The sequence below is a fragment of the Ottowia sp. genome, assembly GCF_047975795.1.
Taxonomy (GTDB): domain Bacteria; phylum Pseudomonadota; class Gammaproteobacteria; order Burkholderiales; family Burkholderiaceae_C; genus Ottowia.
In genome coordinates this window covers 1-113958 of sequence record NZ_JBKEEE010000080.1, presented here as the reverse complement: position 1 = coordinate 113958, position 113958 = coordinate 1, and the positions used below count along the sequence as shown (strand labels likewise).

At 61.4% G+C, this 113958-nt stretch carries 103 protein-coding genes, 4 pseudogenes and 1 CRISPR repeat array (1 of these 108 only partly in view); of the genes and pseudogenes, 47 read left to right on the top strand and 60 right to left on the bottom strand.

What is annotated here, in order from left to right:
• The 7 genes from ACK5NW_RS12075 to ACK5NW_RS12045 all read right to left on the bottom strand — a co-directional run.
• Positions 1 to 15, bottom strand: partial view of an SDR family oxidoreductase gene (locus ACK5NW_RS12075; RefSeq protein ID WP_416928349.1) — the 5' portion only. Its footprint begins 819 nt before the window's first position; the window shows 15 of its 834 coding nt (coding positions 1-15); its start codon is at positions 13 to 15; its stop codon lies beyond the left edge, outside the window.
• Positions 16 to 117: 102 nt separating this feature from the next.
• Positions 118 to 573, bottom strand: a complete 456-nt coding sequence (locus ACK5NW_RS12070; RefSeq protein ID WP_416928347.1) for a nuclear transport factor 2 family protein — start codon at positions 571 to 573, stop codon at positions 118 to 120.
• A 40-nt stretch (positions 574 to 613) separates the two neighbouring features.
• Entirely contained in the window at positions 614 to 1201 is a 588-nt protein-coding gene (locus ACK5NW_RS12065; protein WP_416928345.1) for an NAD(P)H-binding protein, read from the bottom strand.
• 24 nt (positions 1202 to 1225) lie between these two features.
• Entirely contained in the window at positions 1226 to 2209 is a 984-nt protein-coding gene (locus ACK5NW_RS12060; RefSeq protein ID WP_416928343.1) for an aldo/keto reductase, read from the bottom strand.
• Between the two features lie 24 nt (positions 2210 to 2233).
• A complete protein-coding gene (locus ACK5NW_RS12055; protein ID WP_416928412.1) occupies positions 2234 to 3277 on the bottom strand; it encodes an aldo/keto reductase in 1044 nt (347 codons plus the stop codon).
• Positions 3278 to 3538: 261 nt separating this feature from the next.
• Entirely contained in the window at positions 3539 to 4318 is a 780-nt protein-coding gene (locus ACK5NW_RS12050; RefSeq protein ID WP_416928341.1) for an NADPH-dependent F420 reductase, read from the bottom strand.
• Positions 4319 to 4349: 31 nt separating this feature from the next.
• Positions 4350 to 5648, bottom strand: a complete 1299-nt coding sequence (locus tag ACK5NW_RS12045; protein ID WP_416928339.1) for an NTP/NDP exchange transporter — start codon at positions 5646 to 5648, stop codon at positions 4350 to 4352.
• Positions 5649 to 5807: 159 nt separating this feature from the next.
• On the opposite strand from ACK5NW_RS12045, the pseudogene ACK5NW_RS12040 reads away from it, so the two are divergent.
• Positions 5808 to 6700 (top strand): annotated as a pseudogene (locus ACK5NW_RS12040) (LysR family transcriptional regulator).
• A gap of 46 nt (positions 6701 to 6746) precedes the next feature.
• Here the strand turns inward: ACK5NW_RS12040 and ACK5NW_RS12035 are convergent.
• Both ACK5NW_RS12035 and nirJ read right to left on the bottom strand, forming a co-directional pair.
• On the bottom strand, positions 6747 to 8348 hold the full coding sequence (locus ACK5NW_RS12035) for a cytochrome D1 domain-containing protein (RefSeq protein WP_416928337.1): 1602 nt from the start codon (positions 8346 to 8348) through the stop codon (positions 6747 to 6749).
• Positions 8349 to 8403: 55 nt separating this feature from the next.
• Positions 8404 to 9648 (bottom strand): heme d1 biosynthesis radical SAM protein NirJ, encoded by a 1245-nt coding sequence (gene nirJ, locus ACK5NW_RS12030; protein WP_416928335.1) that lies wholly within the window; start codon positions 9646 to 9648, stop codon positions 8404 to 8406.
• A gap of 128 nt (positions 9649 to 9776) precedes the next feature.
• Here nirJ and ACK5NW_RS12025 point away from each other — a divergent pair, with 128 nt between their 5' ends.
• From ACK5NW_RS12025 to ACK5NW_RS11995, 7 genes are all read left to right on the top strand, one after another.
• Entirely contained in the window at positions 9777 to 10268 is a 492-nt protein-coding gene (locus tag ACK5NW_RS12025) for a flavodoxin family protein (protein ID WP_416928410.1), read from the top strand.
• Positions 10269 to 10428: 160 nt separating this feature from the next.
• Positions 10429 to 11010 (top strand): hypothetical protein, encoded by a 582-nt coding sequence (locus ACK5NW_RS12020; protein WP_416928333.1) that lies wholly within the window; start codon positions 10429 to 10431, stop codon positions 11008 to 11010.
• Positions 11011 to 11039: 29 nt separating this feature from the next.
• Positions 11040 to 11567 carry a hypothetical protein gene (locus ACK5NW_RS12015; RefSeq protein ID WP_416928331.1) on the top strand — a complete coding sequence of 176 codons (528 nt, stop codon included), beginning with the start codon at positions 11040 to 11042 and terminating at the stop codon, positions 11565 to 11567.
• Positions 11568 to 11572: 5 nt separating this feature from the next.
• Positions 11573 to 12193 carry a TetR/AcrR family transcriptional regulator gene (locus ACK5NW_RS12010; protein WP_416928329.1) on the top strand — a complete coding sequence of 207 codons (621 nt, stop codon included), beginning with the start codon at positions 11573 to 11575 and terminating at the stop codon, positions 12191 to 12193.
• A 251-nt stretch (positions 12194 to 12444) separates the two neighbouring features.
• Complete coding sequence (phaZ, locus tag ACK5NW_RS12005) at positions 12445 to 13383, top strand: poly(3-hydroxyalkanoate) depolymerase (RefSeq protein WP_416928327.1); 939 nt, start codon at positions 12445 to 12447, stop codon at positions 13381 to 13383.
• Positions 13384 to 13451: 68 nt separating this feature from the next.
• Positions 13452 to 13892, top strand: a complete 441-nt coding sequence (locus ACK5NW_RS12000) for a MaoC family dehydratase (protein WP_416928408.1) — start codon at positions 13452 to 13454, stop codon at positions 13890 to 13892.
• A 39-nt stretch (positions 13893 to 13931) separates the two neighbouring features.
• The gene (locus ACK5NW_RS11995; protein WP_416928325.1) at positions 13932 to 15992 is read left to right on the top strand and encodes an alpha/beta fold hydrolase; all 2061 of its coding nucleotides are present in this window, start codon (positions 13932 to 13934) and stop codon (positions 15990 to 15992) included.
• 136 nt (positions 15993 to 16128) lie between these two features.
• On the opposite strand, the gene ACK5NW_RS11990 is transcribed toward ACK5NW_RS11995, so the two are convergent.
• The 5 genes from ACK5NW_RS11990 to ACK5NW_RS11970 all read right to left on the bottom strand — a co-directional run bounded on the left by ACK5NW_RS11990 (position 16129) and on the right by ACK5NW_RS11970 (position 18886).
• Positions 16129 to 16524, bottom strand: coding sequence for a diacylglycerol kinase (locus tag ACK5NW_RS11990; protein ID WP_416928323.1), 396 nt, complete (start codon positions 16522 to 16524; stop codon positions 16129 to 16131).
• A 61-nt stretch (positions 16525 to 16585) separates the two neighbouring features.
• Positions 16586 to 17137 carry an RDD family protein gene (locus tag ACK5NW_RS11985; RefSeq protein ID WP_416928320.1) on the bottom strand — a complete coding sequence of 184 codons (552 nt, stop codon included), beginning with the start codon at positions 17135 to 17137 and terminating at the stop codon, positions 16586 to 16588.
• Between the two features lie 68 nt (positions 17138 to 17205).
• Complete coding sequence (locus ACK5NW_RS11980; protein WP_416928318.1) at positions 17206 to 17829, bottom strand: DUF3106 domain-containing protein; 624 nt, start codon at positions 17827 to 17829, stop codon at positions 17206 to 17208.
• Positions 17830 to 17861: 32 nt separating this feature from the next.
• Positions 17862 to 18323 carry a DUF3619 family protein gene (locus ACK5NW_RS11975; RefSeq protein WP_416928316.1) on the bottom strand — a complete coding sequence of 154 codons (462 nt, stop codon included), beginning with the start codon at positions 18321 to 18323 and terminating at the stop codon, positions 17862 to 17864.
• Entirely contained in the window at positions 18320 to 18886 is a 567-nt protein-coding gene (locus tag ACK5NW_RS11970) for an RNA polymerase sigma factor (RefSeq protein ID WP_416928314.1), read from the bottom strand. The genes ACK5NW_RS11975 and ACK5NW_RS11970 overlap by 4 nt, the downstream gene beginning before the upstream one ends.
• Positions 18887 to 19193: 307 nt before the next feature.
• Here ACK5NW_RS11970 and ACK5NW_RS11965 point away from each other — a divergent pair, with 307 nt between their 5' ends.
• The 7 genes from ACK5NW_RS11965 (at position 19194) to ACK5NW_RS11935 (ending at position 27313) form a co-directional block, all read left to right on the top strand.
• On the top strand, positions 19194 to 20993 hold the full coding sequence (locus ACK5NW_RS11965; protein ID WP_416928312.1) for an acetolactate synthase 3 catalytic subunit: 1800 nt from the start codon (positions 19194 to 19196) through the stop codon (positions 20991 to 20993).
• Between the two features lie 199 nt (positions 20994 to 21192).
• Positions 21193 to 21684, top strand: a complete 492-nt coding sequence (ilvN, locus tag ACK5NW_RS11960; protein ID WP_416928310.1) for an acetolactate synthase small subunit — start codon at positions 21193 to 21195, stop codon at positions 21682 to 21684.
• 18 nt (positions 21685 to 21702) lie between these two features.
• Positions 21703 to 22008, top strand: coding sequence for a hypothetical protein (locus ACK5NW_RS11955; RefSeq protein ID WP_416928308.1), 306 nt, complete (start codon positions 21703 to 21705; stop codon positions 22006 to 22008).
• A 49-nt stretch (positions 22009 to 22057) separates the two neighbouring features.
• Positions 22058 to 23074, top strand: a complete 1017-nt coding sequence (gene ilvC, locus ACK5NW_RS11950) for a ketol-acid reductoisomerase (protein WP_416928306.1) — start codon at positions 22058 to 22060, stop codon at positions 23072 to 23074.
• A gap of 204 nt (positions 23075 to 23278) precedes the next feature.
• Positions 23279 to 24169 carry a CDP-diacylglycerol--serine O-phosphatidyltransferase gene (gene pssA / locus ACK5NW_RS11945; protein WP_416928304.1) on the top strand — a complete coding sequence of 297 codons (891 nt, stop codon included), beginning with the start codon at positions 23279 to 23281 and terminating at the stop codon, positions 24167 to 24169.
• 238 nt (positions 24170 to 24407) lie between these two features.
• Positions 24408 to 25949: a 2-isopropylmalate synthase gene (locus ACK5NW_RS11940; protein WP_416928302.1), complete on the top strand. Its 1542-nt coding sequence runs from the start codon at positions 24408 to 24410 to the stop codon at positions 25947 to 25949.
• Between the two features lie 128 nt (positions 25950 to 26077).
• On the top strand, positions 26078 to 27313 hold the full coding sequence (locus ACK5NW_RS11935) for a serine hydrolase (RefSeq protein ID WP_416928300.1): 1236 nt from the start codon (positions 26078 to 26080) through the stop codon (positions 27311 to 27313).
• A 251-nt stretch (positions 27314 to 27564) separates the two neighbouring features.
• Here ACK5NW_RS11935 and ACK5NW_RS11930 read toward each other — a convergent pair whose 3' ends face one another.
• Genes ACK5NW_RS11930 through ACK5NW_RS11915 form a run of 4 tightly spaced genes read right to left on the bottom strand, consistent with a single transcriptional unit; the run spans position 27565 to position 30477 of the window.
• Complete coding sequence (locus ACK5NW_RS11930) at positions 27565 to 28350, bottom strand: IclR family transcriptional regulator (RefSeq protein WP_416928298.1); 786 nt, start codon at positions 28348 to 28350, stop codon at positions 27565 to 27567.
• A gap of 25 nt (positions 28351 to 28375) precedes the next feature.
• Positions 28376 to 29119 carry an arginyltransferase gene (locus tag ACK5NW_RS11925; RefSeq protein ID WP_416928296.1) on the bottom strand — a complete coding sequence of 248 codons (744 nt, stop codon included), beginning with the start codon at positions 29117 to 29119 and terminating at the stop codon, positions 28376 to 28378.
• Positions 29116 to 29880, bottom strand: a complete 765-nt coding sequence (gene aat, locus ACK5NW_RS11920) for a leucyl/phenylalanyl-tRNA--protein transferase (protein ID WP_416928294.1) — start codon at positions 29878 to 29880, stop codon at positions 29116 to 29118. The genes ACK5NW_RS11925 and aat overlap by 4 nt, the downstream gene beginning before the upstream one ends.
• Positions 29881 to 29904: 24 nt before the next feature.
• Complete coding sequence (locus tag ACK5NW_RS11915; protein WP_416928292.1) at positions 29905 to 30477, bottom strand: NUDIX hydrolase; 573 nt, start codon at positions 30475 to 30477, stop codon at positions 29905 to 29907.
• A gap of 213 nt (positions 30478 to 30690) precedes the next feature.
• Between ACK5NW_RS11915 and ACK5NW_RS11910 the strand changes: the two genes are divergently transcribed.
• From ACK5NW_RS11910 to groL, 5 genes are all read left to right on the top strand, one after another.
• Positions 30691 to 31392 carry an OmpA family protein gene (locus ACK5NW_RS11910; RefSeq protein WP_416928290.1) on the top strand — a complete coding sequence of 234 codons (702 nt, stop codon included), beginning with the start codon at positions 30691 to 30693 and terminating at the stop codon, positions 31390 to 31392.
• A 104-nt stretch (positions 31393 to 31496) separates the two neighbouring features.
• Positions 31497 to 32141 carry a maleylacetoacetate isomerase gene (gene maiA, locus ACK5NW_RS11905; protein WP_416928288.1) on the top strand — a complete coding sequence of 215 codons (645 nt, stop codon included), beginning with the start codon at positions 31497 to 31499 and terminating at the stop codon, positions 32139 to 32141.
• A complete protein-coding gene (pgeF, locus tag ACK5NW_RS11900; protein WP_416928286.1) occupies positions 32141 to 32980 on the top strand; it encodes a peptidoglycan editing factor PgeF in 840 nt (279 codons plus the stop codon). Before maiA ends, pgeF begins: the two co-directional genes overlap by 1 nt.
• Positions 32981 to 33629: 649 nt before the next feature.
• Complete coding sequence (locus ACK5NW_RS11895) at positions 33630 to 33920, top strand: co-chaperone GroES (RefSeq protein WP_416928284.1); 291 nt, start codon at positions 33630 to 33632, stop codon at positions 33918 to 33920.
• Positions 33921 to 34021: 101 nt separating this feature from the next.
• Positions 34022 to 35668 (top strand): chaperonin GroEL, encoded by a 1647-nt coding sequence (gene groL / locus ACK5NW_RS11890; RefSeq protein ID WP_416928282.1) that lies wholly within the window; start codon positions 34022 to 34024, stop codon positions 35666 to 35668.
• 157 nt (positions 35669 to 35825) lie between these two features.
• On the opposite strand, the gene phbB is transcribed toward groL, so the two are convergent.
• The 6 genes from phbB to cas9 form a co-directional block, all read right to left on the bottom strand.
• Complete coding sequence (gene phbB, locus ACK5NW_RS11885; RefSeq protein WP_416928280.1) at positions 35826 to 36563, bottom strand: acetoacetyl-CoA reductase; 738 nt, start codon at positions 36561 to 36563, stop codon at positions 35826 to 35828.
• Positions 36564 to 36651: 88 nt separating this feature from the next.
• Positions 36652 to 37830, bottom strand: coding sequence for an acetyl-CoA C-acetyltransferase (locus ACK5NW_RS11880; RefSeq protein WP_416928278.1), 1179 nt, complete (start codon positions 37828 to 37830; stop codon positions 36652 to 36654).
• A gap of 72 nt (positions 37831 to 37902) precedes the next feature.
• Complete coding sequence (gene phaC, locus ACK5NW_RS11875; RefSeq protein WP_416928406.1) at positions 37903 to 39618, bottom strand: class I poly(R)-hydroxyalkanoic acid synthase; 1716 nt, start codon at positions 39616 to 39618, stop codon at positions 37903 to 37905.
• 294 nt (positions 39619 to 39912) lie between these two features.
• Positions 39913 to 40485: direct repeats of the CRISPR family, unit length 37 nt; unit sequence GTTGTAGCTCCCTCTCTCACCCCGGATAGCTACACTC.
• Between the two features lie 63 nt (positions 40486 to 40548).
• Positions 40549 to 40881 carry a CRISPR-associated endonuclease Cas2 gene (gene cas2 / locus ACK5NW_RS11870; protein WP_416928276.1) on the bottom strand — a complete coding sequence of 111 codons (333 nt, stop codon included), beginning with the start codon at positions 40879 to 40881 and terminating at the stop codon, positions 40549 to 40551.
• 13 nt (positions 40882 to 40894) lie between these two features.
• Positions 40895 to 41803, bottom strand: coding sequence for a type II CRISPR-associated endonuclease Cas1 (cas1, locus tag ACK5NW_RS11865; RefSeq protein ID WP_416928274.1), 909 nt, complete (start codon positions 41801 to 41803; stop codon positions 40895 to 40897).
• Complete coding sequence (gene cas9 / locus ACK5NW_RS11860; protein WP_416928272.1) at positions 41790 to 45191, bottom strand: type II CRISPR RNA-guided endonuclease Cas9; 3402 nt, start codon at positions 45189 to 45191, stop codon at positions 41790 to 41792. The genes cas1 and cas9 overlap by 14 nt, the downstream gene beginning before the upstream one ends.
• 403 nt (positions 45192 to 45594) lie before the next feature.
• Here cas9 and ACK5NW_RS11855 point away from each other — a divergent pair, with 403 nt between their 5' ends.
• A complete protein-coding gene (locus ACK5NW_RS11855; protein WP_416928270.1) occupies positions 45595 to 46173 on the top strand; it encodes a YggT family protein in 579 nt (192 codons plus the stop codon).
• A gap of 31 nt (positions 46174 to 46204) precedes the next feature.
• On the opposite strand, the gene accD is transcribed toward ACK5NW_RS11855, so the two are convergent.
• From accD to ACK5NW_RS11815, 8 genes are all read right to left on the bottom strand, one after another.
• Complete coding sequence (gene accD, locus ACK5NW_RS11850) at positions 46205 to 47074, bottom strand: acetyl-CoA carboxylase, carboxyltransferase subunit beta (protein ID WP_416928268.1); 870 nt, start codon at positions 47072 to 47074, stop codon at positions 46205 to 46207.
• Positions 47071 to 47916, bottom strand: a complete 846-nt coding sequence (trpA, locus tag ACK5NW_RS11845; RefSeq protein ID WP_416928266.1) for a tryptophan synthase subunit alpha — start codon at positions 47914 to 47916, stop codon at positions 47071 to 47073. Before trpA ends, accD begins: the two co-directional genes overlap by 4 nt.
• Positions 47913 to 49193 carry a tryptophan synthase subunit beta gene (trpB, locus tag ACK5NW_RS11840; RefSeq protein WP_416928264.1) on the bottom strand — a complete coding sequence of 427 codons (1281 nt, stop codon included), beginning with the start codon at positions 49191 to 49193 and terminating at the stop codon, positions 47913 to 47915. Before trpB ends, trpA begins: the two co-directional genes overlap by 4 nt.
• A complete protein-coding gene (locus tag ACK5NW_RS11835) occupies positions 49190 to 49900 on the bottom strand; it encodes a phosphoribosylanthranilate isomerase (protein WP_416928262.1) in 711 nt (236 codons plus the stop codon). The genes trpB and ACK5NW_RS11835 overlap by 4 nt, the downstream gene beginning before the upstream one ends.
• Positions 49897 to 50679 carry a tRNA pseudouridine(38-40) synthase TruA gene (truA, locus tag ACK5NW_RS11830; protein WP_416928260.1) on the bottom strand — a complete coding sequence of 261 codons (783 nt, stop codon included), beginning with the start codon at positions 50677 to 50679 and terminating at the stop codon, positions 49897 to 49899. The genes ACK5NW_RS11835 and truA overlap by 4 nt, the downstream gene beginning before the upstream one ends.
• 90 nt (positions 50680 to 50769) lie before the next feature.
• Positions 50770 to 53370 carry a FimV/HubP family polar landmark protein gene (locus tag ACK5NW_RS11825; RefSeq protein ID WP_416928258.1) on the bottom strand — a complete coding sequence of 867 codons (2601 nt, stop codon included), beginning with the start codon at positions 53368 to 53370 and terminating at the stop codon, positions 50770 to 50772.
• 202 nt (positions 53371 to 53572) lie between these two features.
• Complete coding sequence (asd, locus tag ACK5NW_RS11820) at positions 53573 to 54703, bottom strand: aspartate-semialdehyde dehydrogenase (protein WP_416928404.1); 1131 nt, start codon at positions 54701 to 54703, stop codon at positions 53573 to 53575.
• 262 nt (positions 54704 to 54965) lie between these two features.
• On the bottom strand, positions 54966 to 56114 hold the full coding sequence (locus tag ACK5NW_RS11815; protein WP_416928256.1) for an AI-2E family transporter: 1149 nt from the start codon (positions 56112 to 56114) through the stop codon (positions 54966 to 54968).
• A gap of 140 nt (positions 56115 to 56254) precedes the next feature.
• On the opposite strand from ACK5NW_RS11815, the gene purN reads away from it, so the two are divergent.
• Complete coding sequence (gene purN, locus ACK5NW_RS11810; protein WP_416928254.1) at positions 56255 to 56854, top strand: phosphoribosylglycinamide formyltransferase; 600 nt, start codon at positions 56255 to 56257, stop codon at positions 56852 to 56854.
• 410 nt (positions 56855 to 57264) lie between these two features.
• On the opposite strand, the gene mutS is transcribed toward purN, so the two are convergent.
• A complete protein-coding gene (gene mutS / locus ACK5NW_RS11805; protein ID WP_416928252.1) occupies positions 57265 to 59895 on the bottom strand; it encodes a DNA mismatch repair protein MutS in 2631 nt (876 codons plus the stop codon).
• A 114-nt stretch (positions 59896 to 60009) separates the two neighbouring features.
• Entirely contained in the window at positions 60010 to 60294 is a 285-nt protein-coding gene (locus tag ACK5NW_RS11800) for a hypothetical protein (RefSeq protein ID WP_416928250.1), read from the bottom strand.
• A 109-nt stretch (positions 60295 to 60403) separates the two neighbouring features.
• Between ACK5NW_RS11800 and ACK5NW_RS11795 the strand changes: the two genes are divergently transcribed.
• Positions 60404 to 61519 carry a LysR family transcriptional regulator gene (locus ACK5NW_RS11795; protein ID WP_416928248.1) on the top strand — a complete coding sequence of 372 codons (1116 nt, stop codon included), beginning with the start codon at positions 60404 to 60406 and terminating at the stop codon, positions 61517 to 61519.
• Positions 61520 to 61526: 7 nt separating this feature from the next.
• The gene (greB, locus tag ACK5NW_RS11790) at positions 61527 to 62123 is read left to right on the top strand and encodes a transcription elongation factor GreB (protein ID WP_416928246.1); all 597 of its coding nucleotides are present in this window, start codon (positions 61527 to 61529) and stop codon (positions 62121 to 62123) included.
• A 10-nt stretch (positions 62124 to 62133) separates the two neighbouring features.
• Here the strand turns inward: greB and ACK5NW_RS11785 are convergent, their stop codons facing one another.
• Complete coding sequence (locus ACK5NW_RS11785) at positions 62134 to 64467, bottom strand: hypothetical protein (protein ID WP_416928244.1); 2334 nt, start codon at positions 64465 to 64467, stop codon at positions 62134 to 62136.
• Positions 64468 to 64660: 193 nt separating this feature from the next.
• Here ACK5NW_RS11785 and ACK5NW_RS11780 point away from each other — a divergent pair, with 193 nt between their 5' ends.
• A complete protein-coding gene (locus ACK5NW_RS11780) occupies positions 64661 to 64819 on the top strand; it encodes a hypothetical protein (protein WP_416928242.1) in 159 nt (52 codons plus the stop codon).
• 15 nt (positions 64820 to 64834) lie between these two features.
• Positions 64835 to 65188 carry a universal stress protein gene (locus ACK5NW_RS11775; protein WP_416928240.1) on the top strand — a complete coding sequence of 118 codons (354 nt, stop codon included), beginning with the start codon at positions 64835 to 64837 and terminating at the stop codon, positions 65186 to 65188.
• A 13-nt stretch (positions 65189 to 65201) separates the two neighbouring features.
• Here ACK5NW_RS11775 and ybaL read toward each other — a convergent pair whose 3' ends face one another.
• Positions 65202 to 66929: a YbaL family putative K(+) efflux transporter gene (ybaL, locus tag ACK5NW_RS11770; protein ID WP_416928238.1), complete on the bottom strand. Its 1728-nt coding sequence runs from the start codon at positions 66927 to 66929 to the stop codon at positions 65202 to 65204.
• Between the two features lie 293 nt (positions 66930 to 67222).
• Here ybaL and ACK5NW_RS11765 point away from each other — a divergent pair.
• The 3 genes and pseudogenes from ACK5NW_RS11765 to ACK5NW_RS11755 all read left to right on the top strand — a co-directional run.
• Positions 67223 to 67403, top strand: a pseudogene (locus ACK5NW_RS11765) (Tn3 family transposase); the annotation flags it as partial.
• Between the two features lie 86 nt (positions 67404 to 67489).
• Positions 67490 to 68287, top strand: coding sequence for an SDR family oxidoreductase (locus ACK5NW_RS11760; RefSeq protein ID WP_416928236.1), 798 nt, complete (start codon positions 67490 to 67492; stop codon positions 68285 to 68287).
• Between the two features lie 82 nt (positions 68288 to 68369).
• Entirely contained in the window at positions 68370 to 68912 is a 543-nt protein-coding gene (locus ACK5NW_RS11755) for a MaoC/PaaZ C-terminal domain-containing protein (RefSeq protein WP_416928234.1), read from the top strand.
• Between the two features lie 30 nt (positions 68913 to 68942).
• Here ACK5NW_RS11755 and ACK5NW_RS11750 read toward each other — a convergent pair whose 3' ends face one another.
• On the bottom strand, positions 68943 to 69845 hold the full coding sequence (locus ACK5NW_RS11750) for a DMT family transporter (protein WP_416928402.1): 903 nt from the start codon (positions 69843 to 69845) through the stop codon (positions 68943 to 68945).
• A complete protein-coding gene (locus tag ACK5NW_RS11745; RefSeq protein WP_416928232.1) occupies positions 69845 to 71251 on the bottom strand; it encodes a reverse transcriptase family protein in 1407 nt (468 codons plus the stop codon). Before ACK5NW_RS11745 ends, ACK5NW_RS11750 begins: the two co-directional genes overlap by 1 nt.
• A gap of 273 nt (positions 71252 to 71524) precedes the next feature.
• On the opposite strand from ACK5NW_RS11745, the gene ACK5NW_RS11740 reads away from it, so the two are divergent.
• Positions 71525 to 72505: a quinone oxidoreductase family protein gene (locus ACK5NW_RS11740; RefSeq protein WP_416928230.1), complete on the top strand. Its 981-nt coding sequence runs from the start codon at positions 71525 to 71527 to the stop codon at positions 72503 to 72505.
• Here the strand turns inward: ACK5NW_RS11740 and ACK5NW_RS11735 are convergent.
• The 4 genes from ACK5NW_RS11735 to ACK5NW_RS11720 form a co-directional block, all read right to left on the bottom strand.
• On the bottom strand, positions 72502 to 73386 hold the full coding sequence (locus ACK5NW_RS11735; RefSeq protein WP_416928228.1) for a transporter substrate-binding domain-containing protein: 885 nt from the start codon (positions 73384 to 73386) through the stop codon (positions 72502 to 72504). The two genes, ACK5NW_RS11740 and ACK5NW_RS11735, sit on opposite strands and share 4 nt — an antisense overlap.
• Positions 73387 to 73551: 165 nt before the next feature.
• Entirely contained in the window at positions 73552 to 74112 is a 561-nt protein-coding gene (gene lspA / locus ACK5NW_RS11730; protein ID WP_416928226.1) for a signal peptidase II, read from the bottom strand.
• Complete coding sequence (gene ileS, locus ACK5NW_RS11725) at positions 74112 to 76946, bottom strand: isoleucine--tRNA ligase (RefSeq protein ID WP_416928224.1); 2835 nt, start codon at positions 76944 to 76946, stop codon at positions 74112 to 74114. The genes lspA and ileS overlap by 1 nt, the downstream gene beginning before the upstream one ends.
• Before the next feature lie 148 nt (positions 76947 to 77094).
• Entirely contained in the window at positions 77095 to 78117 is a 1023-nt protein-coding gene (locus tag ACK5NW_RS11720; protein ID WP_416928222.1) for a bifunctional riboflavin kinase/FAD synthetase, read from the bottom strand.
• Positions 78118 to 78358: 241 nt separating this feature from the next.
• Between ACK5NW_RS11720 and ACK5NW_RS11715 the strand changes: the two genes are divergently transcribed.
• The 8 genes from ACK5NW_RS11715 (at position 78359) to ACK5NW_RS11680 (ending at position 89925) form a co-directional block, all read left to right on the top strand.
• A complete protein-coding gene (locus ACK5NW_RS11715) occupies positions 78359 to 78916 on the top strand; it encodes an HNH endonuclease (protein WP_416928220.1) in 558 nt (185 codons plus the stop codon).
• 180 nt (positions 78917 to 79096) lie between these two features.
• Positions 79097 to 79516, top strand: coding sequence for a YjfI family protein (locus ACK5NW_RS11710; protein ID WP_416928218.1), 420 nt, complete (start codon positions 79097 to 79099; stop codon positions 79514 to 79516).
• Positions 79517 to 79558: 42 nt separating this feature from the next.
• A complete protein-coding gene (locus tag ACK5NW_RS11705) occupies positions 79559 to 80299 on the top strand; it encodes a PspA/IM30 family protein (protein WP_416928216.1) in 741 nt (246 codons plus the stop codon).
• A gap of 28 nt (positions 80300 to 80327) precedes the next feature.
• Positions 80328 to 80687 (top strand): hypothetical protein, encoded by a 360-nt coding sequence (locus ACK5NW_RS11700; RefSeq protein ID WP_416928214.1) that lies wholly within the window; start codon positions 80328 to 80330, stop codon positions 80685 to 80687.
• Between the two features lie 30 nt (positions 80688 to 80717).
• Complete coding sequence (locus ACK5NW_RS11695; RefSeq protein WP_416928212.1) at positions 80718 to 81413, top strand: ubiquinone biosynthesis protein; 696 nt, start codon at positions 80718 to 80720, stop codon at positions 81411 to 81413.
• Positions 81414 to 81473: 60 nt separating this feature from the next.
• Positions 81474 to 83600 (top strand): hypothetical protein, encoded by a 2127-nt coding sequence (locus ACK5NW_RS11690; protein WP_416928210.1) that lies wholly within the window; start codon positions 81474 to 81476, stop codon positions 83598 to 83600.
• Positions 83601 to 83665: 65 nt separating this feature from the next.
• Complete coding sequence (locus ACK5NW_RS11685) at positions 83666 to 84190, top strand: zf-TFIIB domain-containing protein (RefSeq protein WP_416928208.1); 525 nt, start codon at positions 83666 to 83668, stop codon at positions 84188 to 84190.
• An 89-nt stretch (positions 84191 to 84279) separates the two neighbouring features.
• Positions 84280 to 89925 (top strand): DNA repair ATPase, encoded by a 5646-nt coding sequence (locus ACK5NW_RS11680; RefSeq protein WP_416928206.1) that lies wholly within the window; start codon positions 84280 to 84282, stop codon positions 89923 to 89925.
• A gap of 114 nt (positions 89926 to 90039) precedes the next feature.
• Here ACK5NW_RS11680 and ACK5NW_RS11675 read toward each other — a convergent pair whose 3' ends face one another.
• The 7 genes and pseudogenes from ACK5NW_RS11675 to ACK5NW_RS11645 all read right to left on the bottom strand — a co-directional run bounded on the left by ACK5NW_RS11675 (position 90040) and on the right by ACK5NW_RS11645 (position 95788).
• The gene (locus ACK5NW_RS11675) at positions 90040 to 90588 is read right to left on the bottom strand and encodes an Lrp/AsnC family transcriptional regulator (protein ID WP_416928400.1); all 549 of its coding nucleotides are present in this window, start codon (positions 90586 to 90588) and stop codon (positions 90040 to 90042) included.
• 144 nt (positions 90589 to 90732) lie between these two features.
• Positions 90733 to 91131: pseudogene (locus ACK5NW_RS11670) on the bottom strand (Lrp/AsnC family transcriptional regulator); the annotation flags it as partial.
• Complete coding sequence (locus ACK5NW_RS11665) at positions 91121 to 92053, bottom strand: Lrp/AsnC family transcriptional regulator (protein ID WP_416928204.1); 933 nt, start codon at positions 92051 to 92053, stop codon at positions 91121 to 91123. The gene ACK5NW_RS11665 and the pseudogene ACK5NW_RS11670, both read right to left, overlap by 11 nt.
• Positions 92054 to 92265: 212 nt before the next feature.
• Positions 92266 to 93471, bottom strand: coding sequence for a cytochrome D1 domain-containing protein (locus tag ACK5NW_RS11660; protein ID WP_416928398.1), 1206 nt, complete (start codon positions 93469 to 93471; stop codon positions 92266 to 92268).
• The gene (locus tag ACK5NW_RS11655; protein WP_416928396.1) at positions 93398 to 93562 is read right to left on the bottom strand and encodes a hypothetical protein; all 165 of its coding nucleotides are present in this window, start codon (positions 93560 to 93562) and stop codon (positions 93398 to 93400) included. Before ACK5NW_RS11655 ends, ACK5NW_RS11660 begins: the two co-directional genes overlap by 74 nt.
• A complete protein-coding gene (locus tag ACK5NW_RS11650) occupies positions 93504 to 93734 on the bottom strand; it encodes a c-type cytochrome (protein ID WP_416928394.1) in 231 nt (76 codons plus the stop codon). Before ACK5NW_RS11650 ends, ACK5NW_RS11655 begins: the two co-directional genes overlap by 59 nt.
• 305 nt (positions 93735 to 94039) lie before the next feature.
• A complete protein-coding gene (locus ACK5NW_RS11645; RefSeq protein ID WP_416928202.1) occupies positions 94040 to 95788 on the bottom strand; it encodes a cytochrome D1 domain-containing protein in 1749 nt (582 codons plus the stop codon).
• A 253-nt stretch (positions 95789 to 96041) separates the two neighbouring features.
• On the opposite strand from ACK5NW_RS11645, the gene ACK5NW_RS11640 reads away from it, so the two are divergent.
• Together ACK5NW_RS11640 and ACK5NW_RS11635 are read left to right on the top strand one after the other, a co-directional pair.
• Positions 96042 to 96509, top strand: a complete 468-nt coding sequence (locus tag ACK5NW_RS11640; RefSeq protein ID WP_416928200.1) for a VOC family protein — start codon at positions 96042 to 96044, stop codon at positions 96507 to 96509.
• Positions 96510 to 96554: 45 nt separating this feature from the next.
• Positions 96555 to 97004 (top strand): hypothetical protein, encoded by a 450-nt coding sequence (locus tag ACK5NW_RS11635; RefSeq protein WP_416928198.1) that lies wholly within the window; start codon positions 96555 to 96557, stop codon positions 97002 to 97004.
• Positions 97005 to 97029: 25 nt separating this feature from the next.
• Here the strand turns inward: ACK5NW_RS11635 and rsxB are convergent, their stop codons facing one another.
• The gene (rsxB, locus tag ACK5NW_RS11630; RefSeq protein ID WP_416928196.1) at positions 97030 to 97719 is read right to left on the bottom strand and encodes an electron transport complex subunit RsxB; all 690 of its coding nucleotides are present in this window, start codon (positions 97717 to 97719) and stop codon (positions 97030 to 97032) included.
• Entirely contained in the window at positions 97716 to 99206 is a 1491-nt protein-coding gene (locus ACK5NW_RS11625) for a polyhydroxyalkanoate depolymerase (protein ID WP_416928194.1), read from the bottom strand. The genes rsxB and ACK5NW_RS11625 overlap by 4 nt, the downstream gene beginning before the upstream one ends.
• 283 nt (positions 99207 to 99489) lie before the next feature.
• On the opposite strand from ACK5NW_RS11625, the gene ACK5NW_RS11620 reads away from it, so the two are divergent.
• The 3 genes from ACK5NW_RS11620 to ACK5NW_RS11610 all read left to right on the top strand — a co-directional run bounded on the left by ACK5NW_RS11620 (position 99490) and on the right by ACK5NW_RS11610 (position 102050).
• Entirely contained in the window at positions 99490 to 100293 is an 804-nt protein-coding gene (locus ACK5NW_RS11620; protein ID WP_416928192.1) for an ABC transporter permease, read from the top strand.
• 6 nt (positions 100294 to 100299) lie between these two features.
• On the top strand, positions 100300 to 101310 hold the full coding sequence (locus tag ACK5NW_RS11615) for an MlaD family protein (RefSeq protein WP_416928191.1): 1011 nt from the start codon (positions 100300 to 100302) through the stop codon (positions 101308 to 101310).
• 107 nt (positions 101311 to 101417) lie between these two features.
• Positions 101418 to 102050, top strand: a complete 633-nt coding sequence (locus tag ACK5NW_RS11610; RefSeq protein WP_416928189.1) for a hypothetical protein — start codon at positions 101418 to 101420, stop codon at positions 102048 to 102050.
• A 219-nt stretch (positions 102051 to 102269) separates the two neighbouring features.
• Here ACK5NW_RS11610 and ACK5NW_RS11605 read toward each other — a convergent pair whose 3' ends face one another.
• Positions 102270 to 103628 (bottom strand): GNAT family N-acetyltransferase, encoded by a 1359-nt coding sequence (locus tag ACK5NW_RS11605; protein WP_416928392.1) that lies wholly within the window; start codon positions 103626 to 103628, stop codon positions 102270 to 102272.
• 41 nt (positions 103629 to 103669) lie between these two features.
• Here ACK5NW_RS11605 and ACK5NW_RS11600 point away from each other — a divergent pair, with 41 nt between their 5' ends.
• Positions 103670 to 105334 (top strand): NAD+ synthase, encoded by a 1665-nt coding sequence (locus ACK5NW_RS11600; RefSeq protein WP_416928187.1) that lies wholly within the window; start codon positions 103670 to 103672, stop codon positions 105332 to 105334.
• A gap of 104 nt (positions 105335 to 105438) precedes the next feature.
• Positions 105439 to 105777 carry a P-II family nitrogen regulator gene (locus ACK5NW_RS11595; protein WP_416928185.1) on the top strand — a complete coding sequence of 113 codons (339 nt, stop codon included), beginning with the start codon at positions 105439 to 105441 and terminating at the stop codon, positions 105775 to 105777.
• A gap of 200 nt (positions 105778 to 105977) precedes the next feature.
• Here ACK5NW_RS11595 and ACK5NW_RS11590 read toward each other — a convergent pair whose 3' ends face one another.
• The 4 genes and pseudogenes from ACK5NW_RS11590 to ACK5NW_RS11575 all read right to left on the bottom strand — a co-directional run.
• On the bottom strand, positions 105978 to 106883 hold the full coding sequence (locus ACK5NW_RS11590; RefSeq protein WP_416928183.1) for a GntR family transcriptional regulator: 906 nt from the start codon (positions 106881 to 106883) through the stop codon (positions 105978 to 105980).
• 10 nt (positions 106884 to 106893) lie between these two features.
• The gene (locus ACK5NW_RS11585; protein WP_416928181.1) at positions 106894 to 107193 is read right to left on the bottom strand and encodes an antibiotic biosynthesis monooxygenase family protein; all 300 of its coding nucleotides are present in this window, start codon (positions 107191 to 107193) and stop codon (positions 106894 to 106896) included.
• Between the two features lie 26 nt (positions 107194 to 107219).
• Positions 107220 to 108194, bottom strand: coding sequence for a Bug family tripartite tricarboxylate transporter substrate binding protein (locus ACK5NW_RS11580; protein WP_416928179.1), 975 nt, complete (start codon positions 108192 to 108194; stop codon positions 107220 to 107222).
• A 44-nt stretch (positions 108195 to 108238) separates the two neighbouring features.
• A pseudogene (locus tag ACK5NW_RS11575) lies at positions 108239 to 108837 on the bottom strand (isocitrate/isopropylmalate family dehydrogenase); the annotation flags it as partial.
• Positions 108838 to 108963: 126 nt separating this feature from the next.
• Here ACK5NW_RS11575 and ACK5NW_RS11570 point away from each other — a divergent pair.
• On the top strand, positions 108964 to 110664 hold the full coding sequence (locus ACK5NW_RS11570; protein ID WP_416928177.1) for a long-chain fatty acid--CoA ligase: 1701 nt from the start codon (positions 108964 to 108966) through the stop codon (positions 110662 to 110664).
• Positions 110665 to 110724: 60 nt separating this feature from the next.
• Here ACK5NW_RS11570 and ACK5NW_RS11565 read toward each other — a convergent pair whose 3' ends face one another.
• The 4 genes from ACK5NW_RS11565 to ACK5NW_RS11550 form a co-directional block, all read right to left on the bottom strand.
• Entirely contained in the window at positions 110725 to 110865 is a 141-nt protein-coding gene (locus ACK5NW_RS11565) for a DUF3149 domain-containing protein (protein ID WP_416928175.1), read from the bottom strand.
• A 213-nt stretch (positions 110866 to 111078) separates the two neighbouring features.
• On the bottom strand, positions 111079 to 111717 hold the full coding sequence (locus ACK5NW_RS11560; protein ID WP_416928173.1) for a hypothetical protein: 639 nt from the start codon (positions 111715 to 111717) through the stop codon (positions 111079 to 111081).
• A gap of 64 nt (positions 111718 to 111781) precedes the next feature.
• Complete coding sequence (locus ACK5NW_RS11555; protein WP_416928171.1) at positions 111782 to 112453, bottom strand: YitT family protein; 672 nt, start codon at positions 112451 to 112453, stop codon at positions 111782 to 111784.
• Positions 112450 to 112983, bottom strand: coding sequence for a hemerythrin domain-containing protein (locus ACK5NW_RS11550; RefSeq protein ID WP_416928169.1), 534 nt, complete (start codon positions 112981 to 112983; stop codon positions 112450 to 112452). The genes ACK5NW_RS11555 and ACK5NW_RS11550 overlap by 4 nt, the downstream gene beginning before the upstream one ends.
• A gap of 210 nt (positions 112984 to 113193) precedes the next feature.
• Between ACK5NW_RS11550 and ACK5NW_RS11545 the strand changes: the two genes are divergently transcribed.
• A complete protein-coding gene (locus tag ACK5NW_RS11545; protein ID WP_416928167.1) occupies positions 113194 to 113640 on the top strand; it encodes a universal stress protein in 447 nt (148 codons plus the stop codon).
• Positions 113641 to 113958: the final 318 nt, after the last annotated feature.

Here is a 113958-nt window from a genome sequence, read left to right as displayed (position 1 = left end):
AGGGGTGCTGGACATGGATAACTCCGTTAAGGATTCAAGCGAAATGTACCTTTGGCGCTGGTCAGGTCAGCGCGAGAAGCTATCAAAGTTGCAGTAAATAAATGTGTATGGCATCGCTCACGCCACCCCCAATTCGCGGCTGTCGCTGACCATGAAGTTGGCGACGCGTTTGCGGATGAACCATTGGCTGCCTTGCTTCACGTAGTCGTCCAGGTAGCGCACACCGTGTGTGTGCATCATGTTCTTGCCATTCTGATGGCCGACCAGCACCACATGGCAGTAGTTGATGGCGCTGGCCGTATCGCCGTGCAGCGTAACGGTGTGCTGGCCGTTGAGGTGGTACACGGTGTGGAAGTTGGCCAGGTAATCGCTGAACACTTTGCAGATGTGCGCGCGCCCTTGGGCATCGGCAAACAACTGGCCGTCCAGATAGGTCAACACCTGCGCGTCTTCGGTGAACAGCGCCATTTGGTCGTCCATGCGCTTTTCGTCGGCCAGGTTGGAAAAGGTATCCACCAGGTCTTTCAGGGCTTGGCGGTCGATCAGTGTTTGGATGGATGCTTCGAGGGTCATGGTGTCTTCGGTGGAGGGTTGAAAGGGACGAGGTTGCAGTTCAGGCGTTGCTTACGCCCAGGCTTTCACGCACATGCAGGCCGGGCGTGGTCGCCAGTTGGGTGATGAGAGTGGCGAGGCCGTCCATCGACACCTCGTGTCCCGTAAAAGGGTCGCCCTTGTGCGTAAGCTGAACCTGCTTGCCCGGCGTGCGCGTGAACCAGCCTGGGCGCAGCACGGTGTAGTCCAGGCCGCTGGCTTCAATGACCGCAGCCGAGTCGCGGTACGGGTCGAGCACGCTGCGGTACTTCTCGCCCGGCACCTCGCCGTAGATGCCCATCGAACTGATGAAGATCAGGCGCTTGACCCCCGCCGTCTGCATGGCGCGCGCGATGGCCCGGGCCTGCGCGGCCATGTCGCTGCCGGACAGGTTGGCGTACACCACGTCCTGGCCTTGCATGGCAGCGTGCAGCGCTGCATCGTCCAGCACGTCGCCTTCGGTAATGCGCACGCGCGCGGGGTCAGGGCTGGTCAGCCGACTGGCGCGGCGCAGGTACAGGGTGAGCTGCACGCCGGGCTGGCGCAGCAGAAAAGGGGTGGTGTGGCGGGCCAGGCCGCCCGCAGCGCCGAGGATGAGAATGCGGGTCATGGGGCAAATGCTTCCTTAACGTGCTCAACGCCCCACGCGATCGGCCATGTGGGCCGGGTAGCGTTCGCCCTCCACATCGATAGCGGCCAGCGCCTGGGTGATTTGTTGCAGATCATCGGTGGTCAGTGTGACTTGTGCGGCACCAGTGTTTTCTTGCAGCCGGTGCAGCTTGGTGGTGCCGGGAATCGGCACGATCCAGGGTTGCTGCGCCAGCAGCCAGGCCAGTGCGATCTGCGCCGGAGTCACGCCCTGGGCGGCGGCCAGCGCCTTGATGATGTCCACCAGTTTTTGGTTCGTCTGGCGCGCCTCGGGGCTGAAGCGCGGCACGATGTTGCGGAAATCGGTTTTGTCGAACGTGGTGCTGGCGTCGATCTGGCCCGTCAAAAAGCCTTTGCCCAGCGGGCTGAAGGGCACCAGGCCAATCCCCAGTTCTTGCAGCGTGGGGATGATGTCTTTTTCAGGCTCGCGCCACCACAGTGAATATTCGCTCTGCAGCGCGGCCACCGGTTGCACGGCGTGCGCTCGGCGGATGGATGCAGCGCCGGCTTCAGACAGGCCGAAATGCTTGACCTTGCCTTCGGCAATGAGTTCTTTGACGGTGCCCGCCACGTCTTCCATCGGCACGTCGGTGTCGACCCGGTGCTGGTAGAACAGGTCGATGTGGTCGGTGCGCAGGCGCTTCAGGGCCGCGTCACACACGGCGCGGATGCGCTCAGGTCGACTGTCCTGGCCGTCGGCAGGCAAGCCGTTTTTAAAGCCGAACTTGGTGGCGATGACGACCTGATCGCGCATGGGGGCCAGCGCTTCGCCCAGCAACTCTTCATTGGTGAACGGGCCATAGGCTTCGGCGGTGTCGAAGAAGGTCACACCTTGGTCGAAGGCGGCGCGGATCAGTTCGATGGCCTGGGTTTTTTCGGTGGCGGGGCCGTAGCCGTAGCTCAGGCCCATGCAGCCCAGGCCGATGGCCGAAACTTGCAGGCCCTGGGAGCCGAGTTGACGTGTTTGCATGAAAATCTCCTTGAAAAGCAGTGTTCAGCGCGCAGTGCCTGGTAAAGGCGAGTGGCCGTGGCCACCGGTGGACGAGCTGCCCAGTTTGGCTCCGTCGTCGATCAACGCCATCACGGCAGGGCTGGAGCGCACGCCGTCGATGCTGATGGCCGCAAAGCCTGCATCGATGTCTTGCAAGTCAGTGGCTGTCAGTTGCAGCCCTGCGGCGGCGACGTTTTCGCGCAGGTGCGCCACCTGCGTGGTGCCGGGAATGGGCACGATGAAAGGTTTGCGCGACAGCAGCCAGGCCAGCGCCACTTGGCCCGCTTGTGCGTTATGACGTTGGGCCACGCGCTGCAACAAGGCAACGACGGGGCGGTTGGCTTGCATGGCCGCGCGGGTAAAGCGCGGCATGGTGGAGCGCAAATCGTTGGCTGCGAAGGTGGCGGTGGATGGCAGGCGCCCAGTCAGGTAGCCCTTGCCCAGCGGCCCCCACGGCACCAGGCCAATACCCAGTTCTTCGCACAGGGGGATGACTTCGCCCTCGGGGTCGCGCGTCCAGATGGAGTATTCGTTCTGGATCGCCGCCACCTGCTGCACGGCGTGCGCGCGGCGGATGGTGGCCGCGCCCGCTTCAGACAAGCCAAAGTGGCGCACCTTGCCTTGCCCGATCAGGTCTTTGACGGTGCCGGCCACGTCTTCGATCGGCACTTTGGGATCCACGCGGTGCTGGTACAGCAGGTCGATCACGTCGGTGCGCAGGCGCTTCAAGCTGGCATCGACCACGCGGCGAATTTGCGCCGGGCGGCTGTCCATGCCGCGAATCTGCCCGTTGGGCGCAATGTCAAAACCGAACTTGCTGGTGATGATGACCTCGTTGCGCACCGGGGCCAGCGCCTCGCCCACCAGTTGTTCGCTGAGGTAAGGGCCGTACACCTCGGCTGAATCAAAAAAGTTGACACCCAGATCGTGCGCCTCGCGGATGACGCGCAACGCGCGCGCCTTGTCCACCGGCGGGCCAAAGCCCCAAGCCACGTTCATGCAACCCAGACCAATGGCCGATACCTTCAGCGGCCCCAATCGGCGCATGGGCAGGGCGTGGGGGCTGGACGTGGCGGCGTTGGCCCTGTGCAAAGGCAGCGCGGTGGCGGCCAGCGCCAAGGTGGTGGACAAGAAATGACGGCGATTGGTGGAAGAAAAAGCAGTGGTGGTCATGGCGTTGGTTCCAGAACATGAATGTGTGATGCCTGAATTTAGAGCGGCGCAATTGATTTGATAAGCCGGTTTCTGTCACAAGGCTTTATGAGCATGGCTCATCAATTGAAAGGGTGCTTGCGTGTGGCCAGCGCGTCATGCGTTGGCAGGCAGCTTCATGCGGCGGCGCAGCTCCGGGGCGGTGGTGTTGGCACGAAAACCAGGGCCGCCGCGCTGGAAGGCGCGGGCGGCGGCCAGGTTGCCGACGATGACCGGCTCGCAGCCTGCATCACGCACAAGTTGTGCGGCGGTTTGCAGCGCTTGCGTGTCGTCGCTGGCCAGGGGCACGCCGAGTCGGCGGCTGGGTTCGTTTTGGCTGTACGAAGCCTCAACGGCAGTGGCGTCCACGGCGCTGAAAGCGCGCACCAGGCGCGTGCCGGGCAGCAGCCGCGCGGACAGCGCGCCCACGCCATCGGTCTCGGACTGGCGCGTCAGCGTATTGGCACTGCCGGGCGAAGGGTTGCAGGCGTCCAGAACGATCTTGTTGGAGAGGGCTTTGGCCAGGTCTTTGCCTAATTGGGGCAGCGCGTCGTAAGGCACGGCAAACAGCAGCACGTCGCCAAAGTCGGCCGCCTGTGCGGGTGTGCCGACCAGGGCGCGCTCGCCCAGACCAGCCAGGCTGTCGCGCACGCGATCGAGGTTGCGCGAGGCGAACATCACCTGATGGCCAGAGCGCACCCACAGCCGCCCCACGGTGCCGCCTAGCCACCCGGCACCAATCACGCCGATGCGCAATGGTGCAGGCGTGGGTGTGGGTGTGGGTTTTTGTTCCGGCCAGGCGGGTAGGGCGCTGGCTGCGGCCAAGCCCGCCAGTGTTTGCAGCACGCTACGGCGGCGTGGTTGACAGCCAGCATGAGAAGAGGGCTTGAGTTGCATGATGAGGCTCCTGAAAAAAAGAAAAAGAAAACTACGAACCGTGCGGTGACGCCAGGCGAGATGGGTAACGACCCAGCCAGACGCTCAATCCAACCCACAGCACGGACAGTGGCACGGCCACCCAGGCGATGCCGGACATGCCCAGCCCCAGCGCCATCAAACCCGCATAGGTCCAACTGCCGATCTGGTCGCCGCTGCGGTAGACCACCGTATCGATGAAGTTCTTGGCCTTGTAGCGGTCTTCGCGCGGCACGTGAGTAAACAGCACTTCCCGCGCGGGCTTGGCAAAGGCAAAGTTGCTGACCCGCCGCGCCACCTGCACGGCCACGAAAAGGCCTGTCGATGACGCCATGCCCAACACGCTGAAACCGATGACACTGAGCAGCGGCAGCACGCACAGCACGGTCATCACGCCCAGCCACTGCGTCAGGCGGCCCACGGCCAGAACCTGAAGCGCCAGCGTGAGGGCATTGACCCACAGGTCAATGCGGGCGAAGAAGGCGGTTCGTTCAGCGCGGCTGGCAAAGGCTGCATCGACGATGCTGGCCTGCTGAAAATAAAGAAACGTGGAGGTGATCGAATACAGCAGAATGAAGCAGGCAATGCCCAGCAAATAGGGTGAGCGCAGGGTGTGCGTGATGCCCGCCAGTGTGCCGCCGCCGATGACCTGTTGGCGAGCAATAGCGTCTGTGGTTTTAATGTCCGCGTGTGCGTGGGGGCGTTGCCAGCGTGAGAGCTGGCGTGCGGCGCGCACCGCTACTTCCAGCAGCGCCACGGCTATCAGCAGCAGCCAATGCGTGTCGATGCGCATCGCCAGCGTGGCGGTGAGCGCTGACCCAGCCATGCCGCCCAGCGTGGCACCGGCGGCCAGAAAGCCGAACAGGCGTTGGCCCTGCTCGGTGTTGAACACGTCGACCACCAGTGACCAAAATACGGATACCACGAACAGGTTGAACACTGACACCCAGATGAAGAACGCGCGCCCCATCCACACCTGCTGCGCGGTGCTGCTCCACACCAGCAGCACTGCAAATCCCAGCAGGTGGAGCATGAAAAACCGATAAGAGATGGCGATGAAGCGCTCGCGCGGCCAGCGTTTGACAGCCATGCTGAATAAAGGGCTTAGCGCCAGCATGGCCAGCAGCGTGCCGGTGAACAGCCAGGGCAGGTTGCGCACGCCCGCGGCCACGCCAAGCTCGTCCCGAATCGGCCGCAGAACGTAGTACGCAAGAAACAGCGCGAACATGTACAGCCACGACCATGCCAGCGCTTGCCCTTCGCCAGGCCGCGCGTTAACCCAGCGGCGCAGGCTGGTGGCAGGGCGTTTCAACAGTGGGCAAGGCGTATCAATTGCGCCGACTGCGGGCGGGCCAGGCATGTATGGACTGTCTTTGGGTATCAGAAAAGGGTGAGTTACTGCATTTTGGATAGCTGATGCCCATCTGACTAGGCTATAAAATCAAATAGGCTTTATGAGAAAGATTCATTAATGGCGCGACTGGACGATTTGGCGGCTTTTGCCGCTGTGGTGCGCGAAGGCAGCTTTACCCGCGCGGCGGCGCAGCTGGGGTGTCGCAATCGGCGCTCAGCCATACGGTGCGCGGCCTGGAGCAGCGGCTTGAGTTAAAGCTGCTGCATCGCACCACGCGAAGCCTGGCAACCACTGAGGCGGGCGAGCGCTTGTACCAGACCGTGGCACCACGTCTGGCAGATATTGAAGCTGAACTGCAATCGCTGGGCGAGTTGCGTGGCAGACCTGCGGGCACAGTGCGCATTACATCCACCCAGCACGCGGCGCGCACGCTGGTCTGGTCACGGCTGGCCTCCTGGCTGGTTGATTACCCCGACATTCAGGTGGAGGTGGACGCCAATGACCGCTTTACCGACATCGTGGCCGAGCGCTTTGACATTGGTGTGCGCCTGGGTTCCGACGTGGCCAAGGACATGATTGCCGTGCGCATGTCGTCTGATTTAAGGCTGGCGGTGGTGGGCAGCCCCGACTATCTGGCCCGCCATGGCCGGCCCAGAAAGCCGCAGGATTTGACGGCACACCGCTGCATTGGCCGCCGCCTGCCCACGCACGGCGGGCTGATGAGCTGGGACTTCATGCGCCGCAGCCAGCGCCTGAGCGTGCATGTGAGCGGGCCACTGGTGTTCAACGACGGTGCGCTGGCGCTGGATGCGGCGCTGCGCGGCTACGGCCTGGCCTGGTTGCCGCTGGACATGGTGCAAGCTGATGTGGATGCCGGGCGGCTGCAACTGCTGCTGAACGATTGGGCGGCGGTGTATCCCGGCTACCACCTGTATTACGCCAGCAGGCGTTCATCGCCCGCGCTGGCGCTGGTGGTGCAGGCGCTGAAGATCAAGCGCGTCAAAGATTGAGGCGCACTCCAAGCGGCCCTAATCACGCGGCCCTAATCAGGCGACCCTAATGGGAAGTGCCTTCCGAGCGCGTGATTTTGTTGTGCACGTTGTATTTGCCTACAGGCTTTTTCATCGGCAGGCGTTTGACTTCCTTGAAGGTGGCGGCATCGTAGATGATGAGCGCGCCGTCCATCTCCCACAGGCTGGCCAGGGCGTGTTTGCCTGCTTTGTCGAACTCGATGTGGGCCAGGGTTTTGCCCGGTGTGCGTACGCTGGCCACAGGCTTGAGCGTTTGCTTGTCGATGATGGTCAGCGTGTCCTTGGCCTGCGCGCTCATCATGGAATCGACCCAGGCGTAAGGCGTGGCCTCGTGGCTGCGCATGAAAAAGCCGGGGCCGGGGGTTTTGATGGTGCCCACCAGGCCCCAGTTTTGCATGTCGATCACCGTCACGTCGCCGCTTTTCAGGTTGGGGCTGGCCATGACGCGGCGACTGCCGTGGTCAAACGTGATGCCCGATCCCAGGTGCGGCATGCCGCCGATGGGCAAGTCAGCGATTTTGCGGCGCACGTCCAGATTGACCACCTGCCCGCTGGGCGAGCCATCAGCGTGTGGGCGCGAAGCCCCCAGCGCGTAAGCGTAGTTCTGGCTGAAGAAAAAGTCGTCCAGCGGTTCATCCAGCGCGGTACGGCGCACGCCTAAAAAACCATCTTTGGGCATGCCTTCGTACATTTTGTAGTCGTGCACAAAGCCGTCGTAGATGGGCGGTGCCTTGGGGTCGTAGCTGATTTCCCACAGCTCGGGGATGTCTTTCAGGGCCACCACAAAGCTGCGGCGCGGTGCGGCGTCGTAGACGGCCGATACGCGCGAGGTGTTCTTGCCGTCGAGTGAGCGCGCATCGTAGGTTTTGAGCAGTTTCAGATCGGCGTCAAACAGCGCCAGGGTGTGCGGCAGGTAGTTGGCGGCCATGACGTAGCGGCCATCGCCGCTGACGGCGATGTTGCGCATGTTGATGCCTGCGCGCACTTCGGTCACGACTTTCAGGTTGTACAGGTCGTATTTGGTGATCCAGCCGTCGCGCGAGCCAAAGTACACGTAGCGCCCGTCGGGTGTGAACTTGGGGCCGCCATGCAACGCAAAGCGGCTGGCAAAGCGGTGGATGACCTCGAACTTGTCGCCGTCCAGCAGCGACACGTGATGATCGCCCGCTTCCACCACCACGAACAGGTTCATCGGGTCGGCGCGCCACTGCGGCTGGGCAGGCCAGTCGCGCCAGCCAGCCGCATCGACGCGGCTGGTGGTGATGTCGGTGGCCGACCAGGTGGGGGCGGGACTGACGGGGGTGTAGATCCAGTCGGTCAAAGCCGCAATTTCTTCAGGCTTGAGCTGTGCGGCAAAGCCTGCCATCTGCGTGGCGGCGCGGCCTTCGGTGGTGACTTTCAGTGCTTCAGCTTTTTTAAGCCGCGCCAGACTTTCGGGCAGCAGGGCAGGCCCCATGCCGCCCAGGCGTTGCGCGCCGTGGCAACTGGCGCAGTGCTGCTGGTAAAGCGCGGGGACATTGATGGTTGGTTGGGTGGGGGATGCAGTCTGGGCAGCGACGACGCTTGGCAAGGCCGCAAGAAGCGCGCACAAGCCAAGTGACTGCCAGACGGTTGCTTTTGATTTCATAGCTGTTTGCGCAATGTGAACAAGCGCTGGAGCGTGATTTGACTTAAATGATGGCTTAAATACTGGCGTTCAGCCGGATGACCCGATGCGCCATGGGTGTGGTTTGATCCACGTTCGCCTGAGCAGGGGTGGGCAGGCCGATTTCGTCGTCGCTCAGGTAGCACCCGGGGTCTTCGGCCCAGGCATCGCGCGTGACCTGATGGGCGCGCACGCGGGTGTTGCCGTTGCAGATGGCCAAGTGGCGACACGCACCGCAGCGGCCGTGCACGGGGCGCGGGCGGCGCTTGAGGCCCGCCATCAGCGGATCGCTCAGGTCGTGCCAAATGGCGGAGAAAGGCCGCGCCTTGACGTTGCCCAGCCGGTGGTGCCACCACATGGTGTCGGGGTGCACGTCGCCCAGGTTGTCGATATTGGCCACGTTGACGCCCGAGCTGTTGCCGCCCCAGGCGATGAGGCGTTCGCGCACCGCATCGGCCCAGCGGGGCAAGTGCTGCTGCACCCATTGCAGCAGGTAAATGCCGTCGGCGTCGTTGTTGCCGGTGACGAATTCTTGCTGCCCACCGGCCTGGGCGTTGCGCCAGGCGGTGGCAAACATCAAGTCCAAGGCCTGCCGGGTGGCCAGGTGGTGCGCGTCTTTGCCGCGGTGAATGTTGCCGCGCCCAGCGTAGTTCAGGTGGCTGAAATAGAACTTGTCCACCCCTTCGTCCTGCATCAGTTGCAGCAGCGGGGGCAAGTCGTGCGCGTTCAGCTCGGTCATGGTGAAGCGCAGGCCGACTTTGGTGCCCAGTTTTTGCAGGTGGCGCACGGCGCTCAATGAACGGTCAAACGCGCCTTCAAGACGGCGGAATTTGTCGTGCGTAGCCCCAATGCCGTCTAAGCTGATGCCTACGTAGTCAAAACCGTGGGCGTGAATGCGCTCGGCCAAGGGCTGGTCGATCAGTGTGCCGTTGGTGGACAGGCCGACGTAAAACTTCAATTGACGCGCGCGTTCGGCCACTTCAAAAATGTCGGGCCGCAGCAGCGGTTCGCCGCCTGAGAGGATCAGCGCGGGCACGCGAAACGCCTTGAGGTCGTCCATGACATCGAACACCTGGGCCGTGGTCAGCTCGCCGGGGTAGTCGTGGTCGGCGCTGAAGGCGTAGCAGTGCTTGCAGGTGAGGTTGCAGCGGCGGATCAGGTTCCAGATCACCACCGGCCCTGGTCGCACGCCACCCGGCGCACCGCGCCGTGCAGGCGCAGGGTAGCTGCCGGTGGCCTCGGCCTGGGCCAGCTCGTGCATGAAGTGGGAGATGCGGAACATGGGCAGCGCAGATGTGTGGACGATGAATGCCCCATGCTAGGTGGCCGCTGTAGGGCCAACCATGACATGCGTCAATTCTGCGGAGCCGGGCGCTGGCGGTGGGCACCTTCATGCTACGCTGGTTGGCGATGAAAACCTTGCTCATCGTTTACCACTCCATGACTGGCGGCACCCGCCAGATGGCCGAAGCGGCGGCACAGGCTGCGCGCGGACAGGAAGGCGTGACCGTGCGTCTGTTGCAGGCCGTGCAAGCAGGCCCTGACGACGTGTTGGCAGCCAGCGGCTACTTGTTTGCCGCGCCTGAAAATCTGGCCGCGATGGCGGGCTTGATGAAGGACTTTTTTGATCGCTGTTACTACCCGGCGCTGGATCGCCTGAACGGTCGGCCTTATGCCGTCATGGTGTGCGCAGGCAGCGATGGCAGCAATGCCTTGCGGCAAATGCAACGCGTTGCTACCGGCTGGCGTCTGAACGCCGTGGCACCGGGGCTGATCGTCAACACCCAGGCACAGACGCCTGAACGCATTTTGGCCCCTAAAACTATTGGCACCCAAGACTTGCAGCGCTGCGCCGAACTGGGCGAAGGGTTGGCCGCGGGGCTGGCTACGGGGGTGTTTTGATGGGTTTGGTGAACATTTAGGTCAATTAACCTAAGTTTTTGACAATCCTGGTTTGCGCTCCCTATGTGCACAGGCAGATCATGAGGGTATGGCAGATCAAGGTCTGCCCCTTATTTCCATATCCTTGATACAGAAAGGTTTCATCATGTCGGTACAAACATTGAGCAAAGCAACCCAAGACGTGGTTACGCATTACCAGCACGCAGGCCAGAGCCTGAACGATTTGTGGAGCAGCCGCAGCCAGCGCGTGCTGGCCGCCACCCAAAAACGCCTGGACAAGGCGGTGAGCAACGCGCGCCTGCCGTGGCTCAAAGACGGGGCCAAGAGCAAGGTGATTGGTGCACAAAGCCGTGTGATCGGTGGCGTGGTGCGTGGCTGTGAATTCCGTTCCAGCCAGACGCACAAATTGCTGGACTGGACGGCCAATGTCCTGCATCGCGGCATTGCAGGCACGGCCAAAGTGGCCGAGCGTGTCGACGCTGCCTTGCCAGGACACCTGATCAACAAGGCCAGCGAAGCCAGCCTGCCGGTGGCGCACCTGTCGCTGTTTGCCGCTGCTGCGGTCGACAGTGGTGTCAGGCGCCTGGGTCGGCGTGCCCATTCTTCGGGCAAGCAAGAGGCCACCGCCACCAAAGCCCATGCCGCTCCGCGCACGACTGCCAAGCGCAAGCCTGCAACCAAAGCTGCTGTCAAGCCAGCCGCCAAGGCGGCAGCACGCCAGCGCGCAGCCAAGAAAGCCTGAGCCTCAGGCGCTGCGGCTCAAAGGTGCCCATGACCGGTTCGGACAAGCCCACAACGCGGCCTGATAAAAAGCGCAACGCCCAGGCCAGTGCTTCAGACAGGGAGCGCGCGAAAACCTTGCTGAGCGTGGGCGTAAATGCGCTCAAGGGTGCCAGCAAAGGCGTGCTGGCCAGGCAGGTGCGGATTTTTGATGCCCTGTTTTTGCCGGGCACCCAGACGCATCATCAAGAGCGCGCTGAAAGCTCGTCGCAGAATTTCGAGACGGTGCTTGATGAGCGTGTAGCGCGCTCCCTGGCCAGATTGGGCTACCCCCCGCCGGAAGTGCTCAATGCTCTGGTGTCTGCCCTGTTGGGTATGGCTGATGAGCCAAGTCAGTCATCGAGCGCCAGTGCATCGAAGTCGCAAGAGCGGGCATCGCAAGCAACTCCAGCCAAGGAACGTGCCAAGTCGTCTGCCCCATCCAGACGTACGTCGGCCAAGGCCGCAACTGCATCGCCCAAGAAGCGAAAGCCTCGGGGTGACGGTGGAACGAAGGTGTCTGCGGATTCGAGCAGGTAACGGTTTTGCGTACCCGAGACCGCATTCTGGAGGCCAGCCGGCAACTGTTCAATCAGGAAGGGTTGGCTGGCGTGACGACGCACCGGATTGCGACCGAGCTGGGGTTGAGCCAAGGCAATCTGCACTATCACTTCAGGACACGGGATGCCATCGTTACCACCTTGTTCAGACGGTTTGAAAGCAGGTTGTCTGGGTGCATTGAGTCGCATGCGGATGCCGATGCCCTGGACGATTTGTGGCTGACCCTGCATTTGACTTACGAGGTGATTGATGAATACCAGTTTGTGTACCGTGACATTGCCTATCTGCTGGCCGAGCATCCTGCACTGGAGCCAGACATTCAGGCACTGACGGGGCGCCAACTGGTGGCCACGCGCAACCAGATGCAACGGCTTCGATCCGCAGGTGTATTAAGCATGAGTGAGGAAGATGCGGAGATGCTGGCGCTGCAACTGGTGTTTTCCATGACGTGCTGGACCACGTTCAAAAGGATGATGCCCAAACGACCGAAAGGACATTCTGATTCAGCGCTGGCCACGTACTACACGCTGACTTTGCTGTCGCCCTTTGTGTCAGAGCCGTCCAGGCCGTACCTGGATTACTTGCGGCATAAGTATGTGAGCTAGCCAATCAAGCGTTCAACGCCCTTGGCCTTGCATTGACGATATGAACCACTGTGTACGGGAGGAAGACATAGAAACAGATACAACATTTGAGTTTGCTGCGGCGGCCAAGAAGCCGCTCCTGCCGGGTTTTTGATGGCATGGCACTGACAACCGAACTCATATTTCTGCGCCCGATGCATGGGCTTGCGCGCATGCGAGCGACATGATGTCTGGGGCAGGCCCATCATTTCAAACGTTTTCAATATTTCATCATGACAGCATCTACAGCAACACACAGCGCTCCACGCGTGGCCAAAAAGGCCAAGACTGCCACCACTCGGGCCAAGCCTAAAAAAATGCCCGCACACCCGCCCGAGGTCATCTCGCCGAACAATGACCAGTACGACGAGCACCGCTTTGAGATCGAGATGGTCACCGTGGGTGACCAAGAGGTTCGCGTTGGCAGGCAGCGCGGCAATGGCAAAGGCGTGCCCCTGTTCATGTTCAATGGCATTGGCGGCAACATCGAATTGCTCAGTGCCGTGGCAGCATGGATGCCTGAGCGTGAAGTGATCACCTTTGACGTACCTGGCGTTGGACATTCGCCCTTACCCAAGCGACCGTACAGCCTGCGCACCATGGCCGATCTGGCGGCGGGCATCCTGGATCATTACGAGCACGATCAGGCCGATATTTTTGGTATCTCGTGGGGCGGTGGTGCGGCGCAGCAGTTTGTGCGTACCCACCCAGATCGTTGCCGCCGCCTGGTGCTGTGCGCCACGTCGATGGGCATGATCATGATGCCCAGCCACCCCAGTGTGGCGCTCAAAATGGCCACTCCGCGCCGCTACATGAACAAGGGCTACGCGCAGCAGGTCAGCGGCGATATTTATGGCGGAGATTGTCGTAACAATCCAGGGCTGGTAGCCACTTTGTTCAAGCACGTGCACTGGCAGTCGCGCAAAGGTTACTACCTGCAAGTGATGGCCTTGATTGGCTGGACCAGCTTTCACTGGCTGCACAAAATCAAGCAACCCACTTTGATCATGGCCGGCTTTGACGATCCGCTGGTGCCGGTGCTCAATGCGCGCATGATGAACCGCCTGATTCCCAACAGCGAGCTGGAAATGTTCGATTGCGGCCATCTGTTTCTGATGACACGGCCAGAGGCATCATCAAAAGCTTTGTCAGAGTTCCTGGATCGGGCTTGATAAGCTCGGGGCACGTTAATTCACTATAAAAGGAGACAACCTTGAACCAGCCAAAGCGCTTGCAACCCATGGAGCTGACTGCCCATGTGGGCGAAGAGATGGGGGTGTCCAGATGGATTACCCTTGATCAGCCTCGCATCAACGAGTTTGCCCATTGCACTGAGGACGATCAGTGGATCCATGTGGACGTGGCGCGAGCCACCAAAGAAACGCCGTTTGGTGGCACCATTGCCCATGGCTACTTGACCCTGTCGCTGCTGGCCCCTACCAACTTTGATGTGCTGCTGTCGCGCCTGGATGTCAAGCAGGCGATGAACTATGGTATCGACAAGGTGCGCTTCATTGCCCCCGTGCGTGCTGGCAAGCGCGTGCGCAATCGCATCAAGATGGCCGCAGTGGAAGACAAAGGCGATGGCCGCACGCTGGTGACGATTGAAAACACCATCGAGATTGAAGACGAAGAAAAGCCGGCATTGATTGCCACGGTACTGGCGATGCTGATAAGCTGAAGTCCAGCTTGCTATTCATAAACCGAAGGAGACATGCCAATGGCAACCAACACCACGGCCAGCGCAGAAGACGTGCTGGAATCTGCTTCTGCATCGACATCGGCGCCCGCATCAACACCTGCCGCCAAAGCCAGCGCCAAGCGCGGCACGGCTACGGCCAAAAAAACAGCACGCTCCAGTACGGCCAAGCGTGCCAGCGCCAAGACCGGCACAAAGGCCAGTGCGAAGGCCAGCGTGAAAACCAGCGCCAAAGCCAAACCAGCAGCTCGCCGCAGCGCGCCCGCTAAAGACACTGGTGCCGCTGCTACCGCCAAAAAACGTCCTCCAGTCAAAAAATCAAAGATTGACGTGGCGCAGCAGGAAGCAACGGCTTCTGCGCCTCAAGCTTCGCGTTCGGCACCGACGGGGCGCGCGGCCATGGAAGATTTGGCCGCGCAAGCCTCGCAGAACACGCTGGCGGTCAATCCCCTGATTGGCCTCAATGGACGCGACATGATGGTGGCTGCCAAAGCCTTGTACAAAGGTTTGAGCGGCGCACCCGCATCGACGCTGAAGCACTACGCAGGCTATTTGTCGGACTTGAGCGATGTGATGCAAGGCTCCTCTGAGCTGGCACCTGACCCCAAGGACAAGCGTTTTGTCGATCCGGCGTGGAAGTCAAGCTGGATGTATTCTCGTTTGGCGCAAATTTATCTGGCCACGCAAAAGGCGTTGTCCGGGGCGATTGAAGAATCCAACCTCACCAATATCGAAAAGGGTCGTGCCCAGTTTATTTCTACCCTTGTGACGGACGCTCTGGCACCGACCAACTTTGCCATGGGTAACCCGGCTGCTGTGCGCAAAACCGTCGACACCGGGGGTAAGAACCTGCTCGATGGATGGCGTAATCTGTTGAACGATATTCGCTACAACAACATGATGCCCAGCCAGGTCGATGCCACGCCGTTCAAGGTGGGCGAGAACATGGCCACTTCACCTGGGCAGGTGGTGTTTCGGCATCCCATGTTCGAGCTGCTTCAGTTTTCGCCCACCACCCCCCAGGTTCATGCCCGGCCGCTGGTGATGAGTCCGCCCCAGGTCAACAAGTACTACGCCATCGATCTGGCACCCGAAAAAAGCCTGATCAAATGGACGGTCGATTCTGGCGTGCAGATGTTCGTGGTGAGCTGGCGCAACCCGACCATCGAACACCGTGACTGGAGCCTGGAAGATTACTGCATGGCGCTGGATGCGGCTGTCGATGTGGCCAGAGAAATCACCGGCAGCCCCGACGTCAACATGTGGGGAAGCTGCTCTGGCGGCATGACGCTGGCCGCTTATCTGGGCTGGCTGGCCGCGCGGGGCGATACCAAGGTGGTCAACACGACCTGGGCGGTGTGCGTGCTCAATACCGAGGCATCGCTACAGGATTCGACGCTGGGCTTGTTCAATACCCCAACCACGATCAAGGCGGCCAAGGCGCGCTCAAAGAGCAAGGGCTTGGTGCTGGGTGAGCAAATGGCGTCGATGTTTGCGTGGCTGCGTCCGAATGACCTGATCTGGAACTACTGGGTCAACAACTATTTGCTGGGCAACAAGCCGCCAGCATTCGATATTCTGGCCTGGAATGCCGACGTCACCCGGCTGCCGGGCCAGTATCACTGCGACTTGCTGGACATGGTGGAGAAAAACCCCTTCATCAATCCGAATACGCTGGAGATTGCGGGCGAGAAGATTGATTTCCGCAAAGTGCGCCTGGGGGCCTATGTGATCGGTGGCGTCACCGACCACATCACGCCTTGGCGCGCCTGCTACGGCACGGCGCGGCTGTTTGGCCCAGACACCACTTTCGTGTTGGCCAATGCGGGCCATTTGCAAAGCATGATTAACCCGCCAGGGGCGCCCAAAGCTTTCTTTTATTCCGGCAAAGCCCTTGAGGACGATCCCATGGCCTGGGCCGAGCGCACGCAAGCCAACCGGCAAGAAGGCAGTTGGTGGCCACACTGGCGTGCGTGGATGCAGCAGTGTTCAGGCAAATTGGTGGATGCGCCATCAACACTGGGGTCGAAAAAGCACAAACCACTGGGCGCAGCGCCAGGCAGTTATGTGGCAGCGAAGTAAAAGGGTTGTAGTTGAGCGATTGATCTGCTGACACTGAACTGCAAATCCAGTTGACCCCACGCGCTGTTCTTGATGGCGTGCTGGGGTTTTCTTTTGCGCAAACCCAAAAAAGATCAAACGCGCAGGAAGAGGGCTTTCAGAAAGTCATCCATCGCGCGTACAAAGCGGCGATCCAGATGCCGCCAGCCAGCAGCAAGGCCAGGAGCACGGCGGCTGACCCCATGTCTTTGGCGCGCTTGGACAAATCGTGCCATTCCGAGCCGACGCGATCGACTACCGCTTCGACGGCGGTGTTGAGCAACTCCACGACCATGACCAAGATGACTGAGCCAGCCAAGAGGGCGGTTTCAGCCCATCCTCGACCCAGCCAGAATGCGGCAGGCACCAGCACGATAGAAGCCAAGGCTTCTTGCCGAAATGCGGTTTCATTCCAGCCCGCCTTCAGTCCGGCGAGCGAATAGGTGGTGGCGTAAGCCCACCTTTTCCACCCGGTACGGGCTTTTTGAGGATTGATGGAATCAGTGGGCTTCATGTGCTGATTGTGAGCGATCAAGTGAACGGTGAAAGACCGGGGCGAGGCTGAAAGCCCATTTCTAACTGCGGCGCTTGGTCAGGTCGGGCTGGATGTCGATCAGGCGTGTGCCTGCCCAAATGTCGTGCCAGAACTGTCGCTGCGGCTGAAAGCGGCTGAGCAAAGCCCAAATGGCCACCCAGCCCAGTAGGAGCACAGTGACCTCGCCGCCGCTCAGCGTGAAGGGGGCAATGGCTGCCAGCGGCGGCAAGAACCAGATCCAGGACAGTACATAACGCCACAGGGCCATGCGGGCGGTGGCTGGCTGGCCGTGGCGATCAACCACACGGATATGCCAGGTCTTCATGGCCAGTGTCTGGCCTTTGCGCCAGAAAAAAACGAAGTACAGGCCCAGCACGACGAATAACAGCGCTTGCAGCGCATGCCGGTTTTGCAGTGCATGTCGAGAGTTGGTGAGCACGCCAAAAATCAGACCGGGTAGCACCACGATACCGAACAGCAACACGCCTTCGTAAAGCCATGCGGCCATGCGACGGCGCAATGAAGGCGCAACCAGTGCAGGCGTGCTGTGGCTGGGCTGTGGTGTTGACACCATGGTGGCTGGATCGTTCATGCGGTCAGGAAGTGCTAATGCGCCAGGAGTGTTCTGGGTATGCCCATGCGCGACACCGTTGACATTGATTAGCGTGACGATTGGGGCAGCAAGGTATCGCGATGGACGGGCAAGGCTGATCCAGCCGAAGGGGTGTTGTCGGTTGCCACGCCCGTGCCTGGATTGTCCTGTCCACCAGTTCCAGCAGACGGACGGACGATGCGGACATTAGGCGTGGGCTGTAATGCGGGCGCTGCGCCGCTGGGGCGGGCAGGGCGGGTGTTGGCCAGGCGTTGGCGCTCTTCGGTGGGAAGTGCTTGGTATTCCTCCCATTTGGCGCGTCGTTCATCGGCAGGTGCGGCGCGGCGCGCTTCACCAAAATTCAGTCGTGCCTGGGTGCGCTGCGCAGGAGACAGTTGCGCCCATTCGGCCATGCGGCTTTGCAGTGTGGCTTGATCTTCAGCGCGCATGCGGTTGAAATTGCTGGCCAGTGCCACCCACTTGCGCTGCTGTTCGGCCTCCAGCGTGGGCCATAGCGTGGCTAAAGGACGCAAGGCTTTGCGCTGCTCCGTCGTTAACGCCCCCCAATGGACAGCGTCTGTTACCAGTTGGGTGTTGACCGTATGGGAGGGGGACGGGGCTGGCTGTGCCAGTGCTGGCCACGCCCATGCGAGAAGGCAGACCACAGTCAGGGCAGGCAACAGCGAAGACATCAAGGACAGGAGAAAAGAATGGCTGATTTCAGTCAGTGGGCGGTGCTTTGCTGGTCGCGCCCGGCTTTCAGGTATTGCAAAAAACCCGGATCGGCATAGGCTTCTGGTGGCAAATCGTCGGTCAGCAGTACGGCGTCCAGATCGGCCACCTCAATGGCGCGGTTGTCGTTTTGCTGGCTGTTAATGGCCATCAATCCCATCGTCAGCGCCAAAACCATCAGTCCTGACGCCAGCCAGCCCGCCCAGCCCATGCGGTCGTCGCTTCCATGGAGTGCGGCGGTATGGCCGTTGTGGGCTATTTCTGTTGCTCGGCGCAAACGGGTGACGGTTTGCGGTTTTTTGCGCTGCATCACCGCTTGTTGGCGTGCCACGCGCAAGCGCTCGGTCACACCATGGGGCAAGTTATCCAGGTCGGCTGACAGGCGGGCACTCAGACGCAAACTGTAACGTGCCTGTAGTACATCGGTATAAATGGTGTTGGTGTGTGTGGTCATGGCACGATTCCTTTGGCGCGCAAAGCCTTGGCCAGTGCCTGAACTGCGCGCGAGCAGTGTGTTTTAACACTGCCTTGCGAGCATCCCATCGCCACTGCCGTCTCTGCGACATCCATTTCCTCCCAGTAACGCATTAAAAATGCTTCGCGTTGACGGCCTGGGAGTGCTTGAATTTGTAACTCAATCTCGTGAAGAATTTGGGCGCGGCGGGTAGAGTCTTCGGCGCTCTCAATTTGTTCATTGGTGGCCGCGCCTGCAAAGGTTTCCAGCAGATCAAAGTCGTTGTCGGTGCCTAGCGACTCAAAGTCGCTCATGTTGGAAAACACTGCCTTGCGTGTTTTCTGGCGCCGAAACCAGTCGAGGGTGGTGTTGGACAGAATGCGCTGAAACAGCATGGGCAGCTCGGCCAGGGGCTTGTCGCCGTAATGGTGGGCCAGTTTCATCATGCTGTCCTGCACGATGTCCAGAGCTGCGTCTTCATCGCGCACATGGTAGAGCGCGCGCTTGAACGCCCGTTTCTCAACGCTTTTGAGGAAATCGGAAAGTTCTTGTTCGGAGGCCAAGGCGTCTGCTTGAGGTGGTTGCTGCGGGTTTTGTCGAAGGCTGCGGCCAAGCCAGAAAACCCTAGATTTCTTGTGTTGGACAACAATTATGGCATTGGCTGGGGGTGATTTTTTGCATCGGTTTGTCACCGCCCATGCTGCAGTGCGATAATGTGGATTGCATTCAAGAAAGCAAACGGGTCACCGCCCGACGGTTGAGCAATGGCCGTTCATGGTGTGTGGTCTCAAGTCCTGAAGCGGCCTCACAAGGGTTGGCAAGGGGCACCCAAGGTTTTTCGTCAGAGAAATTCTCGAAAGGTTGATCAAAATGGAAATCTCCAAAGCCGAAATCAAGTCGGCCGCCGCTGCATCTTCGCAGAGTGCCGCTCAAGACACTCCTCAAGAACTCCGCGGCGCTGAAATCCTCGTCAAAGCGCTGCAAGCTGAAGACGTCAAGTACGTCTGGGGCTATCCCGGCGGTGCGGTGTTGCACATCTACGACGCGTTTTACAAGCAAGACACCATCCAGCATGTGCTGGTGCGTCACGAACAGGCCGCCGTGCACGCCGCCGATGGCTATGCCCGTGCCACGGGCGACGTGGGTGTGGCATTGGTCACGTCCGGCCCCGGTTTGACCAACGCAGTGACTGGCATTGCCACGGCCTACATGGATTCGATCCCCATGGTCATCATTTCCGGCCAGGTGCCCACCGCCGCGATTGGCCTGGACGCTTTTCAGGAATGCGACACCGTGGGCATTACCCGCCCGGTGGTCAAGCACAACTTTTTGGTCAAAGACGTGCGCGACATGGCCGATGTGATGAAAAAAGCCTTTCATATCGCACGCTCGGGTCGCCCCGGCCCGGTGGTGGTGGATATTCCGAAGGACGTGTCTTTCAACAAGACCGCGTTCGCCGGTTATCCCGAGAAGCTGTCGATGCGCTCGTACAACCCGGTCAAAAAAGGGCACAGCGGTCAGATCCGCAAAGCGCTGCAACTGTTGCTGTCGGCCAAGCGGCCCTACATCTACACCGGTGGTGGGGTGCTGCTGGCCAATGCATCGCCCGAATTGCGTGCTTTGGTGGATTTGCTGAACTACCCCGTCACCAACACGCTGATGGGGTTGGGGGCTTTTCCGGCCACCGATCAACGCTTTTTGGGCATGCTGGGCATGCACGGCACCTGGGAAGCCAACAACGCCATGCAAAACTGCGACGTCTTGCTGGCCGTAGGCGCGCGCTTTGATGACCGCGTGATCGGCAACCCCAAGCACTTCGCATCGGTGGATCGCAAGATCATCCACATCGACATCGACCCGTCCAGCATTTCCAAGCGTGTGCGGGTGGACGTGCCCATCGTAGGCGACGTGAAAGACGTGCTGACCGACATGATCGGCATGATCCGCGAAGGCGCTGTGCAGCCCGCACTGCCTGATGCAGCCGCGCTGGCCGACTGGTGGCAGCAAATCGAAGGCTGGCGCGCGCGCGATTGCCTGAGTTACGACCGCGCCAACACCGAAGTCATCAAACCTCAGCACGTGATCGAAACGCTGTGGAACATGACCCAGGACGCCGATGCCTACGTCACCTCCGACGTTGGCCAGCACCAGATGTGGGCAGCGCAGTACTACAAGTTCAATGAGCCGCGCCGCTGGATCAACTCTGGCGGGTTGGGCACCATGGGCGTAGGCATTCCGTATGCCATGGGCATCAAGCTGGCCCGGCCTGACAGCGAGGTGTATTGCGTCACCGGTGAAGGCTCGGTGCAGATGTGCATTCAGGAGCTGTCCACCTGCTTGCAATACAACACGCCCATCAAGATCGTCTCGCTCAACAACCGTTACCTCGGCATGGTGCGCCAGTGGCAGGAAATTGAATATTCCGGCCGCTACAGCCACAGCTACATGGACGCGCTGCCCAACTTCGTCAAGCTGGCCGAAGCCTATGGCCACGTCGGCATGTTGATTGAGCGCCCGCAAGATGTGGAGCCTGCGCTGCGCGAGGCGCGCAAGCTCAAAGATCGCACCGTGTTCATGGACTTCCGCACCGATCCGACCGAAAACGTCTTTCCCATGGTGCAGGCGGGCAAGGGCATCACCGAAATGCTGCTGGGGTCTGAGGACTTATAAGTCAAATGCGCTTCTAACGCTTGTGTGACAAGCGAAATAAGCTACTTTTATAATAGCAATTATCTCAACTTTTTTTTCAAGATGAATCTATTGCCCACCAAGCCCGCTTCGCTTACCGGCGGCGGGGGAGGGTGGCGAAAACGGCAGTTTCTGCGACCTGTTGAAGGTTGCTTGCCGTCGCAAAAAGAGGAATCGACACATGAAACACATCATCGCCGTATTGATTGAAAACGAAGCGGGCGCGCTGTCCCGCGTGGTGGGCCTGTTCTCAGCCCGGGGCTACAACATCGAGTCGCTGATCGTCGCGCCGACCGAGGACGAAAGCCTCTCACGCATGACCATCCAAACGCGCGGCTCGGACGAAACCATCGAGCAAATCACCAAACACCTGAACCGCCTGATCGAGGTGGTGAAAGTGGTCGACTTGACCGAAGGCAGCTACATCGAGCGCGAGCACATGATGGTCAAGGTGCGTGCGGTGGGCAAAGAGCGCGAAGAAATCAAGCGCACCACCGACATCTTCCGCGGTCGCGTCATCGACGTCACCGACAAGAGCTACACCATTGAGCTGACCGGCGACCAGGGCAAGAACGACGCCTTTTTGAATGCCATCGACAAAACCGCCATTCTGGAGACTGTGCGCACTGGTGCCAGCGGGATCGGGCGGGGAGAGCGGTTGTTGAGGGTTTGACGGCAACCGTATTGCGCGATGCAGCATTTCGTTTGCGAAGTGACGCCTAATCCCGATGCTTGGCCGGAGGGATTGCCATCGAATGTGGCAGGTGCATTTGTGGAGTGCTGGATTGACTTTCGAGATTTGGAGGGCACCGAGGCATTGTGTCGACATTACCTTGGCTCCGAATGGATTATTGCGGGCGATGTGGAATCAACCCGCGTCAAGAAGGTGGATTTGACGAGAAAACGTGACCGAAAAAGCTGGCGCGAAGCCAAGCGATTTGGATACAGCATGACATTTAACCTTTGGCCTAATTCTTCACCAAATGGTGCGAATTAAACGGCTAATTTGTTCTAGTTTTAATTCTGACACTCACCCAGGAGAAACCATGAAAGTGTTCTACGACAAAGACTGCGACCTGAGCCTGATCAAGGGCAAGACCGTCGCCATCATCGGCTATGGCAGCCAAGGCCATGCGCATGCGCAAAACCTGAACGACTCGGGCGTGAAGGTCGTGGTTGGCCTGCGCAAGGGCGGTGCCAGCTGGGACAAGGTGGGCAAGGCCGGTTTGAACGTGCTGGAAGTCAACGACGCTGTCAAGGCAGCCGACGTGGTGATGATCCTGCTGCCCGATGAACAGATCGCCGAGGTGTACAAGAACAACGTGGAGCCGAACATCAAAAAGGGTGCTTCGCTGGCCTTTGCGCACGGCTTCAACGTGCACTACAACCAGGTCGTGCCGCGCGCCGATCTGGACGTGTGGATGGTGGCCCCCAAGGCACCCGGCCACACCGTGCGCAGCACCTACGCCCAGGGCGGCGGCGTGCCGCACCTGGTGGCCGTGCACCAAGACCAGAGCGGCAAGGCGCGTGATCTGGCGTTGAGCTACGCCATGGCCAACGGTGGCGGCAAGGCCGGCATTATCGAGACCAACTTCAAGGAAGAGACCGAGACCGATCTGTTCGGCGAGCAGGCGGTGCTGTGCGGTGGCGCGGTTGAGCTGATCAAGATGGGCTATGAGACCCTGACCGAAGCCGGTTATGCGCCCGAGATGGCCTATTTCGAGTGCCTGCACGAGCTGAAGCTGATCGTTGACCTGATTTATGAAGGCGGCATTGCCAACATGAACTACTCGATCTCCAACAACGCCGAGTTTGGCGAATACGTCACCGGCCCCGAGGTCATCAACGAGCAGTCGCGTGCGGCCATGCGCCACGCGCTCAAGCGCATCCAGAACGGTGACTACGCCAAGATGTTCATCACCGAGGGCCGCACCAACTACCCGGCCATGACCGCACGCCGCCGCAACATGGCCGACCACAGCATCGAGCAGGTGGGTGGCCAGTTGCGCGCCATGATGCCCTGGATCGCCAAGAACAAGCTGGTGGATCAGAGCCGGAACTAAGAGGCAAGTTAAGAGGCAACTGCTACGCTGTGCCCAGTCTGCCGGGGCCACCCATTGCGGTGGCCCCGTTTTTTTGCTGCCCGGGCAGCGCTGGGCGTACACTGGGACATGCGAGTTGGCAAATACTGCTTTTGCAATCGATAAGCTACTTAAATGATAGCTTTGGCGTTTGATGAACAGGCGCTAAAGGCTTCTTTAACACTGATGAATCTTCAAACTCCGCCCCCATCTGAAGGCCGCGTCGGCCCGCCTGAGGCGCGCGTGGCGCGTGCGCGCCGCAAGGGCATCTATGTGCTGCCCAACCTGTTCACGCTGGCGGCGCTGTTTGGCGGCTTTTACGCCGTGGTCATGGCCATCAATGGCCGCTTTGCCGAAGCCACCACCGGCATCTTCGCCGCCATGGTGCTCGACAGCCTGGATGGCCGCGTGGCCCGCATTACCGGCACCCAGAGCGCGTTTGGCGAGCAAATGGATTCGCTCTCGGACATGGTCAGCTTTGGCGCGGCCCCGGCGCTGGTGGCCTACCAGTGGGCCTTGCAGCCGCTGGGTCGGGCGGGCTGGTTTGCGGCCTTTATCTATTGTGCCTGTGCGGCGTTGCGGTTGGCGCGTTTTAACGTCAACACGGCGGTGGTGGACAAGCGCTACTTCCAGGGCCTGCCTTCGCCTGCGGCGGCGGCGTTGGTGGCGGGCTTTATCTGGTTGACCAGCGCCATGGTGGATGCTCACCGCGAGGTGCCGCTGTTTCGCGAGTTCATGACCGCACTGGGCGGCGCGCGCGTGGCACGGGGTGATTTTTCGTGGCTGATGTTTGGCGTGACCCTGTTCGCCGGGCTGACCATGGTCACCAATATTCCGTACTACAGCTTCAAGGATTTTGGTGGCCGCCGCAGTGTGCCCTTTGCCGTGCTGGTGGCGGTGGCCTTGTTGCTGGCCGTGGTCAGTATTGAACCGGCGACGCTGCTGTTTCTGATTTTTGTCATCTACGCGCTGTCTGGCTACGTGATCTATGGCGTGCGCAAGGCGCGCGGCCAGCACGTGAGCATGGTCAGCACCTCCACCGACGAGCCTGATGAACGTGGTCTACACCATGACTGAGGCAACGCCTGCGCGACAGCGCTGGCCAAGGGCTGCGCACAAGGCGGCAAAGTCTGTGCTACATTCGCACACCATGAACAAGTCGCTGGCTCTACTACTGAACACGCCGAACGGGCGGGATCGGTAGCGCACGCAACTTTTCCTCATAAAGGCCCGTTTGCACCCGCAGCGGGCCTTTTGTTTTGTTCGATCCTTTTTCCCTGCGGATGCCCCCACGACTTACCTTGGAGTACCTGACATGACCGACCAGCTCATCATCTTCGACACCACCTTGCGCGACGGCGAACAATCGCCCGGCGCTTCGATGACCAAGGACGAAAAGCTGCGCATTGCGCGTCAGTTGGAGCGCCTGAAGGTGGACGTGATTGAGGCGGGCTTTGCCGCCAGCTCCAACGGCGACTTTGAGTGCGTGCAGGCGATTGCCAATGTCATCAAGGATTCCACGGTGTGTTCGCTGGCGCGCGCCAACGATCGCGATATCGGGCGCGCGGCCGAGGCGCTCAAGGGTGCGGCGCGGGCGCGCATTCACACCTTCATCGCCACCAGCGCGCTGCACATGGAGAAAAAACTGCGCATGACACCCGATGAGGTGTTCGAGCAATCAAAGCTGGCCGTGCGCTTTGCGCGCAACCAGATGGACGACATCGAGTTCAGCGCCGAAGATGGCTACCGCAGCGATATCGACTTTCTGGCCCGCGTGTGCGAGGCCGTGATCAAAGAGGGTGCGCGCACCATCAACATCCCCGACACCGTGGGTTATGCCATTCCCGATTTGTACGGCCAGTTCATCAAGACGCTGCGCGAGAAGGTGCCCAACAGCGACCAGGCCATCTGGTCGGTGCATTGCCACAACGACTTAGGCATGGCCGTGGCCAACAGTCTGGCGGGCGTGAAGCTCGGTGGTGCGCGGCAAATCGAATGCACCATCAACGGCCTGGGCGAGCGCGCGGGCAATTGTTCGCTGGAAGAGGTGGTGATGGCGGTAAAGACGCGCCGTGATTACTTTGGGCTGAACGTGGGCGTGGACGCCTCGCAGATCGTGGCCGCCAGCAAGATGGTCAGCCACACCACGGGTTTTGTGGTGCAGCCCAACAAGGCCGTGGTGGGGGCCAACGCGTTTGCGCACGCCAGCGGTATTCACCAGGATGGCGTGCTGAAGGCGCGCGACACCTACGAGATCATGCGCGCTGAAGACGTGGGCTGGAGCGCCAACAAGATCGTGCTGGGCAAGCTCAGTGGGCGTAATGCGTTCAAGCAGCGCCTGCAGGAACTGGGGGTGGTGCTGGAGTCTGAAGGTGAGATCATGGCTGCGTTTGCCAAGTTCAAAGAGCTGGCTGACCGCAAGAGTGAAATTTTTGACGAAGACATTCTGGCGTTGGTCACCGATGAAAGCGTGACGGCTGAGAAGGAGCAGTACGGCTTTATTTCGCTGAACCAGCGCAGCGAAACGGGTGAGCGCCCGCAGGCGGAAATGGTGTTCACCATCGACGGTGCCGAGTTCAAGGGCCAGGCTGAGGGTAATGGCCCGGTGGATGCCTCGCTGAAAGCGATTGAGTTGCACGTCAAAAGCGGCGCAGAACTTTTGTTGTATTCGGTGAATGCCATTACCAGCGGCTCGACCGAAAGCCAGGGCGAGGTCACGGTGCGCCTGCAAAATGGCGGCCGGGTGGTCAATGGCGTGGGGGCCGACCCCGACATCGTGGTCGCCTCAGCCAAGGCTTATCTGAGTGCTCTCAACAAGTTACACAGCAAAGCTGAGCGCGTGGCGGCTCAAGGCTAGGCTTAACGCCGTAAGTTCTGAAAGTAAATCATGAACTAATTGCAAGTTACTGATATTGCATGTGTTTTTGTGTTTGGATACACTCTCGCTTCAATCTGTGGTTTTTTGATGTGGCGAGGTGGTCTCTGATGACAAACAGGGCAATCGGCAAACGGGTAATTTTCTGGATGCGTGGCGTCGGTGTACTGGTCGCCAGCATCCTGATGGCGTTGACGCCACTGTCGCAGGCCAGCGCTGCTTCGGCCAAGAAAAATACCGCCAAAGTGGCTAAAACCACCAAGGCGTCGTCGAAGACAGCCAAACGCCCGGTCAGTAAAAACGCATCCACACCGAAGGCTCGCGCGAAAAAGACGGTATCTACCCAAAAGGCCACCCGATCCGCAGGCCGCAAAACCAAATCGACAACCACGGCCAAAAGCAAAGGCCGCACCAAAACCACGCTGGCAGCCAAGCGCAGCAGTCCGCGCGGAGCCAGCCTGGCGTCGCGCAAAACCCGCCTGAGTTTGAGTGCCCGCAACGCCACCACCGAGGCTGAGCGTCTGCCGCGTTTGTCTTTGGGGCAAATGGCCGGTTTGCACGAAACGGCTGATCCGCTGGATTTGAAGTCGAGCGTGGCCCTGGTGATGGATCAGGACACCAATGAAGTGCTGTTCAGCAAGAACGATCATGCGGTGCTGCCCATTGCCTCCATCACCAAGCTGATGACTGGGCTGATCGTGTCCGACGCCCGCCTGCCGTTGGATGAATCCATTGCCATCACCGCAGAAGATGTGGACACCGAAAAAGGCAGCCGCTCGCGCTTGACGGTGGGCACCACGCTGACCCGGGGTGAATTGATGCATCTGGCGCTGATGTCCAGCGAAAATCGCGCTGCCCATGCGTTGGGCCGCACCTATCCAGGCGGGATGAACCGTTTTGTCAGCCTGATGAACGCGCGCGCCATCATGCTGGGCATGAAGGACACGCGCTATGTGGAACCCACGGGCCTGTCCAGCGCCAACCGCTCCAGTGCCAGCGACTTGGCCACGCTGGTGGCGGCTGCTTCCAAAGACGCGCTGCTGCGCCAATTGACAACTTCCACCGGTTATGAAGTGGCCGTAGGTGACCGTGTCGTGCAGTACAACAACACCAACCGCCTGGTGCACAACCCCGAGTGGCAAATTGGTCTGCAAAAAACCGGCTACATCTCTGAGGCAGGCCGTTGCCTGGTCATGCAAGCCAATGTAGCGGGCCGCAAACTGATCATGGTGTTTCTGGATTCGTCCGGCAAATACAGCCGCTTGGCCGACGCCGAGCGCGTGCGCCGCTGGGTGGAGCTGCAACACCCAGCCAATACGGTGGTGAGCAGCCATTATTCAGGCTGATTTGCTTCTATATTGATAGCTTATAAGGTTTACTACGCAAGCGTTACAGCCTGTTTTTATTGACGGGTGTTGCGCAAGTAACAAGGGCTGCTGGGTGCGGCCCTTGTTGTTGGTGTGTAAGAGCGTGTTCAACATCTCTGCGCGGGTGTGTGGGCGCGGCCTCGGGCGGTTTGCGCCTTGCAGCCCATCCCGATCCGCATCCCACACCCCTCACGCTGAGACGTTGAACACGCTCTAACGGGTGCCGGTGGTTAACGCCCGGTCTGCTGATGGCCCAGCGCCAGCGAAATCTGTTGCGCCGTGTGTTGCAGTTTGGGCAGCCAGTCATCGTCCAGCCGGTCAGCCGGGGCTGAGATGGACAGGCCCGCCACCAGCCGCCCCTGGTCGTCGTGAATACCTGCGGCCATGCAGCGCACGCCCAATTCCAACTCTTCATTGTCGTGCGCTACGCCCGCGTGGCGGGCGCGTACCAGCTCGCGCTCTAGTGCGGGCAACTGGGTGATGCTGTTGCGCGTGTGCCCGGCCAGGCCCGTGCGGGTGGCGTAGGCGCGCACGCGCTGTGCGTCTTCGGCGGCCAAAAACAGCTTGCCGGTGGACGTCAAATGTAGCGGCGCACGCCCGCCAATGGCGCGTACCACCTGCATGCCCGAGCGTTCGCTGTAGGCGCGCTCGATATAGACGATTTCGTCGCCCTGGCGCACGCTCAGGTTCACCGGTTGCTGGATCAGCTTGTGCAGATCGCGCATCGGCTCCAGTGCCGCATCGCGCACGTTCAGGCGTGCCTTCACCGCGTTGCCCAGCTCCAGCAGGCGCATGCCCAGGCGGTAGGTACCGGCCTCGGGGCGGTCTATGAAGCGGCCGACGGCCAGATCGTTCAAGATGCGGTGGGTGGTCGATGGGTGCAGACCGGTTTGCTGGCTGATGTCTTTCAGCGACATGGGGTCTTCGTGCGCGGCCAGCACGTCGATCAACGCGAACATGCGTTCAATGACCTGAATGGTCGGAGTGGTGTGGGCGTTGGGTGGGGATTTACGCATCGGATTCGGTGATTTTTGGGGCGTGTCAGACGGTATCGCAGGGCTGCCATTGACCGTCTGTCAACCGCTCGGCCGGGCGAAAGCGTGCCTTATACGCCATCTTGGCGCTGCCTTCGATCCAGTAGCCCAGGTACACGTAAGGCAGCCCCATTGAGGCGGCCTGCTCGATCTGCCACAGCACGCCATAGGTGCCGTAGCTGGCGCGGGGATCGGGGTCGTAAAAGGTGTAGACCGCCGAGAGGCCGTCATTCAGCACGTCGACGATGGCGACCATGCGCAACGGGCTGAGGCCGCCGCTCGGGCATGGCTCACGAAACTCGATCAGGCGCGAGTTGACGTGGCTTTGCAGCAGAAACTGCGCGTATTGATCGGCACTGTCCTGATCCATGCCGCCGCCGCTGTGGCGACCTGTTTGGTAACGCAAGTAGAGCTGGTAATGTTCAGGCAGGTAGCACAGTTTGAGCACGCGCACCTGCAAGTTGGCATGCTGCGCGCGGGCGCGTCGCTGGCTGCGTGATGGCTTGAAGGTTTGCGCGCAAATGCGCATTGGCATGCAGGCATGGCAGCCGTCGCAATACGGCCGGTAGGTGAACATGCCGCTGCGCCGAAAGCCCGCTTGCACCAAGCTGGAGTAGGTGTCACTGTTGATCAGGTGGCTGGGTGTGGCCACTTGCGAGCGCGCTTGCCGCTCCGGCAGGTAGCTGCACGGATAGGGCGCGGTGGCATAAAACTGAAGCGCCTGAAGCGGGAGATCCTTGAGGTGCGTCACGGTGGGTGGGTGCTCGTGGGCAGGATTGCATTCCAGTATACGGGGTCGAATTTCCAGACTGGTGCGGGCAGGGCGGTGAGGGCTTGCACGTGTTGGGCGAAGTCGTCGCGGGGCATCTCTTGCGCGCCCATGAAAGCCAGGTGTTCGGTGTTTTGCTGGCAATCGATCAGCGGCAGCCCGTGCATGCGGCAAAAGGCCACCAGTGCGGCCAGCGCTATTTTTGAACCGTCTGAGACCTGGGTGAACATCGATTCGCCAAACACCGCCTGCCCGATGGACACCAGGTACAGCCCCGCCACCAGTTGGCCGTCCACCCAGGTTTCGACGCTGTGCGCATGGCCTGCGGCATGCAACTGGATATAGGCCGCCTGCATTTCGGGGCCGATCCAGGTGCCATTCTGGCCGGGGCGCTGCATGGCGGCGCAGGCGGCGATGACTTGATCAAACGCTGTGTTGAAGTGTATTTGGCAGCGTGCGTCGGCACGAAAGCGCTGGATGGTCTTGCGCAGTGACCTGTGCAGGCGCAGCCGGTCAGGGTGCAGCACCATGCGTGGGTTGGTGCTCCACCACAAGATGGGTTCATCCGCGTTGAACCAAGGGAACACCGTGTGGCGGTACGCGGCCAGCAAAGTCGGCGCATCCAGCGCGCCGCCTATGGCCAGCAAGCCTGGAGCCGGGGAGTTGTCGGGCCACGTTTGGTCCAGCGGCGGAAACGGCTCACCAGGCACCAGCACCGCAAGTTCAGGCAGCCGCACGCTCATGGTTTTGGGATGCGCCGCGTCGCTTCAGCCAATGCGCAGGTCGTGCAGCCCGAAGCTGCCCCGGCGGCGGTCATCAAAGAAGCGGCGCAGCGTTTCGCGCACGGTGGGAAAGGCGATCTCGTCCCACGGAATGCCCGCTTCGTCAAACAGGCATGCCTCCAGGCTTTCAGTGCCGGGGTTGAAGCGGTCGTGCCGCAGGCGGGCCAGATAAAACACGTGCACCTGGCCCACGCGCGGCACGCTCAGGGTGCTGAACAAGGGGCCAATATCGACCTCGGCACCCGCTTCTTCAGCAGTTTCACGCGCGGCACCTTCGTCCATGGCTTCGTCCATTTCCATGAAACCGGCCGGCAAAGTCCACTTGCCGTAGCGTGGCTCAATGGCGCGTTTGCACAGCAGCACCTGATCGCCCAGATAAGGCACGGTGCCCACCACCAGCAGCGGGTTGATGTAATGAATGGTGCCGCAGGCCGGGCAAACGGCACGTTCGCGGGTGTCGCCGTCGTCAGGTATGCGCGAGTGCACGGCGGTGCCGCATTGGCGGCAGTGTTTGATGGCGCGGTGATGCATGTGACTGGCAGTGTAGTGCCAAGACATGGGCGTCAAGAGATGAAGCTTCATGCGAGAGCCGGTTTGGATAGGCAGGCGCTTGTGCATTAACGTCTTGTTGCTATCTGCTGGGCCAAGACATTGAAGACCAGCACTTACAACCTTGCGCGCTGTTGACCCACTGAATTACAGTGCGTCTTGCAGGGGGTTTGGCTTGTCAAATTCCCATCCTGAGTGTGTTCGGAAGAAAGGGAAAGTGCTATGAAATCGTTTATTGCTACCCCACACCATCTGGCGATCGCCAGTGCCACCGCAGCGGCTTTGCTGATCAGCGGCTGCGCCAATATGACCGAAACGCAACGCAACACCGCCATTGGCGCAGGTGTGGGGGCCGTGGCTGGTGGCCTGATTGGCGATGGCAAAGGTGCTGCCATTGGCGCGGGCGTAGGCGCTTTGGGCGGCTACGGTTGGTCGAAATACATGGAGAACAAACGCCAGCAGATGCAGCAGGCCACAGCGGGCACGGGCGTACAGGTGTCGCAGACCGCCGACAACAGACTGAAGTTGAACATCCCCAGCGACGTGTCGTTCGATACCGGCAGCGCCGCCATCCGATCCAATCTGCAGCCCGTGCTGGACCAGTTTGCGCAGGGGCTGGATCAACAGCCGAACATGGAAATCACCATCATTGGCCACACTGATTCCACCGGTACCGATGCCATCAACAACCCGTTGTCGGTGCAGCGCGCCAACAGCGTGCGTGACTATCTGTCGGCGCGGGGTGTGGCGGCCAGCCGCGTTCAGACCGCAGGCCGTGGCTCGTACGAACCCATTGCCGACAACGGCACCGCAGCAGGCCGCGCCGCCAACCGGCGGGTAGAAATCTTCCTGGCTGAACGCGTAGCCCAGGCGGGCGCGCCAGGCAATACCCCGGTGGGAACGCCTGTGGGCACGCCGCGCTGAACGACCGAAGCGCTGGCTTCGTCATTCAAAAGGCCGCTGCGAGCGGCCTTTTCTTTACCCATGCATTTGCATCACCAGCCTTGCACTCGGTATGCTTGGTTGGCATGAAGCTTTACAACTACTTTCGCTCATCAGCCTCTTTTCGCGTGCGCATTGCGTTGCAGCTCAAAGGGCTGACGTATGGCTACGTGCCGGTGCATCTGGTCAAGGGCGAGCAAAAGCAGGCTGAATTTGCGGCCATTACTGCCGAGCAACTGGTGCCGGTGCTGGAATTGGATGATGGGCAGCGGCTGACGCAATCGATGGCCATCATTGAATATTTGGACGAAGCCTATCCGCAGCCTGTGCTGCTGCCGGGCGACGCGCTGGGCCGGGCGCGGGTGCGTGCGCTGGCGCAAATCGTGGCGTGTGAGGTGCATCCGCTGAACAATCTGCGGGTGCTGAAATATCTGGTGCGTGATTTGAAAGTGACCGATGACGCCAAGAACGGCTGGTACCGCCACTGGGTGCGGCTGGGCTTGCAGGCGTATGAAGCGCAACTGGCCCAGCACCCGCAAGAGGGCGCATTCAGCCACGGCGATGCGCCGACGTTGGCCGATTGCTGCCTGGTGCCACAAATCTTCAACGCCCAGCGCTTTGACTGTGACCTGGGGGGCTTGCCACGCACCATGGCGGTGTTCGATGCCTGCATGGCGCTGCCCGCTTTTCAGCAGGCGCAGCCTTCGGCTTGCCCGGACGCCCAGGTGTGATGTCTTTGCACATCCCGGCGCTGCAACCCGACTGGCCTGCACCGCCCCGTGTGCGGGCCATGTTCACGCTGCGGGGGGGCGGTGTGCAAGACGGCGCTTCAACCGCACCACGCCAGTTTTTCAATCTGGGTGACCATGTGGGCGATGCGCCTGCTGCGGTGGCAGCGAACCGGCAGCGGCTGATGCGGGCAATGGCACAGAAAGGCGGCGCGCGGCCCGTGTTCATGCAGCAGGTGCACGGTGTGCAGGTGGCGCAGTTGGTTTTAGATACCGCCGACGGCGTGCAGGCCGACGCGGCGGTGTGTGCTCAGCCCGGCGTGGCCTGCACGGTGATGGTGGCCGACTGTTTGCCGGTGCTTTTCACCAACGCGACGGGCAGCGTGGTGGCGGCAGCGCATGCGGGTTGGCGCGGACTGGCAGCGGGGGTGCTGGAGCAGACCTTGGAGCGTTTTAGGGCGCTAGCGTATGCTCAGCAGGCGCAGGGCGCTATCAAAAATGAATTCAATGAAGACGAGGTTCATGAAGTGATGGCCTGGCTTGGCCCCTGCATCGGCCCCAGCGCGTTTGAGGTGGGTGCTGAAGTGCGTGATGCTTTTGTTGCGCAGGACGCGAGCGCGGTGACATGCTTTCAGCCGTTGGGCGCGGGTCAATACCTGGCCGATCTGCCCGCCCTGGCGCGCCGCCGCCTGGCTGTGCAGGGCGTCACGCGCGTGTTTGGCAACGACGGCAGCGCGCGCTGGTGCACCGTGGCGCAGCCAGCGCATTTTTTTTCGTACCGGCGCGATCAGGCTGCGTTAGGCGGCAGCGGCCGCATGGCAGCGTGCATCTGGCTGACGTGACGGTCAAGCCGCATTGGACGATGACGGGGAATCAACACGCCGAGCCAATTGCGTCAAGTGACTTCATTCACCCATCCCCAATCGTCGCCGCCTGCTTCAGCACCAGTTCCACCGGAGCGTCGGCCTAAACCGGCGAATATTTGCATTTCCACAGCAGCCGCTTCACCATCATCCTATTGATTCCTACACCATCCTGACCCACTGTTGCCATCCAGTCTGCCCTGAACCACCCCGGATTTCGTGGAAACTGGTTGGCGTAAGTCAGGCTAGGATAGTCTGCTGACTTCGGCTTTCGGCCTCGGCCGACGGAATGTAGTCAATTGGTTCTAGCGGGCCATAATGGTTGAACCACGAACGACCGAGATCAGCCTTCAACGAATGCATACAACCGAAGCTATCCTTGAGTCACTGACCCCCGGCACCAACAGAAGTCCAACTTCAGTGACGTAAAAACCCAAGTCCAGTTGCGGAATGTCATTTAACCCCTTGCTCTTGAAGTGGCTGTATTTGCCCTTATGATTAGCACTCGTTGAGGTTGAGTGCTAACAAAACGCACTGTCACCCCATCGCATTGCAGCCAGGTGGCGGGTTTGTTCAAAGCCCCTCAATCAGGCACAACCCTTTTCATATCTTGTACTTAGGAGAACTCATGAAGCTGCGTCCTCTCGCCGATCGCGTGATCGTCAAGCGCCTGGAGAGCGAAACCCAAACCGCCTCGGGCATCGTCATTCCCGACAATGCAGCCGAAAAGCCCGATCAGGGCGAAGTGCTGGCCGTCGGCCCGGGCAAGAAAAACGACAAAGGTGAATTGCAGGCCATGAACGTCAAGGTGGGTGACCGCGTGCTGTTCAGCAAATACGGCCACCAGGCCGTCAAGGTCAGCGGCGATGAGCTGCTGGTGATGAAAGAAGAAGACCTGTTTGCTGTGGTCGAGAAGTAAGCTCTTCCGCAACCTTCAAAAACTCTTAATTTAATAGCTTCTCACGCATGTTGCCCTTGCGTTAGAGCCATTTTTTATTCATATTTTCAGGAGCCACACAAATGGCAGCAAAAGACGTAGTTTTCGGCGCGGATGCCCGTGCACGTATGGTGGAAGGCGTGAACATTCTGGCCAACGCGGTCAAGACCACACTAGGCCCGAAAGGCCGCAACGTGGTGCTGGAGCGCAGCTTTGGCGCGCCCACGGTGACCAAAGACGGCGTGTCGGTCGCCAAAGAGATCGAGTTGAAAGATAAGCTCCAGAACATGGGCGCACAAATGGTCAAGGAAGTCGCTTCCAAAACCAGCGACAACGCCGGTGACGGCACCACTACCGCCACCGTGCTGGCCCAGGCCATCGTGCGCGAGGGCATGAAGTATGTGGCCGCCGGCATGAACCCGATGGATCTCAAGCGCGGCATCGACAAGGCCGTGGCAGCGCTGGTCGAGCAACTGAAAAAGGCCAGCAAAGCCACTACCACCAGCAAAGAAATTGCCCAGGTTGGCTCCATCTCTGCCAACAGCGATGAGTCCATCGGCAAGATCATTGCCGACGCCATGGACAAGGTGGGCAAAGAGGGCGTAATCACCGTCGAAGACGGCAAGAGCCTGGACAACGAACTGGACGTGGTCGAAGGCATGCAGTTCGACCGCGGCTACCTCAGCCCCTACTTCATCAACAACCCCGAGAAGCAGGCCGCGATTCTTGAGAACCCTTACGTGCTGCTGTTCGACAAGAAGATTGGCAACATCCGCGAGCTGCTGCCCACACTGGAAGCCGTGCAAAAAGGCGGCCGCCCGCTGCTGATCATTGCCGAAGAAGTCGAAGGCGAAGCGCTGGCCACGCTGGTTGTGAACACCATCCGCGGCATCCTGAAAGTGGTGGCCGTCAAGGCACCGGGCTTTGGCGACCGCCGCAAGGCCATGCTGGAAGACATCGCCATCCTGACGGGCGGCAAGGTCATCGCTGAAGAAGTGGGCCTGTCCCTGGAGAAAGTGACGCTGGCCGACCTGGGCCAGGCCAAGACCATCGAAGTGGGCAAGGAAAACACCACCATCATCGACGGTGCGGGCAAAGCCGACGACATCGAGGCGCGCGTCAAGCAAATCCGCGTGCAAATCGAAGAAGCCACCAGCGACTACGACCGCGAAAAGCTGCAAGAGCGTGTGGCCAAGCTGGCCGGCGGTGTGGCCGTCATCAAAGTGGGTGCCGCCACCGAAGTCGAGATGAAGGAAAAGAAAGCCCGCGTGGAAGATGCCCTGCACGCCACCCGCGCTGCGGTGGAAGAAGGCATTGTGGCCGGTGGTGGCGTGGCCCTGCTGCGCGCCAAGCAAGCCGCTGGTGCCATCAAGGGCAGCAACGCCGATCAGGAAGCCGGTGTCAAGCTGGTGCTCAAGGCTATCGAAGCGCCTCTGCGCGAGATTGTCTACAACGCCGGTGACGAAGCCAGCGTGGTCGTCAACAAAGTGCTGGAAGGCAAAGGCAACTTTGGCTTCAACGCCGCCAACGGCGAGTACGGCGACATGATCGAGATGGGCATTCTGGATCCGACGAAGGTGACCCGTACCGCGCTGCAAAACGCCGCTTCTGTGGCGGGCCTGATGCTGACCACCGAAGCCATGATTGCCGAGGCCCCGAAAGAAGACGCCCCGGCCGCAGGCGGCATGCCTGACATGGGTGGTATGGGTGGTATGGGCGGCATGATGTAAAGCCTCCTTGTGGGCTGCACAGCGCCTACCTGAAAAGCCGCTGCTTGATGCAGCGGCTTTTTTCATGACCGTCACGGCGGGCGCATGAAACTCGGTCAAAACTCATGAAAAAACCCCGCCGCAGCGGGGTGTGGTGGTCACACTGAATTAAGCCCAATCAGCCCATGTGCAGCCCACCGTTGCAACTGAAGTCAGCACCGGTGGTAAAGCCCGAATCTTCGCCGGACAACCAAGCAACGATAGAGCCAATTTCTTCGGGCGTGCCCAGGCGCTTAACGGGGATGGTGGCGACAATCTTCTCCAGCACGTCAGGGCGAATGGCTTTGACCATGTCGGTGCCGATGTAGCCGGGGCTGACCGTGTTGACCGTGACGCCCTTGCCTGCCAACTCTTGCGCCAGCGCCATGGTAAAGCCGTGCATACCCGCCTTGGCAGCCGAATAATTGGTCTGGCCCGCCTGGCCTTTTTCACCGTTGACCGAGCTGATCTGCACCACACGGCCCCAGCCGCGCTCCACCATGTCGGGGATGACCTGCTTGGTCACGTTGAACATGCTGGTCAGATTGGTGTCGATCACGGCGTCCCAGTCTTCGCGCGTCATTTTCAAAAACATGCGATCCCGCGTGATACCCGCGTTGTTGACCAGCACGTCGATTGGGCCGTGCTCGGCCTTGGCCTTGGCAAAAGCGTCGGCGGTGGATTGCCAGTCGCTCACGTTACCCACGCTGGCGTAGAAGGTGTAGCCAGCGGCCTTTTGCTCCCCCAGCCACTTTTGGAAGTCGCGCGTGGGGCCACAACCGGCAATGACCTTGAAGCCTTCTTTGTGCAGGCGCTGGCAGATGGCCGTACCAATACCGCCCATGCCGCCGGTGACGTACGCTACTTTTTGACTCATTTGAGTTTGCTCCTCTTGAAAATACTGCGAAATTAATAGCTGCTTGTGCAGGTCTGAACTGCGCCAAACCCGTTTTTTACTCTAAACCTCAACGCTCCAGCGCTAGGGCAACCCCCATGCCGCCGCCAATGCACAGGCCCGCCAGCCCTTTCTTGGCACCGCTGCGTTGCATCTCGTGCAGCAGCGTGACCAGGATGCGGCAGCCCGAGGCCCCGATGGGATGGCCGATGGCAATGGCACCACCGTTGACGTTGACCTTGGCCGGGTCGGCGTCCAGCAGCTTGTTGACGGCACAAGCCTGGGCGGCAAAGGCCTCGTTCAGCTCAAACAAATCGACATCGCCCATCTTCCAGCCCGCGCGTTGCAGCGCCTTTTGCGTGGCACCCACCGGCCCCAGGCCCATGGTGGCCGGGTCCAGCCCCACGGTGGCGTAGCTGGCAATGCGCGCCAGCGGCGTCAGGCCCAGGGCGGCGGCTTTTTTGGCCGACATCACCACCACGGCAGCGGCACCATCATTGATGCCGCTGGCGTTGCCTGCCGTCACCGTGCCCGCCTTGTCAAAAGCGGGGCGCAGACCAGCCAGCGCCTCGGCACTGGTCTTGGTGTTGATGTATTCATCGGTGGCAAACACCACGGGATCGCCCTTGCGTTGCGGGATACTGACGGGCACGATTTCGTCTTTGAACTTGCCTGCCGCCTGCGCTGCTGCTGCACGCTGCTGGCTGGCGAGGGCCAGCGCGTCCTGCATCTCACGCGTGATGCCTTCTTGCTTGGCCACGTTTTCAGCCGTGATGCCCATGTGGTACTGGTTGTACACGTCCCACAGGCCATCGACGATCATCGAATCGACCATCTTCCAGTCGCCCATGCGCTGACCGTCGCGGCTGCCTTGCAGCACGTGCGGACTGGCGCTCATGTTTTCCTGACCACCGGCGACCACGATGTCGCTGTCGCCCGTGGCCACCGCCTGGTGCGCCAGCATCACAGCTTTGAGGCCCGAGCCGCACACCACGTTGATGGTCATGCCCGGCACGGCCTTGGGCAAACCGGCTTTCAGCAGTGCCTGGCGCGCCGGGTTTTGCCCCGCACCAGCAGCCAGTACCTGGCCCATGACGACCTCGCCCACCTGGTCGCCAGCGACCTTGGCGCGCTCCAGTGCGGCCTTGATGGCAATGCTGCCCAGCTCTGGCGCAGCCACTTTGGCCAGCGACCCGCCAAACTTGCCCACACCCGTGCGTGCGGCTGAAACGATCACGATATCTTCCACTTGATTGCTCTCCTATTTATAGCTATTTGCGCTTTATTTACAAGCGTCAACAGCCGTTTTGAATCATAAAATTTAAGCCTTGGCTTTCACGTAACGGCCCGGTGCCGCCTCAATCGCTTTGTACTTGGGCGCTCGTCCATACGCCTTAGGGGCGGGCACCTGTTTGCCAGCGTGGCCCTTGAGCCAATCAGCCCAGTCGGGCCACCAACTTCCGGGTGTTTCTTTGGCACCGGTGATCCAGTCGTGCGCATTGGGTGGAAACTTGCCGTCGTCGCGCACCCAGTGGCTGCGCTTTTTGGCGGCGGGCGGGTTGATCACACCCGCAATGTGGCCCGACGCCCCCATCACAAAGCGCTTTTTGCCTGGCAGGTGCTGGGTGGTGGCGTAAGCGCCTTCGATCGGCACGATGTGGTCTTCGCGCGAGCCGTAGATGTAAAACGGCATATCGAGTCGGCGCAAGTCAATCTTCTGGCCACACACCTTGGCCTTGCCGGGTTTGACCAGGTTGTTTTCAAGATAGGTGTTGCGCAGATACCAGGCGTAATACGGGCCGGGCAGGTTGGTGGAATCGCTGTTCCAGTACAGCAGATCGAATGGCGGCGGGGTTTCACCCTTGAGGTAGTTGCCCACCACGTAGTTCCACACCAGATCATTGGGCCGCAAAAAGCTGAAAGTGCTGGCCAAGTCTTGCCCGCGCATCATGCCGCCTGCGCCCATTTGCATCTCGCGGTAGCGCACGAAGTTTTCGTCGATGAACACGTCCAGAATGCCGGTATCAGAAAAGTCCACCAGCGTGGTCAGCAGCGTGACGGCCGAAACGGGCTTTTGGCCGCGCGCGGCCAGCACCGCCAGGCCCGTGGTCAGCATGGTGCCGCCCACGCAAAATCCCAGGGCGTTGATGTGTTTGGCACCCGTGAGGTCTTGCACCGTCTCGATGGCCTTGATGATGGCGTGCTCGATGTAGTCGTCCCAGGTTTTTTGCTCCATGCGCTGGTCGGGGTTGCGCCAACTCACCACAAAAGTGTGATGGCCTTGGCTGACGGCGTAGCGGATGACCGAGTTTTCGGGCTGCAAATCGAGGATGTAGAACTTGTTGATGCACGGTGGCACCAGCAAAAACGGCTTTTCATACACCTTGGCGGTGAGCGGCTTGTATTCGATGAGCTGGAAGAATTCGTTTTCGAACACCACCTGCCCTTCGGTGGTGGCGACGTTGCGGCCCACCTCGAACAAGCTTTCGTCGGTCATCGACATGTGGCCTTGTTTGGCGTCGTGCAGCATGTTGGCCAGCCCCTTGGCCAGGCTTTCGCCCTGGGTGTCGATGGCTTTTTGCTGCGCATCGGCGTTGAAGGCCAAAAAGTTGCTGGGCGCAGCCGCCGCAGCCCATTGCTCAACCGCAAAGCGCAGGCGGTTTTTGGATTTGGCGTCGCCCTCGGCGGCTTCTGCCAGGCGCATCATGGTGCGGGCGTTGAGCAAATACACCGCCGCCGTGAACGAGGCCAGCGGATTGTGCAGCCAGGCCGTGCCGCTGAAGCGCCGGTCTTTGATGGCCGGGTTGGTTTGCAGGCTCTGATTCCACAACTCGGTGGCCTGCTGCACGTAGTCTTGTTGCAGCGCCAGCATTTTCTCGGGTGAAAAACTCAGTTGCGGCATGCCCAGCTTGGGCATGTTCAGCGCGGCACTTTCGGTGTTCAGGCCACCCAGATCCATGTGTTGAAACTGCCGGAAGGCGCTCATCCATGAGTCGGCCAACTGCTCGGGGCTGAGTGCGGACGCTGCACCCGGCATGGCCTTGATCAGTTCTTGCCACATGGCAGAAGCCTGTTGGGGGATCATGTTTGTCTCCTGATTCATCACATCTTGCGGGCGTTGCATGGCCTTGTCCGCCCTAGTATCCACTGTATGCCCTTCAAGGCATCACAGGCCCCAATATACGCGCAGTTTGTGACCGCACTAGGTCGTGCCCCCAATTTTTATGCGTCACCCTGGTGTGGTATTGGGCGCAGCCAACCGTGCGAGCTGACCTTGCCCCTGGAAAACGAATCCCTTGCCGAATGTTTCAATACAGGCAAGGAGAGATGGAATGTAGCTCCCTCTCTCACCCCGGATAGCTACACTCACCATTTCGGCGTATGCCTTGACCACAGTTGTTGTAGCTCCCTCTCTCACCCCGGATAGCTACACTCGCGCATTTGCGACGGTACGCTGTGCACTGCGTTGTAGCTCCCTCTCTCACCCCGGATAGCTACACTCTTACCCGTAGAGACTTGTTGACCGTCCCAGGTTGTAGCTCCCTCTCTCACCCCGGATAGCTACACTCTTCTTTTTCTACATTCAGTACAACAGACATGTTGTAGCTCCCTCTCTCACCCCGGATAGCTACACTCTCGGCAGGCCACTTATCCACCTCGTCGGCTGTTGTAGCTCCCTCTCTCACCCCGGATAGCTACACTCAAAACCACTGCCGACCTGATCGCCATGATCGTTGTAGCTCCCTCTCTCACCCCGGATAGCTACACTCGCACCGGCTGCAATGGCCGCGCCGCAATGCGTTGTAGCTCCCTCTCTCACCCCGGATAGCTACACTCCACGTGCGCCAACTGGTCAGCACTCCGTCGGTTGTAGCTCCCTCTCTCACCCCGGATAGCTACACTCAGGCCCTCTGGAAACCCGCGCTCCGCAAGGCGGAGCGCGGGTTTTCTTTTCTCAGAAGGCGCTTCAGAACAGAGCGATCTGGGTGGCGTTGACCTTTTTTTCCTGAAACAGCGGCAGTCCGACCAGCAGTTTCATGCTGGCAAACTGCTTTTCGGTCACCGTGAGCATGCGTATCGACCCTTCGGGCGGCAGGTTGGTCAGCAGTCGTTTCATGTGCTTTTGCTCGGCGTCGGTACCGTTGAGGATGCGGCCATAGACCGAAAACTGGATCATGTCGTAGCCATCGTTCAGCAAAAATCGCCGAAATACGGTGTAGGCACGCCGCTCGGCCTTGGTGACCACCGGCAGGTCGAAGAACACCAGCATCCGCATGAAGCGCCTCGTGTCCTGGCTCATGGTGCCGGTGCGGCTACATCTCGAACACGTGCTGGCGCAGGGCGATGAGGCTGGGCAACTCCAGCGCCTGTTCGTTGCTGCCGTCGTATACGCGGGCCAGCGCCTCGGTCGCCTGTTCGATGGAAGCCAGCACGCTCATCTGGCCGCGCGGCATGGCCACGTCGATGTTCAGCAGGCCGACCAGCGCGACCTTGTCAGCCGGGAGCAGCTCGCCCTGATCGTCAGACGTGCGGTGTTGGGCGACGTGCAGGTCCACGATGGGGCGGTAGGGCTCGATCAGGTCGTCGGCCAGATTGAAGGCGTTCTGCTCGCTGCTGTGAAACAGCCCCAGACTGGGCAGCAGCCCATGCGCCACCAGCGCCCGGGCGCAGGCACCGCGTAGCACGGCGTAACCGTAGTCGAGTGCGGCGTTGGTCCAGCTGGTCTGACTGCGGTGAAAGCTGCGGCCAAACACCTGCGGAAAGTAGAACGCACTGGCCTGTGCCTCCATGTTGCCGGTGTCGCCCGAGCGCACCCGGCGCGCGTAAGAGGCCAGCCGGTCGGCACCTTGCGCAGCCAGCAGCTCCATGCAGCGTGCCTGGTTCTGAATCTTGGCCTGCACGATGCGCGCCCAGGCGCGCTTGGTGGTGGGCTTGTCCAGATCCAGCTGCAGGCGCTGCATGCGTGTGGCGCGGCTGTGCTGCAGAAACGGGATGAACACGCCGTTGGGCTGGTGGTTGTCGCCGGTGCTGTACAGACCAATGCCGTATTCGGCGCAGGCCGACAGCACCGGGTGGGTGAGCGTGATCTCGCGGTGATTCAGCACGATGACGGCGATGTCCTCGAACGGCACGTGGGCGCTTTGCTCCTGCTCGACCAGCAGGGAAAAGTGATCGCGCCGGAGCCTGGCCGGTTGGTTGATCACCACGCTACGCCAGACCACGGCGTGGCTCCGGTGGTGCAGGGTAGACGTGGCCTAGGACATCGACGTTGAACTTTTCTAGGGACAAGGCGGTTTTGACACCGATGCCACGAATCAGTCCTTTCATCCCTATTGAAACTGATCGGTCATGCGACCAGATGTTGATTGCGGCAGTTGAGCGATCTGTTCCAGAGTAATAGCCATGCAGCGTTTCTTTTTTTAAGGCGACACGAACCAGGTCGTTCGGATAAACCGAGAATAGAAAAGCGAACGAATCGTCAATCAGCGTCCATTCGTTTTCGTCTTTGAAAGCCACGATGGCCCGATTCGGCAACCCAGTCACCCGATGGTGCACATACACCGGCACTAGGTGAAACTTGCCCGCCTTGGTGAACACGTCGACACGCAGCATGGTGTCGTTCTTGGCGATGCCACCGCGAATGGGGATGCCGCTCATCTTGTCGCGTTCCAGCCGGACACTGCGCACGATGGGGCCGCTGGGCTGGCCGTCCTTGCTCGGCTTGCGAAGCGGGTGGGCTGGGCCGAAGGCCTTGTCGGCCTTGCCGCCGTGGGCTTCCAGCCGTTCACGAATGGCGGCGTAGAGCTTGGCGTTGCGGTGCGGGTCGACCAGGCGATCGAGGTCCTTGAGCGTCAAACTGGTCAGTGCCGTTTTTTCGACCACGCCGCCCTGGGCTTGCAGTCGCTCAGGTTGGGCATAGATGGTGTCCTTGTGCACAGCACCGCCGTTGCGGCGCTGCGGGGCACGTGACACGAACACGGTGCGCAGCGCGTCGAGATCAGCGTCGGAATACGTACCCAGGCGACGCATGTCGTCCTTGAGCGCCTCCAGATCGTCGGTGAACAGGCGCGCCTGCAATTCATGCCTGAAGTGCGGCCACGGCTCCGGGAAGTGTCGGCGTCCGCGATCAAAGGCATCGGAGTTCAGGATTTCGCCAGTTTCGGGATCCGGGAACCCCTCATGCAGAAACTCCAACTCCTTCTTGCGCGCGTAATCGGCGAGCGCCTTGACCATGCCGTGGGTGCATGCGGCCACGACCGCAGCGTCCAACGCGTGGTGGCGGTCGCTCTCCGAGCGCACTTTGGTCAAACCCCAGCGCGCGCGCAAAAAAGCGGTGAGTTGGCCGTTCACAACCACGCAACGCCGGTTGGTGTCGCCGTCCTCGCGCGGGGTCAATTGCAGGTTCTGCTCGACGTAGTTCTTGAAGAACTTGCAGATGTAGCGCGTGTCGTTGAGGTTGCGGTCGATGAAGCCGCGCGATTCTTCCTGCCCGTAGTGCTTGCGCAGCAGCCGGTTGCGCTTGGCGGCGCGGTAGGCCTTGTTCTGGTGTACCCAGGCCGAGAAATTGCGCCAGCGCTCACCCTCTTCGCCACCGGGGAAGCTGGTGAGGTACTCGAACGGTGTACGGTTGCCCTTGTTCTGGTTCTCGCGGGTCAGCACCAGCACCTTGTTGTTCTTGCTGTCGTCGTAGCTGCGCGAGTAGGGCAGGGCGTGATCGATCTGCGCGTAGTTCGGGTCGTCCAGCACGCGCTGGATGTCCAGCCCTTGCTGGCTGTAGGCGCACTGGCCCAGTTGCTCGCGGTAGAGCATCCATTTCTCGAACACGGCGCCCTTGGGTTTGTAGCCAAAGTCTTTTTCAAAGTCCGCGCGCGCTTTGTCGTTGCGGTCTCGGTATTCGTCCTGCGCTTTCTTGACCTTGTCGCGCTCGTCGAATGGGCGAGAAAGGTCACGCGCCATCTCGATGTGGACCGCCGTGGGGCTACCGTATTCGCGGATCAGCGCATTGACGACCTTGCGCGCCTGGTTGAGCGCACGCAGCACGACAGGGTTGCGCGGAACGTCGATACCTTCGCGAAACTGCATGGAGCCGACGTGGTCGTTCTTGCACTGATATTTGCGTTCGTTTTCGTAGAACGGCGGCAGGAAAGGGCGTTTGGGTGCATCACGGCTGACCCGTTGGCTGTGGTGGCCGTATTCCGGAATGCTGGCCACTGCCTCGTCATAGCGTTGGCCTCGCTCCATCAAGGGGACGATCTTGCGCAGCGCTTTCAATGACAGGTTCGAGAATTTGTCGAAGCTGAGTTTTTCAAGAATCGGAATACAAATTTCTGGTTCAGGCAACGGCAAGCGGTGCAGTTGTTCTTCAACCTCGGCGCCATCTTTGTAGACGCTGAGAACCCAGCCGATCTGGTCCAGCAGGGCAGGATCGCCGTCCAGTGCCGGCGTGCTGATGCGCTGCCACAGCGTGGTTTGCTCGGCTTTCTTGAACGCCTGCCGCATCTCGTGCCAGGCGGGGAGCTTGACCAGGATTTGATCTTCCGGGTTCTTGGCCTTGCCCTCGTCCAGTTGGGTCTGGCTGGGATAGGCCATGCCGCCGAAGCGGATGTCATCAGCCCAAAGCCCAGCCTTGATGAGCGCGGTTTTGAGCGATTTGTATTTGAAGGTTTCGGTCTGGTAGGGCAGGGACAGTGCGATGGCGCGCTCGGCTTCGGTCAAGGCGCGCAAGCGGCCGTCTTCGACCACCCGAAGGTTGTTGAGCCGGGTCAGCCAGACGTGGCGCTCGGCGCTGAAACTGGCTTTGGGCGCGCGGAATTCGGTTTTTTCAAACTGGCATTTGCCCAGCATTTTGAGCAGATCAGCGCCTGACAAAGCGGGTTTTTGCTGCCAGAACAAGCCACTGCGGCGGTTGCCTGTTCCGAGAATCTGCGCTTCAAAGGAGGCGCTGGCGTGCGGGTTGCCAAGGCGGCGTTGCGTGTCGAACAGCAGCGTCAGTTCCTGCGCCAGCAATACGCGCGACAGCGCTTTGTCGTATTGCCTCTGCTTGTTGCGCTGCGCATTGGGGAACTCGGCCAGCACCATTTCGGCGGCGCTGCGGTAGCCTTTTGCTTCCATCAGCGCTGCGGTGCTCTTGAGCCCCTGCTTGACGCGGCCACCCTCGGCGTCGCTGTCGGCCTTGGCTTCTTCAGCTTTGCTGACCCAGTGAAAACCGCGGTGTTTGCACAGATGGTAAATCACCCGCGCCCATTCCAGAGGCGTCAGCAGACGGTCCAGGCCTTCGCGGCGCAGCGCCCACGCGCTGACCAGCTCCAGGCGCTTGCCTGAAGGATCATTGAGGTCTGGATGCGTGAACGTCGGGCTGCGGGCAAACAGTTTGGCGTCATCGATCAGGCCTTCACGCTTGAGCAGGCGGGCCAGTTGAGTTAGTCGCCACGCACGCCGGTATAGGCGGCGGCGCAGCAGGCGCGCCTGACGCCGCGCCAGATTGAGCGGATCACCTTCCTTGGCGGTCTCTGCTTTGTCAAAACATCGCACACCAAGGTCGACGATGCGCGTGTCGTCCAGCACTGCCCAGCCGACTGAGGCGATGCCGATATCAAGTCCAAACACCATTTGAGTCATCATTGTCCCTGCTATACTGGCTCTCGATTGTGGTTATCCGGGGTGAGAGCCGTTGCTGCAATAAGGAGGGATCGAAAGATCCCATTCCGTACCCAAAGCTCAGTCGGGCAACCGACTGGGCTTTTCTTATGTACCATACTATTTTGGGTTCATCGTTGCGCAACCCATTTTGCGCAATGACTTGAATTTTTTGCGCGGCATTCTTCAGGCCGTTGCGCCCTTCTTGCTGGCGGTCCAGCCGGTTGAAATACCCACTGGCACTGACCTCCAGCACCTCGTAGAAAATGCTATTGTTTGCGGCGGAAAGAGGATTAGGGCGTCGTTATGATCATCACATGGGCAGCCCGCGCGGTTGATTGGTACTGTGCGCAGGGCGTGAGAAATGGTGTTGAATGTGTCGCTGATACTGCTTCAAATCATTGTTTTTTTGTTGGAGGTGCTGACCACTCTGGTGGGTGGCGCCTGTTTGCTGCGCATGTACATGCGCTGGACGGGTGTGCCGTTCAACCATCCGCTGGTGCGGTTTGTGCACGCCCTGTCTGACTGGCTGGTGGTGCCGCTGCAAAAAGTGATTCCGCTGCGTGGGCGGGTGGATGCGGCCAGCTTGCTGGCGGCGTGGGGATTGAAGCTGGTGCACTATGCCCTGCTGCTGGTGCTGATGGGGGCAGGGCATTGGGCGGCTTTGCCGGTGGTGGCGCTGCTGGGGGTGGCCAAGCTGGCGGTATCCGCTGCGACGGCGCTGGTGATTGTGGCGGCGGTGCTGAGCTGGACGCAAAGCCGCTCGCCGCTGCTGGACATGGTTCAGCGCCTGTGTGGGCCGCTGCTGGCACCTGTGCGCAAGTTGGTGCCGCTGGTGGGTGGGGTGGATTTGTCGCCGGTGATCGTGGTGGTGGCGATGCAGGTGTTGTCGATGTTGATGAGCGCCGCACAAGACGGTTTGCTGGCGGCGGGCCGTTTGCCGCCCATGCTTTGATGACCAAGGGCGGTGTACTGGGTTGCTGCGCTTATTGCACGGCGTCAGCGGGCTGGCGCTGCAACATGGCCAGTATGCTGGCCACTTTGTCGCGCAACTCGCGGCGATCGCAAATGAAATCGACCGCGCCTTTGTCCTGCAAAAACTCGGCACGCTGAAAGCCTTCGGGCAGTTTGACGCGCACGGTGTTTTCGATCACGCGTGGGCCGGCAAAGCCAATCAACGCCTTCGGCTCGGCAATCACTACGTCGCCCACAAAGGCAAACCCGGCTGATACGCCGCCCATGGTGGGGTCGGTCAGCACGCTGATGTAGGGCAGGCTTTTTTTGGCCAGGCGGGTGAGGGCGGCGTTGGTTTTGGCCATTTGCATCAGGCTGAGCAAGCCTTCTTGCATGCGTGCGCCGCCGGTGGCGGTAAAGCAAATGAAGGGCACCTTTTGCTCGATGGCGGTTTCCACACCGCGCGCAAAGCGCTCGCCCACGACGCTGCCCATCGAGCCGCCCATGAAGTCGAACTCAAATGCGGCGGCCACCACAGGCACGCTTTTGACGGCACCGCCCATGACGATCAGCGCATCGGTTTCGCCGGTGGCCTCCAGCGCTTCTTTCAGGCGCTCGGGGTATTTGCGGCTGTCTTTGAACTTGAGCGCATCGAGGGGCAGCACTTCTTGTCCGATTTCGTAGCGGCCTTCGCCGTCCAGAAACACGTTCAGCCGCTGGCGTGCGCCCATGCGGTGGTGATGGCTGCAATTGGGGCAGACGTTCTGGTTTTGCTGCAAGTCGGTGGCGTAGAGCACGGTTTCGCACTCAGGGCATTTGATCCACAGCCCTTCGGGCACCTGGCGGCGCGCGGTGGCAGATTTCTGGAGTTTTGGGGGCAGTAGTTTTTCGAGCCAGCTCATGAATGCTCCTTGTTGGGTGCAATGATTGTGGGGCCGTTGTCGAGCGCGGCGCGGATCGGTTGCAGGAACTCAATGGCCGCAGCCACCACCTTTTCAGACGGTTGGTATTCGATCAATTGAATCAGCCGACTGCCAATGACCACCGCATCGGCCACACGACCAATGGCCTGGGCGGTGTCGGCGTCGCGAATGCCAAAACCCACGCCTACGGGCACGTGCGCGTGCTGGCGGATGCGCGGCAGCATGGCTTCGACTTGCGCTGTGTCGAGCGTGCCTGAGCCGGTGACGCCTTTGAGCGAGACGTAGTAGACGTAGCCGCTGGCCACTTTGGCCACTTGCTGCATGCGTTGATCGGTGGAGGTGGGGGCCAGCAAAAAAATCAGATCCATGCCGTGGGCGTGCAATTGGGCTGAAAAATCCATGCACTCTTCGGGCGGGTAATCGACCACGAGCACGCCATCAACCCCTACTTTGGCGGCGTGGCGCACAAAAGCACCGTCGCTGTGGGTTTGGTCGTAACGCTCGATGGGGTTGGCGTAGCCCATCAGCACCACCGGGGTCTTGTCGTCTTTTTTGCGAAAAATGGCGACCATGTTCAGCACCTCGGCCATGCCGATGCCCAGTGACAGGGCCAGATCGCCCGCTTTTTGGATCACCGGGCCGTCGGCGCTGGGGTCGGAAAAAGGCACGCCCAGCTCGATGATGTCGGCCCCGGCGGTGACCATGCCGTGCATCAGCTCGGGCGTGATGTCGGCATAAGGAAAACCGGCGGTGACGTAGGGAATGAGCGCCTTGCGGCCCTGCTCTTTCAGTGCGGCGAAGGTGGCGGCGATGCGGCTCATTGGGCAGCTCCCGGTTTGAAAGCGCCTTTGACCACGTGGCCGCGCATGGAGGGGCGGTCGTAAAAATCAGCCCCGTCCAGGTCGGCCACGGTGCCGATGTCTTTGTCGCCCCGGCCCGAGAGGCAAACGAGGAGGGACTGGTCGGCCCGCATGGTGGGGGCCAGCTTCATGGCATGGGCAAAAGCGTGGCTGGATTCGAGCGCGGGGATGATGCCCTCGGTGCGGCACAGGTGGTGAAAGGCTGCCAGTGCCTCGGCGTCGGTGGCACCCACGTATTCGGCGCGGCCGGTGTCTTTGAGCCAGGCGTGCTCGGGGCCGACGCCGGGGTAGTCCAGCCCGGCGGAAATGCTGTGGGTTTCGGTAATCTGGCCGTTTTTGTCTTGCAGCACGTAGGTGCGGTTGCCGTGCAGCACGCCCGCGCTGCCACGTTGCAGGCTGGCCGAGTGTTTGCCGCTGTCCAGTCCTTCGCCCGCTGCCTCCACACCGATCAGACGCGTTTTTTCGTAAGGGATGTAGGGGTAGAAAATGCCCATGGCGTTGCTGCCACCGCCCACGCAGGCGATGACGGCATCAGGTTGTTCGGCAGCGATTTTTTGATTTGCCAGCATGGTCGGCATCTGCGTCAGGCATTCTTGGCCGATGACGCTCTGGAAGTCGCGCACCATCATCGGGTAGGGATGTGGCCCGGCCACGGTGCCGATGATGTAGAAGGTGTTGTCCACGTTGGCCACCCAGTCGCGCATGGCTTCGTTCAACGCGTCTTTCAGCGTTTTGCTGCCGCTTTCGACCGGCACCACGGTGGCACCCAGCAGCTTCATGCGGTAGACGTTGGGGCTTTGACGCTTGACGTCTTCGCTGCCCATGTAAACCACGCATTCCAGCCCATAGCGCGCGCAAATGGTGGCGGTGGCCACGCCGTGCTGGCCGGCACCGGTTTCGGCAATGATGCGCGGCTTGCCCATGCGCTTGGCCAGCATGGCCTGACCGATGACGTTGTTGATCTTGTGTGCGCCAGTGTGGTTGAGGTCTTCGCGCTTGAGGTAAATTTGCGCGCCACCCAGCTCGCGGCTGGTGCGCGCGGCGTGGTAGATGGGCGAGGGGCGACCCACGTAGTGCGCCAGCTCGTAGTTGAATTCGGCCAGAAAGTCGGCGTCGTGCTGATATTTGGCGTAGGCACCCTTCAACTCGTTGATGGCGTAGGTAAGTGTTTCGGAGATGAAACTGCCGCCGTAGCGGCCAAAGTGGCCGCTGGCGTCGGGTTGCTGGTAAGTGGTCATTTTGCTACTAAAAACTGAGCGTCTGCGGCACGCACGGCGCGCACAAACGCGTGAATCTTGTCGACGTCCTTGATGCCCTTGAGCGGCTTGCCGTCAGGACCATCGGCTTCGACGCCGGAGGAAACGTCAACCGCGAGCGAGAAGCCGCGCCCGCAAAGTGCGGCGATTGCCTCGCCCACGTTTGCAGGTGTAAGCCCACCAGACAAGACGAGGTGAGCAGGAACGTTTGGTGGCAGCTGTGACCAATCGAATGTCTTTCCGCCGCCGCCATACCCGTCAACGTGGGCGTCGAGCAAGATGGCTTGGGCTGAGGCGTAATCGTGCGCAAATTTTACCAAGTCGAACGCTGCCGTTTGATCATCGGGTATGCGGGCAGCACGCCAGAACTGCCGCCCCGCCTGCTCGGCAGCAGTGCGGCAGTTGGCAACGGTTTCATCACCATGAAATTGCAGCACAGCGCCCGCCACACTTACGCAAGCAGCTACGATTTTTGCGGTATTTTCATTAACGAACAGCAACACTGGCGTGACCATGGGAGGCAGCCTCTGGGCCAGTTCAGCCGCTCGATCAAGAGTGACATAGCGAGCGCTTTTGGGGTAAAGCACGAAGCCGATGGCGTCGGCTCCGGCGGCCACGGCGGCATCCACGTCCTGCTCGCGTGTCAGGCCGCAGATTTTGATACGAGTACGCAACGGTAATCCACTCATGGGAGCCAATCATAGGCGGCTGTGCGCTCGGGCAGATTCCAGTGCGCGGCGTATCGAGGGCCGAGAAAATACAGCCCGTCGGGGGCGAAAGTAGGGGCAGTGGCATCACGGTTGCGTGCGCGCAGCACTTCGCTGATCCATTCCGGCGGCTGTGCGCCCTGACCAATGTGCAGCAGGCAGCCCATGAGGTTACGGATCATGTGGTGCAAAAAGGCGTTGGCTTCAAAATCAAAACGCCAGTAGGGGCCACGGCGACTGATGGCGATGCGCCGCAATTCTTTGATGGGTGTCAATGATTGGCAGGCACTGGCACGGAAAGAGCTGAAGTCGTGCTCGCCTATCAACCGGTTGGCTGCCGCCTGCATGTGGGCTTGATTCAGCGGACGAAACACCCAGCCCACGCGTCCGGCTTCGATGCTGGGGCGGGTGGGGGATTCGAGCACGATGTAGGCATAGCGGCGCGCCTGTGCGCTGGATCGGGCATGAAACGCATCGGGCACAGGTTGCGCCCACTGCACTGCGATATCGGCAGGTAAATAGCGGTTGGTGCCACGCACCCAGGAAAAGGGATCACGGGCCAGATCTGTATCGAAATGAACCACCTGCATCAGCCCATGCACGCCAGCGTCTGTGCGGCCTGCACAGTGGGTGGTGATGGGGGTGGTGGCAAACTGGGTCAGCGCATGCTCCAGCCGGTCTTGTACGGTTTGGCCGCTTGGTTGGCTTTGCCAGCCCTGGTAGGCCGATCCCAGGTAGCTGATGCCCAGAGCAATTCTCACGGCTGTGATTGTCGCGCATGGACGGAGGCGGAAGGCATAAAAAAACGGCACCAGAGAAGGTGCCGTTTTACAAAGATGAAGTTGGCGTCTTTAGCTCAGTTCAGCCAGGAAGCGTTCTGCCCGTGCTTTGATGTCGCCGGAGCTTTCAGCAATGACTTCTTTGACCAGTGTGCGTGCACCGTCGGCATCGCCAATGGCGTAGAACTCCTTGGCCAGCGCCAGTTTGGTGGCGATGGGGTCGTCGTCGATATTGGCTTGCTCAGTCAGTGGCCCTTCATTGGCTGGCGAATTAGAGTCGGCTGACAGATCACCTAAGTCGAACTCAATCATTCCTGAGTTGTGCACGGGTGGGGCTGGCTCGGCGGCGGGTTTTTCAGGCATTAACTCTGAAGGTGGAGCAAATTCCATGCCTTGTTCGGCCTGGGTGCCCGGAGAAGCCGTTGTGCCCAAGTCCATATCTACCGGCCCGGTGGTTGTGGCTGCCGCAACAGCTGCTGCAGCAGCAGATGTAGAGTGTCCTGCGGCTGGAGAACGAACAGGAGCATTTTCCAGATCCAGCATGGATTCTGGAGAAATGGCCGTGTTGACGCGTGTTTTGTCTAGCAATTGTGCGGTTTGCGGTTCAGTGTCGGCACCGAAGGTGTGTCGTGCAGAAGCAGGTGCCGTTTTTAAAACCGGTGCACCACCTGGTTTGTACAGTGGGTTGTCCGGATCAATCTCGACACCAAGGGTGGAGATGGCTTGCCAATCAGGGCCGTCGCCACGGGTTAACTCATAGGCTTCAGTGGCAATCGACTCCAATGCGCGTGCATCGCGGCGTTTGGCGTAAATTTCGGCCAGCTTGCGATGAACGCCCACACGCCCGGTATGAGTACGCAAGGCTTCTTTCAGAATTTCTTCAGCTTGCATGTCCCGGCCATAAGCCAGATAGACGTCGGCCTCAGCCACAGGGTCGACATCGCCAGCAGCATCCAGCTGGCTGGGTGAATAGGCCATGGAGGAGCTGCCCGAATTGGCAGTTTCGCGGGTGTTCACCCGTTGACCACCGCTGGCACCAAAGAAAGAGTCGGGCTGTAAACGGCTTTCGATGAATGAGCTGTCGAGCGATGATGTTGTTTGTTTTTTGCGTTGGCGCGTACGGTAAACGCCAAACAGTGCCAGCAGCGCAGCCAGTGCACCGCCAGCAAGCACTAACGGGTTGCCTGCTAGTGATTCCAGGAAGCTGGGTTCTTCAGGAGGAGGTGGTGGTGCAGGCCGGGGCTTGGGTTTGACCACTGGTGTAGCAACAGGTGCAGAGGCCACGGGCGCAGCTGCTTCGCTGGCAGCTATCGAGGCAGCAGAAGCTGATTCCGTTAGCGCAGGGGCAGCAATTACATCGCTGGCGGCTGAAGCTACCAAGGCTGGTACGGATGCTGATGCAGCCTGATCAGGCGCGGATGCAACAGACTCACTCACAGGCGTAGGGGCAGATGCTGGCAAGTCGCTGGTAGCTGATGGAGTACTTACGGGCACATTCAGCCCCGGTGCGCTGGCGGCTTTTTGTAATGCATCCAGTTCTTGACGGGTGCGGTCAAGCTCTGCAACCCGGTCGGTTTGCTCTTTGGCTTGACGTGATTGCGCTGCTGTAGATTCAACGCTCGACGCAGAGCCACTTGGGGCTATGGTCAAGCGGTCTTGTTTGGGCGGCGGCGCTGCACGGTCATCGACCTGCGGTTGTACGCTGCCTGAGGCGCTGCGGCTGCTGGATGTAGAGGCGGTGACGCGCGCGTTTTGTGCCAAGCCGCGGCGATAGGCATTGAAGCTGCGCGACTGGGCCACCACGGCGCGGCGCGCGGCGCGGCGCGATACAGCGCTGGCTTGTTCGGCGGTGGGCATGTTGAGCACGGCACCAGCGCGCACCAGATTGACGTTGCCGTTGATGAACGCCTTCGGGTTGGCGCGCAGCAGTGCAATCAGCATTTGATCGAGCGACACGCCATCCACGCGCTGCGCGCTGACGATGCCGTAAGCTGTGTCGCCACGCTGTACGGTGACCTGGCCACCGCCGCCACTGATTGGAGATGGAGTGTCTGGAGCGGGAGCACGGCGTGACGCACGTGCGCGCGAAGCCTTGCGGTTGGATGACGTGGCTTCGCTGTCTGGGGTGACCTGCTGGGCGCGTGGCGTCGTACGGGAAGGGCGGTTCGAGGAAGTGACTTGGGATTCTGTGACGGTCACAGACGCAGGCTCGCTGCGCTTAGGCGGATCGACCAGCATGGTGTAGTCGCGCACGATGCGGCCATTGGCCCAGTTGGCTTCAATTACCACGCCCATGAAAGGCTCGTTGATGGGCCTGTCGCTGATCAGACGCAAATAGGCCTGCCCATTTGGGCGGCGTTGCAGGGTCAGTTTGGCACCAGTCAAAGCAGGTGAAAATTCAACGCCTGCAGCTTGAAAGTCCTGCTGGGATGCGATGGCGGCCTGAAAGGTGGCCGCTTCTTCCGACGAGATCTGCGGCACTTCAATGTCAGCCCGCAGTGGTTCGCCCAGTGCCGAGCGTACGGTCACGGCACCCAGTGCCAAAGCTTGTGCATCGACGCTGATTCCTAAAAGGGCGAGCGCGGCGGCAGAGGCCAAAACGGTGGTTTTCCAGCGCGGCAGTGCGGCGTGGCGGATGGAGTCCTCAGAAATCTCGGCGATTTTGTTGTGCATAGTGTGATGGGGCGAAGCCAAACCTCGCCGATACAAACGTGAAAATCAACATTAACAGCAACGAATTAGGCTGACAAGCTGAGACATTGCTTAACTATATTCACTTGTTCACACAGCTTGCAATCAGCTTTGATAATGTTGTCTGATGACAACGGGTCAGCCTGCCCCCAACGTACCCGGCGGGGGCAGGAGGCGGCCCATGTCAAGCTTGCAGCAGGATGCGTAGCATGCGACGCAGTGGTTCGGCGGCACCCCACAGCAACTGGTCGCCAATGGTAAACGCGCCCAGATATTCAGGCCCCATGGCCAGCTTGCGAATGCGGCCGACCGGAATGGTCATAGTGCCGGTGACGGCCACTGGGGTCAAATCGGCCAGCGTGGACTCTTTGTTGTTGGGAACGACTTTGACCCAGGCGTTGTCGGCAGCGATCATGGCTTCGATATCGGCCACGGGCACGTCTTTTTTCAGCTTGAAAGTCAGCGCCTGGCTGTGGCAGCGCATGGCACCGATGCGTACGCAAAAGCCATCCACCGGAATGGCAGCCGTGCCAAAGCCTTCGCCCAGTCCCATGATCTTGTTGGTTTCGGCCATGCCTTTCCATTCTTCGCGCGAATAGCCATCGCCCAGATCCTTGTCGATCCATGGGATCAGGCTGCCGCCCAGTGGTACGCCAAAGTGGGCGGTTTCAGCTGCGCTCAGACTGCGTTGTTTGGCGATCACTTGGCGGTCGATTTCCAAAATTGCGCTTTTTGGGTCGTCCAGCAGTGCTTTGACTTCGGCGTTCAGCGTGCCGTACTGCGTCAGCAGCTCTCGCATGTGCTGTGCGCCGCCGCCGCTGGCTGCCTGGTAGGTCTGGGTGCTCATCCATTCGACCAGTCCGGCCTTGAACAACGCGCCCACGCCCATCAGCATGCAACTGACGGTGCAGTTGCCGCCGATCCAATTGTTGCCACCTTTGGCCAGGGCAGCTTCGATGACTGGCATGTTGATTGGGTCGAGCACGATCACTGCGTCACTCTTCATGCGCAAGGTGCTGGCCGCATCAATCCAGTGGCCCGTCCAGCCCGCAGCGCGCAGTTTGGGAAATACTTCGGTGGTGTAGTCGCCGCCCTGGCAGGTCAGGATGATGTCGCACTTCTTTAATGCCTCAATGTCGTGGGCGTCTTTCAGCGTTTTTTCGTTTTTGGCCATGGCAGGGGCCGTGCCGCCTGCGTTGCTGGTGGAGAAAAACACCGGCTCGATCAGGCTGAAATCATCTTCAGCCTGCATACGGTCCATCAAGACCGAGCCGACCATGCCGCGCCAACCGACGAGGCCAACTGCGTTACCGATTTTCATGAGAATGCGCGCCTTTCAAACAAAGTGAATCTGTCTGACTTGGCCTCCGGCTCGTCTGGCTGCGGAAGGCGTGCGCACGACGAACCAAAGGCTTTAGTCAGCCCTTTTTGGTGGTCGTGGTAATGATGAGAGAAGGGAAGAAAGAAGATGCCATGCACGCCGCAGCGCGGCGGCAAAGCGCCTGCGCAGATGGATCAAGGGTGATCGGGACATGCATAGTGAGTCGCATTGTATAGCTTGCCGCCGCAGGCAGACGCTATGAATCGGTGCCGTGTTGTGCTGGCGGCACAGCAGCATCTTCTCTGACCCAGCCCATGAACACCTGATAGCCCAGCGCCAGCAGGGTGGCACCGACGAACATGCCCACAATGCCGCCGCTGGCCATGCCGCCCAAGGCTCCCAGCAAGATGACAGGCATGGGCGCATCGACGCCGCGGCCCAGCATCAGGGGTTTGAGCACGTTGTCCACCATGCCCGCTACGGCCAGCAGCACGGTGTAGACGATCGCCATGACGGTGGTGTGCTCGCCGCTCATCCAGATATAGACGATGGCGGGCAGGGTGACCAGCAATGCGGGCAATTGCGCAATGGCCAAAATCAGCACCACCACGCTCAAGATGCCGGCCAACGGCACGCCCGCCACCAGCAGGCAAAGGCCAATCAGCAGCGACTGGATCAACGCCACACCAATCACGCCTTGTGCCACTGCCCGTACGGTGGTGGCGGCCAGCCGGGCATATTGCACGCCCCGCGCTGGCCCCATGATGCGGGCAAAAATGGCCTGACCAGTTTGCGGCCCCAAGGCCCCACGCGACAAAATCAGTCCGGCGATAACGATGGCACCAATGAACATCAGCACCCCCAGACCAATGCCCGCCACAAAACCTAACGCGGCCTTGGCCACTTCGCCAATCTTGGGTTGCAGGCTGTGCACCAAAGCGGGCAGATCGGCGTGAGCGCGTTGCCACACGTCAAACAGCGGCTGGCCAATCAGGGGCCAGCGGGCTATGCTTTCGCGCGGGGGCGGCACTTGCAAGGTGTTGGCCTGCACGCCATGAATCAATTGCTGGACAGAGTCGCCCATCGAATTCATCAACACCGCCGTGGGCACCACGATCAACAGCAGGCCCAGCAGCACCAACACGGCGGCGGCCCAGCCCTGGCGCCCGCCCATGCGGCGCGCCAGCATTTGATGCAGCGGGTATTGGGCGATGGCCATGATCAGCGCCCATGCCATCAGGGTTAAAAAAGGTGAAAAAATTTGATAGCACAACACCGCCAGACCAGCGATCAGACCCGCGCGGATCAGCACATCCATCAGGCGCGACGTGTTGGGCGGTGACAGCTGCGCATCGGCCTCATCGGATAATGGTGTGGCGGGTATCTGGGCGGTGCGGGGTTCCACGGCAGGCTCCAAGGAAAGAGGCTTTGAATTAAATCTATTGTCGTACTTTAGATGGACTTTGGGCAGCACCAATACGCTTGAGTGCTTGGGCCGAAAATTCCGGCGTGCGACCAAAGAGGGCGAGGATAATTCAGCCTCACATGAAAAACGTGGTCATTCTTATCTCAGGCACCGGCTCCAACATGGCCGCCATTGTGCGCACGGCGCAGCAGCAAAACTGGGCAACCCGTCTGGGTGCGCGGGTGGCTGCGGTCATCAGCAATCGGCCCGGTGCAGGCGGCTTGCGCACGGCAGCTGATGCGGGCATTGCCACTGCGGTGGTTGACCACAAGGCGTACCCCAGCCGCGAAGCGTTCGACGCTGCACTGATGCAGGCCATCGACGCCCATGACCCCGCTGGGCAGCCCGCCCTGGTCGTGCTGGCCGGGTTCATGCGCATCCTCACGCCTGATTTTGTGGCGCACTACGAGGGAAGATTGATCAACATCCACCCCAGCTTGTTGCCTGCCTTTCCTGGTCTGCACACACACCAGCGCGCGCTGGACGAAGGCTGCAAGCTGGCGGGTGTGACCGTGCACCGCGTGACGGCCGAACTCGATCATGGCCAAATCCTGGCCCAGGCTGCCGTGCCCGTGCTGCCCGGTGACACCGCTGATACGTTGGCCGCGCGGGTGCTGACGCAAGAGCATCTGATCTACCCACGCGCAGTGGCGCAATTGCTTCAAGAACCTATTTGTTAGAGCAAAAACGCTGTTAAACCAAAGTGCCACCCCATGATTTTTGTGCAGACCAGTGGCTGGATGGGCGAGTGTTCGTTCGCACTATGTACAAGCTCTCTCAACGCCACCGCCTGCACCAGCTCCACCGCTCCAATAGCTGGCGTTGCCGCCCAGCGCACTGAGCGTGCCGCCCGATAACATCTGGAAACTCCGGGCCAAGCAGGTCAACCCGGTGGCACGGCATTGCTTTCTCATGAAGTGGGATCCTTAGAGCGTGTTCAAAGTCTCTGCGCGGGTGTGTCGGCGCGGCCTCGGGCGGTCTGCTGCGTTGCAAATGCTCGCGATACCGCCAGGTATCGCTGCGGTTTGCGCCTTGCAGCCCATCCCGATTCGCATCCCATACTCCTCACGCTGAGACTTTGAACACGCTTTTAGCCATCTTGTCTGGTGACCAGTTTTTTGAGCTGATACAGCGCATCCAGCGCGTCGCGGGGGCTCAGGCTGTCGGGCTCGATCCGGGTCAGGGCGGCTTCGACAGGGCTGGGGCCGCTGATCTCGGCGGCGGCCGGTGGCGGCGCGGCAAACAGATCGACCTGCGCGCGGCTGTCGCTGGCACCTTGCTCCAGTTGCGCCAGCGCGTGGCTGGCGTGGCGCACCACGGCGGCGGGCACGCCGGCCAGGCGCGCCACCTGAATGCCGTAGCTGCGGCTGGCCGGGCCGGGCTGCAATTCGTGCAGAAACACGATGTCGGTGCCGCTTTCGGTGGCTCTGACGTGCATGTTGACGGCGGCGCGGTGGCTGGCGGGGAACTCGGTCAGCTCAAAGTACTGTGTGGCAAACAGGGTGAAGGCCTGCACCTTGTCGTGCAGGTGGGTGGCGATGCCGCTGGCCAGCGCCAGGCCGTCGAAGGTGCTGGTGCCGCGGCCAATCTCGTCCATCAGCACCAGCGATGCGGCGCTGGCGGTGTGCAGGATTTGCGCCGCCTCGGTCATCTCCAGCATGAAGGTGGACTGGGCGTTGGCCAGGTCGTCCGCCGCGCCGATGCGGGTGTGGATGGCGTCCACCGGCCCCAGGCGGCAGCTTTGCGCGGGCACATGACTGCCCATGCTGGCCAGCAGCACGATCAGCGCCACTTGCCGCATGTAGGTGCTTTTGCCGCCCATGTTGGGGCCGGTAATAACCTGCATGCGGCTTTTCAGGCCCAGTACCGTGTCGTTGGCGATGAAGGGTGCACCGCTGGTCTCAGCCAGGCGCGCTTCGACCACCGGGTGGCGGCCCGCGCGAATTTCAATGCATGGCTCGCGCACGAGCTGCGGTGCGCACCAGTTCAGGGTGAGCGCGCGTTCGGCCAGGCTGCACAGGACGTCCAGCGTAGCCAGGGCGGAGGCAAAGCGCGTGAGTTGCGGGATGTGGGGTTGCAATTGAGCCAGTAACTGCTCGTACAGCCACTTTTCGCGCGCCAGTGCGCGTTCTTGCGCTGACAGGGCCTTGTCTTCAAATGTCTTCAATTCGGGCGTGATGAAGCGCTCGGCGTTCTTCAGCGTCTGGCGGCGGCGGTAGTCCTCGGGCACTTTGGAGGTCTGCGCTGCGCTGACCTCGATGTAAAAGCCGTGCACCTTGTTGAACTGCACGCGCAGGTTATTGATGCCGGTGCGCTGGCGCTCACGGCCCTCCAGCTCGATCAGAAAGGCGTCGCAGTTGTCCGAGATGGCGCGCAACTCGTCCAGCTCGGCGTCCAGGCCGGGGGCGATGACGCCGCCGTCGCGGATCAGCGCAGCCGGCTCATCCAGCAGCGCCGCTTGCAGCAGGGCGGTGGCTTCGGTGGGCGGTGAGAGGTCGGCAGCAATTTGAGTTAAATATGGCTCTGTGGCTTGTTCAATAAGCGTAGTCAGCTCTGTTTTTTGTAGCGTCTGGCGCAGCGCCACCAGCTCGCGCGGGCGCACCTGGCCCAGCGCCAGACGGGCCGTGATGCGCTCCACATCGCTGGTGCCTTTGAGCTGCGCACGCAGCTTCTGCCACAAGCCGCCGTTTGGCCCGCCGCCTTGCAGTGCGCCGATGGCGCCCAGCCGCGCGCTGGCAGCGGCGCGGTCGCGCGCGGGCGACAGCAGCCACTGGCGCAGCAGGCGGCTGCCCATGCCGGTCATGCAGGTATCCAGCAGCGACAGCAGCGTGGGCGCGTCTTCGCCGCGCAGGGTCTGCACCAGTTCGAGGTTGCGGCGGGTGGCAGCGGGCAGCTCGATCAGCTCGTCAGCGCGCTCCACGTGCAGGCTGTGCACGTGTGTCAGCGCACGGCCCTGGGTGTGCTCGGCGTAGGCCAGCAGCGCGGCGCAGGCGGCCTGGGCTTGGGGCAGGTCTTCGGCGTTCCAGGCGGCCAGGCTGGCGCTCTTCAACTGCTCCAGCAGTTTTCGGCGGCCCAGCACGGCGTCAAACTGAAAGTCGGGCCGCCGCGTGACGGCTGGCACGTGGCCTGAGGCTGGGCGCAGCGTGCTCAGGCGCTGGGCCAAGGCGTGGGGCGCGTCGGCGGGGAAAAGCAGCTCGCTGGGGCCGATGCGCTCCAGCCAGGCGGGCAGCTCATCCATGTGACATTCAGCCAGGTGCACGCGCCCTTGTGTGACGGCCAGCCAGGCCAGGCCGCAATGCTGGCGCGCGCCGGGGGCCACCGCCAGCAGCAGCGATTCGGCTTTGTCGTTCAGCAGTTCGGCATCGGTCAGCGTGCCGGGCGTGACCACGCGCACCACCTTGCGTTCCACCGGCCCCTTGCTGGCACCCACGTCGCCCACCTGCTCGCAGATCGCGACCGACTCGCCCAGCTTGATCAGCCGTGCCAGATAGCCCTCGACCGAGTGGAAGGGCACCCCCGCCATCGGAATCGGCTGCCCGGCCGACTGCCCGCGCGTGGTCAGCGTGATGTCCAGCAGGCCGGCAGCCTTTTGCGCGTCGGCGTAGAACATCTCGTAGAAGTCACCCATGCGGTAGAACAGCAGGGTGTCGGGAAAGTCAGCCTTCAGGCGCAGGTACTGCGCCATCATGGGGGTGTGCTGGGAGAGGTCCGGTTGATCCATACCGGGCGATTATTCCCTCAGCCGGGGGCATCGCTTTTGATGGTGCGCCGATGCCGCGCTGCTTGCGGGGGGTAGCACACCGGCTGACGAGGGTGCCGGGTGGGCCACCGCCGCTTACATGAAGTACGGCTTGTCGCCGTCGCTGCCGGGTTTGTTCATGCCCAGGTTGGCACCCACGTGCAACGCAGGGTTGGCGATGATCTTGGCGATCAGGCCGTTCTCGGCCAGCTTCTTCGCGTACAGGCCAGCGGTCTGCTCCTTGACGCCGCCACCGGGGTGCGACACGACCACCGCAGGATATTGCCTGCCTTCGTCAAAGCCGGGTGGAAAGTTCACCACCGCCGCCATGGTGATGCCCTGGCCATTGAGGTTCTTGAAGTTGACTTTTTGCGCTTTCATTCGGCTTTCTTCCTTGTATTTGAGTATGGGAAACCGGACAGAGTAGCCCCGAAATTTTGTTCCAACATAAGCCTGAAATTCGGACATCACTGTTAAGCGCTGATTGACAATGGAGCCTTTCGATCCCGCCCGACTGCCGTCGCTGGCCTGGTTTGCGTACATCGCCCGGCACGGCAGCTTTACCCGGGCGGCGGCGGAGATGGGGGTGTCGCGCGCGGCGCTGTCACAGAAGCTGAAGGCGCTGGAGCGTCAGCTGGGCGTCAAGCTGCTTCAGCGCACCACGCGCGACATGGCATTGACCGAGGAAGGCCAGCGCCTGTACACGCAACTGCGCCCGGCGCTGCAATCGATCGCCCAGGCGGTGCGCGGCCTGGGCGACGCGCGTGCCGAGCCGGCTGGTCTGCTGCGCATCAACAACTCGCGCGTGGCGGCGCACTTTGTCATCGAGCCGCATCTGGCGGAGTTTTTGGCGCGCTACCCGCTCCTGCGGCTGGTGCTGGACGACGGCCTTTCCAACATCGTGGCCGATGGGGTGGACGCTGGCATCCGCCTGGGCGAGAGTCTGGCACCGCACATGGTGGCGGTACCGCTGACGCCCAGGCAGGAGCTGGCCGTGGTGGGCGCGCCAGCCTACCTGGCGCGTCGCGGTGTGCCGACCACCCCGGCCGAGCTGATGCAGCACGACTGCGTGGCCTATCGCCACGCGTCCAGTGGTGCCATCTTTCAGTGGGCGTTCCGCCACCCGGACGCGGGCGGCATTGGCTTGGCCGTCGCGCCACAGGGCACGTTGGTGCTCAACGACACCGAGGCCATGGTGCGCGCTGCGCTGCACGGCCTGGGTCTGGTGCAGATGCTCGAAATCGCGGTGCGCCCGCGCATGTGCAGGCGGGCGAGCTGGTGCGCCTGCTGGTGCCCTGGTGCCCGCCGTTTGCCGGCTTTTACTTGTACGTGCCCTCGCGCGAGGCGATGCCGGCGCGGGTGCGGGCGCTGGTGGATTTTCTGGTCGAAAAGCAGCGGGGCACGCCGGTCGGCCAAGGCTGAAGAGGTGGTGAGTGAGGGCTGGGTGCCGGCTCAGGTCGGCTGGTTGGGCGCAGCGGCGGTCGGCCAGGCGTTGGCGCGTCAAGGTTGCAAGGTTGTGGCGGCAGGCGGCGATTTTTCCACGCAGGCACCGCACCGCCCGGTGAAGTGGCGGGCTACCATGGGCACCTGTACCGTATTCAGATAATCTGCCCGTGAGCAAGGCCTTCACCCGCGAAACCGACCACGACCACGAGGACGACGTCGCGGCCCTGCCGACGTTGCCCGTCGGTGGCAAGAACTACATCACGCCGCAAGGCTATGCCCGGCTGCGCGCCGAGTTGCTGACACTGATCGACGACGAGCGGCCTCAGGTGGTGGAGACGGTGCACTGGGCGGCCAAGAACGGTGATCGCAGCGAGAACGGCGACTACCTGTACGGCAAAAAACGCCTGCGCGAGATCGACCGTCGCATCCGCTTTCTGACCAAGCGGCTGGAAGTGGCCGAGGTGACCGACCCCAGCGTGCACCACGGCTGCGATCAGGTGTTTTTTGGAGCCATCGTCACTTACGCTGAAGAAGGTGGCGAAGGTAAAAGTGACGATAGCCATACCGAGCGCACGCTGACCATCAAAGGCATTGATGAGGCTGACAGCCGCCAGCAAGAGGTGAGCTGGGTCAGCCCCATCGCCCGCACTTTGCTGCGCGCCCGCGTGGGCGATGTGCTGTCGCTGGCCACGCCCGCAGGCGTGCGTCAGATTGAAGTGCTGGCGGTGCAGTACCCCGCGCCTGCGCCCACCGGCAAGCGCTGAACTGCCGCCATCAGCCAGGGTACAGCGCGATGGACTTGAGCATCAGCGCTGTACCGGGCTGGCCACGCCAGATCAGTCGCAGTTGCTGAAATGGCGGCATGCGGCTGGCGGTATTCAGCGGCACCCAGGCACCGGCTGCCGAAGATTTCAACGTGCTCCAGGCGGTGGCGGGCAGCGCGGTGTGCCAGATGCCGTCGTGGGTGCCATCACAGATGTGGCCCTGCACTTCGAGCGAGATGTTCGCATCAGGGTTGTCCAGACGAACAACCAAAACCATCCCGGCTGCCGCCAGCTCGGCAGGTGAGGTTAGCGTGGCGCGGCCTTGACGACCCAATGGCAGCGGCAGCTGGCCTGCATGCTTGGACTTGGCAGGAACGCCGTCGATACGCCAGCCATCGTCATCGGCGTGCGTGGCGCAGCCGAATGTCCACAGGCGTGCGCTGCGGGGCAGATCGGCCCGCGCCAGCATGAAATGCTGCATGGCTTCTTCCAGCGGCGAGCGGCGCAGCGCGGTATAGCTGCGAAAGCCCGGCGTGCCCACGGTGTCGCCAGGGCTGCCGTTCCAGGCCATGGGCGAGATGAAGCGGCCGCCGTAATTGGCGATATCCCGTAAAGCACGGTAGGCGTCGCTGTACGGCGCGAGGCGATCGGGGGCGGTAAGGTCGGCGGTATTGAATTCGACCACGGCCCAACCAGGGCTGTAGCGGCGGAATTCGTCGAACAACGAAGCAGGGCCTTCCATTTTGATGTCGTTGACGGCGCTTTTGCCGTAGATGATGGCCCCTAGGTGCCCATGTGTGGGGGCTGAGCCTTCGATGCTCATGCCGCCCGTGTCGTAATTTTTGGCCGGGCTGTCCAGCCGCACCGGCAGCGGGTCGATCAGATCGGCAGGAGGCATGAAGCCTTGCGAGGTGTAAACGCGTTCACGTGACACGCCTGCTTCAGCCACCCATTGCGACAGCTCGTCGTAGTGTTGCTGCACCAAATGGCGGCGAAAGTGTTCCCAAACGCCCACCCAGGGGTCTTTCCAGAACTTTTGCAGTTTGGTTGGAAACTGCCGCGGCGCATCCACTTCATCCCAGTTGCGGTGCTGCTGGCCCGTCAAGGCGTCAACTTCGGCCAGCGTCAATGGCTTGGCGCGCCGGTAGCGCGACAAGTCGGGCACGCCTGGTTCGCATTGGCCCGCATAGGGGCCGTCGCCGCGCAGCCAGTGGCGAAACTGGCGCAATGTGGCAGGGTTGTAGTCGTACCACTGCGCGCCTTCAAAAAACGGGTTGATGTACACGTCGGGGTCAAGATTGACGCCAATGAACAGCGCCGGATATTCGGTTGCAAACCGGGCAATCAAGGCCGCCGCCTGTTGCAGATTGCGCTTTTTGTAGTGGCGCACCTTGGGCAAAAACACGCTCAGGCTCAGGCAGCGCCCCAATTCGGGTGAAGCGACCGAGCCGGGTAGATCAGACAGCGCCGAATCGGGCATGACCTGGTTTTTCTCGTTCCACTGGCACAGGCTTTCGTCCTGCTCCAGCGCGTCGTTCGCGTCCCACTCGACAGACTCGCACGCTGAATCGGCCCAGATGCCACCGTTGAGCGTGAACAGTACCGGCAAATCCTGTGCGATGGCCACGCGGATCACCTCGTTCAGACTGTCTTCGGCCACCAGCCGCTCGCCCACGTACTTGTCGGCCACGAAGTCGGGGTCAAACGTGTAATCGGCCTGAGCGCCATGCGTGGTGCGCAGATACAGAATCTGCACCCGCATGCCGACCTTGACGGTGCGGCTTTCGTAAGCGGCAAACGTGTCCTTGATGTCCACCGCGCCCGTTTGGCCCACGTGGCTGGTGGCGATGGGCAGGTAAAACACGTCGTCTTCGCTCGTACCGCGCTCATCCAGCAAAGCCGACCAGGCGTGCTGGTAACCATGCGGCAGCACAATGCGGCGTCCCAGCGAAACAGGTGCCGCTGGTGGCATCAGGGCCAGCAGCTCGATGGTGTGGACGGCTTCGCTTAAGTGGCCCACCTCAACCTCGCCCTCAAAACCTGCACACTCGGCATGGGGTGTGCCGACAAAAGCGGCCTCCACGTCGGCACGGTGCAAGCCGGCGTTCAGCTGTGCCAGCGGCTGACCGTCAAGCAGTACCTGCACGCCGGCCAGTGCGTGCGACCCAATGGCCCAGCCCTGAACATACAGACGTTGATTGCCTACCCATTCAAAGCGGTCGATGCTGGAGCGTACCGGTGCTGCAGCAGCGGCGTAGGCGCTTGGCACTGCCGATTCGGCTGGGTGACGTGCGGGCGGTGGTGCGGTTTGATCGCCCAGTGCGCGTTTGAAGGCATTGCGCAAACGACGGACACTGGTTTTCCATGGGTTGTTGGGATGGCGGGGCAGGGGATTGGCTCCTCGAATGTGCGTGGATCGGGAGTTTAGGTCCAGAGGCCAGCCAAGGCGCAGAGACCGGTTTCCCCGAGTCTGATCAGCAGGAGTGTCACTGAGCCGCAGCCAACGGGTGGGCACGAAACGGGCGTGCAAGGCAGGCATGGTCTGGCGACGCAGTCATTCGGCCAGTTGGGTGTCGATCGGTGCCGAGGGCACATGGGGAGCCGACCGCAAGTTCTTGGTGCTCAAGCTCGGTGAGGCCATGGGCCTGACCGTGATTGGCAAGTTTAAGGGGCTGATGGGTATTGCCTTACTTTGAGTTGGGCCATGGCGTGTGCAGCCGTGGTGCAACTGGTCCTGCACCCCGCCCACCCCTGGCGATGCCGGGGCTGGCCGATGTTTTGCGCATCTCGGTGTCTGCGTTGGTATCGAAGAAACCGAATGCGCTGCCTTCCTGTCGGTGACTGTTTTTCCAGAGGGCACAAAGGTCTGTCCCGTTGTCGAATGCGGAGTCATCGAAAGCACACTGACCTGCTGCGTGCGTGAGCACGACATTGACGTGGTGGTGATGGGTAATCATGGCCACAGCAGTTTCATGAGCCTGTTGTTGGGCAGCACGATCGCCAAACTATTGGACTGGCTGCCGTGCGACACCCTGCCGGCACGTGAACCAACCGCCGCAGTGTGACGGCTCGCCGGGTTCAAGAGTGGGTGGTCGCTGTGGCTTGATTGCTGACTTGCGGATCAAACCGCTTCAGTATGTACCCGGCCATACCCTTGGCGAGCTCTTCCTCACCAAAGAAGATCGCGCCAATACCATCTTTGCGCAGCAGCGCCGACTCCTCTTCGCTGTGCGTGCGCAAGACGATTTCGATGCCTGGGTTGAGGGTGCGTGCAGTCGCTGCCATCTGCCGCACGTTGAGTGGATCGGGGGTCGCCACGACCAGCATGGCGGCATCCGCGATATGAGCTTGGATCAGCACAGCCGGATCGGCAGCATTGCCCGATACGGCCACTACCCCCTTTTTGCGCAGGTCTTCGACTAGTTCACGGTTTTGTTCGGCAACCACATAGGGAATGCCTTGAGCATCCAACGCACTGGCAATTCTCTTCCCGACACGGCCATAGCCCACCAGCACGATCTGCTTTTGCAGGTACTTGCGTTCAGTACTCATCGGCAGTTCTGCATACGGGTCGGTCCTTTGCTCCAAGCGGCGAGCCAAGTCTGAGCGTTGCAAAATCCAGCGACGCACCGGCTCGATGGCCGCGAACAACACCGAATTGAGCGCGATCGAGATGAGAGCGCCGGCCAGCACCAGGCTCATGCCATCCGCAGGCAGCAGACCCAGGGTCAATCCCAGGCCAGCCAGGATGAATGAGAACTCGCCAATCTGTGCCAGACTGGCCGAGACAGTCAGCGCTGTGTTCAGCGGATAGCGGAAAACCAACACCAGACCAAAAGCTGCAATGGACTTGCCAAAAATGATGATGGCGACCACCCCAAAGACGCGAATTGGTTGTTCGATCAGAATGCTCGGCTCGAACAGCATGCCCACCGACACGAAAAAAAGCACCGAGAAAGCATCGCGCAGGGGCAGGGACTCTTCGGCTGCACGGTGGCTGAATTCCGACTCGCGCAGGACCATGCCAGCAAAGAATGCGCCAAGGGCAAACGAGACGCTGAACAGTTGCGCCGCACCGTAAGCGATGCCGATAGCGGCGGCGATTACCGAGAGTGTGAACAGCTCACGCGAGCCGGTGCGCGAAATCTGCCACAACAACCAGGGGAGTACACGGCGACCGGCTACCAGCATGATGGCGATAAAGGCCGCGACCTGGAGCAAGGTTTTTCCAATTGTCATCCATAGTGCTTGGCCGTTCCCTGCTTCGGCAGCCGATCCACCCAGAACGCCAGCAAGCGGTGGCAGCAGAACCAGTACAAGAACGGTGGACAGGTCCTCCACGACCAGCCAACCGACCGCGATGCGGCCGTTCATGCTTTCAAGCACGCCTCGAGCTTCCAACGCCTTGAGCAGCACCACGGTGCTCGCGCACGACAGCGACAATCCGAAAATAAGACCAGCGCCCCAACTCCATCCCCACCACCAAGCCACCGCCATGCCAAGAACAGTAGCCATGCCCATCTGCACGACAGCACCTGGTACTGCGATGCGTTTGACCGCCAGCAGGTCATTGAGTGAGAAATGCAGGCCGACACCGAACATCAGCAGCATGACGCCGATTTCGGAGAGCTGAGAAGCCAGATGTATATCAGCGACGAACCCCGGCGTGCCCGGTCCGATGATGATCCCGGCGATGAGATAGCCTACCAGGGTCGGCACCTTGATACGCTCAGCGAGAAAGCCAAGAATGAGCGCAAAACCGAAGCCAGCCGCGAGCGTGGTAATCAGGGATATGTTGTGTTCCATTCGTTTGTCATTTCAATTTCGGATTAAGGCTAAGGCTACGTTGAATAAGCCCATCATTACCGATCTGCCTACGTTGTAATGCAGTGAAGCAACAGACCCTTGCCGCGGCAGCCGATCAGGGCGGCGGATTCGAACAATACCAGCGCACGACCAAGCACGATGTGTTCCTCGCGTTGATGGACCGATCGTGCCGTGGCCGGCGCTGCGTGCGGTGGATCGAGCCGCACTACCCGAAGCCAGGTAACGGGCACCCGCTAGTGGGGCTGCAACGCATGCTGCGCATGTACTTCGTGCAGCAGTTGTGCTACCGGGTCAGCGGCCTCAACCTGGTGACGGCGGCCATCATGCTGTGGAACCCGATGTACTTGGAGCGGGCCGCAAACGCCTTGCGCGGCCATGGACAACCTCTGGCGCAGCAGCGCCAAGATCGGTGCAGGCAGGCTCAGGCCGCTACGACCACGGCAATTGGCTTAGCGTGCTTTATTTTCCGTTTTCTGAGACAACCCCATATAGACTCCATTGTCGAGGCATAAAGTTGGTCAGCCACCGCAGGAGAACACATGGACTTAGGCATTGCAGGCAAATGGGCGCTGGTGTGCGGCGCCAGCAAGGGTTTGGGCCTGGGCTGCGCACAAGCGCTGGCGGGCGAGGGCGTCAACGTAGTGATGGTGGCGCGCGGGGTCGAGACGCTGGAGGCTGCAGCGGCAGCACTGTGCGCCAGTGCGGGCCGGGCCTCGAAGGTGCAGCTGCTCACCGTGGCGGCCGACATCACCACAGCAGCGGGCCGCGAGGCGGCGCTGGCGGCCCACAGCGGCTACGACATTGTCATCAATAACGCTGCCGGGCCACCGCCCGGCAGCTTTCGGGATTGGGACCGCGAGGCTTGGCTGAAGGCCATTGACACCAACATGCTGACCCCCATCGAACTGATCAAGGCCACGCTGGACGGCATGCTGGAGCGCGGCTTTGGCCGCATTGTCAACATCACCTCCAGCGCGGTGAAGGCACCCATCGACATTCTGGGGTTGTCCAACGGCGCACGTTCTGGCCTGACGGGTTTTGTGGCCGGACTGGCGCGCAACCCCGACATTGCCGCGCGCGGCGTGACCATCAACAACCTGCTGCCGGGCAAGTTCGACACTGACCGCCTGGCGGCCACCATGCAGGGTGCGGCGCAAAAAACCGGCAAACCGCTGCAAGATATTCGCGCCATGCAGCAGGCGCAGATTCCGGCGCAGCGCTTTGGCACGGCGCAAGAGTTTGGCGCGGTGTGCGCCTTTTTGTGCAGCCAGCAGGCCGCGTACCTGACGGGGCAAAACGTTTTGCTGGACGGCGGCGCTTATCCTGGTACGTATTGACGGCATGTCTTGACTCGGCGTGGGCGCAACACATGGCAGGATGTCAACGTCGTGCAATCTGGCGTGTGTATGCTGGCAGGGTATGACACTTGAATCTCACACCAACGCCACTATGGCGTTCGATGCGGTAGCTTCGGGCATGGTCGAAAACGTGCCTTTCGACGAGCTGTTCATTGGCCAGACGGCGGAGCGTGCACAGCGCCTGACGCTGACCGACGTGCAGGCATTTGCCGCAGTTTCAGGCGATACCAACCCGGCCCATCTGGATTCAACCTATGCGGCCCAGACGCGGTTTCACGACATCGTGGCGCATGGCATGTGGACGGGTGCGCTCATCTCTGCCGTGCTGGGCACCCAACTGCCGGGGCTGGGCACGATTTACCTGGGGCAGAATTTGCGCTTTTCACGCCCCGTGCGCCTCGGCGATACCGTGACGGTGCGCGTGACGGTGCGCGAGCTGCATGCTGAAAAGCGGCGTGTGGTGCTGGATTGCCAGGCGGTCAACCAGCAAGGCGAGGCTGTGGTGTCGGGCGATGCGCTGGTGATTGCCCCTGAGCACAAGCTGCGTCGCCCGCCCGTGGCGTTGCCCAGGCTGCAACTCGATCTGGCTGACGCCACGGTATAAATGCTGCGTCGCCCGCAGGCGGCCCGCTTTTTATTTGCGTGACGACACCACGATGCCCGCCACAATCAGTGCGAACGCGGCGGCGTGGTAAAGGTGTGGCGCTTCGCCCAGAAAAAGCGTGGACAGCACGGCCGCAAACACTGGCGTCAGGTTGCTGAAAAAACCCGCCACCGCAGGCCCGGCCCGCTGCACACCCAGACCCCAAGCGCGGTAAGCCAGCACGGCGGGGCCGATGGCCACGTAAAGCAGCGTGGCCACCAGCGGCCAGCCCCATTCAATGTGCGCAGCGTCCGTCAGTGCCCATTCGCCCGCCGTCAACAGGCCCGACCAGCCCAGTCCGAACACCATCTGCGCCAGCAAAAACGCTGCCCAGTCGCCGCGCACGGCTGCAGGCTCGGCAGTGCGGGCCAGCAGCCACGAATAAAACGCCCAGCACATGGTGGCCACCAGCATGTACACGTCACCCGGCACCAGCTTCAACTGGGCCAGTTGCGTCCATTCGCCGCGCGACAGCACCAGCGCCACACCCGCCATCGAAAATGCCGCCCCGACCAACTGTGTCCGGGCGATAGGGGTTTGAAAAAATACACGGCCAATGGCCAGCATCCACAACGGCATGCTGGAAGCCACCAGCGTTACATTGATCGGCGTGGATGTGCCCAGCGCCATGTATTGAAAGGCGTTGTAAAGTCCCACGCCCAGCAGGCCCAGCAGCGCATAACGCCGCCAGTGTGCCCACAGCAGGCTGGACGGGGCCAGCACCCACGCTGCCAATGGCAGCAAGAGAATAAAGGCCAGCGTCCAGCGCAAAAAATTCAGCGTGATGGGCGGCACCAGCCCCACCACCAGCCGCCCCACCACGGCATTGCCCGCCCACAGCAGGGGCGGCACAACGAGCAGGGCGGCGGTCGATGGGGTCAGGCGCTGGGTCATCAAGCGGTCGATGGTGCCACGTCTGCCGCGCCGCATGGGGCGATGTCGAATCTGATCTTTTCAAACAACCCGTTCAATTTACGCGCGCGCGTGGCGCAGACAAAGCGCTGCATCCAGCCCAAGCGGCCTTGCAGCTCGGCACGCCGGTGGTACGCCACCGCAGGTTGATGGCCTAACTGATGCAGTTCTGCGCGAAAGCGGTCGTATTCAACTCGGCTGATGTGCGGTGTCTGGTTGACCACCAGCCCGGTCACCCGCTGCTGGCGATGTGCAGGCATGCGGCGGCATTTGCCAGGGTGCAATGCAAAGCCTTCGGCGCGCACGATCGCATCGACCCAGGCATGCAACTGGCGAAAGCGGGCATTCAGGCAGGCAGGGCCTGAAAAAACCAGGTCATCGGCATAGCGCGAATAACGCGCCCCAAAGCGTTCGGCCAGCCCGCTCAGGCGCACATCAAGCTGAAACGTGCACAGGTTGGCCAAAGCGGGCGAAGTGGGCGCGCCCTGAGCCAGGTGCGGGCTGGCCATGCGCAGGCTCTGGCGAAAGTCCAACGCACCGGATTCAGACAGCCGGGCGCGCACCGGTGCCGGGGTGCGTGTGGTGGTCAGCGCCGTCAGGCAACGCGCGGTGCCTTCCGGATAGCCCAGGCTGCGCCACACGGCGGTGATGCGCGCGGCCCCAATGCTGGTAAAAAAGTCTTGCAGATCAAAGGCGGCCACGAAGCCCTGGCCAGCGTGCACGCTGGCGTGGCTGGACACGTCGCGATTGCGCACGAAACCGTGGGCCGCTTCGTGCACGGGCACATGATGGAGCAGTTGCGCCAGCAAAAGACGCTGGGTTTGCTTCAGTTTGGGCAAGGGTGCTTCCAGCAGCCGCCAGCCGCCGCGCGGCTTGGGCCGCAAGATGCAGCGGTAGTGCGGTGCCACCCTGGCGGTGGGGCGTGCAGGGGCAGGTTCGCGCCAGCCCAGCGCGGGGTGGCAAAGCCAGTGCAGCTCGTCCATGCTCAGACGCAGACCACCGGCCAGATCACGCGGGGTCGGCCAATGCGGCAAGGCCAGTGGCGCAGGCAGCCCCGGCGTTTGCTCGCGCATGGCCGCAGGGCGCAACAACAGGTGGCGCACCCGCAGCGGCGATGTGGAGCTGACCAGATTGTGAAACTGCGCCAGGCTGGCGAGGTGCTGGCTCAGCGTAGGAACGGTGTGTCGCCGCCAGAATGACCGGGGTTGGCGCGCCAGCGCACGGGCCAAAGCGCGCAAAGGTGGTGCGCTGCACACATTCAGGCAGGCGCGCATGCGGGCCTGTAACACCGTCGGCGTGCAGGTGCGCGGGTGTTCAGCATCGGCCAGCAAGGCATGCGCCAGGGCGGTGGCGATCCATCGGGGGTATGCGCTTCGACGGTGTGGCATGTGTGAAGAAGTGGCCCACGGCGCGCCAACCAGTCGGTCGGGCGCGAACCTGTCTGCGCCGTTGGCGCAGCGCGGTTCGTGCGCTGTGATGACACCGTTGAAAAAATCGCCGTGAGGATGCCCCACGGCCCGCTAGCGGTAAAACGCTGGCGAGAGATCTTGGATCGCGCCGGGGCCGCTGGCATTATGCAGTGCGTAGTGGGCACCAGCACGGGCAGGCCATTCATGGCAGGATAGACCGTATTGGCTACCTCAAAATTCAGGAGAAAAACCATGCCCCTTGCCGTTCAAATCGCCCGCCCCGGTGGCGCTGAAGAAATGCACCTGGTCGATGTGCCCGTGGGCGATCCGGGGCCGGGCGAGGTGCGCATTCGCCACCACGCCATTGGGCTGAATTACATCGACGTGTACCAGCGCACCGGCCTGTACCCACTGCCCATGCCGCTGACGCTGGGCATGGAAGGCGCGGGCGTGGTGGAAGCGGTGGGCGAGGGTGTGGCGCACCTGAAAGCGGGCGACCGCGCCGCCTACACCAGCAACCCGCCCGGCAGCTACAGCCAAGTGCGGGTGATGCCCGCGCTGGCGGTGTGCAAGCTGCCGGAGGGCATCAGCTTTGAAACTGGCGCGGCCATGATGCTCAAAGGACTGACAGTGCAGTATTTACTGCGCAAGACGCTGCCGGTGGAAGGGCTGCAAGCGGGCGACCACATCCTGTGGCATGCTGCCGCAGGCGGTGTGGGTTTGATTGCCTGCCAGTGGGCCAAGGCGCTGGGCTACCAGTTGATCGCCACCGCAGGTTCAGACGAAAAATGCCAGTTGGCGCTGGCCAATGGTGCAAGTGCAGCTATTAATTACAGAGCGGAAAACTTTGTGGACAAGGTGGCTGAGATCACCGGTGGCCGTGGCGTGAAGGTGGTGTATGACTCGGTGGGCAAAGACACTTGGGAAGGCTCGCTGAAGTGCCTGCGTGAATTTGGCCTGATGGCCAGCTTTGGCAACGCCAGCGGCGTGGTGCCACCGTTTGCACCCACGGTGCTGGCCCCCAAGTGCCTGTACGTCACGCGCACCACCATCTTCACCCATATCGCCCAGCGAGAGCGTTGCCAGCAGATGGCCGATGATTTGTTCAATGTGGTGAGTAGCGGCCAAGTGAAAATCCACGTCGAGCAGCGCTTTGCACTGTCAGAAGTGCAGGCCGCGCACCGGGCGCTGGAGGCGCGCCAAACGGTGGGGTCGAGCGTGCTGTTGCCTTAAAACTGTGGTGGTGCAGGAGTGCGGTCAGGGTGTACCCAAATATCGCGGGTCATGAAATTTACGCGCAGCTTATGCTGTTTGGCCAGCTTGTCCATGAGCGGGCCGCGCATGATGGCGGCCAGCACTGAATCGACTGCTTTGCTAAAAGCCTCATCGTCCTTGGGCAGCATCAAGGCGTAAGGTTCGACGGTAAGCTGTTGTCGACGCACAGAAATTTCTGAATCTTGTGGTATCAGTTGTCCGTCGGCCGCAAAAGTATCAATCTTGCCTGCTTTGAGCCATTCAATACCTTGCTCATACGATTCCAGAGGCACAACAGTGGCCGCGTTATCGCGCTTGGCCCGAATGGTGGCAATCTTGGCTGCGGTAGAGCCTTTCAGCGCACCAATACGACCGTATTTGTCTGGGTTGGCGTACTGCGCATCTTCTGTACGATAGGCCACGGCGATGCCTGAGATAAACAATGAGTAAGAAAAATTTACCCGCTGCGCACGTTCCTGTGTGTGGGTGGTGCTGCCGCATTGCATATCAATTTTGCTGTCGCGAAGCATGGTGAATGATTCTTCGAGAGAAACCGGCACTACCTTGATCTCTAGGGGGGACTGGAGCGTTTCAGACAGCGCATTGACTACTGCCTTGCACAAGTCCCAGGTAAAACCAGCAGCTTGTCCCTGAGCATTGATGGATGCAAATGGGGCTGCGCTATTGCGTACCCCCAAGGTGATGGTCTTGGTGGTTTGCAAGCGCTCCAGTGTGCTGGTTGGTACAGCGGTGGCCGGTGCAGGACTTTGGGCTTGAGCGTTGACGGCTGTGAATGCGGCAAGACCTATGAAAAGAAGGTGACGCCAGAAGGGGGGTAATGGCAGGTGATTGAATAGCATGTCGCGGCCTGAGATGAGGTATAGGTGGTGGATTTTTCATCGTATTCAGAACCGTACGCTAAGAACACATTGGCCAGAACCACGGAGAGTGCTCATACCCCCAAACGCCAACAATTTATGCACATTTGTCTGGCTTGATCTGTAGTCTGATGATTACGACAAGATTCAGCCCTCGCGCCGTACCCGCCGCAACTCGTCCACGATCAGGCAGATGGCACCCAAAGTGATGGCGCTGTCGGCCAGGTTGAAGGCGGGAAAGTGCCCGCGGTAGAACAGGGGTGACAAAAACGACCAGTGGAAGTCCAGAAAGTCCACCACGTAGCCGTGCACGCTGCGGTCGATGACGTTGCCGATGGCACCGCCTAAAATCATGCTGAGGGCAAATGCGAACAGCTTTTGCCCCGCGTGAGCGTGCAGCAGCCAGACGATGAAGGCTGATGCGGCCAGCCCCAGCACGGTGAAAAACCAGCGCTGCCAGCCCCCGGCCGAGGCCAGAAAGGAAAATGCCGCGCCCGTGTTGTGCGCCCGCACGATGTTGAAAAAGTGGGTGATGGTGGTGCTGTCGCCCAACTGGTAGCGCGCCAGGATCGACCATTTGGTGAGCTGGTCGAGCACCACCACCAGTGCGGCCAGCGCCAGCCACAGCGCCATGCCGTCGCCTGCGGTGGCGTGGTGGCTACTACTACTGCGGCTGGTGCGGCTATTGTGGTTGTTGCGGCGTGCCATCAGGCTGTGGTGCGTTGTTCGCCAGCGCCGTACAGGTTGCTGACGCAGCGGCCGCACAGTGTGGGGTGTGTTGTATCTGCCCCCACATCAGCACAGTAATGCCAGCAGCGCTCGCACTTGGTGTCTTCTGAAGCGTTGACGCTGATTTGCAAGGCATCTCCAGCGATCAAGTCAATCGCCGACGTGATGAACACAAAGCGCAGATCATCGCCCAGGCTGGCCAGCAACGCATGATCATCCTTGGGCACGGTGAGCTGGACGTTGGCTTGCAACGATGAGCCTACCGCGCCCTTTTCGCGCAGCGCCTCGATGTCCTTGTTGGCCGCCTCGCGCAGGGTGCGGATGCGCGCCCATTTGCTCAGCAGGGCGGTGGCTGGCGCATCAAACTTGCAGAACTCTTCCAGAAAGATGGAGTCACTGTTGCCGACGATTTTCCACGCCTCTTCAGCGGTGAAGCTCAAAAAAGGTGCCATCCAGCGCAGCAGGGCCTGGGTCAGCTGCCACAGCGCGGTCTGCGCGCTGCGCCGCGCCAGGCTGTTTTCTTGCGTGGTGTAGAGCCTGTCTTTCAGCACGTCGAGGTAAAAGCCGCCCAAGTCTTCCGAGCAGAACAGTTGCAGCTTGGCCACCACGGGGTGAAATTCGTACACTTCGTAATGCGCCAGCACCTCGGCTTGAAATTGAGCCGCGCGCGCCAGCATCCAGCGGTCGATCTCCAGCAACTCGGCCGGCGCCACGGCGTCGGTGACGGGGTTGAAGTCGCTGGTGTTGGCCAGCAGAAAGCGCAGCGTGTTTCGGATGCGGCGGTAGGCGTCGATCACGCGCGCCATGATCTTGTCGTCACCCGCAATGTCGCCCGAATAGTCGCTGGCGGCCACCCACAGGCGCAGGATTTCGGCACCCCATTTTTCGCCCGCCTTTTGCAGATCAATACCGTTGCCCAGCGACTTGCTCATCTTGCGGCCCTGCGCGTCCACCGTAAAGCCGTGCGTGAGCAGGCTGCGGTAGGGCGCGCGGCCACGGATGGCGCTGGCCAGCAAGAGCGATGAGTGGAACCAGCCGCGGTGCTGGTCGTGGCCTTCGAGGTACATGTCCGCTTCCGGCCCCGCGACATGATGTTCATTGGGGTGCGTGCCGCAGAGCACGTGCGAGAAGGTGGAGCCGGAGTCGAACCACACCTCCAGGATGTCGTTGAACTTGCGGTAGTGGCGTGCGTCTTCGTCGCCCAGGATTTCTTCGGGCGTCACACGGCTCCAGGCTTCGATGCCGCCTTGCTCGATGATGTCGGCGGCTTGATCAAGGATTTCCATGGTGCGCGGGTGCAGCTCGTCGGTTTCTTTGTGCAAAAAGAACGCGATCGGCACGCCCCAGGCACGCTGGCGGCTGATGACCCAGTCGGGCCGACCGGCAATCATGTCGCGCAGGCGGGCCTTGCCGCTGGGGGGGTAGAAGGCCGTGTCTTCAATGGCCTTCAGCGCCGTGGTGCGCAGGGTTTCGGACGCCTTGTCCTTGGTGAACACGCCAACGCCTTCGTCCATGCGCACGAACCATTGCGAGGCGGCGCGGTAGATCACCGGCGACTTGTGGCGCCAGCAGTGCGGGTAGCTGTGGGTGATGGTGCTGGTGGCCAGCAGGCGGCCAGCGTCCTTCAGCGTCTGGATGATGATGGGTTGGGCTTTCCAGATGTTTTGCCCGCCAAACAGCGCAAAGTCGGTCTCGTAGCTGCCGCCGCCTTGCACGGGGTTCAGGATGTCTTCGTGCTTGAGGCCGTGCGATACGCAGGAGTTGAAATCTTCCACGCCGTAGGCCGGGGCTGAATGCACGGCACCGGTGCCGTCGGTGTCGGTGGCGTAGTCGGCCAGGTATACCGGGGCGAGGCGCTGGTAGGCGGCGTCCACCTCGTACAGCGGGTGCTTGAAGTTCAGCCCGCCCAGCTTGTCGCCCATCGTGGTGGCGATGACCTTGCCTTCGAGTTCGTAGCGCTTGAGACAGTCCTCGACCCGCGCCTTGGCCAGCACCAGCAGGCCCTTGGGTGTATCGACCAGGGCATATTCGATGTGCGGCCCCAGGTTGAGCGCCTGGTTGGCCGGGATGGTCCAGGCGGTGGTAGTCCAGATGACGAGGAAGGCTGGTTTGTCCAGCTTTGGCAGGTCGAAGGCGGCCGCCAACTTGGCGGGATCGGCGGCCTCGAACGCCACGTCCACCGTGCTGCTTTTTTTGTCCTGATATTCGATCTCGGCTTCGGCCAGGGCGGAGCCGCAGTCGAAACACCAGTACACGGGTTTCAGGCCACGGTAGACAAAGCCGCGTTCCATCAGGCGCTTGAACAGGCGCAGCTCGCCCGCTTCGTTGGCGAAGTTCATGGTCTTGTAGGGGTTGTCCCACTCGCCCAGCACGCCCAGGCGCTTGAAATCTTTCATCTGCTGGGCGATTTGCTCGGTGGCGTAGGCGCGGCCCTTGGCCTGCATCTCGTCGCGGCTGAGGCCCCGGCCAAACTGTTTTTCGATCTGGTTTTCGATCGGCAGGCCGTGGCAGTCCCAGCCGGGCACGTAGTGCGCGTCCAGGCCCTTGAGCTGGCGCGTTTTGACGATCATGTCTTTGAGTATTTTGTTGACTGCGTGCCCCGCATGCAACTGGCCGTTGGCGTAGGGCGGGCCGTCGTGCAGGATGAATTTTTCGCGCCCGGCGCGGGCCTGCCGCAGGCGGTGGTAAACACCTTTGTCTTCCCATTCGGCCACCCAGCCCGGTTCGCGCTGGGGCAGATTGCCGCGCATGGGAAAGGGTGTGTCGGGCAGGTTGAGGGTTTGGCGGTAGTCGGTTTTGCTGTCGGTGCTCATGGGTTTGAAACCGTTCAAGATGGATGGATCAAATGTGGCTTATGCGCAGGTTTGGCAAGCGCAAAGCGCTATCAAACAAGGAGTAATTGGATGGTGGGGCGTGGGGCGGAGCAGGCCAGGGGTTGAAGCCGGGGCGTCCGCCGCCCCTTCAAATTCGGCCCGTGCGTGCGGCCAGCCAGGCGCGGGCGTCGGCCAAGTCGCGTGCGATGCCCTCGGTCAGCGCCGCCAGGCTGTGATAGCGCAACTCGTCGTGCAGTTTGTGTAGCAGATCCACGCGGATGATTTTACCGTAGGCCCCTTCTGCACCCAGGTGCTCAGGCCATTGCAGGCAGTGGGTTTCCAGCAAAACCCGGCCGCCGTTGGCATCGTTGGGATCGAGCGAGGGGCGCACGCCCAGATTGGCCACGCCGGGCAGGGGCTGTGCGGCCAAACCATGCACCTCAACCACGAAGATGCCGCTGGCGGCGGGCCTCCAGGCGTGGGCGCGGCGCGAAAAGCGCAGGTTCAGCGTGCGAAAACCATCGTGGCGGCCGGGGGCACTTTCGGCCAGCGCGCGGCCCAGTTTGCGCCCGTGCACCACGTGGCCGCTGATGCTGTAGGGGCGGCCCAGCAAGGTGGCGGCATCCTGCATGCGGCCTTCGGCCAGCGCTTCGCGCACGGCAGACGAGGACACGCGCAGCCCGTGCACCTCATAGCTTTGCATGCGCGCCACATCAAAGCCGTGCGCAGTGCCTTCCGTGTCCAGCATGGCGTAGTCACCTGCGCGCTTGGCACCAAAGCGGAAGTCGTCGCCCACCAACACATAGCGCACGCCCAAACCAGCCACCAGCACGTCGTTGATGAAAGTTTGTGCTGGCTGGCTGGCCAGCTTGGCATTGAAAGGCAGCACAATGGTTTGGTCAACGCCGCAGCGCGCCAGCTCGGCCAGCTTGTCGCGGAAGGTGGCGATGCGCGCCGGGGCCAGGTCGGGCTTGCCCTGGATGGCGGCAAAGTAATCGCGCGGGTGCGGCTCAAACGTCATCACGCAACTGGGCACGCCGCGGTGTGCGGCCTCGCTTTTGAGCAGCGCCAGCATGGCCTGGTGGCCACGGTGCACGCCGTCGAAGTTGCCAATCGTCAACGCACAACCTGCGGCGATATCGGGGTGGTGCAGACCGCGAAAAATCTTCATGCCGTCGATAGTGTGTGAATGGTGTGTCAGATTGCGTTTTTGATAGCGGCTTGTGCATGCCAGATCAGCATCGGGACACTGAACGGTCATTAAACAAGAGTATATTGCCAAGTGCGTTGCGCACTTGGATGTACAGCGCAGCAAGCACAGTATGTGCAGCGAATGCAAGGTGCATTCAGGCGGCCCGCCCTGGCAACGCAGGCCCGAGACGATAGGTTCTTCGACAAGAGGGGGTCGTTTTGTGAAAGTGCTCAAGCTGTCGGCACAGGGGTTGCCGCAATCGTGGATTTCGCTGGAGCAGGCGGTGATTCACTACGCCTCGGACGAGGTGCGCTGGGAAGCGGGTCAGCAAGTGGCCGTGTTTCGCGGTGGTCACAACGCCGTCACGGGCGTGCAGTCGGTGGTGGCCATTAACAGCATCATCGGCACCAAGGGTGTGCCGCGCATCAGCCCGTTTGAGCTGCGTCCCTCGTTAACCAACACCAAGCTGTTCGCACGCGATCGCAACATTTGCGCCTATTGCGGCAGCCATTTTCATGAAACCGAGTTGACGCGCGAGCACATCATCCCGTTCGCACAAAAAGGCCGTGACGGCTGGATGAACGTGGTCACCGCCTGCCGCGCCTGCAACCACCGCAAAAGTGACCGCACCCCCGAACAGGCCCGCATGCCGCTGCTGTACACGCCTTACGTACCCAGCCTGTGGGAGGACTTCATCCTGCGCAACCGCCGCATTCTGGCCGATCAGATGGAGTTCTTGATGGCGCATCTGCCCAAAAATTCGCGCCTGCATGGGTGAAGGCGCATGCCTCTTTCTTTAGGGGCACGTTGACCGCATGCGGTGGCATGAGCGGGCCGTCATCAGCGCGAGAGAAAATCTGGTGTCAGGCGCTTGACATATCATGTCGAATGACATAATATGACGAAACCGTGTGGTTCAAGCGGTTGTCAAAAAATCAAAACGACAGAGGAACTCGACATGCCAATGACCTTGTTGCAGCAGTTACGTCAGCTCGACACACTGACCTCCGCACTGATGGGGGGTGTTAGCGTGCAGTTGCAGCCCATCTCGGGTGACGTGCCCGTGCTTCAGGTGAGCATTGATGGGCGGAACGAGCTGCCCATCTTCATCACCTGCTCCGATACCCAGATCATCTGCCTGTGCTATCTCTGGACCGATCAGGATGTTCGCCCAGAACGCCGGGGCGAGTTGCTGGAGGTCATGCTTGATCTGAACCCCTCGGTGCCGCTGTCATCGTTTGGCCGCATTGGCGAGCGTTTCGTTTTGACCGGGGCACTGGCACGCAGCGCACGCGCTGAAGATGTGGCGCATGAAGTGGCCGTGCTGAGTGATAACGCCCTGGACGCCCTTGATGCACTGACTGAGTTTTTGCGCTGATTTTCTTTGCGAACCCCCGCTTTCCTTGAAAGGAGAACCGACATGACCGTGATCAAAAAACTGGTGACCCTGTTGCGCGGCAGCACGCGCGAGCTGGGCCAAAGCCTGGTGGACGCCAACGCCACCCGCATTTATGAACAAGAAATCGTTGATGCCAAGGCCAGCGTCAGCGAGGCCAAAACCGAACTGACCGGCGTGATGGCCCAGGAAAAACAGAGCGCGCGAGAAATCGACCGGATTCAGGGCGATATCCGTCGCTTTGAAGACATGGCTGTGCAGGCGCTGGACAAAACCAACGAACCGCTGGCGCTGGAAGTGGCCGAGCGCGTGGCCGCGCTGGAAATCGAGCTGGCCGAACAAACGCAGGCGCATGCCGACTATGCGGTGCAGGTCAGCCGACTGAAGGATTTGATCAGTGCCGCCGAAGCCCGCATCCGCGAGCACGAGCGCGAAATCGGCATCGCCAAAACCACCGAAAGCGTGTACCGCGCTACCCAGAAAATCTCTGACAGCATGGGGGCGAGTGGTTCCAAGCTGGTGACAGCACGTGAATCGCTGGAGCGCATCAAAAAACGCCATGAAGACCTGGCCGATCGCATGGCCGCTGCTGACGAGCTGGATCAAGAGTTTGGGCACCGCGCTTTGGAGCGCAAGCTGGCCGATGCAGGCATTGGCGACAACCCCAAGGTGCGCGCGGCTGACGTGATGGCGCGTCTGCGTGCGCGGCAGCAAAACGCTGCCGCTGTGCCTGTGCTGTCGGCTCCAAAGTCAGACGCGCCATGAAATCACTGGGCAGCGTGAGGGCGGCGCGGTGAGTTCCGCCCCACCACCCAAGCCAGTGCGCTGGCAAGGCTCGGACAACGCGCTGCGCGCCGTGCAAGTGGCGTTCGACGTTGAAGAAACGGTGATGGAAGCCATTCGCGTGGCGGCGTTTCAAGCCAATGTCTCCACTTCAACGCAAATTCGCCATGTGCTGGGTTTGCCTGTGCCTGTTGAACGTCCCAAGCGCCCGCGCCTGACCGTCACGCTGAACAGCGAAGACTATGCTTTGCTGGGTGAGCGCTACCATTTGGCCTCAGAAGATCGCCTGGCGATCAAAGAAGCGGCCACCCGTGAGCTGATGGCATTCGTGCCAGCCGCGGCCACCGGCAAGAAACGCAAGAGCAGGTAAAGCACCACATCTCGAGGGAGGAGCCATCTTATGGACGTCAGTGCAAACGTCGGCGTAAACGTCGGCGCAAATGTTGACGCAAGTACCAGCGTATGGGCCACCATCATTGGCTTTCCTACGGCCATTTACACCGTGCTGCTGGGCGTGCTGCTGGTGTACTGGCTGCTGGCCGTGCTGGGCATGGTCGATTTTGAATCCAGCGGGATTGATGTCGACATCGACACCCACGCCGACGCCAGCCCAGAAGATTTGGGCACGCTGGCGGGCTACGTTGTGGCGTTTGGCTTGTCGGGCGTGCCGTTTTCAATTGTCGTCAGCTTGCTGGTGCTGGTCGGTTGGTTGATCACTGCGCTGGCCAGTGTGCTGGTGCTGCCGCTGGTACCCACCGAGCTGCTGCGGGTGGTCGCTGGTGCTGCGCTGCTGGTGGTGGCAGCGGCCTTGTCCATCGTCATCACGGCGCGCTTGATACGGCCATTGCGCGGGCTTTTCGTCACCCATGCGGCGCAAAGCAATGCGGCGCTGGTGGGGCAGGTGTGCCGGATCATCACCGGTGTGGTGGACGAGCGCCAGGGCCGCGCTGAAATCGCCCAGCGTGGTGCCAGCCTCAACATCCGCGTGTGGGCGGCCAGCCCCAATCCACTCAAGCGCGGTGATCGTGCCTTGGTGATCGACTATGACCCGGCAACCCAGCGCTACCGTGTCGATCCTCTGCCAGAAGATGCCTGAGTCGGGCGTCTGGTTTTTCAACTTCCAACCTTCTTTCTTCCATTTTCAAGAAAGCCAACCATGTCCGAATCCTTGATGCTCATCCTGATCGCCATTGGCGTGCTCGTGCTCTTCATCCTGGGCGCGTTTGCCTTGTTTGCAAAGTTCTATCACAAGGTTGAACAAGGCAACGCGCTGATCGTCAACACCCTGCGCGCAGCGCCCGAGGTCACGTTCACCGGCCGCATGGTCTACCCCATCATCCACAAGGCCGAGTTGATGGACATCTCGATCAAGACGATCGAGATCGACCGTTCTGGCAACCAGGGCTTGATCTGCCAGGACAACATTCGCGCAGACATCAAGGTCAAGTTCTTCGTGCGCGTCAACCAGACGGCTGAAGACGTGCTGCGCGTTGCGCAAGGCATTGGCTGCGAGCGGGCCTCCAACCACGAAATTCTGGAAGACCTGTTTTCGGCCAAGTTTTCCGAGGCGCTCAAAACCGTCGGCAAATCGCTGGACTTTGTAGAGCTGTACCAGGCGCGCGACCGCTTCCGCGACAAGATCATCGAGCAAATTGGTGACGACCTGTCGGGCTACGTACTGGAAGACGCCGCCATCGACTACCTGGAGCAAACGCCGCTGGAGCGGCTGGACACCAACAACATTCTTGACGCGCAAGGCATCAAGAAAATCACTGAACTCACGGCTGTCGAGCACGTGGTCACCAACGAGCTGCGCCGCAACGAAGAGATGCAGATCAAGAAAAAAGACGTGGAAACGCGCGAGGCCCTGCTGGAGCTGGAGCGCCAGCAAGCCGACGCCACCGCCCGCCAGCAGCGGGAAGTGGCCACGGTGCAGGCGAGAGAACAGGCTGAAACCTCCAAGATTCAGTCTGAAGAACACACCCGCTCCGAACTGGCACGCCTGCAGGCAGAGCAGCAAATTGCCGTGCAAAACGAAAACGTGCTGCGCGAAAAAGAAGTGGCCGAAAACAACCGCAAACGTGCTGTGGTGATCGAGCAAGAGCGCGTCACACGCGCCAAGGACCTGGAAGTGGTGGCGCGCGAGAAAGAGGTCACCTTGCAACGCATTGACGCTGACAAGGCCGTTGAAGTGCAGAAAAAAGCCATTGCCGACGTGGTGCGCGAGCGCATCGTGGTCGAACGCACCGTGGCTGAGCAGGAAGAAGCCATCAAGGAAGTGCGCGAGGTGGCCGAGGCCGACCGCACCGGCAAGGCCACGGTGATTACCGCACAGGCGTCGGCCGAAGAAAAGCTGGTCATCGAAGTCAAGGCCGCCGAGGCGCAAGAGCGCCGCGCCCGCCACAAGGCCGCCGAAGACTTGGTGCTGGCCGATGCGCGCCTGAAAGTGGCCGAGCGCGAGGCCGAAGCCAAAAAGCGCGAAGCCGAAGGCGTTGAGGCCATTACCGCTGCGCCTGGTCTGGCGCAGGCCAAGGTGCAAATGGCCGACGCCGGTGCCAGGCTGGCGCAGATGGAAGCCGAAGCCGTGGGCAAAGAAAAGGTGGGCCGTGCCGAGGCGCAGGTCATTGAAGTGCAGGCGCAGGCCGAAGCCGTTGGTCTGCGTGCCAAGATGGGTGCCGAAGCGGATGGCAAAGAAAAAATCGGCCAGGCCGAGGCCAACGTGCGCACCGCCGAGGCCGAGGCGCTGACCAAGACCGGCGACGCCGAGGCGCACAACATCGACGTCAAGTTCAACGCCGAAGCGCGTGGCCTGAAAGAAAAGTTCGAAGCCATGAAAGTCATGAGTGCCGAAACCCGCGACCACGAGGAATACCGCATGCGCCTGGAGCGTGCGCACATCGAGGCGCTCAAAGGCATCGAGGCGCAAACCGCAATTGCCAAAGAACAGGCCGACGTGCTGGGCACGGCGCTGGGCAACGCCAAGATCGACATCGTGGGCGGTGATGGCGCGTACTTCGACAGTTTTGTGCGCGCGCTTTCTGTCGGCAAAGGGCTGGATGGAGCCATCGCCAAGAGCAATACGCTGCAAGTGGCTTTCAAAGACCAGTTGGATGGCACGCGCGACGTGGTCGAAGACGTCAAACAGATTCTGAGTGCCGCGGGCAGCTCGGCCAGCGAGCTGCAAAACCTCAGCGTCGCTGCCATGCTGAGCAAGATCGCCACGCAAGGCAGCGATGCGCAAAAGCAGGCGCTGGGTCAGTTGATGAATAGCCTGCGTTCCTGACACTATTCTTGACGAAAGGCCACTCCATGCTCCCAACACTGCGCTGCACTTGCGGATCGCCTCATGTGCTGAAAACCGTCTTGCTGGAGCCGGGCTTGCCCGCCGCCGAATGCCAGGACTGCGGCACCGTGCTGCTGGACATGCAAGACTGGCGGCGCTGGCAAAGCAAGCCTGCACCGGACGAGTCTGTGGGTGCGCCTGCATCGACTGTGGCTGAAATCAATGACCATCCCCATGCCAGAAACTGCCCTGCGTGCAGCCGATGGATGGAACGTTTGTGGGTAGACGCCAGCAACTGCTTTCGCGTTGACCGCTGCGTGTCCTGCCAATACGTGTGGCTTGACCGTGGTGAGTGGCAAGCGCTGGTAGAGCAGGGACTGGATCGTGTGCTGGACACGTTGCTGTCAGATGCAGGCCAGAAAAAAATTCAGCAAGAGCGGATGCAAGCCCTTCGGACCGATGCCTTGCGCCAGCGGCATGGCAACGACTGCATTGATGAAGTGCTGCGCATTCGCCGCTGGCTGGTGGGGCAAACCCACCGCGACGAGGTGTTGGCGCTGATCAGCACGGCTGATGCGTGGCAGCCGTAAGCCAATTGGTTTTAGCAGTTATTGCTTTTATTTCGATAGCGTATCAAGTTTGATTGACACGCGAAACGTTCGATTTGATGGACAGAATAATGACCGAACCTCTCGACCCGACCGCTGCTGCGCCAGAGGCTGACTCTGCCGCCATGGACGACGCCGTAGACGGTGCGGTGACCGCCAGCAGCAGCTACGATCTGCTCAAAAAACGCTTGCACACGCAAGGCGATGTGCTGCTAGGCAAGGCGCAGGCGTTGAATGCGGCGCGGCTGGACGCTTTTGGCCAGCAAGAGCAGCACCTGCTGCTGCGTACCCGCGCACGCACCGAACACGCCTGCGTGGCGCGCGACATGGTGCGCATTGGCACAGATAAGGTGCTGCTGGGCTTTAACGTGTTCATGGGCCTGCGCCGCGAAACAGGCGTCAGCGATGTGTTTGCGCTGTATGCGCTGCGCCAGCACAAAGGCACTGGCACCGGATCGGACGAGGCAGACACTTTCAACGAAGATCTGATCCCTGTGCCTTTGGCAGGCAGCTTTCTCGACGACGGCCGGTTCAAGGCTGATTTCAGCGAACTGTACACCTATTACAAGCAAGCCACGCTGCAGGCGCTGCGCATCACCACCGACTGGCTGCTGGCGGCCTTTCAGATCGGCGCGCAGCACAGCGACATCCGTGTATTTCGCTGGCGGATTGAAAACGACGGTGCGCTGACCTACATCGACAACCGGGGTGAGCGTGATATCGCGCTGCCCGCCAGCCACGATTTTGAGTGGACACCCATCACGCGCGAACAGCATGTGGGTGGTCGCCATCCGCACATCAACATCCTCGACACCGTGTTTATTGAAACCACGGGGGGCGACCTGACCGTCAAGGTGGAAAACAACACCGAGACTGGCCTGGGCATTTACAGCGAGCCGGTGGACGATGCCACCCAGGCGCTGGGTGATGCCGATATCGCCTACGCGCGGCTGGGGCGGCTGATTTTGCTGCGCGTCAAACCCTATCGAGAGGCCGCCACACGCCATCTGGTGTTCAACGAACGCACGCGCGAGGTGCTGCGCATCGACGCCATCGGCGCATCGTGCGTGCAACTGCCCGAAGACCACGGCATTATTTTCCCCGGCGGGTATTACCTGCAATCGGGCGAACACAAGCGATTTGACTTGCCCGCCGATCTGGCCGATGCACTGCGTTTCAAGCGCATGATCCGCTCGCCCAACGGTGAAGACGTGGCCTATATCTTCTATGGCACGCTGCCAGCAGCCGCCGCAGGCGCGGCAGGTGGTGGCGGGCAGGATTCGGGCATCTACGTCCTGTTCACCTACAACCTGATCGACAAAAGGCTGCTCGCGCCCATTCTGGCCGACGGCTATGCGCGCTTTGCCGACGGGCGCATGCTGGTATTTCAGACCACAGCAGGAGAAGCCACACGTCTGCACCCCATGCAACTGTGGCAAACGCCGTTTGCGCACGACGAGCATGCCGCCGCCCAGCCGCCCGGTGCGGGATTTTTTGGGCGTGTGGGCAACGCCGATCTGGTGCGCGGCGTGTCCGATCTGATGGGCATTGCCCGCGCACTGCGCGAGCAGGCCCCCACGCGCACGGCCTACGCCGACTTGGCCCGTCAGTGCCAGCGCGCGCGCGATGCCTACTTCTGGCTGGACGCGCCGGAAGCCCAGCACGCCATTGCAGACCTCGCTGCCATTGAGCAGGGCGCACAGGCCACGCTGGCCGAATTTGAAAAAGTCGAAACCATCCGCACCGAGACCGCACGCGCGTTCGACCGTGCTGACAGCGCTCAGCGCGAATTGCTCAGCGAGCTGGCCGCGCAGATGTGGCGCGCGCCGTCCGACTTTGTGCACGCACTTGATCGCCTGCGCCAGCGCCAGGGCGATTTGCACACCTTGCGTGAGCTGCGCTACGCCGATCTGGCGCGCGTGGACGGCATGGCGCAGCAACTGGCGCAAGAGCAGCAGCGCGTGGGCGAGAGGGCGCTTCAGTTTTTAAGCGATGCCAAGGCGTTTGACAGTCAGCAGGCGGCGCTGACCAAAGTAGGGGCCGACCTGCCAGACGCCCACACCGCCACGAAAATTGGTGACTTGCTCACCGTGCTGGACGATCAGGCCCGTGGCCTGGATTTGCTGAGCGAGCAGCTGGGCAGTCTGCCCGGCGGTGACGCTGTGCAACGCACCGCCATTTTGGACCGCATCGCACTGCTGTATGCCGACATCAACCGCCTGCGCGCCGATGCGCGCCAGCGCCGCCGCACACTGGGCGTGGCTGAGCAGAGAGCTGAGTTTGGCGCGCAGTTCAAACTGTTTGCGCAAGGCGTGGAAAACGCGCTGGAGCTGGCTGATACGCCCGAAAAATGCGACGAAGCGCTGACTCGCCTGCTTGCGCAGCTTGAAGAAATCGAAGCGCGTTTTGCCGAGCAGGAAGATTTTCTGACCGACATTGCCGACAAGCGCGAATCGGTCTATGAAGCGCTGGCTGCGCGCCGCCAAAGCCTGCTGGATGCCCGCCAGCGCCGTGCCAAAGCCCTGGCCGATGCGGCAGGCCGCATTCTGGATGGCGTGCCACGCCGCGTGGGCGGCATGACCGATCTGGCCGAGGTGCATGGCTACTTTGCCGCCGACCCCATGCTGGGCAAGCTGCGCGAGCAAATTGGCGAGCTGCGCCGCTTGGGTGCGGTGGTGGCTGCTGACGATCTGGCCACGCGCCTGAAGACGGCGCAAGACCAGGCCGTGCGCGCCGTGCGTGACCAGCGCGATCTGGCCGCAGGCGGCGCAGGCGATATCCAGATCGGCGCGCACGGCTTTACCGTCAACCGCCAGCCGCTCGATTTGACCCTGGTTGCCCACGATGATGGTATGGCCTGGCAAATTACGGGCACCGATTACCTGCTGCCGGTGCAGGATGCGCGACTGCAAGCGCTGCACGCTTACTGGAGTCAGGCGCTGGTGTCTGAAACGCCGCAACTGGCCCGCGCCGAATACCTGGCCGCCGAATGGCTGGATGCCGTGCACCAAGGCACGGCTGATCTGTCCTGGTCTGCGCTGCTGGCGCAGCTGACCGCCTGGCCTGCCGATCAGCCCAGTGCGCCGCCCGCGCTGCTGGAGCCGCTGCGCCGATTTGCTTCCACGCGTTATCAAGAGGGATACCAGCGTGGCATCCACGACGACGATGCGCTGGCCATCGTGCGCGCGTTGGCCCCGTTGCAGTCGGCAGCGGGCTTGCTCGTCTACGGCCCGCAAGCGAGGGCGTTGGCGCTGCTGGCGTGGCAAAACGGCTTGCGCGATGAAACACGCCAGTCGCTGGCCCGCCGCGCGCGCGCAGCGCGGCGCATGGCCGAATGGTTGGCGCAACCGCAGGCGCGTGAGGCTCTGGCGCACGAAGTGGCGAGCCTGCTGCGCGAGTTTTTCGACAAGCATCAAGTACTGGCGCAGGATTGGCAAACGCCAGCAGCGAGTGATTCAGCAGCGGTTGGTTCAGCCGCGGTTGACGACATGGCCGCTGTGCTGTGTCAAGAATCGGCCGCTTATCTGGTGCGCGAGCTGGCGGCGCTGGAGGGCGAATCTGCCACGCCCGAAGCATTGCCAAGCACGCCCATGAGCTGGGTGGTCAGCGGCCGTGGGCAGGATCTGGCTGCTGCGCTGGAGCGTGCGCTTGACCAGGGCGGCCAGCGCGCCGCGTGGCAACGTGACCTGGCCGCAGCCGAACCACTGGAGCGCTGGCGGCTGGCACGCCAATGGGTGCAGGCCTTCGTGCAATCGCAGGCCAAAAACGATGACGCCACGGACGTCGACGCTTGGGCCGTCAGCATCGACGACGCCGCCACGCAATTGGCTGTGGAGGCACCGCGCCACCGCATCAATGCCGAGCTGCAAACCGAAGTCAGTGGCCTGCGCAGCGAGCACCCGCGCATCCAGCACGGAATGCTGGCGCTGGACATCAATGATTTCGAGCAGCGCCTGCGCCAGCACCGCACGCATGCACAGCCCGGCTATCAGGCGCTGCAAGCGCTGCGCCATGATTTGCTTGCCGCTGAGCGCGAACGCCTGCATTTGGCGCAGTTCCAGGCCAAACCTATGGCGGGCTTCGTGCGCAACCGGCTGATCGACGAGGTGTATTTGCCGTTGATTGGTGCCAACCTGGCCAAGCAAATTGGTGCCGCAGGCGATGCTGCACGAGCCGATCGTTCGGGCCTGCTGCTGCTGATCTCGCCGCCCGGCTACGGCAAAACCACGCTGATGGAATACATCGCCGACCGGCTGGGGCTGGTGTTCGTGCGCATCAACGGCCCGGCACTCGGCCATGCGGTGACCAGCATCGACCCGGCCACCGCACCCAACAGCGCCGCCCGGCTGGAGCTGGAAAAGCTCAACCTCGGTCTGGCCATGGGCAGCAACGTGATGCTGTACATCGACGACATTCAGCACACGCACCCAGAGTTTTTACAGAAGTTCATAGCCCTGGCCGACGGCACGCGCCGCATTGAAGGCGTGTGGAATTCCCAAGCGCGCACCTGGGACATGCGTGGCAAGCGCTTTGCCATCGTCATGGCTGGCAACCCTTACACCGAATCGGGTGAGGCGTTTCGCATTCCTGACATGCTGGCCAACCGGGCCGACATCTACAACCTGGGCGATGTGCTGTCGGGCCGCGAAGCGGTGTTTGCGCTGTCTTATATAGAAAACAGCCTGACCGCCAACCCGGTTACCCAGCCGCTGGCCGCCCGCGAGCCGAAAGACGTGCAACTGCTGGTGCGCATGGCCCAGGGCGAGCCGGTGGACATCTCGCAATTGGCGCACCCGTACAGCGCGGTCGAGCTGGACGAGATCAAAAGCCTGCTTCAGCGCCTGTTTCAAGTGCGTGACGTGCTGTTAAAGGTGAATCTGGCCTACATCCAGTCGGCTGCGCAGGATGACCGCTACCGGCAAGCGCCGCCTTTTAAGCTGCAAGGCAGCTACCGCAATATGGCGCGGCTGGCACCGCAAGTCACCCCGTTGATGACACCCGCCGAGCTGGATGCCCTGCTGCGTGATCATTACCGAGGGGAAGCGCAAACACTGACCACCGGCGCGGAAGAAAACCTGCTGCAACTGGCCCACCTGATCGGCCAGCCTGCGGATGAAGAAGCCAGGCGCTGGCAGCAGATTCAGGGCGACTACCAGCGGCAGCGGCAATTGGGCGGTGCCGACGACGACCCCAGTGTGCGCGTTACGCGTGGCCTGCTCGACATTGCGCGCAGCGTGGACGCACTGCAACCGGCAACGACCACCCAGCAATGGCTTGACCGCGCTGATGCGGCTCTGGAAACATTCAGCACCCGCCTCGCCCAGCCGCTGACCGCGCTGGCGCAAGGCCAGGAAGGCACCAAGGAGCAGCAGCAGGCATGGCAGGCGCAGATGGCACCCGCCCTGATCGCGCTGGCCGATCTGGCGCGCCAGTTGCAAGACGGGCAAACCCAGAGCCAGCAAGCCCTGCGCGCCAGCCTGGATGGCAGCGCCGAGGCTTTGCGCGCCCTGCAAGCCAGCACGCAAACCCTGCACAAGCACAGCAACCGCGCGCAAGAGCAAAGCATGGTCGATGCGCTGCTGTCGCTGTCGGTCACCTACCGCCAATTGATTCTGCCCCTGGTGCGCGCCGTCGAAGCGCGGACGGGCGAAGATGCGAAGCTGCACAAGCAGTTGCAGCAACTGGAAGAGCAGTTCAACCAGATCGGGCGGTCTTGAGCGCTATGGAGTGCAGCACTGTGATAACGAAAGATCAGTTTCCAGGCTGTGCATGCTGGGGGAGAGCCTGCTTCAAGCAACGTCATAGGGGCACTGCTGGAGCCACCTCTTTCTTTATGAGTCGCTTCCTCCGCTTTCTATTGGTTGCCTGAGCCGCAGCCCGGTTTTTTTCAGGATGGTGCTGGAAAACAGCACGTCGCGTGCGCGGCAGGCGCTGCCCAGCAGGGCAGCGACGTGCTCGGCCTGGGTCAGCACGTCGGTGCGGGTGTGGCCGTGCAACATGGCGAACAGGTTGTAGGGCCACAAGGGCAGATCGCGCGGGCGGCGGTAACAGTGGCTGACGCCGGACAATTGGCCCACCTGTTCGCCCAGTGTGTCGACCAGTTCGTCAGGGATGTCCCACACGCTCATGCCGTTGGCGACGTAGCCCAGCCGGTAATGGTTGGGCACTGCGGCGATGCGGCGCACCACACCGGTGACCAGCAGATCGCCCAGGCGCTGGCGCACTTGTGGTTCATCCGCGCCCAGCAATGCGGCCACGCTGGCAAAGGGTTGGGGCGTCAGGGGCAAGCCGGCTTGGGTGGCGGCGATCAGGTTGCGGTCGAATTCGGTCAGCGGCTGCGGGGTCGCTGTCTGCTGGGGTGGCGATGCTTGCCGGGTCATCGTTTGTACCGAAATGTGGCTGGGCGTGGATGCGACCGAAGGCGTCGGTGCGTCGGCCAGCACCGGCAGGTACAGGCTGACGAAGTATTCACGTTCTTTGGGAAAGGCGTACACGGGCAAACCGGTGGCCGCCTCGATGGCATCGCGCGTGGCCCAGGCGGCAGCGGGGGTTTCGGCGGCGATGACGAACCACATGTTCAGCACATGCTCGCGCCGGTAGTTGTGCGCCACTTCAGCGAGGGCGTTGACCTGACTGGTGACTTGCTCAAAGCGATCTTCAGGCACTTGCAGTGCGGCAAGGATGAACTGCCCGCCCGCGCGTTCGATGTGAAACAACGGCCCCAGCCGGGTGAGTACACCGGTTTTGAGCAGGCGATCCAGGCGGTCGATGACCTGGCCTTCGCCAAGGCCGAGTTCGGTGCCTACGTCGGCAAACGGGCGCTGGCTCAAGGGCAGGCTGATTTGCAGCCGGTCAATGAGCTGCGCGTCCACCAAGTCGATGCCTGGGGGCAGGGCCGGTTGTGGGCGCGAATCAGCCGACATGAAGGGCCGGTGCAATGACTGGCGAGGAGGAGGGTGCATGGGCGGCAAAGTAGCGCCCGCCTTGCTGCTTGAAGCGGCGCTGACTGAACAGCACTTCGTGTGGCAGCCGGGCCAACCCGGCGGCGCTGATGGCTGTTTGCAAGGCGGCCAGGGTTTCAGCGCGGTGGCGGCCGTGCACCATGCAGTACAGGTTGTACGGCCAGCCGGGTGCGCGCGTGCGGCGGTAGCACAGGGTGACGCCGGGCTGGGTGGCCAGCCGCTCGCCCAGCGCATCAACGGCATCGTCGGGTGCGTTGAAAACGGTCATGGCGTTGGCGGTAAAGCCTGCTTCATGGTGGCGCACCACTAGCCCCAGGCGGCGCAGTGTGCCTTGCGCCAACCAGCGCTCAAGCGTGTCCAGCACACGCTGCAAGGGCCAGCCCAATGCAGCAGCCCAGGGAGAGAATGGCTCCGGTGTCAGAGGCAAACCCGATTCGAGCAGGGCAGCCAAAGGCATGTCGGCGCTGATGACGGAAGGCGCAGCTTGTTGGGGTGCGTGGTGGTTGGAGTGGGGCTGGTGCAGATCAAACCCCAGGTCGATGCGGTAAGCGCGCTGCATGCGCAGGCGCAGCACGGGCAGTTGGGTTTGTGCCTCGATGGCACTGGTGGCGGCTTCGACCTGCGCAGCATCGCAGCCGGTCAAGACGAACCACAGGTTGATGGTGTGCTCGCGCTCGTAATTGTGGTTAACACCCGGCTGGGCCGATACCATGGCGGCCACTTGTTCCAGCCGATCAGGCGGCACCTGCATGGCGCATAGCTGCGCTGCGCCGCCCACGCGCGGTGCCCACACGCCGCCCACACGGCTGATGGCTCCTTGCGCCAACAAACCTCGGCAGGCGTCTATTACTTCAGTTTCTGTAGCTGAAAGCGCTTGTCCCATATGCGCAAACGGCCTTTTTTGTATGGGAAAACCACGCTGCCAGTTGTTCAGTAGCTGTGCAGCGATGGGGGCGTGTGCGGGTCGATCCATATCAAAAGGTCGTGGAGCAGGCCCGTCCAGCGATCGCCGTGGCCGGGCATGTACCGGCTACTGGCGATGTACCCCTCCCGAAGAGAGAGGGGGAAGGCGCGAAGCGACTCAGGGGGTGCATCTCAAAACCCCGTCCGCGCCGCGCGCGATGAAAAGAAAATGCCGCTGGGCGACTGCGCAGGCAGCACGGCCAGCGTCTTGAAGCTGGTGGTGTCGATAACGCTGATGTGGCCCGCATCGCGGCTGCTGATCCACACGGCTTCGCCGCGCGGGGTGAATTCCATATGCAGCACGGCCTTGCCGGGCTTGAGGCTTTTGACGATCTGGCGCGTGGGCGTATCGATCACCTGCACGGTGTCGTAATCGGGCACGGCAAAGTTGACCCACACCTGCCGCCCGTCGGGCCGCGCCATGACGAATACGGGTTGTCCGGCGACAGGGATGCGTGCCACTTCCTGCCAGGTACTGGTGTCGACCACCAGCACCTCATGACGCCCAATGGCGGGCAAATAGGCGTAACGGCCTGCCACGGCCCAGCCGCGCAGGTGAGGCATTTTGAAGACAGGCAAAGGCTGCTCGCCCCGACCATAGCCATCCAGAATCCGTTCTACCCGCGGCTGTGCAGCCCACAGGTCGAGTTTGGCCAGGCCGTCTTCGCCAAACAGACCCGCAATATAGGTGCGGCCGTCGGGGGTGACCAAGGCGTCGTAAGGCTGCTTGCCAATGTTGGCAAATTGGGTGATCTGCGGTTGGGCCGGGTTGCTCAAGTCAGCAATCCAGATTTGGCCAGCATCAAACAGTGAATAAACAAAGCGCTGGCCAGGCAGGTCGGCTAGGCCGACCACGCGTGAGGGCTGACCGCCCACCACGGCCGGAATGTCGGCCACCAGCGCCAGCGTGCGGGCGTCAAACACTTTGATGCCGCCGGGCTTGTAGTTTTGCGCCACCACCAGCGTGCCGTCTTGCGAGATGGCCCCGCCAATGCTGTTTCCCGCCTGCTGCACACGGCTTTCGATTTGGCCGGTGAGCAAGTTGACCTTGGTCAGCGCGCCATCGCGCCCGAATACGTAGGCGGTGGCACCGTCGCGTCCATACACCACCGAGGCGTGCGACAGATCGCCCAGGCCCGTGATGGTGCCCAGGCGCGTGCGCGCCGTGGTGTCCAACACGCCCAGGCTGCCGGTTTCGCGCTCAATGACCAGCCCCAAGTCGCCGCTGCCGCGGCCTGCGGGTACCAAAGGGGCTGCGGCTGCATCAGAAGGCGAGTGCGCGCATCCAGCCAGGCTCAAGGCTCCGGCGCTGATGGACAAACCGGCCAGACTGGCCAGAGCGCTGCGGCGAGAGGGTAGAGCAAAAGGCGTCATCGTGACTCAAGAGGAAAACCGGCTTGCAGTTGGCTGGCGATCCAGCGCGCTTCAGGCTCGGTGAGCATGGATTGCCAGCCCGGCATGGGGGTGCCGGGGCGGCCGGTGTAGATGGTGGCGGTCAGGCTGTCCAGGGGCAGGACGGACATGGCGGGGGCAGTTAATGCGGGGCCAAGGCCGCCAGTCAAGTGGATGCCATGGCATGAGCCGCAGTCTTGCCGCACCATCCGCACGAGCTGGGTTTGGCGCGCCATGCTGGGCGTGTCATTGGATGTGCTTGCGGATGTGCTTGCCGTGGTTTGCGCAAAGGCTGGCACAACCAGCAGCACCGCAGCAAGAAGCAGTGAAATCCGAAAATGCCGGAAATTCTGAAAAACCCAATGTGTCATGTGAGGAACAGAAAAAATGGGCGCAGTGAATACAAAAAACCCGCAGCGTGTCCCTTTTGCAAAAACGGGGCAAGCGGCGGGCCTGGTGCTTCAAACCACCAGCGCAGCTTATGAAAGCGAGCGCTGGCAGTTTATGCGAGCCATCAATACACGTCGTGCATGGTGTTGTACACGTTGAACTTGCCCGTGGGGGTGATCAGCTTGGGATCTTTCAGCACGGTTTTGCAAGTGCGTGTCTTGTCGTCCACCACCACCAGGGCCGATTCCTTGTTCTTGGCGCTCCACACCGAGAACCAGACTTCGTCACCCTTTTGGTTGTACTCAGGCTGCACCACACGCTTGGCACCATCGTCCTTGATCTCGGCGCAGGCGGCGATGTCGATGATTTGGGCAGGCTTGCTCAAGTCACGAATGTCGAACACCGCAATGCTCTGGCTGATCTTCGGATCGGGGTTGAGCGTGGTGTCCACCCACAGGTTGGTGGACTTGGGGTGCGTCTTGATGAACAGCGAACCGCCACCTTGGCCCTTCAGGCTTTGCACCACTTTCCAGGCGTTGGCTTTGTGCTTGTCGGGGTCGGTGCCGATGACGGCAATGCTTTCATCGCCCAAGCCAGAGGTTGCCCAGACGGGGCCGAACTGCGGGTGCTTGAAGTTGGCACCGCGACCAGGGTGAGGGGTTTTGCCCACGTCGACGATGGAGGCCAGTTTGCTGGTCTTGGTGTCGATCACCACGATCTTGTCGGACGCATTGGCCGCTGTCATGAAGTAGCGCTTGCTGCTGTCAAAACCACCATCGTGCAGGAACTTGGCGGTATCGATCTGGGTGGTTTTCAGGTTGACCAAGTCGGTGTAGTCCACCATCCAGACCTTGCCGGTTTCCTTGGCGTTGACCAGGAACTCGGGCTTTTCGTGGCTGGCCACGATGGCGGCCACACGCGGCTCGGGGTGGTATTCGTTGTCCACCGTCATGCCGCGGGTTGCGACGACTTTGCGTGGCTTGAGCGTGTCGCCGTCCATCAGCACAAACTGGGGCGGCCAGTAGGTGCCGGCAATGGCGATCTTGTCTTCCCAGCCCTTGAATTTGCTGGTTTCCACGCTGCGCGCTTCCAGACCAATCTTGATTTCAGCCACGTTGTCGGGCTTTTCCATCCACAAATCGATCAGGTTCAGGCGTGCGTCACGGCCAATCACGTACAGGTAGCGGCCCGATGCCGACAGGCGCGAGATGTGCACCGCGTAGCCGGTTTTGATGACGTTGATGATCTTCTTGGTGTCGCCATCGATCAACATCACCTCGCCCGCGTCACGCAGCGTGACCGAGAAGATGTTGTTGATGTTGTAGTTGTTCATCTTCTTCGTCGGCCGCTGGGCGACGGGGATGTACTCCTTGCGCGACTTTTCCATGTCGGCCAGGCTGAATTCAGGCGGTGTGGGAGGGTCGTGCTGGATGTAACGGGCCATCAGGTCCACGGTGGCTTCGTCAAAGTCGCCCGAGGTCAGCCAGTTGGGCATGCCAGCGGGCGAGCCATAGCCGATGAAAACTTTCAGGTAATCCGTGCCCTTGGCAACGGTTAGATCCGGTGTCAGTGGTTTGCCGGTCGCTCCTTTACGCAGCACGCCGTGGCAGCCTGCGCAGCGCTCGAAATAGATTTGGCGGGCCTTGTCGAATTCAGCCTGCGTCATCGGAGGCGCTTTTGGGTTGGACGACTGGTGCATTTCAGCGCCCGCCAGCGGAGAGGCCGCGCCCTGGTACTGGGCTTCGGCTGAATTCGTGGTGGTGGTCGCTTCGCCTGGTTTGGCGGGAGCGCCCTGGGCCATGGCCAGGCCGGAACCCAGCAGCATGGCGGTCGTCAGTACCGCAGTGAGCGGCGAAAGTTTAGACTTCCTCATTAATTTCTTCATCATGTGTTCCATGTCGCCTAGAGCAGCCGAAGGTGGAATGCCCGTCGACGGCTGCTTGGATCAGGTCGGGCACCCAGCATCTTCCGGGCCGCTGGGGGGTGCGTCCTTGACTTGGTTCAACTTGGAAAGTCTGACCCTGTTAATTGCGTGGTTATCGCCCTTCGACAGGTTGCCAGCGGCCCGACTTGAGCGCCTTGCGCCACAATGCGGGACATTTTTTTTGTTTCAGGAGCGTTTTTTCATGTCCCGTCCATTCAAGGTGCTCGGTATCCAACAAGTGGCCATTGGCGGCCCTGACAAGCTCAGGCTGCAAAAGCTGTGGGTTGACATGCTGGGCCTGGAGATCACGGGCACTTTTCGCAGCGAGCGCGAGAACGTGGACGAAGACATTTGCGCCATGGGGCGCGGCCCTTACAAAGTTGAAGTGGATTTGATGCAGCCGTTGGATCCGGCCAAAAAGCCTGCCGTGCACACCACCCCACTCAACCACATTGGCCTGTGGATCGACGATTTGCCCCAGGCGGTGGAGTGGCTGACGGCCCAGGGCGTGCGCTTTGCGCCGGGTGGCATTCGCAAAGGTGCGGCGGGTTACGACATCATCTTTTTGCACCCCAAGTCGAACGACGAATTTCCGATTGCGGGCGAAGGCGTGCTGATCGAGCTGGTGCAGGCTCCTGCCGAGGTGGTGGAGGCATTGGGAGCGCTGTAATGGGGCGGTGGAATCTGACCATGTGGCTTTCAAAGTGACAAAAACATGAAGTTCTTTGCCATCTTGGTCCTGCCCAAAGACACAGACGTTGCCCATACCGAGATGGTCGAGGACGCGGCATCAAAAATGATGCAACCCTTCAAGATGTGGGAAGAAGGCGATACCGTTGATGGTGCCGGTTTTCCCTTGGAAGGTGATGGGTACTGGGATTACTACTCGTGTTGCTCCAAAGATTGCATGGCGCACAGAGAGGCGGAAGGGCGCTTCGGTTATTCGGCTTATGCGGGAGTGCCGGAAAATCAGCCGCTCGTCGTCTTTCCTGTTGAGCAAGTTGGTGGCGAAGGCGTAACCGATTCGATCGTGACCCCCGATGGCCAGTGGCACAGAAGCCAAGCAAGCTACACCCAAGACGATTCCTCGTGGGAGGCGAAAGCGCTGGGTATCTGCCAATCGTATTCAGGCTATTTTGGGGTTTTGCTTTTCTGCCACGGCTGACCCAGGTGGCGTGCGCTCTTCAAGCTCAGGCTTGGTCGCGCTTTGCGCGGGCGCGGGCCAGGGCGGCTTCAACAATGGCGCGTTTGCGTTCCAGCTCAGTGCCCTGGGCGTTTTTGGTCAACTCAGGCAGGTGGGCCAGTGTGTGGGCGGCTTCTTTTTCCAGCCGATCGACACGTTCTTGCTTGGCGCGCTGGCGGCGCGTGCGGGTTTGCTCGTAACGCAGGCGCGCAGATTCGGCCTGTTCAGGTGACCAAGCGGCCCAACCGGTTTGTGCGCCGGTGACGTTGTCGAGGTGAATGCAATCAACCGGGCAGGCGGGCACGCACAGCTCGCAGCCGGTGCATTGCGGCTCGATCACGGTGTGCATGCGCTTGTGGCTGCCGATGATGCAATCGATCGGACAAGCCTTGATGCACAGGGTGCAGCCGATGCACCAGTTTTCGTCGATCCAGGCCACCTGGCGCGGGCCTTCAACGCCGTTTTCGGGGTTGAGCGGCTGGACGGGTTGGCCGGTAAGGGTGGCCAGGCGCGCCACGCCTTCAGCGCCGCCGGGTGGGCACTGGTTGATGGGCACGTTACCCGTTGCAATGGCCTGTGCATAGGCGGCACAGTCCGGGTAGCCGCAGCGCGTGCACTGGGTTTGTGGCAGCGCGTCCAGCAGCCGCTGGACCAGCACGTGAGCGGGTTGAGGTTGTTGGCCTTTGAATTCAGTCAACGCGTTGCGATAGCGCCGGAGCGGCGGCGCGACGTGGCTTTTTTGACCGGTGTGCGGCTCGCGCTGGTTTTCTTGGCGGGTGCAGCCGTTTTGGCGCGTGCCTGAGGCCGTGCTTGGGATCGTGTTTTGCTGGCAGGCTTGGCAACGCTGTTGACAGGCTTGACAGGCGCTGAGGCGGTTGCTGCCGACTTGCTGGCGCGGCGCTCTTCATGAATGTCGGCGTTGCTGCCATGTTGGGCGATGAAGGCTTTGACGCGCGGGTACACCACGGTGCGCCAGCGGCGACCGCTGAAGATGCCGTAATGTCCGGCATTGGGCACTTCCATGTGCTCGGCCTGCGTGCGGGGGATGCCCTGGCACAGGCCGTGGGCGGCGCGGGTCTGGCCTTTGCCTGAAATGTCGTCCAGCTCGCCTTCGACGGTGAGCAGGGCCGTGTGGGCGATGTCTTGCGGGCGCACGCGCTCGATCTTGCCCTTGGGCGAGCGCACGTCCCAGGTGCCGTTGACCAGCTTGAAATCCTGGAACACGGTGCGGATGGTTTCCAGGTAGTAATCGGCGTCCATGTCGAGCACGGCGTTGTACTCGTCGTAGAACTTGCGGTGCGAATCGGCGCTGGATTCGTCGCCTTTGATCAAGTCCTGAAAGTAATCGAAATGGCTGTTGGCGTGGCGGTCGGGGTTCATGGCCACAAAGCCCGCGTGCTGCAAAAAGCCGGGGTACACGCGCCTGCCTGCACCGGGGTAGTTGGGAGGCACGCGGTAGATGACGTTGTTTTCAAACCAGTTGTGGCTGCGTTCTACGGCCAGATCGTTGACGGCGGTGGGTGATTTGCGCGCGTCGATGGGGCCGCCCATCATGGTCATGGTGACGGGGGTCTTCTCGCCCCGGCTGGCCATCAGCGACACCGCCGCCAGCACTGGCACCGTGGGCTGGCATACGCTGATGACGTGGCAGTTGCCGTAAATGTCTTGCAGGTGGCGGATGAAGTCCTGCACGTAGTTGACGTAATCGTCCAGATGAAATTCGCCTTCGGACAGTGGCACCATGCGGGCGTTTTTCCAGTCGGTGATGTAGACCTTGTGGCCCTCGAGCATGGTTTGAACCGTGTCGCGCAGCAGCGTGGCGTAGTGGCCGGACAGCGGGGCCACGATCAGCACTGGGGGCTGCTTTTTCAGCGCGATCAGCGTGTCCGGGTCGTCCGAAAAGCGCTTGAAGCGGCGCAGCTCGCAAAACGGCTTTTCAATCTCGACCCGCTCGTCGATGGCCACGTGCACGCCGTTGATGTCGATGGCGCGGATGTCGAACTGAGGCTTTTCGTAATCTTTGCCCAGTCGGTGCATCAGCGCATAGGCGGCGGCCACGCGCTGGGCCATGGGCATCTGGCCCAGCAGGGTGTGCGGGTTGCCATAGACCTTGGAGGCGGCGTCGGCCATGTCGGCAAAGGGTTCGATCAGGTTGCGCTGGGCTTCGTAGATTTGATAGAGCATAAGGACGTTGAAAGTACGGTTCAGCAGGTACGTTTGGTCACACTGTTGCGGTGCAATATAACGCAGCGGAGCGAAAAAATCAGTGGGTGGTTTTCTCTAAACCGGGCACCAGTCACGACAGCGACATGGCAAGAGATGTTGCGACGCAAAAGCTGTCAGCAGGCTGACGGCCAGCGGGCGAGGGTGTTCGTTTTACGAACATGGCGGTCACACGTTTCGCTGAGTTGTGATGCTTCTTGATTGATAGCGTTGATTGAAGGTGGCAAGCGCGTATCATGGTGGTATGAGCGTTGAATTTTCGTTGAACCAATGGCTGCTGGATGTGGGCCAGCGCGTGGGGCAGTGGCTGCGCGGCTGGTGGTTGATGCTGTTCATTGGTGTGCAACTGGCGGTGCTGGCGCTGTCGCCATCAAGTTACCGGCGTGCAGGGCGCAGCGCGGTGCTGCGGCAGGTGTACGCCGCGGCGGCACCGGGGCTGCCGGGCTTTACCACGCTGATGGCGCTGTTCAACGTGGTGGTGATCCGCATCGTGGTGGTCACCGCTTTTGCCTATGGGCTGACGCCTTACGCATTGGACACTGTGGTGCGCGTGCTGGTGCTGGAGCTGATTCCGCTGGCCGCAGCGCTGTTCGTGGCGGTGGAATACAGCATTCCCGGCGGCTCAGCCTTGTACAAGCTCAAGCGCGATGGCGGTTTTGCCGCTTTGCGCGCGCGCGGGATCGATCCGCTGATCCACGAGGTGCTGCCGCGTGTGCTGGCTGGTGTGGCCGCCACGCTGCTGCTGGCCGCGCTCAGTTGCGTGATCTCGCTGGTGCTGGCCTATATTGGGGTGCACGGCTTCACGCTGGCAGGCATGGCGTCGTACAACCGGGCGGTGGGCAGCATTTTTGACCCCGTAGTGTCAATGATCTTTGGGCTGAAAACGCTGCTGTTTGCCGCTGCCGTGGCTCTGCTGCCGGTGGTCAACGCCCTGCGCGAGCACCGACCGCGCACTGGACGCACCAGTGTCGAGTTGCAAGGGCTGGTGCGCATGTTCGTGCTGATGCTGGTGATTGAAATGGCGTCGCTGGTCGGCAACTACTATTGACAACCCATGAGTGCTTTATCTTCAGACTCCGCCGCCGCACTGCCGCTGGACAGTGACCGCGCCCAGCGCCGCCTGGAGCGTCGCGCCGTGCTGCTGCTTTTGACCATGGCGCTGCTGATTGCGGGCGCGGTGCTGTACCTGATGTGGGCGCGTGGCGCGTTCGAGCAAACCCAGGCACTGGTGCTCACGGCCGATGATTCTGATGGCGTGTCGGTCGGTATGGACATGACGTTTTCGGGCTTTCCGATAGGCCGCGTGCGTCGCATCGAGCTGGCCGCGCAGGGCACGGTGCGCATTTTGGTCGACGTGCCGGTCAAAGACGCGCACTGGCTACGCACCTCCAGTGTGTTCACGCTGGAAAAAGGGCTGGTGGGCGCAGCCCGGTTGCGCGCTTTTACTGGCATTGCGGACGATCCGCCTTTGCCAGCGGGGGCTGAGCGTATGGTGCTGCGTGGCGACGTGTCGGCGGAAATCCCGCGCATGGTGGCCGACGTGCGTGACGTGCTGCAAAACGCCAAGCGCATGACGGACGAAGGCTCATCGCTGTCGCAGACGCTGGAGCAGGTGCGCACGCTGGCAGAAAAGCTCAACAGCACCCAGGGCGGCGTGATGGGCGCGCTGACCGGCAACGAAGCCGATGCCCGCCGCCTGGGTGAGCTGCTGGCGCGCAGCAGCCAACTGGTGAAAAACCTGGATGCTGTGGCGCAACGCACCGATGGGTTGCTGAAAAAAGCCGACCAACAAGTGTTGGGCGACAACGGCTTGGTGACCGATGCGCGCGCTACCGTGCAGCAATTGAACACGTTGCTGCAAGGCGTGGGGCAAAGCCTGACCAAGGTCGACGGCATGCTGAAAGACGCACAGGCCACCGCCAGCAACGCACGTGCAGCCAGCGCCAATCTGGGTGATCTGCGTGCCGATGTCGAAGCCAGCCTGGCCCGCATCGACGCCCTGATCACCGAGCTGAACCGCCAATGGCCGTTTGCCCCCAAAGCGCAAGAGGTGGAGCTGCCATGACACGATCTCTTCACCACAAGCTGACACCGCAGCCACGGCATAGCACTTGTTCTTACAAGCCAAACCAAGCTTTACCGAAGGTGCGCCATGCGCTTGCGATTATTGGTTTGACCGCTTTTCTGGGTGCGTGCAGCAGCGGCCCGCCCGTGCCCGATTGGAGCTTGAGTGCGCACGGCCATGTCGAGCGTGCCCGCGTGGCCTGGCTGCGCGGACAAGACCGCGTGGCTGCACGCGAATTTGACTTGGCCCGTGCCGACATGGCCCGCACCGGGCGGCCTGAGCTGGTGGCGCGGGTGGAACTCAACCGCTGTGCCGTGCGCGTGGCCGCACTCGACTTTGACGACTGCCCCGGTTTTGCCCCGTTGGCTGCCGACGTGACCGAAGCCGAGCGCGCTTACGTCGCCTACTTGCAAGGTCAAACCACGCCCGCGCAGGCCGCTTTGCTGACTGAAGCGCAGCGCGCCGTGGCTGGTGGCCGCGCCAGCTTGGGCGGCGCCCAAGATGCGGTGTCGCAACTGGTGGCCGCCGGTGTGTTGTTCCGTCAGGGGCAGGCCACGCCTGAGGTGGTGGCCCAGGCCGCCGAGATCGCCTCGCACCAAGGCTGGCCGCGCGCGCTGCTGGCCTGGCTGGGCGTGCAGCTCAGGCTGGCCGAGCAGCGCGGCGATGCGCAAGAGGCCGCGCGTCTGCGGCGGCGCATGGATCTGGTGGCCCCGGCTGACAAACGCCTGGCCGCACCTTAAGCCGAATGAAAGCCAGATCGGCGCACTTCAATACGCATGCTTTGCATGCCGCAAAAGTTTCGAGCGACCACAGTCTGCCGCGCCTTTCAACAGATTCATGATCTCAGCGCAGCACTGGCGCAAGGCGCAGGCTTGGATTGAATCCGGCAAGATGTATGGCCGCCGGGGCAGCGCATAGCTTGCGATTCTTGCCGCGCGGTGATCGTTCGTGGTTGAGCATCATTCGGACGTTGGATCTGCGCGCTTGGACTGGCGAAACGGCGTGCGCGTTTGCAGGTGAGCCATGTAGCGCGCCACGCCCGCACCTTCGCGGTGCAAAAAGTCGTCTACCGCCTGGGCAAAAGCAGGGTGCGCCAGCCAATGGGCGCTTTCGGTAACGACTGGCATCAGCGCACGCGCCATTTTGTGTTCGCCCTGCGCGCCACCTTCAAAGCGCGCTACACCGTGCGCAATGCACCACTGCAAGGGCTGGTAGTAACAGGCTTCGAAGTGCAGACTGTCCACCCGCTCCAGTGCGCCCCAGTAACGACCATAGGCGACAGTTTGGGCATAAAACTGACCGTTTCCGCTCATTTGGCTTGTATTGATAGCTATTAAACTGGTAGCAATCGGTGTGCCATCCCGTTCGGCCGTGAACAACACCCAGTGCTCGGCCATGTCCTGCGCCATCGCGGTGAAGAAGGCAGGATTGAGGTACGGCGGGTTGCCGTGCTCAAGGTACGTGCGTTCGTAGCAGCGGTAAAAAAAAGCCCAGTCTGCCGGGCTGATGTCCGCCCCGCGCGCCCACCGAAAGCGCATACCCGCTTGCTGCACCTTGCGGCGCTCTTGCCGAATTTTTTTGCGCTTGTCCTGCGTGAGCGAGGTTAGAAAGTCGTCGAAACTGGAAAACTGTTCTCCCGATACCTCCGATCCGTCGCCGGGCAGCGCAGCAGGCAAGCGCGGGGGCGAAGAAACCGTCGCTGGGCCGTTCCCAAGGCGGTTTGCGGCCCCCTCGGGGGGCAGCGTACCGCGCGCAGCGGGGGAGCGTGGGGGCTTCATGTTCTTCCAGTGAAACTGCACCTGCTCGCGCCGCATAAGGCCCGCAGCGTTGCAGGCGGTGTGGTCGGCGGTATCGCCAAACAGCACGTGCAGCGATGACAAGCCCTTGTCTTCGCACCAGCAGCGCACGGCGTCGATCAGCGCCCGCCGCGTGGCCGCATCGCGCGCCAGCAGGCGCGAGCCGGGTACGGGGGTAAAGGGCACGGCGATCACCGCCTTGGGGTAGTAGGGCAGGTCATGCTCTTCGTAAGCATGTGCCCAGGCCCAGTCGAACACATATTCGCCATACGAGTGGCTTTTGACGTACAGCGGGCAGGCGGCGGCCAGATCCGGGCCGTCCCACAGCAGGGCAAAGCGCGGCACCCAGCCGGTGCGGGGCACTGCGCTGTCGCTGGTGTGCAGCGCGCTCAGATACTCGTGCCGCATGAAGGGCGTGGGCGTGGCCTGGCGGGCCAGCAGGGCGTTCCAGGCCGCCGCGCTGACGGCCTGCGGGGAGTCGATGATTTGCAGGCGCAAGGGCAAGGGCGATGGTGCGCGCAGCGCGGTACCATGCGGGTCGGTTTTGTTTTCAGGCACCGTGTATGACTCTCCAAATTGCCGTGGCGCAACTCAATTTCACCGTGGGTGACATGACAGGCAACGCGCAAAAAATCATCGACGCTGCGCACACTGCATACGCCCAGGGCGCGCGTTTGCTGCTCACGCCTGAGTTGTCGGTTTGCGCGTACATCGCTGAGGATTTGTTCTTGCGTCCGTCGTTCATCACAGCCTGCGATGATGCCGTGAAAACTATCGCCCGCGAGACGGCGGGGTTGAACGGCATGGCCATTGTGGTCGGCCACCCGGTGGGGCGCGACCAGCGCAACAAAAGCATCAACATCAGCCAGCGCATCAACGTCGCCAGCGTGATCCGCGAAGGCCGGGTGATCGAAAATTACGCCAAGCGCATGCTGCCCAATTACCAGGTGTTTGACGAGCGCCGTTATTTCGCGCCGGGGCAGGGCATTGGCGTGTTTCAGGTGGGCGATGTCAGCGTGGGCCTGCTGATTTGCGAAGACGCCTGGTTTGAAGAACCCGCCCAACTGGCCAAAGAAGCGGGTGCCGAGCTGCTGGCCGTCATCAATGCTTCGCCCTTTCATGTAGGCAAAGGCTATGAGCGCGAGGCCATGATGATCGAGCGCGTCAAGGCCACGGGCCTGCCGTTGGTGTATGCGCACATGGTGGGTGGGCAGGACGAGGTGGTGTTTGAAGGCCACTCCTTCGCCGTCGGGGCCAACGCCCAACTGGCAGGCCGTGCGCCCAGCTTTGTCGAGCAGTTGTATTTTGTGGACGTAACCCGCACGGCGAATGGCCTGACGCTTGCGGCCCCCACCGCGCCCGCGCGCGACCATGATGCCGATTTGTGGGACGCGCTGGTCATGGGCCTGCGCGACTATGTGGATAAAAACGGTTTCAAAAGCGTGGCGCTGGGCCTGTCGGGCGGCATTGATTCGGCCCTGGTGCTGGCCATTGCCGTCGATGCGCTGGGCAAAGACGCCGTGCACGCCGTGATGATGCCCAGTCCCTACACCGCCAGCATCAGCTTGCAAGACGCGCGCGAGATGGTGCGCCGCCTGGGGGTGCGCTACGACGAGATTTCCATTCTGCCCGCATTCGAGGCGTTCAAAATATCTTTGCAGCCGCTGTTTGGCGACAAGCCCGAAGACACCACCGAAGAAAACATTCAGGCGCGCATTCGCGGCGTGATGCTGATGGCGCTTTCCAACAAGCATGGCCATCTGGTGCTGACCACCGGCAACAAAAGCGAATACGCTGTGGGTTACTGCACTCTGTACGGCGACATGTGTGGCGGCTATGCGCCCATCAAGGACGTGGTGAAAACGGCGGTGTTCCGCATGGCGCGCTGGCGCAATGTCCACGACCCTTATGGCACCGGCAGCAACCCGATTCCTGAACGCATCATCACCCGCCCGCCCAGCGCCGAGCTGCGCGAGGATCAGACCGATCAGGACAGCCTGCCGCCCTATGAAGTGCTGGACGCCATCATCGAGCGTTACATGGAAAACGATATGGGCATAGCCGAGCTGGTGGCTGAAGGCTTTGCACAGGCCGATGTGGAGCAGGTCACGCGCCTGATCAAGCTCAACGAATACAAGCGCCAGCAGTCTGCGGTGGGCACGCGCGTGACGCACCGCAGCTTCGGCAAGGACTGGCGTTATCCTATAACCAACAAGTTCAGAGCCTGAACCCGGTTTGCCCTTCGCGTGTTTGTGGCGCAAATATGCGGCACATGCATGCGGCACATGTATGCGACGCGAAGCATTGGTTTTTTTATATCCAGGAGCCTGTCATGAAACAGATCACCGCCGTCATCAAACCCTTCAAGCTGGAAGAAGTGCGCGAAAGCCTGGCCGAAGTGGGCGTTACCGGCCTGACGGTGACCGAAGTCAAAGGCTTTGGTCGCCAAAAAGGCCATACCGAGCTGTATCGCGGTGCGGAATACGTGGTCGATTTCTTGCCCAAGGTCAAAATCGAAGTGGTGGTCAGCGAAGCCGATGTCGAGCGCTGCGTGGAAGCCGTGGTCAAGGCCGCGCGCACCGGCAAGATTGGTGATGGCAAGATTTTCGTCACCCCGGTCGATCGCGTGGTGCGCATTCGCACGGGTGAAGAAGACGATTCGGCGGTGTAAAAGCGTACCCAAAGGGCTGAGAGCGTGTTCAAAGTCTCTGCGCGGGTGTGTGGGCGCGGCCTCGGGCGGTCTGCTGCATTGCAAATCCTCGCGATACCGCCAGGTATCGCTGCGGTTTGCGCCTTGCAGCCCATCCCGATCCGCATCCCACACCCCTCACGCTGAGACGTTGAACACGCTCTGACACGCAGCCACGTTCTTCAGCGGGCTGACTTTTCCCGCGCTGCGTCGCGCAAACGCAAACGGATGAAGTCGGCCGCCGCCTCGCGCTGGTCGGATAGCAGCAGTTCAATCAACACTTTGTGCTCACGACAACGGCGTGCAGCGGCGTTGCGGTCAACGTTTTTCTTGTATTCCATCAAGCGGCGTAAACGGTTGATGCGTTTGAGAGATTCGATGATGAACACATTGCCCGAAAAACTGGCAATGGTTTCGTGCAATCGGGCATTGGCGTCAAACAGTTGCGCTGGTGATGCCCATTCCACTGCGCCGTCAATCAACGCTTGCTGCTCGACAAGGCATTGGCGTAGCGCTGGCACATCGATCTGAAAGCCTGGCTCCAGGATCGCCGCAGATTCGACCAGGATGCGAAAGCGATAGCCTTGGTCGTAGGTGTCCGGCGAGGTCAGAATGGGCAAAAAACGCCATCCGTGCCCAGGTGCCCGCTCAGCCCAGCCCTCGTGCACGATGCGCTGTAGCAGCATGCCCAACTGCGTTTTGGTCAGGTTGTAGCGACGCATCAGGTCGCTTTCGCTGAGTTTGTCTGGGAGCTTGCCGCTCAACCGGTCGTCGGCCACTTGCAGGTACAGCGCTTCGGTGTCGTCGGCCTCTGCTGGCGGCAGCAGCGCCAGCGTTGGCCGTCGAGCGGTGTGGGCCACCACGTAACCGCCGTCCTCGCGTGCTTTGACAGCGCCCTTGGTTTCCAGCCGCTTCAGGGCCTGGCGGATAGGCGAGCGCGAAACATCCAAGCGCTCGGCCAGGGTGCGTTCGGCCAGCGCTTGGCCGGGACGCAACTCGCCTTGGGCCATCAGGGTTTCGATGCTGAGCGCCAGTTGCTCGGCCAGTTTGCTTTGGCGGCGGCGTGGCGTGGCCTGTGTCTGACTCAAGGTGCGGCTTTCAGGGCGTTTGGGGCGCTTCAAAGTGTTCGACCAGCGGTGCCTGCACAAAGTAGGGGCCGATGATGGTGCGCCACTCGGCAAATGCGGGTGACTGACGAAAGCCCACGGTGTGCGCTTCCAGCGTCTGCCAGCGCACGATCAGAAGCACACGCTCCGGGCTTTCCAGGCCGCTCAGGATCTCGTGGCCCAGGTAGCCTTCGGCCTTGCTCAACACGCGCTGCACGGCATCTGCCATGGCGGATTGAAACTCGCCCCGTTTTTCGGGCGCAACGCGGAAATCTGCAACCTCAATGATCATGCCCTGGACTCCTGAATACGTGAAAATCAATCGGATGTGATGCGGTTTTTGTCGATGACGGCTCTCCACCGATCAGATTCAGCCTGGATGAAGTCGCCGAAAGCTTCGGTCGATCCACCTGCGGGTACCGCGCCCATTTGCAACAATTTCTGCTGCGTGGCAGGCTCGTGCAGGATGTGCTCCACCTCCTGATTCAGCCATTGTAGGACTGGGCCTGGTGTGCCTGCGGGGGCCAACAGGCCGTACCAAGCGGGGGCGTCGAAAGTGGGCACCCCGGCTTCGGCAAATGTGGGAACGCTGGGCAGCTCGGTCAGGCGCTTTGGGCCAGACACTGCCAGTGCCTTGACTTTGCCGCCCTTGATGTGGTCCAGGGCCGAGGGGGCAGTGTCGAAAATCATTTGAATCTGCCCGCCGATCAGGTCGGTCATCGCGGGTGCGCTGCCTTTGTAAGAAATGTGTGTCATCGACACGCCAGTGATGGAGGTGAACAGCTCGCCCGCCAGATGGACGGAGGTGCCTTTGCCACCCGAGCCGTAGTTGAGTGCATTGGGTTTGGACTTGGCCAGCGCCATCAAATCCTGCACGGACTGCACCGGCAGTGCCTGATTGATCACCAGCACGGTGGGCGAATTGGCGATGTGGGCGACGGGGGTGAAGTTTTTGCGCACGTCGTACTTCAGGTTTTTGTACAGCGTGGGGTTGATCGACAGCGTGACCTGGCCGAACAGCAGCGTCTGGCCGTCGGGTTTGGCGCGTGAAGCCAGTTCGTTGGCGATGTTGGTGCCAGCACCGGGCTTGTTTTCGATGATGAAGCTGGCCCCAGTACGCTCGGTCAGGCGCGAAGCGACGATGCGGGCCACGTTGTCGCTGTCGCCCCCAGGGGAAAAGGGCACGATGATGGGCACTGGACGGCTGGGGTAGCCGTCAGGGCCTGCGGCTTGAGCGGTGAAAGCGGCTACGGCGGTGGCGATGGCCACGATGAATTGAGCGTTGCGTTGCATGAGCGTCTCCTGTGGTGGTGCGAAGGTTTTCAGGCATTCAGCGCCTAGGCAACGGCTTGGCCAAAGGCTCGTGTGCCGCTGTTGCCACCAATGTCAGCGGTGCGGGTGTCGGGATTGGCCAGCGTGGCTTCGACGGCGGCGTGCATGGCGCGGCCAGCGTCAGCGAAGGCGTGTAACTGGCGCTTGGCACCGATCCAGTCCAGCAGCATGGCCACCGACAGCAGCATCGAGGTTGGGTCTGGATATCGGGTGCTGAGCCATGCTGGGCTTGGGCGCAGCACAGTTCGTCACCGGCCATCACCGAGCCGGCCAGGCCCAGGCTACCGGAGAGTTCACTGGCCAGATCGGACAGGATGTCGCCGTAAAAGTTTTCCGCCACCAGCACGTCAAAGCGCTCAGGGTGGCGCACCAGCCAGGCGGTGCTGGCATCGACCAACAGGTCGTTGAATTCGACTTCGGGAAAGTCCTTCGCCACGCTGTGCGCGCACTCCAGGAACAGTCCATCGGTCATGTGAAAACTGTTGGCCTTGTGGATGGCAGTGACTTTCTTGCGCCGCGTCATGGCCAGTTCAAAGGCGCGCCTGGCAATGCGCAGGCTACAGTGGCGCGTGATCTTGCGCACGCCGATGGCCATGTCGGGGCTGCTGTGGTGCATGCCGTGGTCGTCACGGAGGAGACAATTTCGCCCGCCTTTTTTTGGACGTACCCCGGTAGGATGCGTGACGCGGTGCCTCCCGCGCTGCGCTGAAGAAACAACAGGAGACACCCCATGCGCCCGCACTTTCAGTTCTGGCCCGCGCGCCTGCCGCACGCCATCACGCCGCCTGCCACCAACTTGTGGCACAACCTCGTCATCAGTGCCCAGCGCTACCCGGACAAGCCAGCCGTGGTGTTCTTTGGCCGCGTGTTGACTTATGCCGGTTTGAAGGCGCAGGCCGAGCAATTGGCGGGCCACCTGCGCGCCCTGGGCGTGGCCAAGGGCGACCGCGTGGTGCTGAACATGCAGAACACGCCGCAGTTGATCGTGGCGCACTTTGCCATTCTTCGTGCTGATGCGGTGGTGGTGCCCGTCAACCCGATGAACCGGGCCGAGGAACTGAAGCACTACATTCTCGACCCCGAGGCCAAAGTGGCCCTGACCACTGGCGATCTGGCCCCTGAGCTGGCAGCGGCCAACAACGCGCTGCCTGCGGACCAGCGCTTGCAACACCTGATCGTCACGCAGTTCACCGATGCCTTTGATGCCGACGGGAGTGCAGCAGGTGACGACGCGCCGCCCGCCACCTGGCGCGACTGGTTGTTCATGCGCCACCCGCTGCCTGTGCTCGATGGTGGTCAGGTGCATGACTGGAACGAAGCGCTGGCGCGCGGTGGCCCGCTGGGCGATTTGACCCATAGCCCTGCCGATCTGAGCGTGCTGCCCTATACCAGCGGCACCACGGGCCTGCCCAAGGGCTGCATGCACACGCACGCGTCGGTCATGCACAACGCGGTGGCCTCGGCGCTGTGGGGCAATGGCACGGCAGAAACCGTGGCGCTGTGCGTGGTGCCCATGTTCCACATCACTGGCCTGGTCTGCGTGATGCATGCAGCGGTTTACCTGGGGGCCACGCTGGTGGTCATGCCGCGCTGGGACCGCGAACTGGCCGGCCGCCTGATTTCGCGCTGGAAGGTCAGCAACTGGACCAACATCCCCACCATGATCATCGACTTGCTGGGCAGCCCCAACCTGGACAGTTTTGATTTGAGCAGCCTGCGCCTGATTGGTGGTGGCGGTGCGGCCATGCCCGCTGCCGTGGCCCAGCGCCTGCAAGAACAATACGGCCTGAAATACGCTGAAGGCTATGGCCTGACCGAAACCGCCGCACCGTCGCACCAAAACCCGCTCGATCGCCCGAAGCAGCAGTGCCTGGGCATTCCCTTCATCAACACCGACGCGCGGGTGGTTGACCCCGATACTTTGCAGGAAGTGCCGCAGGGCGAGCAGGGCGAAATCGTCATCCACGGGCCGCAGGTGTTCTCGGGCTACTGGCGACGGCCCGACGCTACCTCAGCGGTGTTTTTCGAGCTGGATGGCAAGCGCTTTTTTCGCTCAGGCGATCTGGGGCGGGTGGACGAGGAGGGCTACTTCTTCATCACCGATCGCTTAAAGCGCATGATCAACGCCAGCGGCTTCAAAGTCTGGCCCGCCGAGGTCGAAGCGCTGATGTTCAAACATCCGGCTATTCAGGAAGCTTGTGTGATCGGCACGCAAGACGCCTACCGGGGTGAATCGGTCAAGGCCGTGGTGGTGTTGCGCGCTGCACACCAGGGCCAGGTGAGCGAACAGGACATCATGGACTGGTGCCGCGAACACATGGCCGCCTACAAAGCGCCGCGCCAGGTGCAGTTTGTCGACAGCCTGCCCAAAAGCGGCTCAGGCAAGGTGATGTGGCGTGCGCTGCAAGAGGCAGAAAGCAAAGCCACCTGATGATTTCAAAACAATGGCTCATTACGCTTGATAAACAAGTGTTGGAAGTCAGTTTGATGCTCAATCCTCTTCGCTTGGCGGCGTGGCCATCTTGCGCAGGAAAAAACGCAGGTACCACACGCCCATGCCCAGCATGAACACGATGACGGCCAGGCTCAGCAGCCCATAGTCAGTCGAAAACAAGTCTTGCCATAGTTTCATCGCAGCGTTCTTTCATAAGATGTGTTTTGAGGAAGATGCGATGACTTTGCGCCTCAGCGCACGGTGCTGTGTTGCGGCGTATCAAAAGCGGAGATATATATAAGTAATTGCGCAACTACATTGATCTGCATCAGAAGCGGACAGTGGCGGATGTCGGCGTAGGTGACGGATACAGCCGCAGCAACAGACCCCGTCAGCACGCATCAGCGTGAATCAGTGCGAAGGTGAGGGCGGTTTGCCAAGGTACAGTGGGTCTGACCAGGTGGCCAGCCAGTGCGGTTTGAAGGCCACGCAAATGGCCACCATCATGCCGGTCAGCACCGCGTCGCCCCAGGCGATGAGCCAGCGTGCGACCATGGCCAGATCAGGCTCGACGGTCACGGCCAGGGCGTGGCCCGTCCATTGCGCCAGCGCGCCGGTGATGAACATGCACAGCGCTGTGCCCAGAAAAGCGCGCCCCAGAATGTAGACAAACAGGTTGCGCCACACCCAGCGCCGCAGCGCCATGCCCAGGGCGAAAGACAGCGTCACCGGCACGATGCCCAGCCACACCCACATGTCCACTTGCTGCTGCCAGCTCATGGGTGCCACCACGCCCACCAGCAATGCCACCACGCCCAGCATGGGCACCGCCAGCGGCCAGCCCAGAGCCAGTCCGATCAGGCAGGCCCCCGACAATTGCAACTGCACCGGCATGCGGTGCAGCCAGGGCAGTGCCCACAGCCAGGGCGTGATGACCAGCGTGGCCAGCAGGGGCGAGATCAAGCCCGCATGACCCAGCAAGCGCCATGGACGCAGGGCCATGGCCACAGCCAGTGCCACGACAGCCATTGAAAGGGAAAGCAGTTCCATCAAAAATTCAAGGTGGTGCAGTTGCGTCAATGAAAGACGACACTGCCATACTTGTCCCCAATTTTCACACCGCCATGTAGCGTCCTGGGCGGTGGTTGATGGCCAGCGTCATGTTCAGCACCACCGCGCCCAGCACCGACAGTGCGACATGCCAGGCGTCGGTGACGCTGAAGGCGGCCAGCACGATCAGCGAGTCGATCACCAATTGCACGCGCCCAGCGCGCCAGCCCCAGCGGTTTTGCAAAAACAGCGCCACCACGTTGATGCCGCCCAGGCTGGCCTGGTGCCTGAACAAAATCAGCAAGCCTGTGCCCACCAGCAGCCCGCCCAGGATGGCGGCGAACGTGGGTGACAGATGATCCAGCCCAATGACCTGCGGCAACTGCCATGAAATCAACGACATCAAACTTACTGCCGCCACAGTGCGCAGGGTAAAGCTGCGCCCCATCATCTTCCAGGCGAACAGGTAAAACGGCAGGTTGACGGCAAAAAACACCGGCCCGAACGCCCAGCCCATGGTGTAGCTGATGAGCAGAGCCAGCCCCGCCGTGCCGCCGGTAAGCAGGCGCGCATCGCTGAACAGCATGGCACCCAGCGCCACGAACAGCGTGCCCGTCAGCAGGCCCAGCACGTCTTCGTGCGCACGATGCGCCAGCGAAGGTGCGGCAGGCGATTCAAATGCCGAGATGTCTGTCGGTGCGGGCGATGTGGGTATGGCAGTGTGGGCTGAATTCACGCGGCAGAGACTGAAGTGGATGTGGCAGAAGTGGATGTGGCGTCAGCAGCAGTGTCTGGCTCGCTGCATGTGGCACCGCCGCAGCCATGAATGGCCTCGGCAGGCACGGCCTGGGCGTGGGCGATGGTGCCGGTGGCAGGATCAAAGCCCACGCGCTGCAAATGCATGGCCAGCGCCGCATCCATGGTGTCGGCGTGGTGTACGAACCAGGTGGCCAGCTCGCGCGCCATCTGGCGGATGGGGGCCATGTCGCCCGCCTGGCCCATGGTCAGGCCCTTGCGCATCACGCCCAGCACCATGGCGTGCTGAGTGGTGTGACAGTTGGTGGCGGCAAAGCCAGTGGTGTGCATGTACTGGTCTTCGTTGTCGAAATGGATTTGCGTGTGGTCCACCAGTGCAGACCAGGCCGGTATCAACGTATCGTCGGGCGCGGCTTCCACGGTGGCCAGCAAGTCTACAAACTCTCGATGCGTGGTGTCCATGGCGGGCACGCCCAGCAGCAACTCATCGGTCCAGACCAAGGTGGGCATGAGACAGGTTCCTTTATGTCAAGTTCAGCGTCGGGCGAGATCTCGCGCCGGAGACAAAAACAGCCAAGCAAAAACAAGCAAGCCTATGCGGCCAAGGTGATGAAGCCCTTGATGCATGTCATCCCTTGGCTGCGTTGGCATTCGCCGCATGTCAATGAACGCGCACGCGGGTGCACAATGGGGGTTAAGTTTTGCAGCAAGGAGTTCATCATGTTCAAGCACATTCTGGTACCGATTGACGGATCTGCCACGTCGCTGCGGGCGATCGACAAAGCCACCAGCCTGGCCAAGGCGTTTGGCAGCAAGGTAACCGCGTTGTACGTGATTGACCCTTACCCTTTCACCGGCGTCGGGGCTGACTTTGCGCTGGGGCAAGACCAGTACCTGGATGCGGCCAAGTCCGAGGCCAATGCCGCCATGGAGGCCGCGCGCGTGCAGGCACAAAACGTCGGCGCGACGATCGATTCGCTGGTGACCGAGGCGCACACCGCCTGGCGCGGCATCATCGACACTGCCACCCAACTGGGAGTGGATTTGCTGGTGATGGGATCGCACGGTCGCCGCGGGCTGGAAAAATTGGTGCTGGGCAGCGTCACGCAAAGCGTGCTGGCCCACACCCGCATCACCACGCTGGTGGTGCGCGACGCCGCAGATTGAGAGCCTGTTCAAAGTCTCTGCGCGGGTGTGTGGGCGCGGCCCCGGGCGGTCTGCTGCGTTGCAAATGCTCGCGATACCGCCAAGTATCGCTGCGGTTTGCACCTTACAGCCCATCCCGATCCGCACCCCACCCCTCACGCTGAGACGTTGAACACGCTCTGAGTGATCGAGTACCGAGCGGCCCATCATCGGCAAGTTAGGGAAGGTCTGCAAAAGTCAGCCCCATGACGGCCTGATCTGAGACAGTGGAGCGATGCAACAGACAAGCCTTGCCACCACTGGATTCGAGCTTGCAGCCAAACGCACGCGCAAGCGTGC

Coding starts and splice junctions, on each gene's coding strand:
- ACK5NW_RS12070 (WP_416928347.1), bottom strand. CDS start 573: ATGACCCTCGAAGCATCCATCCAAACACTGATCGACCGCCAAGCCCTG.
- ACK5NW_RS12065 (WP_416928345.1), bottom strand. CDS start 1,201: ATGACCCGCATTCTCATCCTCGGCGCTGCGGGCGGCCTGGCCCGCCAC.
- ACK5NW_RS12060 (WP_416928343.1), bottom strand. CDS start 2,209: ATGCAAACACGTCAACTCGGCTCCCAGGGCCTGCAAGTTTCGGCCATC.
- ACK5NW_RS12055 (WP_416928412.1), bottom strand. CDS start 3,277: ATGCGCCGATTGGGGCCGCTGAAGGTATCGGCCATTGGTCTGGGTTGC.
- ACK5NW_RS12050 (WP_416928341.1), bottom strand. CDS start 4,318: ATGCAACTCAAGCCCTCTTCTCATGCTGGCTGTCAACCACGCCGCCGT.
- ACK5NW_RS12035 (WP_416928337.1), bottom strand. CDS start 8,348: ATGAAATCAAAAGCAACCGTCTGGCAGTCACTTGGCTTGTGCGCGCTT.
- nirJ (WP_416928335.1), bottom strand. CDS start 9,648: ATGTTCCGCATCTCCCACTTCATGCACGAGCTGGCCCAGGCCGAGGCC.
- ACK5NW_RS12025 (WP_416928410.1), top strand. CDS start 9,777: ATGAAAACCTTGCTCATCGTTTACCACTCCATGACTGGCGGCACCCGC.
- ACK5NW_RS12015 (WP_416928331.1), top strand. CDS start 11,040: ATGACCGGTTCGGACAAGCCCACAACGCGGCCTGATAAAAAGCGCAAC.
- phaZ (WP_416928327.1), top strand. CDS start 12,445: ATGACAGCATCTACAGCAACACACAGCGCTCCACGCGTGGCCAAAAAG.
- ACK5NW_RS12000 (WP_416928408.1), top strand. CDS start 13,452: ATGGAGCTGACTGCCCATGTGGGCGAAGAGATGGGGGTGTCCAGATGG.
- ACK5NW_RS11995 (WP_416928325.1), top strand. CDS start 13,932: ATGGCAACCAACACCACGGCCAGCGCAGAAGACGTGCTGGAATCTGCT.
- ACK5NW_RS11990 (WP_416928323.1), bottom strand. CDS start 16,524: ATGAAGCCCACTGATTCCATCAATCCTCAAAAAGCCCGTACCGGGTGG.
- ACK5NW_RS11985 (WP_416928320.1), bottom strand. CDS start 17,137: ATGAACGATCCAGCCACCATGGTGTCAACACCACAGCCCAGCCACAGC.
- ACK5NW_RS11980 (WP_416928318.1), bottom strand. CDS start 17,829: ATGTCTTCGCTGTTGCCTGCCCTGACTGTGGTCTGCCTTCTCGCATGG.
- ACK5NW_RS11975 (WP_416928316.1), bottom strand. CDS start 18,323: ATGACCACACACACCAACACCATTTATACCGATGTACTACAGGCACGT.
- ACK5NW_RS11965 (WP_416928312.1), top strand. CDS start 19,194: ATGGAAATCTCCAAAGCCGAAATCAAGTCGGCCGCCGCTGCATCTTCG.
- ilvN (WP_416928310.1), top strand. CDS start 21,193: ATGAAACACATCATCGCCGTATTGATTGAAAACGAAGCGGGCGCGCTG.
- ACK5NW_RS11955 (WP_416928308.1), top strand. CDS start 21,703: ATGCAGCATTTCGTTTGCGAAGTGACGCCTAATCCCGATGCTTGGCCG.
- ilvC (WP_416928306.1), top strand. CDS start 22,058: ATGAAAGTGTTCTACGACAAAGACTGCGACCTGAGCCTGATCAAGGGC.
- pssA (WP_416928304.1), top strand. CDS start 23,279: ATGAATCTTCAAACTCCGCCCCCATCTGAAGGCCGCGTCGGCCCGCCT.
- ACK5NW_RS11940 (WP_416928302.1), top strand. CDS start 24,408: ATGACCGACCAGCTCATCATCTTCGACACCACCTTGCGCGACGGCGAA.
- ACK5NW_RS11935 (WP_416928300.1), top strand. CDS start 26,078: ATGACAAACAGGGCAATCGGCAAACGGGTAATTTTCTGGATGCGTGGC.
- ACK5NW_RS11930 (WP_416928298.1), bottom strand. CDS start 28,350: ATGCGTAAATCCCCACCCAACGCCCACACCACTCCGACCATTCAGGTC.
- aat (WP_416928294.1), bottom strand. CDS start 29,880: ATGAGCGTGCGGCTGCCTGAACTTGCGGTGCTGGTGCCTGGTGAGCCG.
- ACK5NW_RS11915 (WP_416928292.1), bottom strand. CDS start 30,477: ATGTCTTGGCACTACACTGCCAGTCACATGCATCACCGCGCCATCAAA.
- ACK5NW_RS11910 (WP_416928290.1), top strand. CDS start 30,691: ATGAAATCGTTTATTGCTACCCCACACCATCTGGCGATCGCCAGTGCC.
- maiA (WP_416928288.1), top strand. CDS start 31,497: ATGAAGCTTTACAACTACTTTCGCTCATCAGCCTCTTTTCGCGTGCGC.
- pgeF (WP_416928286.1), top strand. CDS start 32,141: ATGTCTTTGCACATCCCGGCGCTGCAACCCGACTGGCCTGCACCGCCC.
- ACK5NW_RS11895 (WP_416928284.1), top strand. CDS start 33,630: ATGAAGCTGCGTCCTCTCGCCGATCGCGTGATCGTCAAGCGCCTGGAG.
- groL (WP_416928282.1), top strand. CDS start 34,022: ATGGCAGCAAAAGACGTAGTTTTCGGCGCGGATGCCCGTGCACGTATG.
- phbB (WP_416928280.1), bottom strand. CDS start 36,563: ATGAGTCAAAAAGTAGCGTACGTCACCGGCGGCATGGGCGGTATTGGT.
- phaC (WP_416928406.1), bottom strand. CDS start 39,618: ATGCCGGGTGCAGCGTCCGCACTCAGCCCCGAGCAGTTGGCCGACTCA.
- cas2 (WP_416928276.1), bottom strand. CDS start 40,881: ATGAGCCAGGACACGAGGCGCTTCATGCGGATGCTGGTGTTCTTCGAC.
- cas9 (WP_416928272.1), bottom strand. CDS start 45,191: ATGGTGTTTGGACTTGATATCGGCATCGCCTCAGTCGGCTGGGCAGTG.
- accD (WP_416928268.1), bottom strand. CDS start 47,074: ATGAGCTGGCTCGAAAAACTACTGCCCCCAAAACTCCAGAAATCTGCC.
- trpA (WP_416928266.1), bottom strand. CDS start 47,916: ATGAGCCGCATCGCCGCCACCTTCGCCGCACTGAAAGAGCAGGGCCGC.
- trpB (WP_416928264.1), bottom strand. CDS start 49,193: ATGACCACTTACCAGCAACCCGACGCCAGCGGCCACTTTGGCCGCTAC.
- ACK5NW_RS11835 (WP_416928262.1), bottom strand. CDS start 49,900: ATGAGTGGATTACCGTTGCGTACTCGTATCAAAATCTGCGGCCTGACA.
- ACK5NW_RS11825 (WP_416928258.1), bottom strand. CDS start 53,370: ATGCACAACAAAATCGCCGAGATTTCTGAGGACTCCATCCGCCACGCC.
- purN (WP_416928254.1), top strand. CDS start 56,255: ATGAAAAACGTGGTCATTCTTATCTCAGGCACCGGCTCCAACATGGCC.
- mutS (WP_416928252.1), bottom strand. CDS start 59,895: ATGGATCAACCGGACCTCTCCCAGCACACCCCCATGATGGCGCAGTAC.
- ACK5NW_RS11800 (WP_416928250.1), bottom strand. CDS start 60,294: ATGAAAGCGCAAAAAGTCAACTTCAAGAACCTCAATGGCCAGGGCATC.
- ACK5NW_RS11795 (WP_416928248.1), top strand. CDS start 60,404: ATGGAGCCTTTCGATCCCGCCCGACTGCCGTCGCTGGCCTGGTTTGCG.
- ACK5NW_RS11780 (WP_416928242.1), top strand. CDS start 64,661: ATGGTCTGGCGACGCAGTCATTCGGCCAGTTGGGTGTCGATCGGTGCC.
- ybaL (WP_416928238.1), bottom strand. CDS start 66,929: ATGGAACACAACATATCCCTGATTACCACGCTCGCGGCTGGCTTCGGT.
- ACK5NW_RS11760 (WP_416928236.1), top strand. CDS start 67,490: ATGGACTTAGGCATTGCAGGCAAATGGGCGCTGGTGTGCGGCGCCAGC.
- ACK5NW_RS11755 (WP_416928234.1), top strand. CDS start 68,370: ATGACACTTGAATCTCACACCAACGCCACTATGGCGTTCGATGCGGTA.
- ACK5NW_RS11750 (WP_416928402.1), bottom strand. CDS start 69,845: ATGACCCAGCGCCTGACCCCATCGACCGCCGCCCTGCTCGTTGTGCCG.
- ACK5NW_RS11745 (WP_416928232.1), bottom strand. CDS start 71,251: ATGCCACACCGTCGAAGCGCATACCCCCGATGGATCGCCACCGCCCTG.
- ACK5NW_RS11740 (WP_416928230.1), top strand. CDS start 71,525: ATGCCCCTTGCCGTTCAAATCGCCCGCCCCGGTGGCGCTGAAGAAATG.
- ACK5NW_RS11735 (WP_416928228.1), bottom strand. CDS start 73,386: ATGCTATTCAATCACCTGCCATTACCCCCCTTCTGGCGTCACCTTCTT.
- lspA (WP_416928226.1), bottom strand. CDS start 74,112: ATGGCACGCCGCAACAACCACAATAGCCGCACCAGCCGCAGTAGTAGT.
- ileS (WP_416928224.1), bottom strand. CDS start 76,946: ATGAGCACCGACAGCAAAACCGACTACCGCCAAACCCTCAACCTGCCC.
- ACK5NW_RS11720 (WP_416928222.1), bottom strand. CDS start 78,117: ATGAAGATTTTTCGCGGTCTGCACCACCCCGATATCGCCGCAGGTTGT.
- ACK5NW_RS11710 (WP_416928218.1), top strand. CDS start 79,097: ATGCCAATGACCTTGTTGCAGCAGTTACGTCAGCTCGACACACTGACC.
- ACK5NW_RS11705 (WP_416928216.1), top strand. CDS start 79,559: ATGACCGTGATCAAAAAACTGGTGACCCTGTTGCGCGGCAGCACGCGC.
- ACK5NW_RS11695 (WP_416928212.1), top strand. CDS start 80,718: ATGGACGTCAGTGCAAACGTCGGCGTAAACGTCGGCGCAAATGTTGAC.
- ACK5NW_RS11690 (WP_416928210.1), top strand. CDS start 81,474: ATGTCCGAATCCTTGATGCTCATCCTGATCGCCATTGGCGTGCTCGTG.
- ACK5NW_RS11680 (WP_416928206.1), top strand. CDS start 84,280: ATGACCGAACCTCTCGACCCGACCGCTGCTGCGCCAGAGGCTGACTCT.
- ACK5NW_RS11675 (WP_416928400.1), bottom strand. CDS start 90,588: ATGACCCGGCAAGCATCGCCACCCCAGCAGACAGCGACCCCGCAGCCG.
- ACK5NW_RS11665 (WP_416928204.1), bottom strand. CDS start 92,053: ATGGGACAAGCGCTTTCAGCTACAGAAACTGAAGTAATAGACGCCTGC.
- ACK5NW_RS11650 (WP_416928394.1), bottom strand. CDS start 93,734: ATGGTGCGGCAAGACTGCGGCTCATGCCATGGCATCCACTTGACTGGC.
- ACK5NW_RS11645 (WP_416928202.1), bottom strand. CDS start 95,788: ATGAGGAAGTCTAAACTTTCGCCGCTCACTGCGGTACTGACGACCGCC.
- ACK5NW_RS11640 (WP_416928200.1), top strand. CDS start 96,042: ATGTCCCGTCCATTCAAGGTGCTCGGTATCCAACAAGTGGCCATTGGC.
- ACK5NW_RS11635 (WP_416928198.1), top strand. CDS start 96,555: ATGAAGTTCTTTGCCATCTTGGTCCTGCCCAAAGACACAGACGTTGCC.
- ACK5NW_RS11625 (WP_416928194.1), bottom strand. CDS start 99,206: ATGCTCTATCAAATCTACGAAGCCCAGCGCAACCTGATCGAACCCTTT.
- ACK5NW_RS11620 (WP_416928192.1), top strand. CDS start 99,490: ATGAGCGTTGAATTTTCGTTGAACCAATGGCTGCTGGATGTGGGCCAG.
- ACK5NW_RS11615 (WP_416928191.1), top strand. CDS start 100,300: ATGAGTGCTTTATCTTCAGACTCCGCCGCCGCACTGCCGCTGGACAGT.
- ACK5NW_RS11600 (WP_416928187.1), top strand. CDS start 103,670: ATGACTCTCCAAATTGCCGTGGCGCAACTCAATTTCACCGTGGGTGAC.
- ACK5NW_RS11595 (WP_416928185.1), top strand. CDS start 105,439: ATGAAACAGATCACCGCCGTCATCAAACCCTTCAAGCTGGAAGAAGTG.
- ACK5NW_RS11585 (WP_416928181.1), bottom strand. CDS start 107,193: ATGATCATTGAGGTTGCAGATTTCCGCGTTGCGCCCGAAAAACGGGGC.
- ACK5NW_RS11580 (WP_416928179.1), bottom strand. CDS start 108,194: ATGCAACGCAACGCTCAATTCATCGTGGCCATCGCCACCGCCGTAGCC.
- ACK5NW_RS11570 (WP_416928177.1), top strand. CDS start 108,964: ATGCGCCCGCACTTTCAGTTCTGGCCCGCGCGCCTGCCGCACGCCATC.
- ACK5NW_RS11565 (WP_416928175.1), bottom strand. CDS start 110,865: ATGAAACTATGGCAAGACTTGTTTTCGACTGACTATGGGCTGCTGAGC.
- ACK5NW_RS11560 (WP_416928173.1), bottom strand. CDS start 111,717: ATGGAACTGCTTTCCCTTTCAATGGCTGTCGTGGCACTGGCTGTGGCC.
- ACK5NW_RS11550 (WP_416928169.1), bottom strand. CDS start 112,983: ATGCCCACCTTGGTCTGGACCGATGAGTTGCTGCTGGGCGTGCCCGCC.
- ACK5NW_RS11545 (WP_416928167.1), top strand. CDS start 113,194: ATGTTCAAGCACATTCTGGTACCGATTGACGGATCTGCCACGTCGCTG.